Source organism: Pirellulaceae bacterium, from assembly GCA_019636385.1.
Taxonomy (GTDB): domain Bacteria; phylum Planctomycetota; class Planctomycetia; order Pirellulales; family Pirellulaceae; genus Aureliella.
In genome coordinates this window covers 692,060-807,402 of sequence record JAHBXT010000003.1, presented here as the reverse complement: position 1 = coordinate 807,402, position 115,343 = coordinate 692,060, and the positions used below count along the sequence as shown (strand labels likewise).

80 protein-coding genes, 1 tRNA gene and 1 pseudogene (1 of these 82 cut by a window edge) are annotated in these 115,343 nt (G+C 55.3%); 31 read left to right on the top strand and 51 right to left on the bottom strand.

Going from position 1 to position 115,343, the window contains the following annotated elements; all coding sequences use genetic code 11:
• Nucleotides 1-418: 418 nt before the first annotated feature.
• The gene (locus KF752_13815; GenBank protein MBX3422625.1) at nt 419-1,912 is read right to left on the bottom strand and encodes a hypothetical protein; all 1,494 of its coding nucleotides are present in this window, start codon (nt 1,910-1,912) and stop codon (nt 419-421) included.
• Between the two features lie 294 nt (nt 1,913-2,206).
• Here KF752_13815 and KF752_13810 point away from each other — a divergent pair, with 294 nt between their 5' ends.
• From KF752_13810 to KF752_13775, 8 genes are all read left to right on the top strand, one after another.
• The gene (locus KF752_13810; GenBank protein ID MBX3422624.1) at nt 2,207-4,117 is read left to right on the top strand and encodes a HAMP domain-containing protein; all 1,911 of its coding nucleotides are present in this window, start codon (nt 2,207-2,209) and stop codon (nt 4,115-4,117) included.
• Nucleotides 4,114-5,235, top strand: coding sequence for a hypothetical protein (locus KF752_13805; GenBank protein MBX3422623.1), 1,122 nt, complete (start codon nt 4,114-4,116; stop codon nt 5,233-5,235). Before KF752_13810 ends, KF752_13805 begins: the two co-directional genes overlap by 4 nt.
• Entirely contained in the window at nt 5,208-5,630 is a 423-nt protein-coding gene (locus KF752_13800; protein MBX3422622.1) for a DUF2752 domain-containing protein, read from the top strand. Before KF752_13805 ends, KF752_13800 begins: the two co-directional genes overlap by 28 nt.
• 40 nt (nt 5,631-5,670) lie before the next feature.
• Nucleotides 5,671-6,372 (top strand): hypothetical protein, encoded by a 702-nt coding sequence (locus KF752_13795; GenBank protein MBX3422621.1) that lies wholly within the window; start codon nt 5,671-5,673, stop codon nt 6,370-6,372.
• A 275-nt stretch (nt 6,373-6,647) separates the two neighbouring features.
• Nucleotides 6,648-7,634, top strand: a complete 987-nt coding sequence (locus KF752_13790; GenBank protein ID MBX3422620.1) for a ketoacyl-ACP synthase III — start codon at nt 6,648-6,650, stop codon at nt 7,632-7,634.
• Between the two features lie 268 nt (nt 7,635-7,902).
• Complete coding sequence (locus tag KF752_13785) at nt 7,903-8,655, top strand: DUF533 domain-containing protein (GenBank protein ID MBX3422619.1); 753 nt, start codon at nt 7,903-7,905, stop codon at nt 8,653-8,655.
• 47 nt (nt 8,656-8,702) lie between these two features.
• Nucleotides 8,703-9,452, top strand: coding sequence for a (d)CMP kinase (gene cmk, locus KF752_13780; GenBank protein MBX3422618.1), 750 nt, complete (start codon nt 8,703-8,705; stop codon nt 9,450-9,452).
• A gap of 35 nt (nt 9,453-9,487) precedes the next feature.
• Nucleotides 9,488-10,138 carry a 1-acyl-sn-glycerol-3-phosphate acyltransferase gene (locus tag KF752_13775; GenBank protein ID MBX3422617.1) on the top strand — a complete coding sequence of 217 codons (651 nt, stop codon included), beginning with the start codon at nt 9,488-9,490 and terminating at the stop codon, nt 10,136-10,138.
• Here KF752_13775 and mnmD read toward each other — a convergent pair.
• The 4 genes from mnmD to KF752_13755 all read right to left on the bottom strand — a co-directional run bounded on the left by mnmD (nt 10,111) and on the right by KF752_13755 (nt 15,521).
• Entirely contained in the window at nt 10,111-10,941 is an 831-nt protein-coding gene (gene mnmD / locus KF752_13770; protein ID MBX3422616.1) for a tRNA (5-methylaminomethyl-2-thiouridine)(34)-methyltransferase MnmD, read from the bottom strand. The two genes, KF752_13775 and mnmD, sit on opposite strands and share 28 nt — an antisense overlap.
• The gene (locus KF752_13765) at nt 10,941-11,939 is read right to left on the bottom strand and encodes a DMT family transporter (GenBank protein MBX3422615.1); all 999 of its coding nucleotides are present in this window, start codon (nt 11,937-11,939) and stop codon (nt 10,941-10,943) included. Before KF752_13765 ends, mnmD begins: the two co-directional genes overlap by 1 nt.
• A gap of 141 nt (nt 11,940-12,080) precedes the next feature.
• Complete coding sequence (locus KF752_13760) at nt 12,081-14,369, bottom strand: MMPL family transporter (protein ID MBX3422614.1); 2,289 nt, start codon at nt 14,367-14,369, stop codon at nt 12,081-12,083.
• A 117-nt stretch (nt 14,370-14,486) separates the two neighbouring features.
• Nucleotides 14,487-15,521, bottom strand: coding sequence for a hypothetical protein (locus KF752_13755; GenBank protein MBX3422613.1), 1,035 nt, complete (start codon nt 15,519-15,521; stop codon nt 14,487-14,489).
• A 231-nt stretch (nt 15,522-15,752) separates the two neighbouring features.
• Between KF752_13755 and KF752_13750 the strand changes: the two genes are divergently transcribed.
• Together KF752_13750 and KF752_13745 are read left to right on the top strand one after the other, a co-directional pair.
• A complete protein-coding gene (locus KF752_13750) occupies nt 15,753-16,544 on the top strand; it encodes an alpha/beta hydrolase (GenBank protein MBX3422612.1) in 792 nt (263 codons plus the stop codon).
• Nucleotides 16,545-16,563: 19 nt separating this feature from the next.
• Nucleotides 16,564-17,958: a sulfatase-like hydrolase/transferase gene (locus tag KF752_13745; GenBank protein MBX3422611.1), complete on the top strand. Its 1,395-nt coding sequence runs from the start codon at nt 16,564-16,566 to the stop codon at nt 17,956-17,958.
• Nucleotides 17,959-18,055: 97 nt separating this feature from the next.
• On the opposite strand, the gene KF752_13740 is transcribed toward KF752_13745, so the two are convergent.
• On the bottom strand, nt 18,056-18,829 hold the full coding sequence (locus KF752_13740) for a WecB/TagA/CpsF family glycosyltransferase (protein MBX3422610.1): 774 nt from the start codon (nt 18,827-18,829) through the stop codon (nt 18,056-18,058).
• Between the two features lie 659 nt (nt 18,830-19,488).
• Between KF752_13740 and KF752_13735 the strand changes: the two genes are divergently transcribed.
• Nucleotides 19,489-20,802, top strand: coding sequence for a hypothetical protein (locus KF752_13735; protein ID MBX3422609.1), 1,314 nt, complete (start codon nt 19,489-19,491; stop codon nt 20,800-20,802).
• 117 nt (nt 20,803-20,919) lie between these two features.
• Here the strand turns inward: KF752_13735 and KF752_13730 are convergent, their stop codons facing one another.
• A complete protein-coding gene (locus KF752_13730; protein MBX3422608.1) occupies nt 20,920-22,164 on the bottom strand; it encodes an ammonium transporter in 1,245 nt (414 codons plus the stop codon).
• A 728-nt stretch (nt 22,165-22,892) separates the two neighbouring features.
• Between KF752_13730 and KF752_13725 the strand changes: the two genes are divergently transcribed.
• On the top strand, nt 22,893-24,329 hold the full coding sequence (locus KF752_13725) for a PcfJ domain-containing protein (GenBank protein ID MBX3422607.1): 1,437 nt from the start codon (nt 22,893-22,895) through the stop codon (nt 24,327-24,329).
• A gap of 268 nt (nt 24,330-24,597) precedes the next feature.
• Here the strand turns inward: KF752_13725 and KF752_13720 are convergent.
• Nucleotides 24,598-24,671: transfer RNA gene (locus tag KF752_13720), tRNA-Arg, on the bottom strand.
• Nucleotides 24,672-24,907: 236 nt separating this feature from the next.
• Between KF752_13720 and KF752_13715 the strand changes: the two genes are divergently transcribed.
• The 3 genes from KF752_13715 to KF752_13705 all read left to right on the top strand — a co-directional run bounded on the left by KF752_13715 (nt 24,908) and on the right by KF752_13705 (nt 29,633).
• Nucleotides 24,908-26,539, top strand: coding sequence for a terpene cyclase/mutase family protein (locus tag KF752_13715; GenBank protein MBX3422606.1), 1,632 nt, complete (start codon nt 24,908-24,910; stop codon nt 26,537-26,539).
• Nucleotides 26,536-28,422: a hypothetical protein gene (locus KF752_13710; GenBank protein ID MBX3422605.1), complete on the top strand. Its 1,887-nt coding sequence runs from the start codon at nt 26,536-26,538 to the stop codon at nt 28,420-28,422. Before KF752_13715 ends, KF752_13710 begins: the two co-directional genes overlap by 4 nt.
• A 149-nt stretch (nt 28,423-28,571) precedes the next feature.
• Nucleotides 28,572-29,633, top strand: a complete 1,062-nt coding sequence (locus KF752_13705; GenBank protein ID MBX3422604.1) for an exo-alpha-sialidase — start codon at nt 28,572-28,574, stop codon at nt 29,631-29,633.
• A 176-nt stretch (nt 29,634-29,809) separates the two neighbouring features.
• On the opposite strand, the gene KF752_13700 is transcribed toward KF752_13705, so the two are convergent.
• Both KF752_13700 and KF752_13695 read right to left on the bottom strand, forming a co-directional pair.
• The gene (locus tag KF752_13700) at nt 29,810-30,859 is read right to left on the bottom strand and encodes a sugar kinase (protein MBX3422603.1); all 1,050 of its coding nucleotides are present in this window, start codon (nt 30,857-30,859) and stop codon (nt 29,810-29,812) included.
• A 48-nt stretch (nt 30,860-30,907) separates the two neighbouring features.
• Nucleotides 30,908-31,576: a bifunctional 4-hydroxy-2-oxoglutarate aldolase/2-dehydro-3-deoxy-phosphogluconate aldolase gene (locus KF752_13695; GenBank protein MBX3422602.1), complete on the bottom strand. Its 669-nt coding sequence runs from the start codon at nt 31,574-31,576 to the stop codon at nt 30,908-30,910.
• 325 nt (nt 31,577-31,901) lie between these two features.
• Between KF752_13695 and KF752_13690 the strand changes: the two genes are divergently transcribed.
• A complete protein-coding gene (locus KF752_13690) occupies nt 31,902-32,882 on the top strand; it encodes an MBL fold metallo-hydrolase (GenBank protein ID MBX3422601.1) in 981 nt (326 codons plus the stop codon).
• Between the two features lie 112 nt (nt 32,883-32,994).
• Here the strand turns inward: KF752_13690 and KF752_13685 are convergent, their stop codons facing one another.
• Nucleotides 32,995-34,272: a hypothetical protein gene (locus tag KF752_13685; GenBank protein ID MBX3422600.1), complete on the bottom strand. Its 1,278-nt coding sequence runs from the start codon at nt 34,270-34,272 to the stop codon at nt 32,995-32,997.
• 323 nt (nt 34,273-34,595) lie between these two features.
• Entirely contained in the window at nt 34,596-36,833 is a 2,238-nt protein-coding gene (locus tag KF752_13680) for an ATP-dependent DNA helicase RecG (GenBank protein MBX3422599.1), read from the bottom strand.
• A gap of 293 nt (nt 36,834-37,126) precedes the next feature.
• Between KF752_13680 and KF752_13675 the strand changes: the two genes are divergently transcribed.
• Nucleotides 37,127-38,392, top strand: a complete 1,266-nt coding sequence (locus tag KF752_13675) for an MFS transporter (GenBank protein ID MBX3422598.1) — start codon at nt 37,127-37,129, stop codon at nt 38,390-38,392.
• A gap of 194 nt (nt 38,393-38,586) precedes the next feature.
• Here the strand turns inward: KF752_13675 and KF752_13670 are convergent, their stop codons facing one another.
• The 3 genes from KF752_13670 to KF752_13660 all read right to left on the bottom strand — a co-directional run bounded on the left by KF752_13670 (nt 38,587) and on the right by KF752_13660 (nt 40,787).
• Nucleotides 38,587-39,870: an alkaline phosphatase family protein gene (locus tag KF752_13670; GenBank protein MBX3422597.1), complete on the bottom strand. Its 1,284-nt coding sequence runs from the start codon at nt 39,868-39,870 to the stop codon at nt 38,587-38,589.
• A gap of 147 nt (nt 39,871-40,017) precedes the next feature.
• Complete coding sequence (locus tag KF752_13665; GenBank protein MBX3422596.1) at nt 40,018-40,212, bottom strand: putative motility protein; 195 nt, start codon at nt 40,210-40,212, stop codon at nt 40,018-40,020.
• A 182-nt stretch (nt 40,213-40,394) separates the two neighbouring features.
• Nucleotides 40,395-40,787 carry a DUF4345 family protein gene (locus KF752_13660; protein ID MBX3422595.1) on the bottom strand — a complete coding sequence of 131 codons (393 nt, stop codon included), beginning with the start codon at nt 40,785-40,787 and terminating at the stop codon, nt 40,395-40,397.
• A 117-nt stretch (nt 40,788-40,904) separates the two neighbouring features.
• Between KF752_13660 and KF752_13655 the strand changes: the two genes are divergently transcribed.
• From KF752_13655 to KF752_13645, 3 genes are all read left to right on the top strand, one after another.
• Nucleotides 40,905-42,053, top strand: coding sequence for a dienelactone hydrolase family protein (locus KF752_13655; GenBank protein ID MBX3422594.1), 1,149 nt, complete (start codon nt 40,905-40,907; stop codon nt 42,051-42,053).
• Between the two features lie 101 nt (nt 42,054-42,154).
• Nucleotides 42,155-42,940 carry an NAD-dependent protein deacylase gene (locus tag KF752_13650; GenBank protein MBX3422593.1) on the top strand — a complete coding sequence of 262 codons (786 nt, stop codon included), beginning with the start codon at nt 42,155-42,157 and terminating at the stop codon, nt 42,938-42,940.
• Between the two features lie 85 nt (nt 42,941-43,025).
• Nucleotides 43,026-44,018, top strand: a complete 993-nt coding sequence (locus KF752_13645; protein ID MBX3422592.1) for a D-glycerate dehydrogenase — start codon at nt 43,026-43,028, stop codon at nt 44,016-44,018.
• A gap of 1 nt (nt 44,019) precedes the next feature.
• Here the strand turns inward: KF752_13645 and malQ are convergent, their stop codons facing one another.
• Both malQ and KF752_13635 read right to left on the bottom strand, forming a co-directional pair.
• On the bottom strand, nt 44,020-45,555 hold the full coding sequence (malQ, locus tag KF752_13640; GenBank protein MBX3422591.1) for a 4-alpha-glucanotransferase: 1,536 nt from the start codon (nt 45,553-45,555) through the stop codon (nt 44,020-44,022).
• A 91-nt stretch (nt 45,556-45,646) separates the two neighbouring features.
• Complete coding sequence (locus KF752_13635; protein ID MBX3422590.1) at nt 45,647-48,118, bottom strand: glycogen/starch/alpha-glucan phosphorylase; 2,472 nt, start codon at nt 48,116-48,118, stop codon at nt 45,647-45,649.
• 280 nt (nt 48,119-48,398) lie between these two features.
• Between KF752_13635 and KF752_13630 the strand changes: the two genes are divergently transcribed.
• Nucleotides 48,399-48,881: a DinB family protein gene (locus tag KF752_13630; protein MBX3422589.1), complete on the top strand. Its 483-nt coding sequence runs from the start codon at nt 48,399-48,401 to the stop codon at nt 48,879-48,881.
• Between the two features lie 26 nt (nt 48,882-48,907).
• On the opposite strand, the gene KF752_13625 is transcribed toward KF752_13630, so the two are convergent.
• From KF752_13625 to KF752_13565, 13 genes are all read right to left on the bottom strand, one after another.
• A complete protein-coding gene (locus tag KF752_13625) occupies nt 48,908-51,091 on the bottom strand; it encodes a hypothetical protein (GenBank protein ID MBX3422588.1) in 2,184 nt (727 codons plus the stop codon).
• Complete coding sequence (locus KF752_13620) at nt 51,088-52,044, bottom strand: hypothetical protein (GenBank protein MBX3422587.1); 957 nt, start codon at nt 52,042-52,044, stop codon at nt 51,088-51,090. Before KF752_13620 ends, KF752_13625 begins: the two co-directional genes overlap by 4 nt.
• The gene (locus tag KF752_13615) at nt 52,025-53,020 is read right to left on the bottom strand and encodes a stage II sporulation protein M (GenBank protein ID MBX3422586.1); all 996 of its coding nucleotides are present in this window, start codon (nt 53,018-53,020) and stop codon (nt 52,025-52,027) included. The genes KF752_13620 and KF752_13615 overlap by 20 nt, the downstream gene beginning before the upstream one ends.
• A gap of 15 nt (nt 53,021-53,035) precedes the next feature.
• Nucleotides 53,036-53,962, bottom strand: coding sequence for an RDD family protein (locus KF752_13610; GenBank protein ID MBX3422585.1), 927 nt, complete (start codon nt 53,960-53,962; stop codon nt 53,036-53,038).
• Nucleotides 53,963-54,210: 248 nt separating this feature from the next.
• A complete protein-coding gene (gene csrA / locus KF752_13605; GenBank protein ID MBX3422584.1) occupies nt 54,211-54,432 on the bottom strand; it encodes a carbon storage regulator CsrA in 222 nt (73 codons plus the stop codon).
• A gap of 481 nt (nt 54,433-54,913) precedes the next feature.
• Entirely contained in the window at nt 54,914-55,357 is a 444-nt protein-coding gene (gene fliW / locus KF752_13600; GenBank protein ID MBX3422583.1) for a flagellar assembly protein FliW, read from the bottom strand.
• Between the two features lie 147 nt (nt 55,358-55,504).
• Nucleotides 55,505-56,161 carry a hypothetical protein gene (locus tag KF752_13595; GenBank protein MBX3422582.1) on the bottom strand — a complete coding sequence of 219 codons (657 nt, stop codon included), beginning with the start codon at nt 56,159-56,161 and terminating at the stop codon, nt 55,505-55,507.
• A 17-nt stretch (nt 56,162-56,178) separates the two neighbouring features.
• Complete coding sequence (locus KF752_13590; protein ID MBX3422581.1) at nt 56,179-56,616, bottom strand: acyl-CoA thioesterase; 438 nt, start codon at nt 56,614-56,616, stop codon at nt 56,179-56,181.
• A 10-nt stretch (nt 56,617-56,626) separates the two neighbouring features.
• Nucleotides 56,627-56,794, bottom strand: coding sequence for a 30S ribosomal protein S18 (rpsR, locus tag KF752_13585; protein MBX3422580.1), 168 nt, complete (start codon nt 56,792-56,794; stop codon nt 56,627-56,629).
• 479 nt (nt 56,795-57,273) lie between these two features.
• Nucleotides 57,274-57,930 carry a hypothetical protein gene (locus KF752_13580; protein ID MBX3422579.1) on the bottom strand — a complete coding sequence of 219 codons (657 nt, stop codon included), beginning with the start codon at nt 57,928-57,930 and terminating at the stop codon, nt 57,274-57,276.
• Between the two features lie 291 nt (nt 57,931-58,221).
• A complete protein-coding gene (locus tag KF752_13575; GenBank protein ID MBX3422578.1) occupies nt 58,222-58,860 on the bottom strand; it encodes a hypothetical protein in 639 nt (212 codons plus the stop codon).
• A gap of 364 nt (nt 58,861-59,224) precedes the next feature.
• A complete protein-coding gene (locus KF752_13570; GenBank protein ID MBX3422577.1) occupies nt 59,225-61,216 on the bottom strand; it encodes a redoxin domain-containing protein in 1,992 nt (663 codons plus the stop codon).
• A 239-nt stretch (nt 61,217-61,455) separates the two neighbouring features.
• Nucleotides 61,456-62,502 (bottom strand): adenylate/guanylate cyclase domain-containing protein, encoded by a 1,047-nt coding sequence (locus tag KF752_13565; protein ID MBX3422576.1) that lies wholly within the window; start codon nt 62,500-62,502, stop codon nt 61,456-61,458.
• Between the two features lie 277 nt (nt 62,503-62,779).
• Here KF752_13565 and KF752_13560 point away from each other — a divergent pair, with 277 nt between their 5' ends.
• Nucleotides 62,780-64,474, top strand: a complete 1,695-nt coding sequence (locus tag KF752_13560) for a GMC family oxidoreductase (protein MBX3422575.1) — start codon at nt 62,780-62,782, stop codon at nt 64,472-64,474.
• A gap of 93 nt (nt 64,475-64,567) precedes the next feature.
• Here the strand turns inward: KF752_13560 and KF752_13555 are convergent, their stop codons facing one another.
• Nucleotides 64,568-65,608 carry a glycosyltransferase family 2 protein gene (locus KF752_13555; protein ID MBX3422574.1) on the bottom strand — a complete coding sequence of 347 codons (1,041 nt, stop codon included), beginning with the start codon at nt 65,606-65,608 and terminating at the stop codon, nt 64,568-64,570.
• 255 nt (nt 65,609-65,863) lie between these two features.
• Complete coding sequence (locus KF752_13550; GenBank protein ID MBX3422573.1) at nt 65,864-67,132, bottom strand: DUF362 domain-containing protein; 1,269 nt, start codon at nt 67,130-67,132, stop codon at nt 65,864-65,866.
• A gap of 401 nt (nt 67,133-67,533) precedes the next feature.
• Here KF752_13550 and KF752_13545 point away from each other — a divergent pair, with 401 nt between their 5' ends.
• A complete protein-coding gene (locus KF752_13545; protein MBX3422572.1) occupies nt 67,534-70,665 on the top strand; it encodes a dienelactone hydrolase family protein in 3,132 nt (1,043 codons plus the stop codon).
• Between the two features lie 184 nt (nt 70,666-70,849).
• Here the strand turns inward: KF752_13545 and aceA are convergent, their stop codons facing one another.
• The 3 genes from aceA to KF752_13530 form a co-directional block, all read right to left on the bottom strand.
• On the bottom strand, nt 70,850-73,129 hold the full coding sequence (aceA, locus tag KF752_13540) for an isocitrate lyase ICL2 (GenBank protein ID MBX3422571.1): 2,280 nt from the start codon (nt 73,127-73,129) through the stop codon (nt 70,850-70,852).
• Nucleotides 73,130-73,246: 117 nt separating this feature from the next.
• Nucleotides 73,247-75,154: a hypothetical protein gene (locus tag KF752_13535; GenBank protein MBX3422570.1), complete on the bottom strand. Its 1,908-nt coding sequence runs from the start codon at nt 75,152-75,154 to the stop codon at nt 73,247-73,249.
• 395 nt (nt 75,155-75,549) lie between these two features.
• The gene (locus tag KF752_13530; GenBank protein MBX3422569.1) at nt 75,550-77,214 is read right to left on the bottom strand and encodes a cation:proton antiporter; all 1,665 of its coding nucleotides are present in this window, start codon (nt 77,212-77,214) and stop codon (nt 75,550-75,552) included.
• Nucleotides 77,215-77,424: 210 nt separating this feature from the next.
• Here KF752_13530 and KF752_13525 point away from each other — a divergent pair, with 210 nt between their 5' ends.
• The 5 genes from KF752_13525 (at nt 77,425) to KF752_13505 (ending at nt 84,908) form a co-directional block, all read left to right on the top strand.
• On the top strand, nt 77,425-78,639 hold the full coding sequence (locus KF752_13525) for a DUF1570 domain-containing protein (protein ID MBX3422568.1): 1,215 nt from the start codon (nt 77,425-77,427) through the stop codon (nt 78,637-78,639).
• 32 nt (nt 78,640-78,671) lie between these two features.
• On the top strand, nt 78,672-78,863 hold the full coding sequence (locus KF752_13520) for a hypothetical protein (protein MBX3422567.1): 192 nt from the start codon (nt 78,672-78,674) through the stop codon (nt 78,861-78,863).
• 106 nt (nt 78,864-78,969) lie between these two features.
• Nucleotides 78,970-80,994, top strand: a complete 2,025-nt coding sequence (locus KF752_13515) for a hypothetical protein (GenBank protein MBX3422566.1) — start codon at nt 78,970-78,972, stop codon at nt 80,992-80,994.
• Nucleotides 80,995-81,043: 49 nt separating this feature from the next.
• A complete protein-coding gene (locus KF752_13510; GenBank protein ID MBX3422565.1) occupies nt 81,044-83,926 on the top strand; it encodes a hypothetical protein in 2,883 nt (960 codons plus the stop codon).
• Between the two features lie 55 nt (nt 83,927-83,981).
• Nucleotides 83,982-84,908: an ABC transporter ATP-binding protein gene (locus tag KF752_13505; protein ID MBX3422564.1), complete on the top strand. Its 927-nt coding sequence runs from the start codon at nt 83,982-83,984 to the stop codon at nt 84,906-84,908.
• Between the two features lie 167 nt (nt 84,909-85,075).
• Here KF752_13505 and KF752_13500 read toward each other — a convergent pair whose 3' ends face one another.
• The 9 genes from KF752_13500 to KF752_13460 form a co-directional block, all read right to left on the bottom strand.
• Nucleotides 85,076-91,045 carry a hypothetical protein gene (locus KF752_13500; protein MBX3422563.1) on the bottom strand — a complete coding sequence of 1,990 codons (5,970 nt, stop codon included), beginning with the start codon at nt 91,043-91,045 and terminating at the stop codon, nt 85,076-85,078.
• A 220-nt stretch (nt 91,046-91,265) separates the two neighbouring features.
• Nucleotides 91,266-92,567, bottom strand: coding sequence for a hypothetical protein (locus KF752_13495; protein MBX3422562.1), 1,302 nt, complete (start codon nt 92,565-92,567; stop codon nt 91,266-91,268).
• A gap of 234 nt (nt 92,568-92,801) precedes the next feature.
• Nucleotides 92,802-94,190, bottom strand: coding sequence for a prepilin-type N-terminal cleavage/methylation domain-containing protein (locus KF752_13490; protein MBX3422561.1), 1,389 nt, complete (start codon nt 94,188-94,190; stop codon nt 92,802-92,804).
• A 2-nt stretch (nt 94,191-94,192) separates the two neighbouring features.
• Nucleotides 94,193-95,593, bottom strand: a complete 1,401-nt coding sequence (locus tag KF752_13485) for a type II secretion system protein (protein MBX3422560.1) — start codon at nt 95,591-95,593, stop codon at nt 94,193-94,195.
• Nucleotides 95,594-95,883: 290 nt separating this feature from the next.
• Nucleotides 95,884-97,008: a type II secretion system protein gene (locus KF752_13480; protein ID MBX3422559.1), complete on the bottom strand. Its 1,125-nt coding sequence runs from the start codon at nt 97,006-97,008 to the stop codon at nt 95,884-95,886.
• Between the two features lie 232 nt (nt 97,009-97,240).
• Nucleotides 97,241-98,686: a type II secretion system F family protein gene (locus KF752_13475; GenBank protein MBX3422558.1), complete on the bottom strand. Its 1,446-nt coding sequence runs from the start codon at nt 98,684-98,686 to the stop codon at nt 97,241-97,243.
• Nucleotides 98,687-98,794: 108 nt separating this feature from the next.
• Complete coding sequence (gene tadA, locus KF752_13470; protein ID MBX3422557.1) at nt 98,795-100,510, bottom strand: Flp pilus assembly complex ATPase component TadA; 1,716 nt, start codon at nt 100,508-100,510, stop codon at nt 98,795-98,797.
• A 79-nt stretch (nt 100,511-100,589) separates the two neighbouring features.
• Nucleotides 100,590-101,702: a type IV pilus twitching motility protein PilT gene (locus tag KF752_13465; GenBank protein MBX3422556.1), complete on the bottom strand. Its 1,113-nt coding sequence runs from the start codon at nt 101,700-101,702 to the stop codon at nt 100,590-100,592.
• Nucleotides 101,703-102,117: 415 nt separating this feature from the next.
• Nucleotides 102,118-103,878, bottom strand: a complete 1,761-nt coding sequence (locus KF752_13460; protein MBX3422555.1) for a type II/IV secretion system protein — start codon at nt 103,876-103,878, stop codon at nt 102,118-102,120.
• Between the two features lie 331 nt (nt 103,879-104,209).
• Here KF752_13460 and KF752_13455 point away from each other — a divergent pair, with 331 nt between their 5' ends.
• On the top strand, nt 104,210-104,965 hold the full coding sequence (locus KF752_13455) for an MBL fold metallo-hydrolase (GenBank protein ID MBX3422554.1): 756 nt from the start codon (nt 104,210-104,212) through the stop codon (nt 104,963-104,965).
• 277 nt (nt 104,966-105,242) lie between these two features.
• Here KF752_13455 and KF752_13450 read toward each other — a convergent pair whose 3' ends face one another.
• From KF752_13450 to KF752_13440, 3 genes are all read right to left on the bottom strand, one after another.
• Entirely contained in the window at nt 105,243-107,546 is a 2,304-nt protein-coding gene (locus KF752_13450) for a copper-translocating P-type ATPase (GenBank protein ID MBX3422553.1), read from the bottom strand.
• A gap of 5 nt (nt 107,547-107,551) precedes the next feature.
• The gene (locus KF752_13445; protein ID MBX3422552.1) at nt 107,552-108,940 is read right to left on the bottom strand and encodes a DUF58 domain-containing protein; all 1,389 of its coding nucleotides are present in this window, start codon (nt 108,938-108,940) and stop codon (nt 107,552-107,554) included.
• Nucleotides 108,941-109,004: 64 nt separating this feature from the next.
• On the bottom strand, nt 109,005-110,090 hold the full coding sequence (locus KF752_13440) for a MoxR family ATPase (protein ID MBX3422551.1): 1,086 nt from the start codon (nt 110,088-110,090) through the stop codon (nt 109,005-109,007).
• Between the two features lie 293 nt (nt 110,091-110,383).
• Between KF752_13440 and KF752_13435 the strand changes: the two genes are divergently transcribed.
• Both KF752_13435 and KF752_13430 read left to right on the top strand, forming a co-directional pair.
• The gene (locus tag KF752_13435; GenBank protein MBX3422550.1) at nt 110,384-111,298 is read left to right on the top strand and encodes an SMC-Scp complex subunit ScpB; all 915 of its coding nucleotides are present in this window, start codon (nt 110,384-110,386) and stop codon (nt 111,296-111,298) included.
• Between the two features lie 149 nt (nt 111,299-111,447).
• A pseudogene (locus KF752_13430) lies at nt 111,448-111,687 on the top strand (DUF1778 domain-containing protein).
• Between the two features lie 704 nt (nt 111,688-112,391).
• On the opposite strand, the gene KF752_13425 reads toward KF752_13430, so the two are convergent.
• From KF752_13425 to KF752_13410, 4 genes are all read right to left on the bottom strand, one after another.
• On the bottom strand, nt 112,392-112,826 hold the full coding sequence (locus KF752_13425; protein MBX3422549.1) for a hypothetical protein: 435 nt from the start codon (nt 112,824-112,826) through the stop codon (nt 112,392-112,394).
• Nucleotides 112,827-113,051: 225 nt separating this feature from the next.
• Nucleotides 113,052-114,374 carry an ABC transporter permease gene (locus KF752_13420; protein MBX3422548.1) on the bottom strand — a complete coding sequence of 441 codons (1,323 nt, stop codon included), beginning with the start codon at nt 114,372-114,374 and terminating at the stop codon, nt 113,052-113,054.
• A 4-nt stretch (nt 114,375-114,378) separates the two neighbouring features.
• Nucleotides 114,379-115,218 (bottom strand): ABC transporter ATP-binding protein, encoded by an 840-nt coding sequence (locus tag KF752_13415; GenBank protein MBX3422547.1) that lies wholly within the window; start codon nt 115,216-115,218, stop codon nt 114,379-114,381.
• Nucleotides 115,215-115,343 carry the final stretch of a biotin/lipoyl-binding protein gene (locus tag KF752_13410; protein ID MBX3422546.1) on the bottom strand. Its footprint extends 1,554 nt past the window's final position, so 129 of the gene's 1,683 nt are visible here — the last part of the coding sequence; its start codon lies beyond the right edge, outside the window; its stop codon occupies nt 115,215-115,217. The genes KF752_13415 and KF752_13410 overlap by 4 nt, the downstream gene beginning before the upstream one ends.

The following is a 115,343-nucleotide window of genomic DNA, read 5'->3' as shown; positions in this document are numbered from 1 at the left end:
CGTTTCCTGTAGCAAGAATTCAGCCAACTACGGTTGGAGCGTAGGCGCAGGAGTATACCCGCTTTTAGGACCAGTTACAACACGCTTCCAAGCTGGTAGAAATCAGTCCAAACTGCAGAAGACGCGAGTCGGTTAGTGTCCATCCAAGCCAGCAGAAATGGCCTGCGCGAAAGCGCCCGCTGGGCTGCCAAGCAACTGGTAGGTTGCTTTGAAACCCGCTCCGGCTTGGGACGTGAATTGAAACTCGGGCTCGAATTCTTGGCGGTCTAGACGCCGAATCAATGTTTGCCGCGCGAAGCGTCGATTGTCATCAGCGAATGCTGACCATTAACGAACTAGCCTGGCCACTGGCAGAGCACACCAGGCTAGTCGTTTGGCGGCTTCAGTTATCGAGTACCAAACTCAAGTCAAGTGTCGTCTACTCGACTGAACGGTCGATGGCCACCAGCTTGACCTGGCCTGCTGGAGAGAAACTGGCAACTCGCTCGACAAAGACTCGGTCTCCAGCGGATAGTCGTCGCAGTGGAACCTTGCAGTACTTACCGTTGGACTTGAGCAGGCGGACATGGTCTGCATGAACCTCAGCCAGCCGCGCATCCACCTCGAACTTGCCGGTGTTGTCGCGCCAATGACGCTGCTCGCTGTGGCTGAACAGGTCGTCATCATCGCCTTGGGGGGCTGACTGCGGCTTGGCTTTCGGTGCCGGATCGCCGAATAGGTCATCTTCCTCGGCTGGAGCGGTTGGGGCGGCCGGAGCGGCTGGAGTGACCGGTGTGCCGAACAAATCGTCATCAGAATCTACAGACGGGATGGCGGGTGTTTCCAAAGCTTCAGCCGAAGGCACCGTCGCCGTGGCCGCAGGCTCTACTGAACCGAAGAAGTCGTCGTCGCTTGGAGCCGTGGCGGTCGTCGGAGTGCCGAATAGATCGTCATCTGCGGCATCAGTGGTTGGAGCGGGAGACGATTCAAATAAGTCGTCTGCTTCTTCTTTGGTTGGAGTAGACTCTAATTCAAACAGATCATCGTCTGCTTTTGGTGAAGCAGCAGGATCAGAATCAAATAGATCGTCACCAGTCTCGATCGCCGGCTTAGGCTCCTGCGCTGGCGCGGAATCAAACAGATCGTCGGCGGGTACTGGTGCTGCGTCGAACAAGTCGTCGCTTGGCACAGCCGCAGATGGTGCGGGGTAGTCAAACGGATCATCAGACGGTTCTGGCGCTGGACGTTCTGGCGCTGGACTAGGTACGGCATCGAACAGATCGTCTGATGTTTCAGGCACTGGTGCCGCTGCTTCCGGAATTAATTTATCCACAGCGGGCTCATCAGTATCATCCGTCAGGGCTTCTGCCGGCATCGGCTCAGGCTGAACCGATGATGGAGCGATCGGTGTGGGTTGATCTGCTGCTTGAGCAGTTGGCTCCGTAGCCTGCTGCACGGCATCCGACGGACTGAGGTCTGGAGCGTCTATTGACTCTTGGGCACTGGGAGACGTCACATCTGCGGGTTCAGTCGTCACCACCGGCGGCTTCGCCTCGACAACCGGCGGCTGCACCGCAGCCGCTGAAGTACTAGGTTCTGCTTGCGAGTCAGCAGGCGGTGCCTCTGTAGGCGCTGCAGGTTCGACCGCCGAGATAGAATCGCAGCCGCGCCAGTCGCCACAACCGGATTGGCAGGCGTCACCGTCAGCGATTGGAGCTGCAACACAACCACAGTCCGAGACAACGCAGCCCGTATGGCAGCCTTCAACAGCGACTACACAGCAATTCATGGAGCAACATGCCGGCGGACAATGGTGACGATGCTTGAGCCAATGCCGCAAGCCACGTCCAGCCCAGGCGGGATTGAAGGTCACTACAACGGTTAGAGTCGCTACTAATGCACAGCGACTCCAATAGCGAAACTGTTTAGACATGAAGTGTCTTCTCCACAAACGGTCAACTGCTACCCTGGACGGCCGGAAGGCGCCTGCCAAGCAATTATGCTAGTCAGATAAGTCGGGATGAACAAGCAAGCTGGACGCACATTTTGCATCCCAGAGGCCCAGAAAAATGCGAAAACTCTGCCGAATCTTACTGATATTCGCTTTATGTCGACATGAGTGATTGGGAGTTAGCGCGCGGCGACTTTAGCATTGGCACCAATTCGGCTAGGATTGGACAGCTGCCTGCGGCCAGTACCCCGCCTAATCCACAATGGATTCGTGTTGATGAAAATACCTAGACTTGCCGAATTGATGATTGCCAGTCGGCAAGCCATGAAATGGATGTTCGGGCATTGGTCGCTGCAGCGCAAGAGCCAGTTGTTTCTAAGCTTGGCGCTGATGGTTCCGATTGGCCTAGCGTTTTGGTTCTTGTCCCAGATCGTGGCCAAGGACCTCGTGCGTGAGACAACGCGACAATCGGCTCGTGATCATGCCCGGTCAGTGGTTGCGTGGAAGCATGTTGAGAGTCCCAAATTTGGTCAACAGTCAGCCATTAGCTCTCAATCTTCATTGATTCCACCTCGGCCCGTAGAGCCTCGCGGCTTAAGTTCCTCCCAGACACATTACGAGCCAGAGGCGTATGCCGTCTTGCGACGCCAGCTGGTGGACAATCCATACTTTCGCGAATCATTCTTGATGCTGGACACCGAGGTCATGCACGAGAATTTAGGCTCGGCCGATTTACCCGCCACCGAAGTCGAGCAGTCATTGATGGAACGGTTACAGGTCCGCTATCGCCAACGCCTCAGTCAGCCTGCGAGTACAACCCAATCAGCCGCTGCCACCAGCGTGGCTACTGAAACTGCAGTGGCTGGGCAGACAAGAGCCAGCGAGAACGTCGTGACTTACTTCAGTCCACCAGGCACCGTCGAAATGTTCGATGAGGATGGACCCGTGTTCGACGACGATGCCCCAGACGGCGGCTGGTACGTTTACTATCACGTCGTTCAATTCCCCGATAAATGCTTGATGTGCCACCCTCGCGATTTAAGGTACCAAACAGCGGACATTCCGTTTCGCGTCGTCAAAGTCAAAATCCCTTACAGCCAAACGCAAGTGGTCTCAGCCACCACGTTGGCCGTGATGATTACCATCGCTATGGTCACGATCGCCTGTGCGCTGCTGTTCGTGCAATACGTGTTTCGAAATATCGTTCTCAATCCACTCAATCACTTGCGAACAGTGACCGACGAGATTAGTCGCGGCAATGTGTACTTGCGAGCCACGCTGGATACTGGCGACGAATTCAGTGAATTGGGCGAAGCATTCAATCGCATGCTGCGCCACATGACCGAAGGACAATCAAAGCTACGCGAGCTGAATATGGAATTGGACATGCGCGTCGATCAACTGGCACAGGTCAATTTGCAACTCTACGAAGCCAATCGACTCAAGAGTGATTTCCTAGCCAATATGTCTCACGAATTGCGTACGCCGCTCAACAGTATCTTAGGATTCAGTGAAGTCCTGCAGGGAATCGAAGCTCTGAGCGACAAGCAGCGGAAGTATGTCTCCAACATTCAGGGCAGTGGCCGGGTGCTGCTGGAGATGATCAACGACATCTTGGACTTAGCCAAGATGGAAGCTGGTAAAATGAAAGTCTCGCCCGCCTATTTTTCACTGCCGGACTTGATTCGCGCACAATGTACAGCTTTACAAAGTCTGGTTGATGAAAAAAACATGGACCTGCAAATCAACTTGCCGGACGACATGCCGCTGGTATTCCAGGATCAGTCGAAGATTCAACAGATTCTGACCAACTTGCTTTCCAATGCCATCAAGTTTACGCCCGATGGTGGCGTTATCACCGTCCAGGCAGGTCACATCAAGGACCAACATTTCGCGATTACGGTCAGCGATACCGGCGTTGGTATTCCTGAATCGGATTTTGAAATTATCTTCGAGAAATTTCGGCAGAGTAGCGTTGTGTTACAACAGGACGGTTTGACACGCCAGTATTCCGGAACCGGCTTGGGATTGTCGATCGTCCGCGAGCTGTGCCGACTACTGGGAGGCGAAGTGCGTTTGAGTAGTCAATTGGGGACTGGCAGTACCTTTCAAATCATGCTGCCGATGCACTTCCAACCCTCCGTCGCGCCGCCACCTAACGAGCCAAGCCAGAGCCAGCCGCAATGACTCGAACCTCACCTGCCAACTCAACAAATTCTCAACCGCTGCGGGGCGCTGTGTGGGGCATCGATATTGGTGGTGCCAACGTCAAATTATTCGCGGCAGATGGGCAATGCGTGGCTGCCCCATGCGCTCTGTGGCTGGAGCCAGAACGTTTGAACTCCACAATCCGACAGCTCATGGCAACTAGCATGCAGCCTTGGTCCAACCAATCAATTATGGCGGTAACGATGACTGGCGAGCTGGCGGATTGCTTCGCTTCGCGCCGCGAAGGTGTTTACAGAATTCTCGATTGCCTCAGTGCAGTAGTGCCGGCCCCACAGTGCCGTATCTACGCAGTCGGAGGTCAGTGGTATAGCATCCAACAAGCCTGCAGCCAACCATGGGACGTGGCCGCAAGCAATTGGCATGCTCTGGCCGCCTGGTGCCTTCAAGAATCGGCTTGGGGATCTGATGAGTGGTCGACCATCGTCGATATTGGATCGACCACAGTCGATATCATCCCGCTTGCGCACAGGCAAATAGCCACTGCGGCGCGCACCGATCGACAGCGCATGCAGCTCGGACAATTGGTCTATACCGGCATGCAGCGAACGCCAATTCACGCCATCGTTGGTCAACTGGACATCGAGGGACGCTCATGTCCTGTCATGGCCGAGCGATTTGCGACCATCGACGATGTGAATCTCATTCTAGGCGCTGCCCAACAGGATTCGAACGATTGTGATACAGCCGACGGTCGACCTAGAACAAGAACCTATGCCTTGGCCAGATTGGCGCGGATGGTCGGTGAAGACACAGAAACTCTAGCTGAGCCAACGATCGTATCGTTGGCCACTCAGATTGCGGCGGCACAGGCTCGACAAGTCGGCCAGGCGCTCATCCGCAATCTCTCAACAACAGAATTGGGCAGCAATTCACAACTACCGTTCGATGCACCTGTCAGACCGCAAGTGCTAGTCAGCGGTCACGGTCGTCCGTTGATCGAACGATTAAAGAACATGACCGAATTGGAACCGGTGCGATTTGTGTATTTAGATCAGTTTGTTTCACCAGCAGCGGCTCGCTGCGCTCCGGCTCTGGCGGTAGCGGCATTATGGAAGCAGCACCAATGCTCACTTTGAAAATGCGCTGGCTGTGCCTAGTCAGCGGTTTGAGCATTGCCCTGCTGCTAGCAATAGCTCGCATGCTCACTCCGTCACCGTTTGGCATGGGCACGCATCAGCAACTGGGGCTGCCACCCTGCACCGTCCTGGAACTGTGGGGGATCCCCTGTCCAGCGTGTGGGATGACGACCAGTTGGTCATTGGTTACCCGTGGTCGAATTTTTGAGGCGGCTCAAGCCAATTCCGGCGGGATGTTGCTAGCCTTAATTGCTCTGGCTTTTCTGCCCGCCAGTTGCTATTTCTTCGTCAGCGGAAAAGCCACACGCGACTATTGGTTTTCGTGGACGCTGGCGGTCAGCCTTCTCGCTGGCTTAGGCACGGCACTCGTGCACTGGTCATTGCGGTTGCTGTAATCAGGTTGTAATCAGACACCATCAATAAAGGGCTGAACGGATGTGCATTCGATCCCTGTACATTCATCAACGTCGCTCGAAATGTCCTATTTCAGGCTACTGGTGGAGTGCCATAACACTAGGACTGTTAACGCTGTTGCTAATTCCAAGTGCAGGCTGTGTGAGCGCAGCAGCCAACATGCTGTATGCCATACGCGGCAATGACATCCCCGCCGAATACAAGGGTCTGACCGAAAAGCGAGTGGCCGTAGTATGTACAACTAACGGTGCCGTTGCCAGTGATGCCGCCAATACGTTGATTGCAAGTTTTATCTGCTCTCAACTTCAAGACAACTTGCCCAAAGCCAAGGTCATCCCGCAAGCTGAGGTTGAGCGGTGGATTGAAATTGAAAGTTGGTCGGGCAATGATCCGTTGGCTGTGGGACGAGGAGTTAAAGCTGAGCAGCTGATTTTTGTCAAGGTAAATGACCTCAAGCTTCGTGATGGTGCCACGCTGTTTCGCGGGCAGTGCAATGTCGAGGTGTCGGTTTACGATCTACAGGCGGACGGCAAACTGGTATTCAACAAACAGCTGGGCAATCACTCCTTTCCGCAACACGGCGGTGTGCCAATCACGGATACGACCGAAGCTAACTTTCGCAGTACCTATCTGCAACACGTCGCTCGACGGGCAGCCGTCCTATTTCATCCAGTCGACGCCACCTGGGAATACGCGTTGGACGCAACTTCCGTCAATTTATAGAAGCTGCTAAAGGTGCTGAATTTGACAGAATTGATGCAAACTGACCGCGCGGCCAGCCGATCATTTTGCTACGATCGCGTTCGAGGCGAGAATCGAGGCGCAGCTCAGCTAGCTAGCCATCGACGCCGCAACCCGCTTGGAACCGACATCGAGCCGGAAGCATGACGTTTTTGGAACCTTCGACGCAGAGTGCAGCCGGCTATGTCCCGGTAGTCTTTACGACGCCGGAGCGACGACCTCTTCAAGCGCAATTGGGACGCTCGGGCCGTAGTCGAATGAGTCGCATGATGGGCGTGCAATTGGCGGCCGTCGGCAGCTATCTTCCTGAGCGCATCGTACCCAATGAAGACTTGTCCGACCTAGGATGCGATAGCGAGTGGATTCAGCGGCGAACCGGCATTTGTCAGCGGCGTCGCGCCGCTCCCGATCAGGCAACCAGTGATCTAGCGGTGTTGGCCGCCCAACGGTGCTTGGACAATGGCGAGACCGATGTCAGCGAAGTTGATCTGCTGATTGTCGCCACAATGACTCCTGATCACCTGTCGCCCTCAACCGCCTGCCACGTACAGCGACAATTGGGCTGTGTAGCTCCCGCCATGGACGTCAGTGCCGCCTGTGCCGGATTCATGTACGCGTTAGTCACAGCCGGACAGTTTGTTCGTTCAGGGTCGTCGCAGTGCGCTCTGGTAATCGGCAGTGAGGTGATGAGTCGCATAACCAACCCATCGGATGTCAAGACCTTTCCAGTTTTCGGGGATGGTGCTGGGGCTGTGCTACTTCGCCCGACCGCCGACACCACCAAAGGACTGGAAAGTTACACCTTGGGCGCTGAAGGCTCAAGTTGGCAAACGCTGTACATACCTGCCGGTGGAAGCCGTCAAGCATTGACGCCACAGAGTCTGATGGCGGGAGATCAGTATCTGCACATGGAAGGCCAGAGCGTATTCAAATGGGCCGTCCGCAGCGTTACCGACAGCATGAATGACTGTCTCGAACACGCCCGATTGTCAGTCGACGATATCGACTTGTTCATCCTGCATCAAGCGAACATTCGCATTCTAGACGCAGCGATCAGCACATTCGACATCGGTGCTGGCAAAGTATTTGTGAACTTAAATCGCTACGGCAATACCAGTTCAGCCAGCATCCCCATAGTCTTGGATGAAGCTCGGCGCAGCGGGGCACTGAAGCCGAATTCGAGAGCCATGCTCTGCGGCTTCGGTGCCGGGCTCACCTGGGGTACAGCTATCGTGCAGCTCTAGGCCTGGCGGCGATTAGGCCCCCGAACTTTTCTATGCCGTACTTCGCCAACTTCTCTCCACGAGCTACAATAATAGGCTTCGTTGGGCGCCCGGCGTCTTCCAACTTACTGTTGTCCGGTGTACTGAATGGCCACGGCATTTGTTAGGCGAGCTACCAACAACAATTTATTAGCGTTTACCGACAGCTAACGGTAAGTAGCTCAGTTTGCCCGTCGTCTGGCGATCACGGTTATTAAGGTACTGCGGGTCTCTAGAAAACAGATCATACATGAATGCAATGGACATACTTGGCAGCCTACTTGGCAGCGGTGCCAGAGTTACCCAGCTGCCTGGCGGTCAGGGGAGTGCCGCTGGTGGATTGGGCGGTGGTATTCTCGAACAGCTTATCAAGGCTGGGATGGGCGGTGTTGCCACACAATCGCAACCGGCGGCGCAGCCGGAACATCGCCAGTCTGCTGCCGCTGGGTCAGTGGACATTCAATCCGAATCGCGCCGGCTCGAAGAGCTCCTTGGCGTAGCTACCGGAGGTCGATCCGCCAGCGGCAATCAGCGTAACACGCCTGCACCATCGCACACAAGACCTGCGGACCCTCGGCCACGACACCTGCCACAACCTACGTCGGCATCACACGCCCCAAGCGGTCTTCCACCCGCTGCGCAACCCACGCTGACCACTGATGATGAAGCGCTAATCCTGGTTCGCGCGCTGATTAACGCTGCCAAGGCAGACGGCCAAGTAGACGCTCAGGAGCAACAGGCTATTCTCACTCGCCTTCAGTTGGATAGCGAAGCGCTTCAGTTTCTCAAGCAGGAATTTGCCCGTCCACTCGACGTCCGCGAGTTTGCCTGGAGCGTTCCATTGGGCATGGAAGTGCAAGTCTACACACTGTCGTTGGCGGCAATTGAATTGGACAACCAACAGGAAGCTCAATACCTACGCGATTTATCACATGGCTTGCGGCTGGCACCGCAGACCTGCAATCAGATTCACGCCCGTTACGGCGCTCCTAAGCTCTTTTGACCGCTGCTGGACCTTTGAACGTGCATCATCTTCCGTCAACGGATTCTGTGGTCATCACTATCGACGGTCCTGCCGGCGCCGGAAAGAGTACCGTTGCGCGGCGACTGGCCGATGCGTTAGGCTTTGAATATCTTGATACCGGTGCCATGTATCGCTGTGTTACCTATGCGGCGCTAGCGCGCGGTATGGACCTTACGGATCAAGAATCAGTGTCACGACTAGCCGAAGGACTGCAAATTGAGCTGCACGGCAGCACCGTGCTGCTAGACGGCCAAGACGTGACCGAAGCCATTCGTGCCCCGGAAGTCAGTCTGGCTGTCGGGCTGATCGCTGACAACGTGGCCGTACGGCGGTTGCTGTCACAGCGCCAGCGCCAGTGGGCTCGGGGGCGTCGCGCCGTGACCGACGGCCGCGATCAAGGCAGCGAAGTGTTTAGCGAGTCGCCGTGCAAGATATTCTTAGTGGCCAGCAACATCGAACGCGCGCGGCGCAGACAGGCAGAATTGGCCGAGCGCGGCATCGAACTGGAATTGGCAACGGTAGTCCAACAACAAGACATCCGCGATCGGCAAGATGGTTCGCGGATTGTAGGCGGTTTACGCAAGTCGCCGGACTCGATCGAGTTTTCCACTGACGGAATGTCGTTGGAAGAAGTCGTCGAGCAGTTGCAGCAACTTGTCGTCTCGCGTTTGGCTGCCGCTAACGGAAACCAACCAATGCCGGACATTAGGTCAGGGGCCCCGTCTGATAGATTTGGCGAACAGCCCGAGCACACCAACCCGAATGCCAACCATTGAATTTACTAGATGTAGCTTGATTGCTTGGATTGCGTATGTCCCAGATTGACCGCTCGACAGAATGGTTTGGCAAATGCGCATATCGCGCCATACGATTCCTGTCACGGCTACTATTTGTGTGGCTATTTGACTTTCGATGTCATGGTCGACAACATATTGTAAAGGGACCAGCCCTGATCCTCAGTACGCACCAGAGCAATTTCGATCCGGTCTTAGTGGGACTGGTGTTTCCTGATCCAATCAGCGGATTGGCTCGCAGTACGCTGTTCGTCAACCCGCTATTGGCCTGGATCATCCGACTGCTGAATGCCATAGAACTAGATCGCGACCGCAGCGGGATAGCGGGACTGAAGGCAACTCTGCAGCAACTAAAATACGGTCAGAAAGTGCTCATTTTTCCAGAAGGCACGCGATCGCCAGATGGCAGCTTGCAGCCTATCAAATCTGGCTTCTTGGTGGTCGCTAAGCGCACGCGCGTGCCGCTAATACCCGTGGCCATCGCAGGGGCATTCGAGGCGTTGCCGCGCGGTAGCTTGTGGCCCAAACGACACCCGATACACATGGCCATTGGACCAGCCATCCCGTATGCAGAATACGGCCAGCTGTCTGAAACCGAAGCTGTGCAACTGATCACGCGGCGGCTCTCCGACTACTACAGTCAGGCCGGTTGGTCATTACGCGGCTGACGGATAGCCAACAGCACTTCTCGTTTGCCGCTCGCCGGTCCAAGCCTACGCTGAACGTCAAAGCCAACATGCTGCAGGCGTTGGCGCACGCTGCTTTTAACACAATAACTAGTCAATGTCCCGCCAGGCCGCAGCAGTTCATACATCGACCGCAGCAGTTCCGCAGACCAAAGCTCAGGGCAAGCGTCTGGACTAAAAGCATCAAAGTAGATTGCATCCAGCCCCGCAAGTTCGCCTGCGAGCTTGCCGTTGACAACCTGTCCGGCATCGCCCACGATTAGGCTGAGCTCTACAGATTCACTCAGTTGGCAACTGTTACTAGGCTTCGCAGGCGCTACCGAATCCAAGTAGCTGGCCAAGCGCTGTGTCAAGGATGGTATCGCAGCAAAGTCGCTCACGCATACTTGATCGCTCATTCGTTGACGCCGTTGGTTATCCAGTATCACCGCAGGCAAGTGCCGATCGAGTTCCAGTTGGGCTATAAGTTGTCCGGGCAAAACTCGATGCTCAACGGACCAATACGCCAGAGGCGCACCAAACCTCATGGCTAACGCGGCGGTTATCAGAAAATTTGTTCCCGTTCCAAAACCAATTTCCAGGATGCGCATCGGTTGGCTTCTGCACAGTTGCTCCAGGACACCGCTGTGATCCAGGTACACGACCAAGGCTTCAGCCACCGCACCGCAGCCACTATGATAGGTTTCACCCAGCAGCTCATTCCATAGGGTCTTGGAACCATCATCTGTGATTATCCAAGACAATCCATCTAGGCCAGTCGGAATTGTCGGGCGAATCGGCGGCATTACTTCTTCGAACCGCTTCCGGATAAAGCCAACTCTGCTGGTGACTGTGTCGATTGCGAAACTGTCAGTCCAACACCGCACAGAATGATAATCATTGATCCCAAAATGGTCCAACGGTCGGGCATGTCACCAAATAGCAATAACCCCGCCAGCACCGCCCAGAATATTTGAGTGTAATGGAACGGACTGGCCAAAGCCGCTGGTGCGAATCGAAATGCTAGGCAGGTCAGTAACAATCCGCAGGCGTACATGAGTCCTCCACCGGACAGCATTCCCAGATGGACCAACGTCGGCAGCTTGCCGGCGCTCAGCGCAGGCCCACTAGTCGCCAGCGCAATTGCCACAGCAGGATACAGCGCCAGCGACAGAGCAGTCTCCTGAGGTCCCAACAATCGTACAGTGGTGTTACGCACCGAAGTAAACACGGCCGTCACCATGACGGCAACTACTGGCAAACTGAATCCATAAACATCTGGTCGCATTGCAATCAGCACGCCCACGAATCCCGTCGCGATCAACAGCCAGCGCGTTGCAGTTACCTTTTCCTTCAAAAACATGGCCGCCAACGTCGCCGTCAGGAACGGTGTCAAAAAGATCACTGCATACACGTTGGCCATGGGCATCTTGGAAAATGCATAGAAATTGAACGCCTGTGTTGGCGCGGACACCAACCCGCGCAGCAAGTGAAGCGACTTGCGTTCTGTTTTCAGTGTTTGCTTGAGGCCCCCTAACCACCCCGAACAGGCACACAGCAGAATGACTGCGGTGGTCGAATACTGGAATGAAATCTGTGCCGACGTGTACTCAAATTGGCGCATGTACTTGGACATGGCATCGCCTGCAGAAAATAAAAAGTACCCGGCAACGGCACACGCGATCCCAAGAGTTGCAGTTGACTTGAGCTGATTCATGGTAGCTGGTGGACTCTGTAGATTGTGGCGGGCAGCGATAGCAACTATTTTGATGACACCATTCATGCCCAGTATTTGAACTACCATCGGCAGGGGCTCAACATGCAGACCGACTTGGAGTACTTAATTCTAGGGGCTGGCCCGGCAGGCCTTCAACTAGGCTATTAATTTCAGCAACGCATCTGTTGGTCAGTTAACCGCGTAGCTTGGAACTAGTCGCGGCAAACCTCAAGATCTTCTGGACTTGCTGTCGGCAAACCAAGCCAAAAGCGCAGGCAGCATCAACAGGTCGCCGAGCAATGCTGCGAAAATTGCCGTGCAGGACATCCAGGCAAAGAGTCGGCTGGGCGGCATCTCGCTGGTCAACACACTACCGAAGCCGGCCAGCAAAACTAGGGTTGTCGTGACCAGCGCCGTACCGACAGCATGCACAGAGCGCCGCACCGCACCCGGTACGTCGCGATCAGTCGCCACCTCGTAGCGGAAGCGTGAAAGCAAATGGATGGTATCGTCAACGGCAACTCCCAAACAGATGCTAAATACAATGACACCTGTTAACTGCAACGGCTGACCGAACAGCACCAACACACTGGCTGTAAATAGCAAGGGAAATACATTTGGCAAAATACTCAGCAAACCGAACAGCCACGACCGAAAGCCGAGCGACAGGCAACCGAAAATGACTACCGAAGCCATCAACAAGCTGTTGGCCAAATCGGAGATCATCTGGTTGATGTTGCGTCCTGCGACGGCAACGCTTCCGGTCAGATAGACTTCAATGCCGGGATAACGCTGTTGAATTTCTGCGAATCTATGCGACAGTCGCGCAAGAGCCGGCAGATGCGAATTCGTTCCAGTGTCTGGCAAATGCGCGCTGACGATCGCTTGCCGCAAGTCCTCTCGCACCAAGCGCTGCAACAAATCCTTGGGCACCCATGGTAATAGTGAGACGCGGCCGGCCAATTCAGTCTGACTTCCGGGCAGTGCTTGCAGAAGGTTTAGAATGGACAAGGGATAGCTGATGCTGGGATCATCATCCAGCGCACGCTGGACCTCACCGATGGCGGCTAATAATTCTGGGGACTTCAACCCATAGTCCTCATTCCACTCAACCACCGCGTAGGCCATTAAGATCCCGCCCAAAGCTCGATCGCAGTGAGCCAATGCCTGAGCAGATTCCTGCGTTGCCGGGATCGACTCGGTCAATCGATTGTCAGGACGCAGTTGCAAGGTCATCCACAACAGTAGTCCGGTGGTGATTACTCCGCCAATGGTCACGAGGCGATAATAACGCAAGACTACATCTACAGTTTTGTCCAGCAATCGCACGCGCCAGTTATCGGGATTGCTGGGCTTGCGCGGCACCAAGTAGTTGCCCAGCCAGGTGCTCGACAACAGCGGTACGGCCAAGACAACCGCGATAAAGGCTAGAATTGCACCGGCCGAGCAGGTCAATCCCAAGCGGCGGATGATATCCACGCGGGCGACCGCCAGCGAGCCGAATCCTACGGCGGTGGTCAGCGAAGTCATCAGGCACGCCAACCACAAATGTCGAATTGTCAAGCTAGCCGCTTTCATGGGCGGCATACCGTCGGACACACAGCGGCGCAAATGATGCATCAAATGCACTGCGTCGGTGAAGCCAACTATCATGACCAGCGTGGGCACAATGGTGTTGATGATGTTCAGCTTTTCGCCCACCAAGCCCATGGCACCTAGCGTCCACAACGACCCCAACATCGGCGCACTGGAGACAACAATCACAGCACCTAGACGGCGAAACAGCACGAGCGACATCAGTAATGCCAGGACAACGCCGATAAAAATGAATCGTACACTCTCTCGACGAACAACGTCGTAAATCTCGGTGCGAATCACTGGCACACCGGTGGCTCGCACCCACAACACATCACCTACCTGCGACCGCTCCACGCTGTTACGAATATCTTGTAGCAGTGGCTGAATCTGACTGATTCCTAGCGAAGCATCAGCCAGACGTACAATGATCAGCGATGTAGTTGCGTCCGGCGATAACAGTTGCCCTCGCACCAAAGGATGCTCGGTAGCCTGACGGACTGCGGCTCGGTAGATTTCCGTGTCCTGAGTTCCCTCGGGCGGAAGCAGTGAGCCTACTCCGCCCTGCGGAGTAAACGTCACAACGTCCGTGAGACTGCGTACGGAGTCGATGCCATCGAGCTGCTTCAGCTCCCCGACCAACGATCGCAGAGCGGTTACTGCGGCCGGACTGAATAGATCGTCACTGCTGGCACCGCTGTGATTCCGCGCAGAAGCGGGCTGCACCACCAGAATGCAGTCATTGTCATCCGATCCAAAGTTGCGGAAGACCTCTTCCAGCCGATCAAACTCGATGTCATCCGTGCGAAACACACTGCGAGGAACATCATCAAATTCAAGTCGCAGTACCCCAATGATGGCGGCCATGGTCAGCAAGACCAGCAGCACACACAGCGGCCATCGCAAGCGTTGGAATAGCTCGTCCCATCGTCCAACAACCATCAAGGAAATCCAGCAACACGATTTGAAAGGACGACGATTGAAACGGGGGCCTGTGCCCTGAAGTTCACGACTTGGTAAGTAGAACTACAGCCATACAGCCGCGATGGAAGCGAATAACTACTTTGCCAAAAGGCGTTGGCTAAATTCGATGTGTGGTGGATGATCAGCTAGCCATTGGCCCCAGCGATCCGTGCCGATTAGGTGACGATCCAAGAAAGCCAAGGTGATCCCGCGCACCAACCGGTCGGCTTCTGCTCGGTCAATCTCCTCGCGAGCATCCTCGCCTTGCACCATCTGGATCAATTTCAGCACCCCTGCATTATTAAATGAGAAATGTGATCCGCCTACCAGCCCTGCCAAATAGCAAGTCCCTCCGGCATGTTCGTAAATAGGGACTTGCGATGTCTGGTAGGGTAATATCGTGTCCAACGTTCCGCCAAAGACCAGGGTTGGTTTTTTCAACTCTGCTAAACCTGTAGCGTTGAACACCGGTGGCCCAATCGGTGCGTAGGAAACAACCACTTGAATGCGAGAGTCTGACAGTCCGGGCAGTTTCTCTGGTAACTCCGCTCCAAATCGACGGGAGGCGGTCTGAAAATCGACCTCGGCACCACCCAGCACCAAAGAGGTATAGCCACCAAACGAATGGCCGATGGCGGCGATGCGATCGAGCCTCAGCTTGCGGTACAGTAGATCGCCAGCCGTCTCATGGCGGCGCTCCACTTGATCCAAGACAAACGAAATGTCACGCGGGCGGTCGAGAGCCGTTTGCAACATGCGATTGTTGTCGTGATCAATGAACGTGTTGAATTGATGATCCGGTGCCACCACGATGTAGCCATGACTAGCCCAATGCTCGCACAGCTCGGTTGACTGCAGGCGAGTTGCTTGCGAGCCATGCGAAAACATAATTACCGGAAACTCACCGTCCGCGCACGGAACATTGCGCAGTCGCGGCTTGGCCTGATCGGCACTGACAGCCTCTGAACTAGCCGGTGACACCGGATACCAGATCTCCGTTTTAAGTCGCCGATTATCGCGCTCGGAATCGGTGTAATCAATCGTGGTCGATGCTACAACATACGCTCCGGGCTGCTCCGCCTCGGCTGCGGGTTGCATGAGCACGGCTATCATCAAGATTGAAGTCAACATATTCATCATTTATCCAATTTGGGGTTTTACGCAACAATCGGTGGCTCGCAGATCGTTGGAATATTCGCTCGCTATCAACAGCGCCATGCAGTGGCGGCATTCTACTGTTGGTTGGTAATTCAAGCAATTCGATCGACCACAGTCGAACATTAAAGTGATTGCCAGTCGGCAGGCAACCTGCAACAATGCTCCTCCGGAATTCAACGGCCGATTGGCAATACCTGGATTACTATGAAAATTCTGGCACACGAGTCCTATATCGAAATGGACGGCGGGCGACTGTTCGTTCGTCGTTGGGATCTGGAAGGCTCGGCCAAAGTTCCCATACTCTTGCTGCATGACTCGCTGGGATCGGTCGAACAGTGGCGTCGTTTTCCGGAAGAATTAGCCCGATCTGCATCGCGAACCGTAGTGGCCTATGATCGCTTGGGCTTCGGCAAATCATCAGCTCGAAACGCATCGCAACCCCCAGACTTTATCGTAACTGAAGGGGAAATATTCATTCCGGCCATCTGCAATGCATTGGGCATCGCTCAGTGTATACTGCTGGGTCACAGCGTTGGCGGTGCCATGGCCATCGTGGCTGCGGCCCTTCACCCAGATTTATGCACAGCGGTTATCACTGAGGCGGCTCAGTCGTTCGTCGAACAACGAACGCTAGATGGCATTCAGGCTGTGCAGGCAGAATTTGACCTGCCAGAGCAGTTCGCTCGGCTGACGAAGTGGCATGGCGACAAAGCGCGGTGGGTACTGGATGCTTGGACCGGCACTTGGTTGTCCTCCGATTTTTGGTCGTGGAATCTTGATTCCTATTTGCAGCAGGTAACCTGTCCAGTGTTGGCAATTCACGGCGATGCGGATGAGTATGGGTCGATAGAATTACCTCGGCGGATCGTCCGTCAGGTTGCGGGGCCTTCGCAACTTGCAATCCTGGAACACTGTGGGCATATTCCACATCGCGATTTGCGCGACGAAGTTCTGCGATTGATAGTCAATTTTTTGAAGTCTGTAGAAAGTCAGTAACAACCATACAGTCAATGCGATGTCTAGACTCAGATATTTCATTTCAAGATTCGCAGCGGCGAGCCTGGCCGTTTTGTGGGTCGCCTCTGGCGGGGGCGTTGCTGCGGCAAGTGATGTTCCAGCCAGCCCAACCAACCCGCCTAACATCGTGATGATCATTGGTGATGATCAAGCTTGGTCGGACTACGGCTTTATGGGGCATCCGCAGATTCAAACGCCAAACTTGGATCGCTTGGCTGCTCGGGGGGCGCTGTTCAAGCGTGGCTATGTGCCTACCGCGCTTTGCCGACCTTCATTGGCCACGATGATAACCGGCCTGTATGCGCATCAGCACCTACTGACCGGCAATGACCCCTCGCCGAAATTAGCTGACGAGAAATCGAGAGAGTACGCGAATTTGCGCCAGCGGATGATTGACCGGATGGATGAGAATTCGACGTTGCCAGGCTGGTTAAGACAACGCGGCTACGTTAGCTTTCAGTCGGGAAAATGGTGGGAAGGCTCGTTCGCCAACGGTGGGTTTACTCACGGGATGACTCGCGGCTTTCCGCACCCCGGTGGACGTCACGGCGATGATGGGTTGTCGATTGGCCGCCAAGGATTACAGCCTGTATTCGATTTCATCGACCAGTCTCTTGCTAGCCAACAGCCGTTTTTCGTATGGTACGCACCGCTGCTGCCACACACGCCCCACAATCCACCACACCGATTATTTGACAAGTACGCGGCCACCGTCGATTCGCCTCACGTGGCCCGATACTATGCGATGTGCGAGTGGTTTGATGAGACTGTCGGGCAATTGATCGAACATCTTGAACAACATCAGGCAATGCAGAATACTCTGCTAGTCTACGTCTGCGACAACGGCTGGAAGCAAAATCCAGACAGTCCAGGCTTTGCTGCTCGCTCGAAGCAAACCGCATATGAGGGTGGTGTCAGGCAGCCCTTGATTGTGTGCTGGGAAGGCACGATCCCCCCCAGGCAATATGATGATCTGGTTAGCTCCATCGACATCGCTCCCACCATTCTGAGCGCCGTTGGCATTTCGCCTGCTACAGATTTGCCCGGTGAGAGCCTTCTGAATTTAGTACGTGATGCTCAACCGCTGGAACGCCAACAACTATTCGGCGAGGGGTTTACGCATGACGTGGCGGATTTAGAGTCTCCTGAAGCATCACTTATCTATCGCTGGACGATTCGTGGTCCGTGGAAGCTGATAATCACCTACGACGTAGAACTCGATCGACACTCCGCTGCACATCAACCACTGCAACCACAACCTCAGCTATTCGATCTTCAGGCCGACCCCCACGAGCAGCGAAACTTAGCCGCTGAGCAGCCAGAACTCTTGAAACAATTGTCTCAAGACATCGCCCGCTGGTGGCCATTGAAAGCGCGCAAGCCATACCCGTGACTGCCTTAGCCTGGCAGTAGTGGCAACCGCGATCCAAGCTTTGGAAATACGCGATTACGTCCAGAGCTTCCACTTTCGAACTGCCGCTGGTGACAGTTCAACGCTGTGGGCGCAGGACTTCCCTCTCCTGCTCGCGCCAACTGTCTTTGACCGGACTACCGATTTTCCGTTGACCGACATTTTTGATATCTTGCAGCAACAAGTACAGTAGGAACATCAGATTCTTGCCATATCGCGGTAGCAGTCGCCGTGGGTCGCTCAATGCTCGGTATAGCCATTCGCATCCCAAATTCTGCCAAATACGCGGGGCGCGCCGCGCTGTTCCGGCCAGAAAGTCGAATGATGCCCCCATTTGAATCGCCAGTGGCACCCCAATATCCTGCAAGTTATCGTAAATCCACAATTCGCCTTTAGGTTGCCCAAAAGCCACCAGCAGAATATCGGTCTCCGCGTCGCGAATCGCTCGAATCATCTCCGTTTGTTCATAGGCTGACAACGGACGAAACGGCGGAGAATAGACGCCAGCGATTTGCATTTCTGGAAAGCGAGCTTTGAGGTGTGCACTCGCTGCGCTGGCGATGCCTGGCGCTCCACCCAAGAAAAAGATTCGATAACCCTTCTCTGCTGACAACTTAGCCAGCTCGACAATCAAATCCGAACCGGCGACGCGCGCCGGCAGCGGCTGATTTCCCAAACGACTGCGCAGAACGATCGGCTGTCCATCGGCCAGCATACAACAGCACTGGCGGTTGACTTCGTGCAAACGCGGATGCTGGTCGGACAGCATCAAATAGTTCAAATTGGCAGTGATAAAGTACTCGGGACGTCGAGCTTGCACCACGCGATCTGCCATGTCGACGGCTTGCTGCATGGACACCTGGGCAAATTCTACACCCCAAACGCGAGTCGTGGGCAGACGCTCCGCAACGGGTTGCTCTGGCGACTGGCTCGCATTGGCGTCTTGGTCTTGTATGGAAGCCGATTGATCCGCGCCTGCTGGCGCCGGTCGAGACACGGCACGTGGCTGTAGCCAGGTCACAAGAGTTTGACCGCCACGCGCACCAGCCGGTGCACCAGACGGAACCGATGCCTGCTCTGATGGAGCTGCCTTGTCGGCTGTCGTTGGGCGTTGAACCTGAGCGGACGCTCCGGATACGAACGAAGTTATCTCCCATTCGCATTCCGACTCTTGAGGCAAATTGTCCTGTGCAGCATCCGCCTGCACGTGAACTGGCAGGGGAAAAACGACCGGATTCGAAGCGGAATCGCCTTGGAAGTTAGCTGTAGAAACTTTGTTCATGATCGATCTGATTTGATTGCAACTCAAAAGACGTCCACGAAAGCGTAGGCCACGGCTATAATCCCAGCCATCAGAAGCGGGGCTGCTCCAGGCTACTTGAGATGTCTGAATTGCCGAAAGTAACGAATTTATGTTTTACTCCGTGTGCATCACATGGGGCGTGTCACCCGCACGACGCTGTATCAGTAGCGGAAGTATCGATTGCAGATGTGAAGTTTGCACAACGGTAGATGAGGTTGCGAACACCCTACATGCGGGCAACGATCGTTTTCCCCCGATTTCACTTCATGAATGAGGCACAGCCAGAATTGTCTGAAAATCTACTTGTCATTTCCATCGAAGGTCTAGCCAGCTCACTGGTCGGAGCATACGGTTCAAGTATCGCTGCGACGCCAGCGATCGATACGCTGGCCGCACACGGTATTGTGTTAGACCAGTGCTTCGTTGATTCGTTGACGATGCGCGACATGCTGATCAGCTTATGGAGCGCTCGTCATGCGTTGGAGGACGCTCGAGAGGATGCAACAACTCTCTGGCAGCTATTGCCGCAGGCTGGTATTCACGGCTGCATCATCACCGACTGTCACCAGACCGCCCAGTTGGCGCGCCGCATGGGTTGCGCGCAGATTGTCCTGTGCGAGCCGCCGGCGATTGAACAACCTGCCAGCGACGTCAGTGACTGCTGGATTATGTCCTTATTCTCCGAGGCGGCAGCCACGCTGGGCAAATTGAGTGAGCAACTGGGAGAGGGCACTGTCCTTTGCTGGATACATTCATGCGCCTTTCGACTGCCGTGGGACGCACCGCTGGAACTAAGACAAGCGGCCAAGGATGCCGACGATCCCGATCCACCGACCGAGATCGGACCGCCTGACTTTGAAGTCGAAGAAGACACCGATCCCGACCTGATAACGGGTTGGGGGCAGGTGGCTGCAGCGCAAGTCGCCGTCGTCGATCAAGCCATCGGTCTGTTCATGCAATGGATCGACGAATTACCGGAACCATGGTCCTGGTGTTTGATCGGCTTTCCAGGAGTGCCGCTGGGCCAACACGGCTGGGTCGGCTGGCGGCCAATGCAATGCTTTAGCGAGGAACTCCACGTTGTTGCTATCTTCACACCTCAACCTCCACTGCCTATTGGCTGGCGGCGCAGCGAGCTTTGTCAATTGCCAGATGTGGGCGTTACGTTAGCAACTCTATGCGGTATTCAATGGAGCGATCCGGTGTGGGGCATCAATCAGCTGAGTCCACCCGACGATCAACTTCCTGCTGCCTGGTCGCCCACTCAACAACTGGCCGTCCTACAATCTACCGATCAATCTTGGGTGCGAACACCGGCGTGGAGCCTGACCATACGTGGAGAGATTGTGCAACTGTACGTTAAACCGGATGATCGCTGGGACGCAAACGACATCAGTCAGCGGTGTGCTGAGATAGTCCAAAAGATGCAGCAACACTTGATCGACTTCAAACACGCAATCCGTCAATCGGGCCGCGAGCTACTACCGAGGCTCGATGAGTCACTTTGCAATCTCATGCGCTAGTACGTGCGCCCGGCCAGACTTCCAATCAATGCCTTGCCGATCGCGCAACGACCGATGGCCTACACGAGGCTGCGTAATCCGTCGGATGATGACCATTCAATGCGGGTTGAAAGAATGCTATAGTCGATAGCCGCGTTCTTCGTGTTCACGGATATCAAGGCCTTCGTATTCGGACTGTGCGCCCACGCGGATACCGACGAGGGCATCAATGAGCTTCAGGATGATAATGCTGGCGAACACCGAATACACGGCGACTCCGCAGGCAGCCACCAGTTGACGAAGGACTTGGCTGCCGACAGAGATCTCAGGGTTGGGATTAGTTCCATCCAACCACGAAGCGCAAAACAGGCCGGCCAACACCGTGCCCACAAATCCACCGACGCCATGCACACCAAAGACATCCAGCGTATCGTCGTATCGAAATCGCCGCTTGATCGTAGTGGAAAACAGATAGCACAAGACCGCCGAAATGCCGCCGATGGCCATGGCTCCCAGCGGTCCCACGAATCCCGCCGCTGGAGTGATGGCAGCCAAACCGGCGATGGAGCCGGTCGCAGCACCGAGCACACCGGGCTTGCCGAGCTTGATCCATTCGATGGCCATCCACACCAACGTGGCCACCGATGCGGAAATATGCGTCACCAACAGCGCCATGGCAGCCTGCTGATTGGCTCCGAGAGCACTCCCAGCATTGAAGCCAAACCAACCAACCCACAACATGGCGGTACCGGTGACGGTCATGGTCATATTGTGGGGCGGCTCCAAGCTGTTGGGATAACCGATTCGAGGCCCAATAATAATGCAGGCGACCAGCGCACTGAAACCGGCAGTGATGTGCACCACGATGCCGCCTGCAAAATCTAAGACCTTCCAATTGCTCAACAGTCCACCGGGTCCCGCCCACGTCATGTGGCACACCGGCACATAGACCACTAACAGCCAGATTGCCGAAAATAACAGCACGGCAATAAACCGCATGCGTTCAGCAAATGCTCCGATGATGAGTGCGGGCGTAATGACCGCGAACGTCATCTGAAAGGCAACGAACAACGCTTCAGGTATCGTGCCGTGCGGATCTGCCGGAGCGATGCCCGCCAGACCCAATCGAGATAGTCCACCAATGAAACTCCCGCGATTGACAACTCCTTCTTCCATACCTGACGTGTCAAACGCCAATGTATAGCCAACGGCAACCCAAATCACTGAAATAAGTGCGGTCAGCACCAAGCATTGCATGAGGATGGAAAGCACATTGCGCGAACGCACTAGCCCGCCGTAGAATAATGCCAGCCCCGGTATCGTCATGAACAAGACCAGCGCCGTCGAAATTAGAATCCAAGCGGTATCGCCAGTGTCAATCATCTGCTAACTCCCCCCAAAGTGAATCACCGTTGAATTCTAATGCGCCATGTGCAACCATCGTCTGGCGACGCTGCCTACTATCAACAGGCTTCGGCAACTTTTGTCTGCGCGTATCGCCTACTGCTGGCGCCGAATACGCCCGGCGGGATTCGAACCCACAACCTCAGGCTGCGGAGGCCATGACAAGCCCCGTCGCAGGATCTCGATTGATTCTACGTAAGTGATTACGAAGCCAGCTGTTAAGAAATCGAAACAGGCACCTTCAGCTTTGCCAAAGATCGATTGAATTGTACACGATTTAACATCCATGTACATCTATTCTGGTACCGAATTCTAGACCCAAAAAACGACCTACTGCATTTGTAATCACTGGTTGCGGCACTCCAAAGTTCCCTACCCCGACATCGTGTACCCGAACCTATACTGGGGTCGCTGAACCCCCACGGCTGAAACAACTCGCAACCAGTCGAATAAGTGGATGAAGCGCGCCGAGGCAGCATGTGCCCAGCCTGTGGAGGTTCTAATCGCGCGAACATCACGCCCTGCGCGAGCGGGCAGTTGATCTAATGACTCTTGTCAATTCGTCCGGCATGTATACAGAATAGATTGTATCGAGTAGGCGACCACACGACGTTGTTTATGCTTGGCGTGATCTTACGCGATCTTGTCCGTTGCATTTTCCCATCTGTCCACTGATAAGAATCGTTAGCGTCGAAAGGAATCGCTCGATGACCGTAAAGAGTAAATACCGATTCACGCAGTATCCTGACGGCTTTAAGGTAGAAGCACCAGACCGCGTACCCGTCAGAGTCACGCTATTCCCTACCGGCTTTCGAATCGACTCCCTCGAAGCAGCACCGCGCGAACCGCGCCAGCTGATGTTGTTTCCGGAGCTTCAGGAAGTCGAGCCGGAGTTGAAATTGAACCTAGTGCAATACCCGCGTTTGGTTGAAACCGTTGCGGACGCCAGCATGTCTAATTGGTCACCACCCAAGCCAGGGATACCATTTCGCGGCGTTCGTATTTGGGCCAAAAAAAAGACCGCACGCGCGCTGGGTAAGCGGATTCACCGGCAGTGGCAGCGTCTGGTGGCCAAAATTGATCCACTCGTCTGGCGGGTGCAGAAGGCGGTCTACGCGGCGGCTCCTTGTTTATCCACTCCGCTGTTGCACGTTCCCGAACTGTATCAGCATCCGTATTTGGTCTCGGACATTCTACGCTATCGTGCGGCAGCAATCGCCGTGAATATCGGCGACACGTTGTGCCAGTGGCGACGTGCTCGGCAGCATGAAGCCGCCCTCCCGCAGCCAGGCGGCCTGGCGATCATGCCGCTGGACATTGAGTATCGCTACAGTGTCCGTCCAGAGTTTGCCGTGCAGCAGATGGCCGCGGACTGGCAACGACTCTACTCATCTACCGAAGTGGCTTATGGTAGTTTGCGCCGCACGCTCATGCAATTGCCCGGTGGCATCTCCATCTGGCCACATACGGTACTTCCCATCGTGCATCTGGTGCGTCCGATGACCGACCGACTGGAATTAGCTACATTGCTGCGAGCGGTGATGATCCAAAGGGAGCGACTGATTGACGAAGGAGCATCGCACCTGCGCACCTTTCACTACGCAAGACGTTCTGAAATACGTGAGGCCATGGACTTGGTAGCGGCTGAATTAGCGATGCCACTGAGTCACCGCCGCAATGACGCGATTGCTACGTTCGTCCAATTCCTGTGTGACTATCCAGATCAGCATTGCGGTGGCCTGGTATCTTTAGCTCGCAAGTCGATCGCCTGGCACAGGGACGATGGTCAGCGGCAACAGGCTGCATTGAACGCCCTAGGGCAACTCTCTGAAGATACGAGCACCAGACTACCACCGATCCCCCTACCTGAAGAAGGCGGCGTTCGGTTTCTGGCCAGCGTAGGTGAAATCCTCGAAGAAGGCGAGCGGATGAAGCATTGCATTGGCAGCTACACCGAGCCGGCTGTGCATGGACGATGTTACCTGTTCCACGTAGATTATGGTGGCACTAGTGCCACGGTCGAGGTCGGACCCAACGGCCGCGTGCGGCAATCCTTTGGCCCACGCAACTCGCAAAACGAGGCGACAAGTTACGGTCGCCAAGTTCTAAGCCGCTGGGCAACTGGCCTACTGATCAGTTCGTAGAAGTAGTCCCACGCCTTCTTGCTGTCCGGTTCCAGATTATGCCCAGTTCTGCCGATGTTGACGAACCAGCAGCGACGGTCTTTTGGATTCCAGGGTTTCTTAGCCGGTCCATAACAAACCTCCAAACTTAAGGGAGAGAAACCTAGAGCAAGCCTGAAGGTTTGCGGGCGGTTCCCAGGCGGATTGCAGACGCCTGGGAGCCAATTTATTTATCGCGATTGCGTACCGAAATTCTGTATCAGTGAGCAGTCCAGTCGTCAAACCCCAATACGCCCGGCGGGATTCGAACCCACAACCTTCGGCTTCGGAGGCCGACGCGCTATCCAATTGTGCCACGGGCGCCAGTTAGACCGCACATTCTGACGAAAATCAAGCCACTTGTCGACTCCGCTAACGCTTTTGACGAACCCAGTTGTATGGGCTTTGTGGAACTTTGCGGGTCTGAACGCCTAGGACAGATTCGCCGGTGGATGGTGAGCTACAATAGGGTAATTCCAACAGCACCTGGAAACCAACCTTTATCCACCCAGTCAAAAGCATGCCGCTGGGCCTTGTTTTGCCAAGTGATTGAACCGTCGATGGATTTTCAAGCGCTCCCCAGCCAACCGCCTACAGCGACTTCCAACCAGCCTGCATCGTTGGTAGTGAGTAACGATCGTAGCGACTTTGCGAATTTGCCAGCAGAATTGGGAGCGTCGAAAAGCGACTGTCAGCCGGGTTCCATTCAAGCATCAGGTCGCTGGGCCGTTTTTTTGGAACTGGCACATGACCACAAGTCGGCAGCTCTGCTGGCCAGTATGTCGCTACACCTGCTAATCATGCTGTTGTTGGCGTTGCTCAAGTACGGCGGCACGCTCGATGGTCCACAGGCTCAACAGGGAGTCATAAGCGTGTCGATCGCCACTAACGATCGTCTACAAGACAGTACCGAAATCAATCTAGTTCGAGACGTCAGCTCGGCCGTGACTAGTCTACAGTTGCCGCCACAAACCGGCGTACATCCCAAATCGCCTTTAGCGATCGACGCCGATTTGGCGCCGCTGCTTGACGGCAGTACACAGCCAGCGTCTTTTCCGCCCATGGATCAGCTAATGGAGCAGTGGCAAGCCGTTAGCCGCCACGCCATGAGCGCTAGCTTCATTGAGTCGTCTGTAGAAGGTCGATCAACCAAACATCGTCAGCAACTTGCTCTCAGCGGGGGCGGCTCGCAGGCCAGTGAGCAAGCCGTCGAGGCAGCGCTTCAGTGGTTGGCCGCGCATCAGCTTCCCAGCGGAGGCTGGTCACTTGTACATGATCGCGGACAATGCCAAGGCCGCTGCCCCAATCCCGGTAGCCCCGATCGACTCGACCCCGCTGGTACCGGACTGGCATTGTTAGCATTTTTAGGCGCAGGGTACACTCATCAACAAGGGCCGTATCAGCAACCAATGCAACGCGGAATCTACTACCTGAAACAAGTTGTCGAACACACGCCGCGCGGAGCCAATTTTGAATACCAGTGTCAGCGCGGCATGTACAACCATGGCATCGCCGCGCTTGCATTGTGCGAAGCCTTTCAAATGACCGGCGATACGGAACTCGAGCCGCTGTGCCAAAAGGCCATCGACTATATCGTCAACGCTCAGGACTATTCTGGCGGTTGGGGCTATCGCCCAAAGCAGCCAGGCGACTTGACAATCAGCGGCTGGCAGTCAATGGCTCTAAAGAGCGCTGCTGCTGGCGGTCTGGATGTTTCGCCGACAACGTTGTGGCGCATCGGCAAATTCATTGAAACTCAGCGCTCCGTGGACGAGTGGAGTTATTTTTATCGTGAGCCCCGCGAACGGTCGATGGCCTGTACCGCCATCGGACTACTGTTAAGAATGTTCTTGGGCAGTTCCAGAACCGACCCGTCGACCATCGAGGGACTTAAGCGCTTAGTTGCCCATCAGAGCCCAGGCAGGGCGGATATTTACTATAGGTACTATGCGACCTTAGCCCTGTTCCACGCCGGTGGCTCGCTGTGGGAACAATGGAATGCGCAGTCGCGCGACTATTTAATTGCCACGCAAGAAACTGAAGGACATCTGGCAGGCAGTTGGTATTTCGACGATCCGTTTGGCAAGGAAGGTGGGCGACTATACACAACCGCCATGGCCGCGATGATTCTGGAAGTCTACTACCGCTACGCGCCGCTGTACAAACAAGCCGATCAACCATTCTCTTTATGATGCAGATCGCCGTGCTTCGCTTTTGTAGTCAACCTCAGATTTGTATATTGACCGTCATCTTGGCACTCTCCGGTCAGTCGGCTTCCACACGTGCCCCACTGGCTCAGGAGCCATCCGCTAGAACCGCACCAGATAACAACTCAGCACCACAGTTGCTCGATACCGCTCAAATGCGTGCCGAACTTTTGCGACTGCGCGTCCAGTGCGAGCGGCTAGGGCTGACAGGCGAGGCAGAGATCTGCCTGACATGGCTCGCAGCAGATCGGCCCGACCAGCAAGTCTACTGTTTGCCCATCAACCCAGAGTCGGATCCTATTGCATCTCAGGCTCAGCAGCCGCAGACGGCGCGTTGGCAGGAGCATTTCACAGCAGCTCGAAAGGGCCACGCACGATATCTATTTGCGCTGGCTCAGCAGCAGGCCGCCGCCGGCGACGAGCGTCAGGCGTTTCGATTGCTGTGGCGGGTATTAAAAGAAGACCCTGATCACGCACCTGCCCGCCGTGTACTTGGCCCGCTCAGCAGCGCATTGACCGCCAGACCACAGCAGCGACCTACGACGAAGCAGTCCGCCGAGTTGTCTTCAGCCAATCCCTTTCAGCGTTATCAAACACGACATTTCCAACTGCTCTCGCGAGCCGACGCAAAATTGACATCCCAGATGGCTACTCAACTTGAGCAATTCTACGCCATTTGGTGTCAGTGTTTCTATGAGTACTGGGCTCCACCGGGACTGCTAAAGGCCCGCCTGGAAGGCAGCAACCCCCCGTGGCCTCAACCGCCACGCATGGAAGTCGTCCTATTGTCCGATCGAACGGAGTACCTGCGTGTGCTAGGTATCGCTGAAAGCCGCATTGAAGTTTCGGTCGGCTACTACAACCCGTATCGCAGGCGTTGCTATTTTTATCCGAGCGAACAACTCAGCGAGACACTGCAACACGAACTGACTCACCAGCTTTTCGCACAGGCTTCACGACTAGCTTTGAACGGCGATCAAGAAAACCTTGCGGGCGGATGGATTATCGAAGGCATCGCTCTGTATATGGAGTCGCTCGATAAGCGTCCCTTTGATTGGACCGTCGGCGGAATTCAATCGCGGCGACTGCAAACAGCGCGCTATCGAGCCCTTCGCGACCAGCACTGGCCGTCATGGACCGAGTTCTGCCAATCGACGCTTGCCCAATGGAAACATGCGCCTGACATCAGTTTGAACTACGCCCATGCCGCTGGTCTAGTACATTTGTATCTGGACTTAATGGACGACCAACCCGCAAGTCGTGACGCGATACTGCGTTATCTAGCGGGTGTATATGCCAGTGCAGCCCAGCCCGCCGATTTGCTACAAATTCTTGGCCAGGATGAATCAGCAGCCCAGGTACGATATCGGCAATTGATGACTATTACCGATGAGCAACTGTCGGACCTAGTTGCCAGCCGCCAACCCATTTCGCAGTTGGTACTGTCGCGCAGCCAGCTTGTCGACTGGTCAATAATTGGCAGTTTCACTCAGCTTCAATGGTTGGACATGTCGTTTAGCAACTGGTCGCCGACGCAAGCCGCGTTGTCGCAATTGATGCGACTTGAGCGGCTAAGCCTCGAAGGAACTGCGATCGACGAATCCGCGCTAAAGATTATTGCCAGCCTGCCGCAATTGAAGGAACTCGATGTGAGTCTGTGTGCGATCGACGACCAAGCACTGCTTGCCCTCCGCAATCATCCGCGGCTGGAAACACTGTGGCTCACCGGTACGCGTGTTACAAACCGTGGGCTGGAGACCTTGGCGACGCTGCCCAGCCTACGCTATTGCAACATAGATTCCACAGCAGTGAACGAAACTGAGTGGAACGCATTCTTACAGAAAAATCCTCAAATCAGCGCCAATTAGTCAGAGACTGGTTTAGCTGTCGTATGCATTGTGGCCCTGGTACATCCTCTGCTGACCTCCAGCGCATCAGTCGGAAAATGATATGATGTTCGCAGTTAGTAGCCACCGTCGCCAGAGGGTGGTTAGGCAAAATCAACAGGGGAGCAAACGTGACGCACCAACATCATTCCTCAGTCTATATCAGTCAGCACAGATTCCTGCACGTACAAGCCAGTCTTTTGGTCAACCTGCACCGGATAGAATTCTATCTGGTGCTGCTGCTAGCCGTGGTCGTGGCTGCCTCAGCTGGCGCACAGCAGTCGATGCGGCTTCTTGAGTCGCAAATGATTTGGGACGCCGCACCACATAACGCGTTTACAGACCTAGTGCGCTACAAGGACCGCTGGTTCTGCGTCTTCCGCGAAGGCCAAGGTCACGTGTCTCCTGACGGCGCGTTGCGAATAATAACATCCAGCGATGGAGCTCACTGGCAATCGGCGGCCGTCATACGTTCTGAGGATTCCGACTTACGCGACGCTAAGATTACGATCACTCCGGACAACAAGCTCATGTTATCTGGAGCTGCCGCCATGCATGATAAGACCACAAAATCGCACCAGTCGTTAGCATGGTTTTCCGAAGATGGACACAATTGGAGTCACCAGCACGAAATCGGCCAGCACAACTATTGGTTGTGGCGTGTGACCTGGCACAACGGACTTGCTCTGGGAATGGGCTACAGCTGTCGTGGTCCTGATCGTTCAGTGCGGCTGTATGAGAGTCTCGACGGCAAGAACTACCAGATGACCAACGCCAGCGTCTGTGACGATGGAGTCGGCAATGAAAGTTCGACTGTCTTCGACGGCGACACTGCCTATTGCTTGCTGCGCCGTGACGACGCACCCAATGAAGGACTCTTAGGCGTAGCCCTCCCGCCTTATCGACAGTGGCGCTGGCAAAGTGTCGGTTCCCGAGTCGGTGGCCCGCATATGATACTCTTACCGGACGGTCGTTTGGTTGCCGCTGTGCGACTATACGATGGCCGGGTCCGTACGTCGCTCTGCTGGATCGACAAGCAGTCCGGCACACTAACCGAAGCTCTCGCCCTGCCCTCCGGAGGCGACACCAGTTATCCAGGCTTAGTCTTGCACGATAACATGCTGTGGGTCAGCTACTACTCCACGCATGAAGGCCGCAGCAAAATCTATTTGGCTAAAGTGAAGATCGAATAAACGCAATCTTGGCGATGCACCGAGTTGCTCAAAACGCACCGCCACCACGACGGTTCGAGTCGAATCTGCGGGTCATCCTTAATCAATCGTCAAGTTCGCTCGGCATCCGTTATCAATGTAGTACTCCATGCCCACTAAATGGCGTTCAAGTTCTACAATCCTTCGACTAGCTATCGTTATCGGAAGTTAACGTCGTTCATGGCGCTTTGCTTGGCCAGCGCAGCAACTTCTGCGGACTCAAAATAGGGAAGGTCGCCGGGGATGGTATATTTTAGTTGTGCTGCGGCGTTCCCCCAACGCAAGGCTGTCAGCGTCGGAGCACCGGTCAACCATTGGCTCAAAAAGCCAGCGGCAAAGGCATCGCCCCCCCCCAATCGTCCGACAACCGACGCAGCCCGCGTTGGCGAATAACAGACTCCTTGGTGAGTACAGGCTGCGGCTCCGTATTGCCCTAGCGTTAACACAATGCATTCAGCACTGCATCTCTGGGCCAGTGCCTTCAGCGCGTGTGTGGCAAATTCTTCGGGGAGGTGGCCGATTTCCTGATCTCCAATACCAATGTTGAATAATGTGCGGGCGTCGCGGAAAGGCAAAAAAACCAAATCAGCCTGCTGCATTAATTTCAGGCACACCGCGCCGGCCACCGTGGGCGTCCACAATTTGGCGCGGTAGTTGACGTCGAAGCTGATCTTCCATCCGGCCTGTTTAGCCAATTGAACGCTGGCGAAAATCATCTCGCAGCACGGCGCGCCAAGGGCCAGCGAAATACCACTGACGTGCAGATATCTGGATGCACCAGGCACAAACAGCCCAGTAGGCAACATGTCGGCACACAAGCGACTAAAGCTGCTGGCGGCGCGATCGTAGAGAACTTGGTTCGGTCGAGGCGCACAGGCGGGCTCAAAGTAATACGTGCCGATGCGATCTTCGTCAGTCCAGATGATGTGCCGCGTATCAACACCATGCGCGGCGATGCTGCGGGCAATCTTGCGCCCGAAGGCGTTGTCTGTCAGCCGCGAGATCCAGGCGACGGACTGTCCTAGGCGAGCCAAACCCGCAGCGACATTCGATTCGCTGCCGCCAACATGCATTTGAAACTGATCCGCCTGTTCCCACCGCTGGCCCTCAACGGGCGTCAGCCGCAGCATCGACTCGCCGATGGTCACTACATCATACCGCATGATCGCCGGCTCCGACTTGGGAACATGTCCGATTAAAGTCAGCATAATCGGGTGCCCACACACGCCCTTTGGTTGTCATCCAGTGCAGCGCATTCAAATTTCACCGCCTGCCGGTCGGGCCGCTTCGACGAGACGCTCAGCAGCTAGGCGAACACGCGGCCAATCTCGCTGTGCGATCGACTGTGGATTGAGCAGTCGGCCACCGATGCCAACGGCAACTGCCCCGGCGTCGAAGTAGTGGCCCATGTTTTCAAAACTGATTCCGCCGGTCGGCATCAGTTTCAAATAGGGCATCGGGGCCAGCACATCGCGAACGTAGTCTGGCCCCACGGCGCTGGCGGGAAACAATTTGACTATGTCGGCCCCCCAAGCATCGGCCTGTGCGATCTCAGTGGGAGACAACGCACCTGGAAACACAGCGACTCCACATTCAACGCAATGTCGAATCACTGGCTCCAGACAGGTGGGGGACACTAAAAACTGCGCTCCGGCAGCCAAGGCCGTGCGGGCTTCCGGCAGGCTGCGCACCGAACCAATTCCTAAAACGGCGCGACCATCGGAAAATTCCACGACGTTGTCCAGCAGGCTGGCGACAACGTCGGGTGCCGCCGGATTGGTCAGCGTTAACTCGATGGCGCGCACACCACCGTCTAGCAATACGCGCACAAGCTGATCGGCAAACATTAAGTTATCCAGCCGCAAAATGGCGATTACCCGTGATTGCAGGACATGTCGAACGACCCCGGCTTTATCCACACTCACCTCGAACTCAATGCCACAACTTCCGCCGCGATATTACGTTATAACAGCTCATACCCTGACCTGCCTCAGAAACGTCGCAACGAGTCACGGGACGTTCGCTCAGGTTGCCACAGACACTGGACGAAGCCCATACTTAACGCACTGCGGCTGGTTCAGGCCTGACTTGCCTGTCAATAATTGTATCGACACGGCTTGCCAATCAGTAGTAGAGCGCTACAACATTAGCGACTCGAATCGCTCTGGCAGTCTAATCCAGTTGGTCGAGTACCTGCATGATTACCAGTACCAATGCAGGCGATGGCTGAGTCGTTTTTGAGGATGCAGTGTGTCGACAGAGATAGTCCGCGGAATTTTTCAGCTCGTTTTGCCTACACCGTTTGCCGTGGGGCCGGTTAACTGTTATTTGTCAACTGAGTCGCCGATCACACTGGTCGACACGGGGACGAACTGGCCGGAGTCGCGCGCCGAATTGGAACAGCAGTTGCGGCGTTTAGGACTCGACCTGTCAAACATCGAGAGGATAGTGATTACTCATGCGCACGCAGATCACTTTGGACTGGCCGCCTCGATCGTCGAGCAGTCAGGGGCCGAGGTGTTGACGCACCGCTATAACCAGCCGACGCTGCAGCCTACAGACGCAGTGCGCCGCGAGCGCTCACAATTTTATCGGGAATTCATGACCGAGTGCGGTGTTCCACAGTCCGAACTGGAGCAGGTTATGCAGTGGCGCGTCGAAGCTCGTGGCTACAGCCAGCCAGTTTCGGTTGACCGGTGGATCGATGAAGGCGATCGGCTGTTGCTGGGCGGACGCCGGTGGCATGTCTACCATACTCCTGGGCACGCAGGAGGCCTGATCTGTCTGTTCGAGCCAGAGGATCGAGTACTGCTTTCAAACGATCACCTACTGCGGAATATCAGTAGTAATCCGGTGGTCGAGCCGCATCCAGACGGCGGGCCCAGGCCTCACCGGCTAGTGGAGTACCTGCATCATCTGGAGCGTATGGTGGATCTGCGACCGCAGATTGCTTGGACCGGACACGGTGCTGAGATTCACGATGTTGCCAAGACAGTACGCCAACGCCTGCGGTTTCATGTGCGACGCGCTAGTTATGTAATGGAGCTGCTGAGTCAACAGTCGCGCACGGCCTACGATTTGGCACGATCCATCTTCGGACGGCGAGACGGCTTCGATTCGTTTCTGGCATTGTCGGAAACCATCGGGCATTTGGATTGGTTGAACTTGCAGGGCAAAGTACAGCTCGATCCAACCGAGGCGGTGCATCTGTGGAAGATTCTTGACCAGTAGCTGGGATATCCGCTCCAGCTTTGGACGCGGATCGATTTGTTGCTACGATCTGTCATAGCGTGGACTGTGGCAGATGGAAGTCCTCGGCGAGGCTCCCCCACGGCCAACATAACTACTTGTGTTCCTTGTAGATCGCCTCGGCAAATCCAAAAGCTTCTGATTGATGTGGCGTACCGGCCGCTTGGAAGACGCTCCAGAGCTTCTTGCGCCGGTCGGGGGTAGCGACGCTATCGGGTTGTCGAGTCCACAGACCAAGCCGTAGGCCACCTTCGTGAGCATGATCGACATGGCGATGCAAAATGAAGGCGTCGATTGTGTCTAACGCTTGAATCTGCAACCAGGCATAACAAAACGCGGCGGCCTGGATTTCCTGGCCATCAGGAGCGTCTGGAGTATGAAACCCCTGTTCGCTCAGAATCACGCGACGTGGGCTATTGCCGATCAGCATCGTTGGCTGATCTAGGAAATGCTCCAACTGCTCGATGTTACGAAAGGTAATGCGCGGCGCGGTGCGCCAATCCGCTGTGGCAGTCGCATCGCGCCAGGTACGCGGCTCAAACAGGTTCTCTGGATAGGGATGGAAAGCAACATGCCACTGATTCGTCTCGATGCCATCTTGAGCAAGATCAGATTCTGATTTATTACCGGCGTGGACGGGAACTACCGCACCGGCTGATGAAAGAGCTGACAAGTACTCCAGGAATGACCTGGCGTCGAACGATTGCCGTTGATCGGTAGTGTGGGCGATATTCCAATGGTGATCTAGCGATACGAAGACGCGGGCTGCGGCATTGAAGCGATGGATGGACCGGCAGGCCAGAGTCAGTGCCTTATAATAATCATCGGCAAATTCCTGCATCGTCGCTGGTCCCATGTTGCACCAGAACCAATGCGAGTTGACTTCATTACCGATGATCCAATTCCACACTTGACCATAGCGACCGGACGATTCGGACCAGCGTTGTGACATGAACTCCAGTGCTGCCTGCAGCCAAGCCCGGCCCTCGACGGTACTGCAGTTGAAGGCTGACAGGTGGTTGGGGCAGTCTGGGCTGTAGCTGGGATGTATCAGAATTCGCCGGCGCTGTTCATCATGTGGTTCGTAATTCAGAATGATCAATGAAACAATGACACCGTTGTCGGACAACCGCTTGATGCGCTGGTCCATCGCCTGGACGTATCCTGTGTCAAAGTGGTAGACAAAATCGTTGCTGCCGCGCCACGCGATGCTGCCTGCCGACGCATCGGGCTGAATCAGCTGTCCGAGGTTCAGATTCAAGGCTGCATGATGAATACCGAGCTCCAGTGCGTCATCTAGCATTTGCACTTGCAGACCTTTCTTGGATGCTGCTTGCGGGTAGCTGATTTGAGTGGTGTCGGGCTGTGCCATCACTTCAAGGCTCGTTATCCACTGGCAACCGAAACTGATTATCAAATGGCATAAAAATAAGCCCCTGCCACGCCTAGTCTCAAAAGCAGACTTATGGAGCCGTGCGGCTAAATCCAAGCATAGTTTCATGGACATGCTAAACTCAAAAAAAGGAGGCTGCGGAAACTCAGGAAACCGACGCTGATTGTATTGACTGTCATGTAGCCGTCTGCCCATGACACGTCATTTCATAGCTACTGACCGTATTCTGGGAAAGTAGGCATTAACACAAAAGGTTTGGCGCAACAGCGCTGCGGCTCCGCACGCCCCGAGAGACTCGCATATCAGCCCACATCTCCCAACTCCAGCGACTTTCCGTAGCGACGAAGCGTCTGATGGATCAACCGAGTGAACTCGGGTTGGGCGAGCTGAGGATCAGATTTAAGTATTTCACGCGCCGTCTCGCGCGCTAGATCTAATAGTTCGGTATCCTCGACCAAATTGGCGACGCGCAAGGATGGCATACCAGTTTGGGATGTTCCTAACAGGTCGCCTGGTCCACGCAGTTTCAGATCCAACTCGGCCAGTTCAAAACCGTTGTCGGTTTTCTGGAAAGCCGCCAGCCGCTCGTTATCCTGGCTCTGGCAACCAACGGACGCCACAGCACAGGCGTAGCCCGTGAATCGACCACGGGCGACGCGACCACGCAGTTGGTGCAATTGTGACAACCCTAGTCGATCGGCGTCCAAAATCGTGATTACCGATGCATTGGGAACGTCGATGCCCACTTCGACAACAGTGGTCGCCACCAGTACGTCCAGCTGACCGCGTGCAAACTGATCCAATACGGCCTCTTTTTCGTGAGGTGGCAGGCGACCGTGCAGCAATCCCAATCGACGATGTGCCAGCGGACCGGCTCGTAACAGCTCGAATGTGCCCTTGGCGCTGGCTGCACCTTCTCTAACCGATGGCAGGCTGGTTGTCGGCATCTGCTGCTGTTTGATGGCCGAGTCTGGCTGCTCCAGTTCACTCGAGGCGTTGATTGCTGACGGCTGCACCTCGTCAACAAAAGCTGATATCGTCTCCTGTACAGGAGGCTCCGGGACAGCCGCCGTAGCAATGCGTGGTGCGATCACGTACGCCTGGCGCCCGCGCGAAATCTGGCGATCTACGAATTGCCACCAAGACGACAGTTGCTCATGGGTAGTTAGATAGGTGCGCACTGTCGCTTGTCCAGGCGGTCGGGTGCGGATGATTGACACGTCCAGATCGCCAAAAGCGGTCATAGCGATGGTTCGAGGAATCGGGGTGGCCGACAGAATCAAATAGTGCGGTTGCAACTGCTCGCTGCGCAAGCGAGCCCGCTGCAATACGCCAAACTTATGCTGCTCATCTACAATCACCAATCCAAGTCGCTGAAAATGGACCTGTTCAGACAGCAGAGCTTGCGTACCAACAATCAAATTCACCTGGCCAGCAGAGATTTGTTCTAACAACTTGGTGCGCTGGCCACGTGGCAAGCCGCCATGCAATAAACCAACTTGGACGCGGCTGCGGGCCAAATTACGCTGCAGGGTCTCGGCGTGCTGCCGAGCCAGCACCTCAGTGGGAGCCATCAGCGCGGCTTGATGCCCGTTGGCCACGCACAACAGCATGGCATATTGAGCCACCAAAGTTTTGCCACAGCCAACGTCGCCCTGAAGCAAACGATTCATTGGAATTGCCCGTGCCATATCCTGGCGAATGTCCTCGACTGCCGAGGATTGATCAGCGGTTAGCGAATGCCCTAGTCGGTTCAGAATTCTGGCGTGCAGCTTGCCCGAAGGCTCACACTGTGGCGCGCGTGTCGCCTGCTCACGCTGCGAGCGTTGCATGGCCAGGGCCAGTTGCAGCACCAGCAGCTCTTGCAGCTTAAATCGCCGCAGAGCTGCCTGGGCCGCTGCTAGCGATGCTGGAAAATGCACATCGTTGATTGCCTGCCTGATGCCTGGAACATTCAGGCGTTGCTGGATGATTTCGGGCAGTGCTTCCTCGATCTGCTCCACCAGCACTGGTACTGCTTGGCGAAGCATCTGATGCATGGCCGATTGTTTCAGCCCCTCAGTCAGCGGATAAATGGGCAGTGGATGATTGCTTGCAGGCGGCTGGTCAGCAGCGGGTCGCGTTTGCGGCTGGACCATTTCCCAGTTCAGCACCGTCGATTTCAAGACTCCGGTGACCAATAGCTGATCGCCGGGGCGATACATCTCTGCGCGGAACGCCTGATTGAACCACACTAAGCGCACATTGCCACCGCCCTCAACAGCCACCTGCACGCCCAGCAGATGCTTGCCGCTTTGCGTAACGCGCTGACCAATATCTAACACCGTGCCAAGAAAAGATACCCGCCCCCCTTCCACAAACTCGCTGGCCCGCGCCAGTGGAGCAGGCTCTTGGAAGCTGCGTGGAAACAGGAACAGCAGGTCGATTCCTCGCCGGACACCCAGCTTAGCCAGCAGCCGCGCACGCTCCGCCCCTACTCCAGGCACTCGAGCGACGGGTCCAAACAGCAGTTGTGATTGCTGGGCTGATTCCGTAGGCATTGTCTTAGGCTGAATTCCGTCGTTTCAGGCAGGTATCGTAGGGTGGGATGTGCGCTGATAATGGCTATAGTCTACTAGACGCTGAAGCCCAGCGGTTTATCGATGCCGCTTTCCATTTTTCGGGAATTTCTGGCCGCCACAACCCAGCCGAATGCGTTAAACTGAGCAAACTTCAGCACTATCGTGTTGGTGACGGCGTAGTGTTTTGCGCCGGTAGTGCTATTTACACGGTACCACCCGTATCCCACCGTCTGGCGACGGTATCTACCAGAGTCTGCCGAGGTTGAAGTTAGTTGAACACTACCACCAATGAAAACCTGCGATCCGCATCCTGGCAGTGGTGGGTCAGTGGGCTGCTGCTGTTGGCGACGATGATCAACTACATGGATCGTCAGACGCTGTCGAACATGGCGGTTCGAATTACCGAACAATTTCAACTTTCCAACGAGCAGTATGGCGACTTGGAGTTCCTGTTCGGCGTGGCCTTTGCATGTGGATCCTTGTTTTTTGGAGTGCTGGCAGATCGCGTCAATGTGCGTCTGTTGTATCCTTGCGTGTTAGTGGCATGGTCGGCTGTGGGCTGCGCTACCGGTATGGCCCAGGGCTATCACTGGCTGATGGTCTGTCGGGGCCTGCTGGGATTCTTTGAAGCTGGACACTGGCCATGCGCCCTGATTGTTACGCAACAAATATTGTCACGTGGCGATCGCGTGATGGGCAATAGTCTGCTGCAGAGCGGGGCCTCGGTGGGGGCGATCTTGACGCCGCTGATCATTCGCTTGCTGGTCAGCAGCAGCGATCAACCCGATGCCTGGCGATTGCCGTTTTACGTTATCGGTGCGACCGGCGCAATGTGGGCCGTGGCTTGGCTGGTCGTCATTCGTCCTGGCGATTTGACGGTCGCCGGTTCACAGTCTGAAGCGTCCGGCACAGCCCAGGCAGGCGTGTGGCAAACTTTGGTGGCTATTTTCGTCGATCGTCGCTTCTGGGCGCTCGCGGTGATGGTGGTGTGCATCAATACCTCGTGGCAGCTCATACGAGCCTGGCTGCCCAAGTTCATGCAGCAAGGTCGCGGCTATTCCGAAGTGGAAGCGCTCTACTTCAATTCAGCTTACTTCATCGCTACCGACGTAGGCTGTATTCTGGCTGGCATTTGTGGACTGTGGCTAGTACGCGCCGGCTGGCCAGTACATGCCAGCCGAATTCTGCTCTTCTTTATCGGCTCGCTGCTGGTGGCACTGACGACGTTGGCTGCCTGGCTACCGGCCGGCTGGCCACTGCTGGCAACGTTACTGGTGGTCGGTGCGGGTGCACTGGCGCTGTTTCCATGTTACTATTCGTTCACCCAGGAAGTATCGGCCCGTTATATGGGTCGGCTAACCGGTTTGTTGTCATTCATAGGCTGGATGGCTTCAGCACCGACTCAGAAGCTGTTTGGCTATCTAGTCGACCGCACCGGATCGTATGATCTGAATCTAGCGATCCTGGGTTGGGCACCACTGCTGGGTCTACTGTTCTTCTGGCTGCTGTGGCCCACAGCGAAATCTGCTGAGACTTAGCACTAGTCCTGATTGAGGGTCGCCATGCCGTCCAATTGCTGTCTAAGCTTAATGGGGGCCGGGGGGCAGAACCAATTGTATTTGTTCGAGCATTGCGGCCTTTAGCACGTTCTGGAAATTAGCAGGCGGACTGTATTATCCCGCTTGCCCCAGGCTGCAAGTCATATACTTTTCATCCAGCGTACAAGCAACGCTCAAGTAGCAGGTCGCGCTAGCAGCGACTGGATGTAGCTTTTGAATTGCAGCATATCGTCGGGCGGATCGGGGCCAACGATCAGCGGCCCACAGTTTGGACTTGGGCGTAAGCCATGGCTACCGCGCACCAAACTAGGGTCAAGAGGCGTGACGTCCATGCGATAGCGCAGCCCGAGTTTCTTCTGCACCAACCGAGCGGCGGCACGCAGGCCACTGGTCATGAATAGCTCACAAGGATCGTAGCCTGGCTTGCGATGAATATCGACTGTTCGGGCAAAATCGGGAGCGCGCGCTTCGTCCAACCAATAGTAGTAGGCCATCCACGCATCCGGTTCAGCCAACGCGATCAACTCACCACTGCGCGGATGGTCCAGTTGCAAATCTCCGGGCTCAACCACTGCGGCCACTCCTGGCATCTGTTGGAGGATTCGTCGGACGCTGCCCACAAGGCTGGGATCAGAAACGTACACGTGCGCCAGCTGATGATCAACCACAGCCAAAGCTTTTGACTCCAGCGGCATGAGCATTTCACCAAATGGACCATCGCGGACTTCCAGTAGCCCGGCCTCTCGCAGTTGTTGGTTAACCATCACGGCGCGCTGTACCGGCACCAAACCATACTCGGATACAACGACGGTTTGAGCACCAATCTCCTGGGCGGCTGCAATAACTTCGGCCGCGCAACGGTCTACTTCGACCACGCGCTGCGGATCATGTTCGGCAAAGCGCTGGTAGTCATAGTCCAGGTGCGGCAGATAGACCAAAGACAATTCGGGACGTCGCTGCCGGATCACACGAGCGCTGGCGCGGGCGATCCACTGAGAACTGGCTAACCCAGCCTGCGGTCCCCAAAAGCTGAAGAACGGGAATCGGCCGACGTGCGACTCCAATTCGCAGTCGGTATGATCCAGAATGCCGAAGACTTTGGAACCATCGCAGCCGTAGTGTGGCTTTGGCGTGGCCCAGTAGCGCACCGGAGCGCCTTGATTGAACCACCAAAACAGCTTGGCCGTTTCAACGCCTTCGTATAGCTTGTGGCCTTGAATCAAGCGATTGGACTGCTGCCAGAAGCGCACCTCGCCCGTCTCCCGAAACAGCCAACCGTTACCAACAATTCCATGCTGTCGAGGTGGCACACCGGTCAACATCGTCGCTTGAGCCGTACAGGTTACAGCCGGATAGGGACTGGTCCATGGTCTGGCCGTACCCAGGCTGGAGATGTTGGGCGCATGACGCACTAGTTCTGGCGTCAGTCCTACAACATTGATAACGCACACCTTCATGTGCAGATTTTCTCGGGCGAGCGTTTGATAGAAATTTAGAGTAGCTACGGTCGCCAGACCGTGGTTTGGGATGGGCTAAATTGATCGTAGTTCATCGCCTCACCACTCTCTAGCGAGACCGGCTACCGAAACCACTCTCGTCTGCGGCTAGAGCTGAACGTCGATGCTATTGTCATCCATCTGGCGAGCCACCTCGGCAGCTTGCTGAAGCAATGATACCGCAGCTAGGCCTTGTTGGCGCTGCGCATCGAGCGTTTTCTTAGCAATTGCCGTCGAAATCTGATGGGCTACTTTAGCCTGCTGAATCGCGGAGGCCGCAGAGTAGGAGCAATCACAATCCATGATTTCAGGGCTTTCAGGCGGTTTTGTAGGCTGAACGCAATCGCACGTCTAAACGAAACAGGCTGGTATGGAACTGTACCACCTGCTATCGCCCAGCCAATACCAAGTACCACAGCGATAGTGCTGAATTCGGGTCAAACTAACGCTGGCACCGACAGTAGCGGTTGTTCGGCTAGTCAACTTCACTTCGCTCCACTTTTCCCTACCGACAACAGCCCCACGACGCAAACAATCATACCACTCAATTCCGCGCCAGCCAACATCGCGTGGGTGCTCGAATAACCATCCACCAACATCCCCAGGCACCGCGCAGCCGCCGCTCCCCCAAGTGGCAGACCGCCAACCAGCAGTGCCGCCGCTGGTGCACTGCGCAACCATAGAATCACCATCACCGCCGCAATTCCAAACTCCAGTCCGCCATAAAACGCGCGAATTTCTGTCAGCATCGCCGGAGGCTGCTGCTCAATGCCAAACACGCCCAACAACGCCTGTGGCCACCCACCCAACCAAATCGCAAAGCCCAAGTAGGTCAATGCCGTAGACCAAATAACAGCGCTAGCAAATCGCGTGGCCATACAACCTCTCAGTAGATTACGACAGGCCCACAATAGATTATAAAACGATCTCACTTCAGTTCGCTGAAGCGTCACCCAAACAGCCTAAGACCAAATTCTGTCCTTCTGGAGCCAACTATGTCAACGCCCAACACATGGCGAACATGCATTGCCCCTGTGGCAGTCTTGCTACTTACATGCGGAAAAATCTGCCAGGCTGAATCGCCAGAGGTGAGGCGGCACAGATCGCTGCCGCCGGTGATTGAGTCGTCGTGGGATGATTTGCTGGAAGGTATCCAGACCGCTGAGGATTGGCAACGACACAGACTGGTGCTGCGCCAACGGTTTTTGGAATTGATTCGCGATCAGCATAAGCCCGTCCAGCCGCCGCTGGATTTGCAAGTACATGAAGAGGTGCAGGTAGAAGTCTGCTATCGTCGGCTGTGGATTAGTTATCAGGTCGAGCAGGACGAGCGGGCGCACGCGTTTCTGGGAATTCCCTTACAAGGTGGACCACAGTTTCCGGCCGTGGTAGCTTTGCATGGTACAACCGATCAGGGGGCTCGCCAAACCGCTGGACTGGAGGGCCAGCCTGATAAGGCCTTTCTGGATCATTTGTGCCGTCGAGGCTACATCGTCATCGCTCCAGAACATTTTGTATCCGGTCAACGCATTCCGCCTGAAGGCTCTTATGATACCGCCAGGTTCTATCAGCGACATCCTGAATGGACGGCTGTCGGAAAGTTCACTTACGAACATAGCATTGCCGTCGATGTCCTGGAGACGATTAAAGAAGTAGATGCCAGCCGCATCGGAGCGATGGGGCATTCGCTGGGTGGTCATGGCACCTGGCTGCTGGCCGCGTACGACGAGCGAATTCGGGCTGCGGCTTGCAACTGCGGGGCGGCATTCCTGCGGCACAATGCCGAGGTTGAACACTGGTCGCGCGATCACTGGTACATCTATTTCAAACCACTCCGCGCGGGCTTGATGAGAGGAGAATTACCTGCCATCGACTTCCACGAGATCATCGCCCTCATCGCCCCGCGGGCCTACTTGGACGTATTCGGTCTGAACGACGGTGCTCCGCTAACTCAGCGTCAACGCGCTCTGATGTTGCTGAAAATCGCCGATGTCTATCAATTGCTAGAACGTCCTGAGAACCTATCCTTCTTCGCCCACGGACGCGGCCATGCAGCACCCCACGAATCGCGACAATTGATCTATGGGTTCCTGGACGCACATCTGAAACCACCGGCAGCAATCGCTACCCGCCTGCTGCCGTGATGTTCACTAGTAGTTGAGTCCAATTAATGCACCCAAGTCGTAGCTACGGTTGCGACTAGTTTTTCTTATTGATCCCGTACCTACTCTAGAATTGTAACGAAATGCTTTCGATCAGCGATCAGGAAACAGTGTCCGCGATTGTCCAAGCCTTGCGGCTTGCTAAAAGTGTATTGTTTATTACTGGCGCGGGCGTGTCGGCGGAGTCGGGCATTCCAACCTATCGCGGTATCGGTGGACTGTACAACGTTGGCCCCACTGCCGAAGGGTACGCAATCGAGGAAATCCTGTCGTCTATGATGTTGCGAGACAATCCCGCACTGTGCTGGAAGTATTTAGCTCAGATTGGTCTGGCAGTCCAAGCTGCCAAACACAATCGAGCCCACGAAATCATGGCGGAAATGGAGGACCATTTTGAGAGACTGTGGGTCCTGACGCAAAACATCGATGGCTTTCACCGCTCGGCTGGCTCGAAGAATCTAGTTGAAGTCCACGGCAACATGCACTTTCTGTCCTGCACACGCTGCGACTACAAGACTCGGTTGGATAGGATTGATCATGTCTCGTTGCCACCCAGGTGCCCACGCTGTAAAGCAATTGTACGCCCCGATGTCGTCTTGTTCGGAGAATTGATCGCTGACACTGGCATTGACCGATTGCAAGCTGAACAACAACAGTATGGCTTTGATGTCGTATTTTCAGTGGGAACGACCAGCGTCTTTCCCTATATTCAAGCACCGATCTTCCTGGCCAGTGCCGCTGGCAAGACAACTGTCGAAATCAATCCCAGCGAAACTGAAGTTTCCGATATCGTGCGTTTCCGCCTGAAGACGGGTGCCGTGGAGGCGCTGAGTGCCATCTGGAGCGAATTCCAGAACGTGGTATCGTAGGGGAGTTTCGACGTCCCGGCCACTGTAGCTAAGCGATGCGCAGCGAAGGTGGCAACAGTCCACTCGATCAACCGTAGATACGCCCATGGATGGATTGCCCACCGTTTACGTAGCACGAAGAATCCCAGAAGCCGGATTAGCAATGCTGCGGACGTCGGCGGTGCTTAGGCTACATGCAGGAGCACTACCGCCCACGCGCGAAGAGTTGTTGTCTGGAGTCGCCGGTTGTTCGGGCATTTTGAGCCTACTGAGTGATCGGATCGACGCCGAAGTGATGGACGCCGCTGGCGATGACCTGAGAGTCATCAGTAACTTTGCGGTGGGATTCAATAACATCGACCTGACGGAGGCTGAGCGCCGCTGCATTCCTGTTGGCAACACGCCGGACGTTCTAACCGAGGCAACTGCTGATATCGCTGTTGGTCTCATCCTGGCGGCGGCACGACAATTTCGTCCTGCCATGCAGGCTGTTCGTGACGGTGGATGGCGTACCTGGGAGCCGTTGGGCTGGATTGGTCAAGACTTGGTCGGAAAGACGCTGGGCATCATCGGCATGGGCCGAATCGGCCAAGCAGTGGCTGGGCGTATGCAAGCTGGTTGGCGTATGCGGGTCCTGTACACGGCCCGCCGCCAGCCGGAGTTGCCACCCCATCTGGCAGCGCAGCGCGTCGCACTGGAGGAACTTCTTGCACAGAGCGACGTCGTCAGCATCCATGTGCCGCTGAGCGAGGCTACTAGGCATTTTATATCCCGACCACAACTACGTTTGATGAAGCCGACCGCAGTACTAGTCAATACCGCCCGCGGTGAGGTTATCGACCAGGAGGCGCTGGCCGACGCGCTACAATCTGAGCGAATCTTCGCGGCTGGGCTGGATGTGTGCACGCCAGAGCCATTGCCGCTGGATCATCCCCTTCAGAGTCTAACGAATTGCCTCTTGTTGCCACACATTGGCAGTGCCACCACACAAGCGCGGGCTGCGATGGCGACGCGGGCCGCTGAGAATATACTGGCGGGATTGGCTGGCAGACCGCTGCCTTATCGCGTGGCGCCGCCCACGATTGCGCCACAGCGTTAATCTACCGAACGCTCGCCAATTGATAACGTTCGGAATGTTCGGTGATGACGCGCAGGTGGGCCGCCAGAGTACTATTGATCTGCTGCGGCATCGCACGCCAGCACCAATTGCCATGCACGGTTCCTGGAAAATTCATGCGAGCTTCGTTGCCTAATCCAAGTGCATCTTGCATGGGCACGATCACTGTGTGGCTGGCTGAATTCATCACCATGCTGATTAATTGCCAGTGCACATCGTCGTCGCGGGTGTCGGCTGCCAAATAGCGATCCAGTACGTCGCGCTGTCCGGACTGCTGTTTTGACTGTTGTCGCGCCCGATACCAACCGATGATCGTCTCGTTGTCGTGAGTGCCGGTGTAGGCCACGCTATTGAGCGGATAGTTTTCGGGACGATGAAAGCCGTCGGTTGGTGAATCAAACCCGAACTGCAGCACGCGCATGCCGGGGAATTCCAACTGCTCGCGCAACTGGTGAACTTCTTTCGTTATCAGCCCGAGGTCTTCGGCAACGATCGGTAGTTCGCCCAGCTGGCTGCGCACGGCGTCAAACATTTTTGCGCCTGGCCCCGGTAGCCACCGACCTTGGACCGCAGTCGGAGCGCCAGCTGGAATCTCCCAATAGGCTTCGAACCCGCGAAAGTGATCAATCCTCAATACATCGTATAATTGGAAAGCGGCTCCAATGCGACTGATCCACCAGCGATACCCGGTCTCTTCTAATCGATCCCAGCGATACAGCGGATTGCCCCACAGTTGGCCGGTCTGACTGAAATAATCGGGGGGAACTCCGGCCACAACAGTCGGATGACCATCTTGATCCAGATGAAACAGACTTTGACCAGCCCAGACATCGGCACTGCCATGCGAAACAAAGATGGGCATATCTCCGAAAATTCGAATACCCCGTTGATTGGCATAGCGTTTGACCTGCTGCCATTGAGAGAAGAATAGGAACTGAATGAACTGTTGGCGCTGTACCTGACCGGCCAGTCGCTCGCGCCACGAGGCGAGCGTCGGTCGATCGCGGTGAACGATACCGGGCTCCCAGGTGGTCCACTGGTCATTGCCATAATGCTCAATCAGCGCTGCGAACAACGCAAAGTCGCGCAACCAGCCCTGCTGAAGCGTGCAGAAGGCTTCGAACTCGTCAATCTCCGCACAGGCCTGGCTAACTTGAAATCGCTGGAACGCGCGTTCCAGCGCCACCAAGCGAACTTGCTCGGCAGATGCAAAGTCCACGTGGCTTTGCAGGGGCACTTGCAATAGGTCATTCAAATCTTCGGGCTGCAAGAATCCGTCTTCGACTAACTGAATGGGGCTAATCAACAGAGGATTGCCAGCGAATGCCGAGTAGCTGCTATAGGGTGAATGACACTGTATGGTCGGCCCCAGGGGCAGAATCTGCCACAGCGACTGACCCGCTGCGGATAAAAAGTCTATGAACCGAAAAGCGGCCGGCCCCAAGTCGCCAATGCCATACTCGCCGGGCAGGCTGGTAACATGCAGCAAGACTCCGGAGGATCGAGGAAAGGTCGGCATGAGCTAAATCGAGGTTGTAAAGAACGATGTTAACGGGAACTTAGCGAGACTTAACGTACAGACAAAGCCAACAACCCAGGCCGCAGAACGCCTAACCCCGACCCACAGGACGCACTTGCCAGATCTCCTCGGCATACTGGCCAATGGTGCGATCGCTAGAAAACCATCCGCTACTAGCCGTATTGATAATGCTCATTCGATTCCAAGTTTCGACGTCACGGTAAACTTTGGCCACCTCGCGTTGCGAGTCGATGTAGCTGCGCAGATCGGCGATGGTCAGCCAGGGATCATGCGGATTGCGCAAGCCACCAGTAATTACATCGAAAATGCCAGGTTCATTGGCACTGAACCGACCGCCCTCCAGCAACTCCATCAATTGCCGAATCTCCGGATCATTATTGATAATGCGGTTTGGATCGTAGCCCATGCGCGCCTCAGCCACTTCGGCAGCATTCAAGCCGAACAAGAAGAAGTTGTCGGCACCGGCCTTCTCGCGGATTTCGATGTTGGCACCATCCAACGTTCCAATGGTCAACGCGCCGTTCATCATGAATTTCATATTGCCCGTACCGGAAGCCTCTTTGCCAGCAGTGGAGATCTGTTCAGATAGTTCCGTACCCGGACAAATAATTTCCATCGCTGAAACTTGATAGTTGGGTAGGAATACCAACTTGAGCCATTCCGAAGCTTTGGGATCAGAGTTAATGACGGCGCCGACATTGTTGATCAATTTGATGATAACCTTGGCCACAAAGTAGCCGGGCGCTGCCTTGCCACCGATGAGCACGCAACGTGGCACCATGCCTGTCGTGTCACCTCGACAAATGCGATCATACAAATGAATGACATGCAGGACATTCAATAGCTGTCGCTTGTATTCATGAATGCGTTTGACCTGCACATCAAACAGCGCGTGCTCCATGAAGCACACGCCGGTACGCTCTTCGACAAAGCGTGACAACCGCGTCTTGTTTACGGATTTCACCTGCCGCCACTTTTGGCGGAAACCAGCATCATCAGCCAGTGGAATCAAGGCTTCAATATGACTGAGGTCGCGCTCCCAAGCGTCGCCGATCGCCGATCCAATCAAGCTGCGTAGTCCTGGATTGCAATGCGCCAACCAACGACGATGGGTGACTCCGTTAGTCTTGTTGTTAAATTTCTCAGGCCACAGTTGATGGAAGTTTTCGAATAGACCGGACTTGAGCAATTCCGTGTGCAAATGAGCTACACCGTTGACGGAAAAGCAACCCACGATCGACAAATAGGCCATGCGAAAATGAGGCTCATGGCCGCCCTCTACCAGCGACATCGCATCGCGGATTTGAGTATTGCCCGGCCACTTCTGCTCGATTTGAATCAGAAATCGACGATTGATCTCGAAGATAATTTCAGCCAAACGCGGCAGAAGTCGGCTGAACAATCGCACCGACCAGCGCTCAAGTGCCTCAGGCAACAAGGTATGATTCGTATACGCCATGCAGCGGGTGGTGATCGCCCAGGCCTGATCCCAACTCTGACCGTAATCATCCATCAACAGCCGCATCAACTCAGGTACAGCACACGCCGGGTGGGTATCATTCAGCTGAAAACAGTTGGCCTCGCCGAATCCACTCACGTCGCGACCATGAACCTCAACCCAATCCGCCAGAACATCCTGCAAACTGGCTGACACCAAGAAATATTGCTGCTTGAGTCGCAATTCCTTGCCGTTTTCACTGGCATCGTTGGGGTATAGGACCATCGAAATCTTTTCGGCCATGTTCTTGGCCGCCACCGACTCCGAGTAGCCACCAGCGTTGAATTCGTTGAGGTCGAATGCATGGGTCGCCGCAGCCTTCCACAGCCGTAACGTGTTAACCGTCTTGTTACGAAATCCGGGAATCGGCATGTCAAAGGGCACCGCCAAGATATCTGCGGTATCTACCCAACGACAATGATGAACACCTTGAGCGTCGTAATACAATTCGCTGCGACCATAAAACTTAACGCGCCGAGTCGATTCGCTGCGCTCCAGTTCCCACGGATTGCCATATAACAACCAATGGTCCGGCTCTTCAACTTGCCGGCCATTCTCAATGCGCTGGTGGAACATGCCGTATTCGTAGCGGATGCCATAGCCGCGCACCGGCAATTGCAGATTGGCACAGCTATCCAGAAAGCAGGCTGCGAGTCGCCCCAGGCCGCCATTTCCTAAGCCGGCATCGCGTTCACGCTCGGCAACTTCCTCAAGTGTTCCACCGAATCCACTCAGGGCTTCCCGGGTCGTTTCTTCCAAGTCAATATTATAAACAGCGTTGCTGAGCGACCGACCGATCAAGAATTCCAACGACAGATAATGAACCCGTCGTGGTGCTTGAGTTGCAATCCGCTGTTCAGTAGCATTCCAACTGGCAATCAATCGATCACGAATGGCGATCGCCAGCGCCCGATACAGATACCGCATCTTGGCCGATTTGGTATTGTGCCCTAACGTGAAGTGTAGGTGCCTATGGATTTCACATTCCAAACTTAGCAGCCCGCAATTCGGGGCAATTTGTTCGTCGGAAATGACTGGATTCATGTGTTCTTGCTCGTCCGCCACCCTGGTGGCACGTTTGATTTTGACCGTCGGATATCTCGCGTTGCTGTAGATTATAGAAGTTCAACTCCACTGCTGGCGCGGACGGAACCTTATCACAGTTGTATCGACCAATCTTCCGTGCTAGCCCACCTAAATCCCGATTGCCTTCTGGTTCATTTGCACTCCTTGCACGAAATGCTATTATTGCAGCTTGTAACGGAATGGACCAGCCGATGATTCGGTAGTGTCAATCAACTTTAATTGAATAGGCATGGGAGCAATGAGTACAAAGTCGGTGATTCGCGATGGTCTGCAGACTGCACAGATGGTTGGCCTGGCTTACTTGAGCGACTTGGATGATGCTCAGTTAATGTTGCGACCACATCCTGACTGCCATTCAATCAATTGGCAAATTGGTCATCTGATTATCTCAGAACATGACCAGATCAACAAAATCGCGTCTGCCGCCATGCCCGACTTGCCAGTCGGGTTTCGCGAGAGTTTTGCCGCAACAAACTCTGCGGCGGACGACACGGACGGTAGCTTTGGCAAGGAGCAATTGCTGGCTATCTATCAAGGGCAGCGACAAGCGACATTGAAGGTGCTGAGCCAATTGACCGAAGAACAGCTCGATCAGCCTACCGGGATTTCATACGCACCAACGCAGGCGGCTCTGATTCAAATGCAGGGTGCACACTGGCTGATGCATTGCGGCCAGTGGGCGGTAGTTCGCCGTCAATGCGGTAAACCCGTTGTGATCTGAGGCGGCCCAAGTTTATCGGCCTTCGCTTAGCCAGCGTCCGGCGATTTCCCGGCTGGAGTCGTCCAGGGCGGAGGCTGCTCGCGGCGCACCTGCCGAAAGTATTCTGCGATGGCTTGGCGCGCAAATTGTTGATCGCCGGTCTGATGCAACATTTTCCCGAGTGCCTCGACATGCAAGCTAAAATCGCTTGTCGAAGCCTCGCGAAGCTCGCGCGGTCGGCCCAGTATCGGCAACAGCCAGGCGGCGGCTACCAACCCCAGCAAGGCCGCCGACATGGTAATAGCGCTCAGCGGCCATTGAGTAAACATTTCAAACCCGGCACCGCGCTCGTCAGCTTCGGCGGCATTCGAAATCAAAATGCCTAGACGATCGTAGGCCAATAGTCCAACGCGCCGCGCGGGCAAACACTGCTGAACAATTTGCTGAGCCACCTGGGCAAATCCAGGTTGTACAACACTGCCGTTGAGCATGGGAGCTCCGTTGGCAACCACGATGATTTGCCCGGTGCCCAGTCGCTGTCGATGAGTCAATCGAAAGACCAACGGGACCCGCTGCTCGGATTGCAAGAGTATCTCGGGTGTCAGAGGTTGTTCAAAAGCATCCAGCCACATCTCCGAGGTAGCCAGTTCATCTTGGCTCCACACGCTCCGAACAATTAGTCCGTCTTTGTCTTGTGGCCCCAAGGAATTCAGTGGATTGCTCGGCGGTGAGGTCGCTGGCGTCGAAATCCAACTTGGTAGCGATCGTCGATACTTGCGACTGGGCGGCAACAGACGCGTCCGCAGCGGCCAGTGCAACGGTGCGGTAATATCGCCAGCCCAGGCCCCGGACTGCGGCGTCAGGTCTGATTCTGGACTATCGCATTTTAGGTAAAACCATTCGCAGAACGTATTCTCCGTATAAGAGTCAATCCGCTTCTCGATTTCAACGGCCGCCAATTCGGCAATGACCTTGTCTACGATTGGTAATTTGACTACGTCCTGCTGACTCCGCGTCTGTTTCCAATAGTACAAATCGGCATTAAAATCGCGGCCAAAATAGATCACCGAACGCCCCGGAGCTTGACTGAGCCATCGTTCCAGCCAGCGCCGCGCCTCGCGACCAGGTGGATCAAAGTCTCGGGCCACCAGCACGATTACGTCGACGTTCTCCAATCGTTCGGAAAGTCGCCGGATCGGAATGCATTTGGCTCCCTGCGATTCCCACAGCTTGCGATGCACGCCCAGCCCATTACGGCTACCATATTGCTTCAAGCCTTCCACGGCCCCGTACTCTTGGCTTCTTTCCGAGGCTCCGCAACCGGCTAGCGAACCCAGAGCCGCCACCCACAGTACCCGCGCCAGCACGCCTGGCTTCCAATCCGCAGCTGAAGGGGGATGAGATGTCATTCCTGGAATGGTTGCCTGCCGTGGAGCTTGACTGAGCAGTTGATGAATCTGTTCGACTTGTTCCCACGACTCCTCAAATTCCACTGAACTTAACGCCCGCCTTCCAAAGTAAACCTGTTCGAACTTGCTCATAGTCGCACGGACGACGGACTGCAAATCGGCTATGGCGGGAAGCTCATTCAAATACATTCCGTTGGTTTTGCCGCGTTGCAGATGGATATAGCGCGACTGGTCAAGTGCCAATAGCAAGTAGCCATACAACAGAACCATCGCCTGATTAAAATCGCCAGCATCGGCCAGCCGTCGAGCTTCCGCGCGCGGATCAGCCCATTGACGCTGTACCTCGAACGGCAACTCCGCAACTCGACTGGGATCAATCGAAACTCCGGGACCGAGGCGCGCGCTTCTGGCCAGCGAAACACCGCCGCTACTGCGATACCAGTACAGCACCAACAGAACCAAGACGGCGACCAATAACAGCACCAACGCGACAGACGCAATTTGCGAGAGAAGGCGATTTCCAAATAACGCGCGAAACAGATCCAGGAGCCAACTCTCGCCCTGACTCGGCTCCTGGACGCGCCCTTGGTATCGCAGTGCATTGTCATGGGACGATCCAACGCGCGGTGGTCGGTATTGGCCGCTTTGGCGATCGTACCAGGCTCCGCGTATTGCACGCAACGCGCGTTCCATATCGACGCTTGCGCCGGGTTGCTCGGCTGACGCGGTTAAGCCGGCCAGCAGCCAAATGCTGACCACTGCCAACCACATCACAGTAAGCTGCGCGATCGCAGTCATGCCCACTACAGGTCGCAGCATCATCTTGAATCGCCTCCCACCGTCGTCGCGACCTGTGGGACGGTCGGGGGAGCGTCTTCGCTTGCCATGCGGCTGGCTTCGGCCTTCAGTCGCAACTGAATTTCCCAGCCTTCAAGCCCCATGCGCGCATTGAGATAAGTCAAAAATCTTACTACGGCGACGAAGGTACTGACCAGCCACAGGCTCATTGGCATCACACATAAAAACATCCACCGATTCATACTCCATGATCCCGACAACACGGCCTGCCCGAACAAGTAACTGGCCATCAACATGGCGAGTAGCAACCCGGTATAGACCGCCGTAGGCAGAAACGCCGAAAACGACTCACCCGATGCATGCAGGCTTCTGGAGCGGGCACTGTAAGTGATATCTTCTGGCTGTTTGGCCCATAACGGACAACGTTCCAGTCCAATAATCTCTGGAGCAAACGGACGAAATGCACGAGTCATCAGCACCGCAATTAACACGACTAGCAGCAACATTTCCGTTTCCACATGAAACGAAATGGAGCGATCAACGACCAGCTCCAAAAACATGGGCCACAACCCACAGCGAATGCCCCCCAACACGATTAGGCTCGGCAAAGCCACACTAACCAGTTGTTGCACTAAATGTGAAAGGCGAAGTGGCTGAAAAAACATCAGCGAACCCAGCAGCAGAGTCGTGGGCAGAGAGAACATCGGAAATTGCAGGGCCGCTAATCCAAGTAGATGCAGGCTGTAACGCACTGAAGTATAAAATTCGGGACTGAGTGCCGAATCGGCAGCCAGTAAAGCTTCATACGACAGAAACCCTTGCAACAACAGTACATCCACCATCAATAGCGGGACGCCAATCAGCCCCGTAGCTGCCAAAAGCTTGACCCCATGACGCTTGAGCACCTGCAGGCTCAAGTCCAACAATTCAAGCGTCGATCGTTGCCGAATCTCGATTTCAGTGCGGTCCAGTTGCATGTTGATCCTGGCGAGGATAACCCAGCACGACAAAGTAAAACATCAACAACCCGCTTGAAAACATGCCAAACATGGCTTTGAAGAGATAGGGTACCCCACTGGGCGACAGCATCCCTTCGGTAAAAGCAGCTAAAACGAACAGCACTGCCGAAGCGGCCATGATGGGCACGGCCCGCCGCGTATGCAGTTGCAACGACGAAAGCCGAGTTAGCCCTGAAGTAAACAGCCAACCACAGCCAATTCTCAATCCGGCTGCGGCGGCCAACGCGATGGCGGTTAGCTCAAAGGCACCATGAGCGGTTACAAAATGCAACAGGTTATCGCCGCCGGGTGTTTCTGGTCGAGCCATATAGCCAAAAGTAGCCCCCAGCGTGGTTGCGTTGTAGGCGGTAGTCCATAATCCCGGAACGATCAGCGGCCCCATGGCGAAGCAAGACAATCCGATGCCGGTATTGTGATAGATGTAAAAGCCCACCATCTCGAAATTCCCTCCACCAGCCTGGCTGAAATCGACCTTTTCATACATGGTTTCCATCATTTCGATTTGCGCGGCACCCAAGATCCGCTCGGCGACGCCTGGAAACATGGCTGCATTCCAACTGACAAAAGCGGCCAAGGCGAACAATCCGAAGAACAGCAGACCGCATAGATGGACACACCGGTCTTGGAATATCTGTTGCGGGGCTTCCCTGAACAGAACGTCGATCCACTGACCGTATTGAAACCGACGCGAGCGGTAAATGGCGTTATGCGAGCGGCCAACCAGGTCATGCAGGTAGGCCACAGTTTCTGGCGACAGCCGATATTGCTCGGCCATAGCCAAATCGGCGCAGGCCGAGCGATACAGGTCCGACACCCGCATCAGCTCCCGCCCATGGCACTTACGCAAACGCCACACAGCCAGGCCCGGTAAGGCTTGCTCCAACTCCTGCCATTGGTGGCGACGCTCAGCTAAGTGATCAGCATGTGTGCTCATCCTACGGTCACTCCGCTACGTAGCTACAGTTGAGGGATAGGCTGCCGGCTGCGATGGGCCAGCGCTGATGGCAGGATGCATTCCGCGCAGCGCCAGAACACCCTGCTGTCGCTGCTTTTCAGTCAGGAAACTCCGGACATACAGGGCGCACAACAACAGATCATGGCTGGTGTCCGGCAGGAGCTGGAAGCGCTGGATCAATGGTCGCGCCAGTAAGCCAGCCACTTCCTCACGACGGTTGGCCTTAAGCCGCTTTCGGTTTTCCATGTACAGCCCCAGCGCCTGGGCCAGCGAGCTACCCACTTGGAAATTAGCCGGAATCAACTCGGCTAACCCGTAGGCGCGTACGTCGTCGATCGGCACGCTGGCCGGTGCCAATCGCCGGGCCTCAACAACTACCATTGTGCCAGCTGCCAAGTCACCCACGCGCTGCATACGCGCGGTCAGCAACATACTCACCAGTCCAATGGTCATCGTGGGAATAAAATAATACGGCGGCGCCTCGTGACTAAATATCTGAACCGATAACATCACATTCATGTCTGCTGATCGCAAAACGTTGCGGAGCGTTGCCTGCAATCCATTGATGGGCCGACCGTCGACACTAATGACCCGCAGTCGCATCAGCTTCTTTCCCGGAGTGCGCCCATTAAAATACGTTTCAAAAAAAATCCCGTAGAACCAGGACAATCCGAAGACACTAACCAGAAATACGAAACCAAACATCGAACCCATGGCTGGCAACAGATTTAGCCAGGCCATCAAAAAGAATCCTCCCAATAGCAGAATTACGATTACAATCGCTCTCAACAGTAGGTCGAGCGCAAAGGCTGGCAGCCGTTGGAACGGACCAGCCAGCACATATTGAAAGGCGATGTTTTCGGGAGTGATGACCCGCGTATGGCAACCCAATTGGTCATTAGAGATTGAACCGCGGAACATGCTGAGCCACTCCAGCACTCAGGGACGCCAAGATTACAACGAGCACCGTGCCCCAAGATTATAGCAAGCTCGCCCCGGTTGCGCGGTCCAGCCAACCAAAAGGAAAGACGGAGGCAAGTTCCCAAGTCCTTGCCTCCGTCCAATGTTTATGCTGAAGATATCACCAAGATCGGGGTCATTTGCGTGTTCGTTGCATCGCGTCAGTGGCCGTCAGTGCTAGTGCTGCCAACCGCCAAACCTCCCAGTCTTTATGGGCCGCGTCGAACATTGCGTGTCTCACCTGGCTGGATTTGCCCAGCCTTTTGATTCTCGCGTTTAATCGCTTCGTAGACTTCTTGGCGGTGTACAGGTATCGCCTGAGGCGCCTCAATTCCGAGCCGAACCTTGTCGCCTCGAATATCTACGACTGTGACTACTACGTCGTCTCCGATCATGATGCTCTCGTCAATGTGTCGCGACAGCACCAACATGAAATCACTCCTTGCCGGGGGCTTCTTGTGTATTGATTCAATCCGTTGAAATCTGCTGGTGAGGGGGCTCTTTGGTAACCAATTCCAATGCAGGGGTGCTGGGCAGTACCAATGTACCGCTACCAGCTGGCCGGGTTAGCCAGGCTGGCAATTCGCACCCTTGCTACTGGCGCTAGTGGTGAGTTAAGCTGAGCTAGTGCCAGGATTTAATTACCCCGCTGCGAGCGTTCCACCGATGCTAGCACTATCGGCGGTTTGTTACGCAGCATTCATCGAATACGTGACATTTCAGTTTGTCACGGCATTAACGCCTGCGCCTACCGTATCCAGCTATGCTGGAGATGCCGGCCGAGTGAGAACAAAACACATGCGTAGAACACACTAGAAGCCCTAAGCGCACCATGCAGCAAGTCATCAGTGGCTATCAGAAAGCTTGTGCGGTAGCCCGGTGTGAAGTGACGACTGGCCCAATTGAATCGTATCAGGCTGCCTCGCGAATCGAACCGGTCTCGGTAATTATCAACGGCAGTGCCAGTGGCAAGGGATCGTTGACCACCGTCTGCAGCGCAAGTCGCTGCGTCAGGTTGATGATGATCGGTCCGCGCAAATTGGCCGTGAGCGTCTTGCCGGACTTGCTCAAGACTAACATTACGTACAACTGATCCGTCGAGCGGACGTGCAGATTGGTGAGCTGCCGTTGGCTCAGGTGCACTTTGTAGTCGGGCAGAAACTTGCGAGGGCTGATCAGCGGCAATGCGACTTGTGGTTGCGAGGTCGATTGCAACCAAGCGATCAACGGATTCTCAGGATCGGCCACGAGCAGCCAATGCTTGGTGCTTTCAAAGCCAATCAAACCGTTGGGGAAAATCAGGATGTCATCCTGCTTGGCTGAAATGTTGCCAAAGCGTGTGGACTGAACCAGCATGGCTAATCTTCAACTCCGCGAACTCGACTCGCTTTCCATTTCCCGTCGCACGGACACCCCATACGCTGCAGGTAGAATCGTCAACTCCGATCTGAGGCATTCACAAAAAATCTGATTCTTCACAGAAATTCCCAAGTTTTGACGAATTCACTTGGGACTGTCAAACAGCCAGTCCTTTTTCGTATCGGGAGCCGATGCACCGGGCACCACTACGCTGGGTGGCGCGGTCAGTTCATTCACGTCTGTAGCCGGTAGCGTTCCTCGAGTCGTTTTGGGCAGATTGCCTAGTGGGTCGTCTTCGTCGACTTCGGCTGTCCTGGCCCGCTCCTCCTCCAACAAAGCGTTGGTCATCTCTGTTAGATCTCTGATAGACTTGGGCGGCGGCTCTACGATTTGAATCGAAAACCGCTGGTGTAAGCTAGTCGCCCCTGCCCAATATATCCAGGGGAAGATCGCGGCCGCGAAACAGGCGGCGGCGGCAACCAACAGCATGCCTGGAAACTCAGTTAAGTGGTCAATGATAAAGCACAGAATGGCTACGCCCAGGAGCCCCGAAATCCCGTACATCAATACATCAGCCTGCAAATGCGCTAGTTGATGCGGCTCGCCAGACAGCAGCCACAATGGCATCAACAAACCAGCGGGCAGCAGCAAGAGCAAACTCAGCGCGTGTATCAAGATGCCTCGCGCAAATCCATATTGAAAGCTAAACGCTTTGACCAGCAAAGCTACACCGGTGACGATCCCCACCAGTCCCACTATGGCTTGGACGATAATCACCGGATTGAGCAAGTCGCCTTCCACAATTCGCCTCCTGATTCTTACGATTCTTCCATTATCAGAGCTTGCAACTGCTTGCGCAGCTCCCCCGGAATCGGGAACGATTGAATTGTTGCTCCCCCGGCATGCACCCGACAACAAACGGACACGATCCGCCCCTTAGCGACCAATGTATCCGATTCAGAATAAATGTCGAATTGATAGGTGACGCTTTTTTTTCCCAATCGAGCCACGCGAACGCAAATCTTCAGTTGCTCTTCAAACCGCATGGGGGCCAGGAAATCGCAGTGGGCTTGGACACGCGGCCAACTGAGGTGCCACTGGTCGTCGATCTTAGCAACGACACTCGTTCCCAAACTGCGCAGCAGCGCATGCTCGGCCTGCTCCATATAACAAAACAACGCGGCAAAATGCACAAGACCTGCCGCGTCTGTTTCACAGAATTCAACGCGCCGAAAGGTTACGAAACTGTCGGCCACATTCAGTCAGCTACTCGCCCACATAGGGCAAAAGTGCCATGAATCGCGCGCGCTTGATAGCCGCCGTCACCGCATGCTGACTGACTGCAGAGCAACCGGTCTTGCGGCGGCCTACAATACGGCCGTGACGATTGACCAGCTTCCGCAGGGTTTCAACGTCCTTGTAGTCAATGAACATGGGTCGTGGCCGCTTGCCATCGACAAATAGCGGATCCTTCCTCTTGGTGCGAGAACGAATGCGTGAGCGCTTGCGCGCGCGGCTCTTGGCCGTCGGATTCCGTCGAACAATTGACATAAATTCTGTACCTCTTAACCTTTACTGGGTGGGGCGGTCGAAGAGTTCGACATGGAGCCGCCGGAAATCCGACAAGCCGCCCGCTTCATGGTGACCGGCGCAAACAATAGCACTTCGGTCTGCGTGCATTCAGGATCACCCTACAGCACTGACAGAGTAGTTTACCGCCCCTCTGACCGGTTAACAAGCCGCAATATTGACTCAAGTCGAGCCAGCCTGCGGTTCGCTGCTATAGGATAACTATGGGGACGGCCCTCCTGGCAAGGCCGGTTTTCCAGGTTGACCTTGCAGCTGCAAACTACATCAACCGCCCCTTGACTCGTTAGCCGCGCAGTAGCGACAAGGGTTGCTGGCACTCCCTATTACGGCGGCACAGTCGGCGTCAGCACAGACTCAGGATGCTTTTTTTGAGGCTTGGGTAACAGATCCCCTGAGCCAGCCGGATTCCCAACCGCGTGTGGACCGTCCGCGATCGCTGCCTGTCCCGATGCCGCAGTACCTGAAAGCTGCAGAGTATTCCAACCAGCCCCCGAAGGCATCTGGCCGTATCCCAGCGAATTCAATGAATCGACTTGCGTCTGGTTCAAATCGCATGACGGACCGAACCATGCAGCCGCCGATTGCACTTTCGGCTCAAACATCGGGCGAGTCGGCAGCGGATGAAACCTCACGCCATCAGGCCCTTCGGGCAGATGCTTATGCTCGTGCCAGCGAGCCAAACAGGCTGGCATCGGCAGCTTTGGAAGTGCCGGTAGCGCGGGCCAAACTGGCCGATACACTACATCTCCCGACAGTTCACCCTGTTCCTCACAACCACACTGGGCACTCGCGGACTGGTGTGTCCCCAGCCCACATGCCCCCAACCCACAGTCTGCCGGCCCACAGCAACTATTAGGTCCACAGGTCGCCAATCCACAGTCGCTAGGACCTGTAGAAATGCACAACGCATGACAGCCTACTAGCTGACTGACGGCCAGACACAGGACAAGTCGTTTGAGCAGGCTATCGGGCATTAGCATGTACACACCACCAACATGATCTACACACTCTCCACGTAGCTGCGCTCACCAGAGCGAGGGTGGCTCATATAGCCCTGAGAACTCCGAAGTACCCCTGAGGAACTCATCGCCTCCCAGTCCCCGCCAATGTGGTGGCAGGGACGTGGCCTATCACAGAAATCGGCAGAAGCGCCTTGGAGGTTTAGGAAAACATTTCAGGTCGCAACGCCTTTGATGCCCACACAATGCCAGCATTGCACTCGCGACAAGCATTGAATCTTGCGAGAACAAATTCCCAGCCGGATCGAACGACTACCCAACGTTCCGCAAGCGTCGTCGTGCAAGTAGCATGGTACTCGACAAAAGCGCCAACCCGAGGCTGCTCGGCTCCGGCACCGCAACAGCCGCAAAGACATTAGAGAAGTTGACATACTGACCTGCGCCCGGAGCGATCGTCATGCTGATTAGCGGGACGTTGGCCAACAGTCCGATGAAACCATAACTACCGATTGTGGTCGGCACAGCCTGGTTGACTCCGTTGCTGTAGGAGACAGTGACGTCTCCATCCAAGCGTGCACCGTTAACATCGGTCAGCCAAACTCTTACTCCAGCAGACTGAACGTTGCCACTGGTGAATTGCAGTATAACAGCCTCGGAATCGAACCAGTTTCCGATGACTTTAGCAAACGGATCACTCAGATCGTCGAAAACCCCAATGCCGCTGGGTGCGCTCATTTGATAGCTGATTAGCGGCACGCCGCCTGCCTGATTGATGCTACCTTCCGGACCAATCGATGTCGGCAGTCCACCAAAATTATTGAAGAAATGCCCCGCTGGCAATGCAGCCTGAAAACTTGCTTCATCGGTGTAAATAACGTTGGCTTGCGCTGGTGCACTGATCATGCTTGCGACAATCACTACGATCAAACTTCCAAGTTGAGCCAGCTTCATGAATTCATCTCCAGCAAACTAGTGCCATTCAAACCCCACAAGACTCCTGCGGCTGAACCCGCGAAGACTTGCCATTCTCACGGCACTCTTGATGTTGGTTGTTCTTGATGCATCAGAATCAACTCAGCCAACGCTGTGCCAATCTTTAATCAACCGTATAAGCCACTTTTATATTAGTCCCCAACAGAAATTTTCGCAAGCTTTTAAGGGATTTCGACAAGGACCAACAGTCATAACACAAGTCGCAGTAGACTCGTATTATGTTGACGGGGGCGGGGAGTTGGTGGACGGTGACCGACAGCACAGCGGCCGGACCGTCGGCGGCGCGGAGGGTTTCTCTGGGCTGGAACTGGCCAAGCGGGACCTAGTCAGCAGATTGCCCTCGGCCACCGGCTCCCAACAGTCGCATGAACGCGGAGCTGTCGCCTCCCTGAGGAGCGCCGAACAGTTTCATCATCTCTTGAACAATGTGCGTTCGGGCCTCGGCATCCAGCTTGGCCTGTGCCCATTGCTTCATGAAGGTATTGCGCAACCCCATTTGTATACTCATTTGGCCGCCTGGGCTATCGGCCACCATCTGGAAGATTGCAAAGGACATTTCGTCGGTACTGCCATTGCCAAAGAACACTCGCTTGGGAGGTATCGTTGGGTTGGCTGGATTGTCGGCCGTATTGTCGTAGGAGCAATACATATCCAGCCGAGTTCCGGCAGGAAGTGTCATTGGCCGTTTGTAAACGTAGTTATCCTGCCAATAAAAATTCCAGTCCTTAATCCAGACCACCTCGGTTTCCTGGCCATCCGGCAACGTCGCTGTGACTTTGATTTCCTTGCCAAGAAGGTGCATGTGCGGCAAAACGGAGATCAAGGTGACATCGGTGGGCAACGTAACCGTAGAAGTGATTTCATGCTGCGGATCGTTGGCAGGTATGTCAACTATCACTGAGCCCAATACCAACGGCGCGCGAGACAACTGCCGAGTCGGAGGCTGATCCGAAAAATAGAGTGCCAACGAGGACTGATCAGTTTCCTCTTTGCCGCTCGGATGGATATGCAATTGCAAAACGATATCAGCGCCCTTGGGCAGAATCATCCCCATGCCGTCCGGCAGAAACCTGGGCGTCATGCCGGGCGTCCACACGCCTACGATGCCAGCGGTAGGAACGCCGATCGAACCGAAGGTAACATAGCCTGGCTCAGGTGTTTCTTCATCCTTAGCCCGCGCAAGCCCCATCGTGTCCATGAATAGAATGGCGTGGTGCACTACGGCTGGATTGCCCGGTCGGAATTCGAATCCAATTACGTTCTTATCTTCCAGCAGCCCCGAAGGGATAACGAAGTGCTGAAAGACATCCGGCCCGTCGGCCGGGATGGTGAATGCAACCGGTGCCTGGAGCAGCAGATCTGGCTTTCCCAACCGCCAATCACTGGAAAACGTGGGAGCAGGTGGCAAATCCGCAGCGTCTCCCTGTGGAGCACCTGTTGCGGCCCAGGTCTTTAACAATCCCTTGGCGAAATCCGACAGACGGCGTTCTCCCAAAAACTCCACGTGTCCAACTTCGGCCTTCCAAGGCGGCATCAGTCCCGAACCCGTAATTTCCGTTAGCCAATCCGCACGTTTTTGAGCATCTTCGTAACTCAGCAGGGTAATAGGAGCTACCTCGCCAGGCCTGTGGCACTCGGCACAGTGTGCGAACAACAGGGGAGCGATGTCGCGCGTATAGGTTACCTGTGCTGGAGGCTGATCTGAGATTGTGCCTAAACGGCAGCCAATCGGTTGCGTACGCGCAGTGACAACCGGTGTCCCAGCCAGCGTTTGCTTGAGCGCATCACGCAGGTCGTGGGTCGTTGCCTGAGCTCGTCGACGATCGACCGAAGCGTATATGTCGTCAATTCGACCACGATACAGTTGATGTCCGTCTACGTCTAACACAAACGCTTCGGGCACGTGTGTAGGCTGAAAATGCGCGGCTAACTCGCCCGATGCATCAAACAGCAGCGGAAACGCCAACTTAAACTCCTCGGCGAACTGAGCTGCCTGGCTGCGTGTGGTGTTGGGATCATATAGGACACCCAAGACCACCGCACCCTCGGCAGACAACTCAGCGGTGATCCGGTTCAGTTCAGGAATATACTGTCTGGAAATCGGACACTCACTGGTCAAAAACACCAGCGCCGTGCACTTGGTATTCGGCTCGGCGCACAGGCGATGGATTTGCCCCTGTGTATCGACAGCCGTCAGGAACCTAGCCGGAGCTTGAGCAATGGCCGGGGCCGCATCCGAATCCTGAGCGCATAAAACATGCGGTGCAAAACTAACGAGGGCCAAACATAGCAGCGTTTGGTTTACCACTGACATCGGCTTAAAGAATCTGGTCCCAAATTTTTTCACGTCCGCTGTGGCTATCTGCATCAGGGTTCGCCTTTGATTAAGCGCTGGAGCATTCATGGACAACTGTCGGCAATCAGCACCGACTTGCAGGAAGCAAATAGCCTAACCAGTTTAACCATTGGCGGCAATAGATTGTGGAGCGTGCGCAGCCCTTAAATTGCATCGACAGGGGCCATGCGCCACCTAGTCCGGGCGGATTGTGCAGTTCAAGCACCAGTGGCTGTGCTTCGATCCAGCCCGTCATGACCCACATCATACTGGTTCAAGAAGTTGTCCAGCGCCTCAAACGAACAGGCATAGGTGGTTGTCAAACCGTCGTATCCTTTGAGAGAAACCTGATGTTTACCGAACGCTGCCGGCGGCCGGTCCAGCATACTCAGTAACCACCCGTAGGTTACTTCGCCGAACGCCACATCCTGCTGAATCTCCTTCGTGCAGGACTCCAAACGAAATGCGGCGTTTACACAATCGCCCAGTGGCGAATAGTCAGGCCGATCCGAGGTTCCTTTATTGCCGATCACCGCGTTTCCGGTATTAACTCCCACACCAATGCGCAGCGGAAACGGCACCGGATATTTACTCTGGACATCCTGAGTCATCCGCCATAAATCGCGCAGTGCTCGACAGATGGCAAAAATGTCTTCACCCTGAGGTTCATTGGTAGCGTGTATCCACACCGCCATGACAGCGTCGCCAATATACTTGTCAACGTTGCTGCCATGCTGCTGAATGATCCGCCCTGCTTCACGAAACCACGATCCAATCATCTTGGACAGCGCGCTCTCGCCCATTTCCCGAGTCAGGCGTGTGAAATCTCGAATGTCCATTACCAACACCGAGATCAAGCGCTGTTCGCTAAGCTCAATCGTGGCGCTGCGATCCACTTCGCCAGCCTTGCCGAACCAACTGGAACCGTGACGAATCCGCTTGGAACCCGCAAACGAAATTACGGTCTCCTGCCCGGCTGCGCTCTGGCCAAATGTAATCAGGTCGCCATTGGCCAGTTGAACCGGAATTGTCACCCGCCGACCATTGACAAATGTCCCATTGCGACTGCCCAGGTCGATCAGCACGTATTCGGCATTATCCATAGCCTGGACCATCGCTTGACTGCGAGAAATCCAGCGCTCCTTAATCACCACTTGGTTGTCGTCGTTGCGACCAATCGTCCAACTCGATCGGCCCCGCAGCGGCAGTTCATACTGCCGATTGGGCTGGCGGATGGTAAGTCGAGCTCCGGAGGGATCAACCATGAAAGCTTCGCAGTAGTCGATGGAAACCGCGCCTCACAACTACGCAGCTAAAACCCTGACAATGGCCGCGCACAGGCCCAGAAGGTCGCATTCAGTATAGACCCTCATGAACCTATTGTAGAGTCACTGTAGGGCAACGAGCAAAAAACTTGCCAGCCCCGGATTGTCGCGTCTGTCACCGAGTTGCAGTTGGGCTTGGTATAACATGAGATAATCATGCCATTGTCGATGCGACGCACCTCGAAATACCCTGATCATTCGCGACTTGCTGGCCACCATGACCGCTTCTGACACAGTACACCTGTACGACTACATCGTGATCGGCTCCGGCTTCGGGGGCAGCGTCTCGGCCATGCGCCTGGCTGAAAAGGGCTACTCGGTTGCCGTGCTGGAAAAGGGCAAAGAGTATCGCGCGCAGGATTTCCCGAAATCGAATTGGAATCTCAGGAAATTCTTGTGGGCGCCAGCCATCCGCTGCTTCGGATTTCAAAAGCTGACCTTCTTCAAGCAAGTCTTCATCCTCAGCGGCGTCGGGGTCGGAGGCGGCAGCTTGGTCTATGCGAACACGCACATGGTGCCGCCGGACGAGTTTTTTCATAATCCGTCGTGGGCAGACTTTGGCGACTGGAAGCAGCGGCTGATGCCCTACTACGATCTAGCCAAATTCATGTTAGGCTCGGTCAAGAATCAGCGTCTGGATTTTGCCGATTTACAGCTCCGCGAATTGGCCCGCGACATGGGACGCGAGCAAACCTTCGACTCTGTACACGTCGGAGTTTATTTTGGCGATCCCCAGCAGCCGGTCGATCCGTATTTCCAAGGCTTGGGCCCAGATCGGCAGGGCTGCGTAGGCTGCGCCAACTGCATGGTCGGTTGCCGCTACAACGCCAAGAACACCTTGGACAAAAACTATCTATGGTTTGCGCGGAAATTCGGAGCTTCACTTTTCGCACAGACAGTGGTTGAAAAAATTCAATTCATGGATGGCGTCTACCATGTGCACACGCGCCGCAGTACCGCTTGGCTGCGAGGCCAGCGACGCGTTTTCAAATCACGCGGGCTGGTGCTGAGCGGTGGAGTACTAGGTACGCTGGACCTGCTGCTCAAACAGAAGCACCATTACCGCACGCTTCCTAAACTCTCCGATACATTAGGGATGGGGCTGCGCACCAACTCCGAAATGCTGTGTGGAGTCCAATCTTATCACCATAAGCTGAATCACGGCATCGCCATTTCATCAGTCTTCAATCCCGACGAGCATACTCATGTTGAAATCGTCAAATACGGCGATGGCTCCGATGCCATGGGGGTTTTCGGCGCGTATGCGGTCGGCCCAGGCAGCGCATTCGGGCGAACGATACAACTGCTGGTCGCGCTGATGACCAAGCCACACTTGATTCTTCGCTCGTACTATCGCATGCTGCGTCGTACCTGGGCCAAGTACACGATCATTCTGCTGGTCATGCAGTCGCTGGACAGTTCGATGCGCATGATCTGGCGCCGCAGACTGTGGAGAGGCCGCATGACGATCGACAATTCTGCATCCCGTCCTGTACCGGCACATTTGCCGATCGGCCAACAGGTTATGACGCAGTATGCCGAAAAGGTCGCAGGCATCCCCGCCAATTCCATTCCCGAGATCGTTTTCAACATGTCGACGACAGCCCATATTCTGGGTGGCTGCCCGATGGGCGCAGACGCTAGCCAGGGAGTCATTAACGATCGCTTTCAAGCCTTTGGTTACCCAAACATGTACATCTTGGACGGCTCGATCATCCAAGGCAACCTCGGCGTTAACCCTAGCCTAACGATCACGGCGTTGAGCGAGTACGCGATGTCGCTGATCGCCGAAAAGGAAGGCAACAAACACCCGTCGCTGGACCGGCAGCTAGAAGCGTGCCGAGCCGCGCTCGGGGGCCGAAGACCAATTGAATCTCCGCAACAGCCTGACATTCCACTGACGCAGCCCTAACGCCAACTCGACAGCAAGCCGCATCCAATCACGGCGGACAGGCCTAACTGCTGGGTATGTTTGCTGGCGACGCATGGGCCCGTCCCACACGCGCTAAGATGCCTGACGAATGCCTGCCGACTGCGCCTGCACAGCGTCGAGATTCGAGATTTGACTGCGGATGTTTTCCGATTGATTGCGGGGTAGTTCCAAGTAAATCCGCGTGACCATTTCAGCTAAAATGCCCAAGCACACCAGTTGAACCGCGCTGAAAAACGAGACGGCACCTATCAACAACAACGGACGACTACCGATGTCTTGCCCCAGGCCGAACTTGGCAAACGCAGCGCCAGCCAACATGACTGTTCCTAACGCCCCCAGCATCAGCCCGATGGCACCGAAGAAGTGCCCAGGCCGCGCGCGAAAACGCATGAAGAATAGTACCGTCAACAAGTCAAGGGCCACGCGAAAGGTGCGTGAGATGCCGTAGTGCGTACTGCCGAATCGTCGCGGATGATGCCGTACTTCGATCTCACCAATCTTGGAGGGCGAAGTGACTTTCGTTGCCCACACCGGGATGAAGCGGTGCATTTCGCCAAACAGGCGAACGCGCTGGATGACGTCAGCCCGATAGAGCTTCAGGCTGCAGCCATAGTCGTGTATTTTCACTCCGGTACAAGCGATAATTAGTCGATTGGCGATCCACGACGGAATCTTTCTAAGAATCAGCGTGTCTTGGCGATTCATGCGGCGGCCGCACAACAGATCAAGATTGCTTGCCTCCAGACGCTCGACCATCCGCGGCAGATCCGCAGGATCATTCTGTAAGTCGCCATCCAATGTGGCAATCAGCTCGCCGACTGCAGCTTCGATGCCAGCCTGCATCGCCGCCGTCTGTCCCAGGTTGCGGCGCAATGAGATCAACTGAATCGGCACGGGATAGTGCTGCATCTGCTGCTCAACTGCCTGGCAAGTAAAGTCCGTACTACCGTCGTCCACCAGGATGATTTCGGATCGTCGGTTGATCAGTTCAGGAGATCGCAACGCAGCCACAACCTGCTGTAGCAGTTGCGGAATGGATGCTTCCTCGTTGTGCAACGGGATGACGATCGAAAGATCGCACTGCGGCCGGTTGTCTTGTCTGATTGTGAACATCGTTTTAGACTTGGTTTCTGGGACGCGCGGCAACCCATTGCTGCCCGCACAAGCGGCACAATAACCAATCGCTATGACCAAGATAAGAGCAATACCAAACCGAGATACGCTAGCACTTGCGCTGGCCGAGGCATTCAGTTAGCGCGATTTCGCGAATCGCCAGTCTTCCCATACTACCAATTTTGACCGAGTTATCGTTACGCTTGCAATTACAGAATTATCCGCGACGCGCCCGCGCAGGTCGCTGGGCATTACTTAGTTATGTCCCAAGTCGGGCAGCATCCCGCTCGCATCCAGGGGCAGTGGCTGCGGTTGCGTGAGGATTTCCAAGTCGCTGCGCTGTTGAGCCTCATCCCAATAGGCCGCTGAACAGACGACATGCTCAAGCGATAACGTATTGCGAATCCACATCATGCGCACGTTGGGCGGTTCGGTTAAACCGACCACCGACAGAGCCAAATCCAACACCTCGCGGTCGGTCCGACGATGAATGGGAATCATCGCAGCGTCGCTGTGTTGCGCGGTCAGGGCGTTGATTTCCGTCTTGAGTAAGTCCAGCCCTTCCACGGCGCGCGTCAATGCGAACTCTGCCAGTCCAATACCGGCACCGTTGCCTTGGGTGGCAGGTGCCAACCCGCGCACGATGATGTTCTTGATCTTAGGCCATTCATCATCGCGGGCCTTGTGCGACAAGAACTTGCGCCCCACCACGTTCGTGTCCATACCAGCGCCGCTAATGGTCTTGCCAATTTCGTCGATCAACAGGAGCTGTGCTGTGGAAAACGGCAGTTTGGGCAACCAACTCTTGGCCAACTTGAGTAGTTCCGGTTCACGGCTGGCAAACTCCTGCGGCGCAACCGCTTCGATTACCGCCGTTTCCTCGTAACCGTTTTCCAGGATCGCTACGCCGGCTAAGACGTTGCAACGAGCCAATACTTCTCCAGCCACGCTGCGCAGTATTTGTGGAAAGCTAAAGTCAGCGATGGCGCGATGGTACACTTTGGCACCTTCGTGTTTGCCCAGGCCCACCAACAGCATTTTCATCAGCCCACTTTCAATCTCGCCGACGAACCCGGTGTGTGGCTTCACGCGGCCGCACACGACGACGTGATCCGCCTGGAAGGCGTGACGGTCAAAATGCACTGGAAAACCTTCTGCCGCCTGACACACAACCTCGGTTTCCATACTGGCGCGAATTGGACAGCCGCAGGCCTCTGGCGTAATGCCTAGCTGCGTTAAGATGCCCAACTGCCCCTGGGCAGTGCCCCCACCGTGACTGCCCATTGCGGGAACGAGGAACGGTCGAGCGTCCAAAGATTTTAAATGATCCACGATCGCCTTGAGGATCAACGGGATGTTGGCGATGCCGCGACTGCCCGCCGTGATGGCCACACTTTGGCCTGGCGTAACGCGCTGCGCCAGCTGTAGCTTGGCAAGCTGCCCCTGTGTGGCTGCCACCACATCCGCCTCGCGCGGTCGCGGAAATTTTTGCTTAACGTGAAAGATGGCTGGGTACTGGGTCATAGCAAGTCTAGTGGCGGGGGCGTGATGTGTCGATTGATTTTACTGAATACCTGGCTGCGCGTCGTTATGGCTTTGGGCTATAGGCGACAATCCGTAAGGCATTTTCATATTGCGGCAATGACAGGCAGGCCCAGCACCTGGTGACGGTTGCGACCAACACGCCCTCGTCGAAAACTGACAGTTCGGCCGTTGAAAATCAAACTCAACGACCTACAATCGGCCACATTGTGAGATGAGTCCAGGTGGTGGGCCGGCGCGGGGCCAGTCAAATTTAATGCGAACAGATTTTAGTGTTATCGGCCTACTCTTGATCGTACCCTGACGTTTACCTTGGCCCCGTTGGTCCCAGCCCTACGATACTCCACACCCCCTACGGCTACTTCAAACAAGAGGCACCTGCGATGCGACTGAGTTACGTTCTGGCGATGTGCACGGCTGTGGTTTCACAGGCGGCTGTCGCACAGCACATCGTGTGCGTGACGGTTGAGGATCCGCTTAACTATCAGGCGGTTTCCTTTCTGAATGACTTTGCTTTGCGAGAACTGTCGACAGTAGCCCGGCGTGTAACGATCGTTCAAGGCAATCAGGTTCACCCAACGCGCTTTGACGGACTGGAAACGCCATTGCAGGACGCCGACTTGTTGATCGTCTTCGTGCGTCGGGCGACTCCACCAGAGCACCAGTTGAATGCAATTCGCTCTCATTTAGAGGCGGGAAAGCCGCTGGTCGGAATTCGCACCGCCAACCATGCGTTCGCGCCGCTACCAAACACGACGCTGCCGGATGGGGCGAGCAGTTGGCCTGAGTTCGTACCCGATGTCTTGGGCTGTCAAAACACCGGTTATGAAACTCAAGGCATGCCGTATGCGGTCACTCTACATCCATCCGCTCAGCCCACTGATCCGCTACTGGACGGCGTAGACTACCGATCCATCTCCGGCCATACATCGATGTACCGAGTGCTACCCCTGGCTGACGATGCTCAACCGCTTTTGTTGGGAAGGGCAGTCGGCATTGAGCCAGCACAGCCAATCGCCTGGACGCGACTTTACGGCCCGAAGCAGGCCAAAGTATTTTACTCCAGCCTGGGGGATCCCGTTGATGTCCAACAACCCGCCGTACGCAAGTTGTTTTTGAACGCCGTAAAGTGGGCGCTGCAATCTTCAAGTCAAAGCTCGCCGCAACCGCAGATCACATCCCTGCCTGGCACTGAGCCGCTAGTAGCGCGAAGCGACTTGGCCGACGCGATGATCTCTGGCATCGATCGCTTTTTGCTCAGACAGATCGACACAATAGCCGGGCAGCGACGCGCTCAAGAAAGACACGTGGTGAACGATCATGACGCCACCAGCGAGGCTACGGACCAGCCCCAAGCCAGGCAACGGACGGCTGTTGAGCGGCGAAGTCGGCTAGCAGAAATACTGGGCGTGCGCGACGCGCGACCCGACAATTTAACCATGGAAATACAGGGCACGACCAGTCACAGCGGCACCGTTGCCCATGGCACCATTGCTGGCCACCCCAACCACCACTGGCATGCTCGGTTGGTACGATGGAACGTGCTGGATGGCGTTCACGGCGAAGGATTGCTGATTGAGCCGCAGGCGGGCAGGCCAGCCAGCTTGGACGTTGTGCTCTTACCCGATGCGGATCAAACTCCAGAGCAATTGCTGGGCATCGCCGAGGGAGTTCCTGCTGACCTGCAATACGCCAGAATCCTAGCCGCCACTGGCTGCCGCGTCATTGTGCCCACACTGATTAGCAACGCCGTGGCTGCGCGTGCTCCACCGGGACAGGCCGGTCGAGCGGTGATGACCAATCGCGAATATGTTTACCGTCCAGCGTTTGAACTTGGTCGCCATGTGATTGGTTATGAAATTCAAAAGACCCTGGCAGCCGTCGATTGGTTGTCTGCGTTGCCGGATCGCCACGCCTGCCCAATTGCCGTTGCCGGTTATGGTGAAGGTGGATTGATTGCTTTGACGGCGGCCGCACTGGACAGGCGAATTGATGCGGCACTGGTCAGCGGATATTTTGGCCCACGCGAGGGCATGTGGCAGGAGCCGATTTCACGGAACCTGTTCGGTATACTGAGTGAATTTGGCGATGCCGAACTGGCTCAGCTGATCTTTCCTCGGCCCCTGCTGGTCGATTTCCGACCTGGCCCCGAATTGTCGTTGCGCACCGCTGGTGGCGCGCCCGGCGATCTACCGGCTCATCGCCCAGACCTGTCCGTGGCTGAATTTCAGCAGGCCGCGCAACGCATGCAGATACCCTTGGAAGCTCCCCAGGTTGGACAGCCGCCGCGCGCGGCATTGTTGTCAGGCACCGTCACGCGCTGGTATCAAAATGTCAATGATGTGCGGGCGCTCGATGCCATCAACAACAGCTCAGGTCCACTTTCGGCAGTCTTGCCATTAAAGGCTCTGGTCGACAGTCGCCATATTACCAGTAACACAACGCTCGTCGATCCGCTGCCCGATGCGGACCGGCGACAAGCCCGGCAAGTTGCCGAGCTGATCGAACACACCCAGCACCTGCTACAACGCAGCCCTTCGGTCCGACAGTCGCTATTTGCGAAACTCGACACCCAGTCGCTGGACGCGTATCAAATGTCGATCGAGCCGTATCGAGAGATGTTTTATGATCAAGTCATCGGCCGCTTCGATCTGCCGCGACTTCCGGCAGCGCCTCGCAGCCGATTGTGGAAGCAGACCAATAACTGGACCGGCTACGAAGTTGTCCTGGATGTCTGGCCCGATGTGATTGCCTACGGCATTTTGTTGCTGCCCAATGACTTGACTACTGACCAGCGCCACCCAGTGGTCGTCTGCCAGCATGGGTTGGAAGGCCGCCCCGCCGACGTGGTAGTCGGCGATCATCCGGCATACCACGACTTTGCGGCCAAGCTGTGCGAGCGTGGCTACATCGTATTCGCTCCGCAGAACATCTATCTGTTTCAGGATCGTTTTCGCAGCCTGCAGCGCAAGAGCAATTCCATTGGCAAAACACTGTTTTCCACCATGGTGCCACAACATCAACAGATCGTCGATTGGCTGAAAAGCCTGCCGCAAGTTGATCCGCAGCGCATTGCATTTTACGGCCTGAGTTACGGAGGCAAGTCGGCCATGCGTATCCCAGCGCTGGTTCCCGATTATTGCCTATCAATCTGTTCGGCGGATTTCAACGAATGGATCGTCAAGAATGCCAGTACACGCGAACCGTTCAGTTATGTGTGGACGGGCGAATACGAAATCTTTGAATTCAACCTGGGCAATACGTTTAACTATGCCGAGATGTCCTGGCTGATTTGTCCACGGCCATTTATGGTCGAGCGCGGCCACTTCGACGCTGTGGGAGAAGATCACTGGGTGGCTTACGAATACGCTAAGGTGCGGCACATGTACCAAGCCAAGCTAGGCATCGGTCAGCGGACCGAGATTGAGTGGTTTATCGGTCCTCACACGATCAATGGACAAGCTACGTTTGCGTTCCTCGATCGTCACTTGCGGCATAAGGCGCGCGGCCAGTAAAACACACGAGCAATATGTGGCAGGAGACATCCGACAGCTGGTTGTTGCAAGAGCCGGTGGCCGATGCAAATATTGCCAAATGCATCAGTCGCTACAGGCTGCTACGTTTCACCTTGAGTATCTTGTGCCCTGCTGCGCGTCCAGCTTTGACAGTGGTTTAAAAGGCAAACGCTTTCCAAGCTCCCTAAACCGCCTTGTGAATTAGCTTCTGCAAAGCTGCAGCGTCGGCATCGAGCAGCTTAGCTACACCCTCGGCGTCAACGTCAGCGACGATAATCTCGCCAACTTCATTGTTGACCTGCGAGTAAATCCCGTGCGACTGCATCTTCTTGGTTTGATACTGGTTGTCCTCAGTCGGAGTCACATAGTGTACCGCCACCGCTTTGTAGCGATGGATCAGAAACAGATGCATCAAAGTCATCAATCGCTTTTGGCGCATGGCCAGATCGAAGGTATTCTGATCGCGCACCGACAGTATTGTTCGTCCACGGCGATCTTGAATGGTTGCGAAGATTACGTTGGCAACTTTCTTGTCGCCGGCACCCAACAACTGCAGCTCCAGCAGATCAGAACCCGAACGATTCGGTCGCAGTTTGACACGCAGCGGCTCTGTATGCCCGTAATGCTTATTCCACTGTGCTAACCATTCGGCCAGCAGGCTGGTGGGCACCTCGGTCTGCACCAGGTGCTGGAATTGCGTACTGCCCTTACCCATGGCCGCGGTTGTCGCCGTGCGGCCCGAACAGGCTCCCAGAGCACCATCCATGCGCGGTCCGCCAACCAGGGACTGCGGCGTGGCGTATGGCGATTCGACCAGACGTAACTTGCGTTGCAGTCGCGCGAGCGCCAACATGCCGTCTTGCTTGAGGGCCAGAGCAAACTCTTCGCTCACCAAACCATCGATCTGGTGGCCACCGTACGTAATGAAGTTAAACACAAATCCCAACTTGCCCAGCTCTTCTGGGAAATTCCGCATTTGCTCTTCGCTCATCCCGGTGGTGTCCCAGTTGAACGAAGGCGACAGATTGTAGGCCAGCATTTTGTCGGGGAATTGAGCGTGAATAGCTTCGGCAAAATGCCGCGCATCCTTCAGGTCTGCCGTCTTGGTTTCCATCCACAACAAATCAGCAAACGGCGCGGCGGCCAACGACTTGGCGATGGCATACTCAATGCCGCCTTGCACCTGATAATAGCCTTCGGGAGAACGCGGACGTTCACAATCCCAAATGATATGAATGCCGATACTCTTAGCCTTGGCCTTGGCAGCATTAAAGGACGCCTTGCCTGCAAACTTCAACCACTCAGCCGAAGTCATCGGGAACTCTTCGCCTTCGCTGGCGCGGAACTCCATGACATCCGCCACAGCCTGAGCGTAGGTCTTAACACCTGCTTCGCCCTGCCAAACTTCCGTCACCTGGTTGGTGATCCTGTCCAGCATGGCATCCACGTTTTGATTCGGGTTCTTGAGATACCAGGCCGCAGCCTCATCCACCAGCTTGAAGATGCCTTTGCGTTCCAGCCACGCTTCCGCGTCTGCGTATTCTTCAGATGCAATGTTGTACAATTTGTGGCCGTTTAGTTCGCTGACCCCTTTAGAGTCAAATCTTCGCAAGATTGCCAAGTAGGCGATCTTGAATGGTGGTACATCGATATTCGTTGCCCCCAACACAAATGGTTGATCTCGCTCGTCAGCACAGCTCTCTAACAACGTGGCTGACTCGGCGTCTGTACGCGCCACGATAATTCCCGGCACGCGCATAATGTCCAGTTGAAATCGGGCGGCATTCAAACGCTTGATTTGCTCGTCTTCGGCGACCAGTACCTTACCGCCTTGGTGACCACACTTCTTCGAACCCGGCCGCTGATCTTCGATGTGATAGCCGGGCACGCCAACTTCAACGAACCGGCGAATCAAATTGCGGACGTGAGCATCGCCACCGTGACCAGTATCGGCATCGGCAATTATGAACGGACGAAAATCAACTTCCGGCGTGGCCGCTCTCTTTTCAGCGGTCATTCGTTGGCGCACGAATAATTGGTTCTTGTCTGCGATCAGCAGCGCGCGCACCAAACCAGCCGCCTCATCGGGTACTTGACTGAGCGGGTAACTGGCCAAGTCCGGTCCGGGATCTTCATGGCTGCTGCCTTTGGCCGAAGTCGCCCAGCCGCCCAGGTAAATACCTTCGATGCCCATGCGCTTCATGGCCACCACCTGCCCTGGAGAATAGGGGCCGAACGTAGTGATGCTCTTTTTGGTTTGAAACAGCTCACGAAGTCGCTTGTAGAATCCCTCAGCCGCGTGCTGAGCGATCGGATATGAAGCATCGATCGTCCCTCGCTGCTCGACCACCTGACGGGCCGCGTACAGCCGAGTAATACCGGCGAAACGCGGGCTATCGAGGTACGCTTGAGTTAGGGCTACTTGTTCTTCAAACGAACTCACTGGAAACTCCTTGGTCGCGATGAGCTAAAGTCAAAATGATAAAAGGTAGCTACGTTCGCCAGAACGTGGAGCTGACTACTGTCCACAACGCTCTGGCGAGCGTGGCTACGGGTTAGGCCCTAAGTCTTTGGAGACGCATTAGCTGAAGTCTAAATTTTGAGTGATGCGGGTACCGTTTTGGTGATATGACGACGCGTACATTGTGATTCTTTGACCAGCGATTTCCAGATCATGGTTATTGAGATTGATGTTCAGCAGATCGACGTACCACGGCAATTTTTGCGGATCAGCGACGTAAGCACGCACGATTTCACGAGCGATCGGCAAGGTGGTGGTCTTGGAATCTTCATGGACGTCGCGATTGTCTGCAGCCAGCAGTTTGGAATACTCCTGGTCCAACAGCCGATCGAAAAGCTCTTGGGTAAACGCGTCGCCGGCCTGCACGCCTGCGGCCGCGTCGTCTTCAGTCAACTTGGCCCGCTTGTGCAGCCATTCCCACAGGATGCTCAGGCGTATTTCACCCGTAGCCATATCTTCCATCAGATACAGCACGTCCTCGTTGCCAAAATAATCCGCCGGCTTGAGCGCAGCGGCTTGAAATCCGCGTCCGAAGGCGTTGCCATACTGCACAGCCACACTGATTAAATCGCGAGCACCGCGCACTGTTCGCGGACCACCTTCCAGCAAATACAGTCCGGCGGCATCGTCTGGACCGTAGGTCAACGGCGGGAATTGGCGTCCCAACTGGTTGGGCTGACCAACGCGCTCCCAGACCGGTCGAACGATATGCACCATTTTCCAGTGCGCCACCCATTTACCACTGGCACCCTCGCGCTGCTCGCGTTCGGCTCCGGCCAAGGCGCGCTGCATGCTGGCTTGGACACCGGCTTGAGAACCCACTGGAATGTTCGGTTCCATGCCGCCTTGCCACAAGGCAAAATTTCCGTGTTGATCGGGAGTATTCACCGCGCGACGGACGCGATCTTCATAATTCCGCATGTAGCCGTACGTCATGTTAATGACGTCGATGTTGGGATTTATGAACGTTTGATCCCAACACATAGCGTCGGCCACAGAGTTGATATAGTCCCAACGCCCGGTGTTGTAGCCCACGAAATGCTGCCCCAGTGCAGCTCGAATCTCCATGAGCTGGTAACTGGCCTCCAACTGCTCGACCAACACGTAGGCTTTCAGCGTCCCGACCACCAGACCCAAATGCTGCTCCAGCGCCGTCAGCATATCATTCCACAGCGCAGCCTCTTCTGCCGTTTGAATCTTGGGCAAGTACAGGACGATACTGCTGCCGGCAGCCTGCAGCTGGCGATAGTTATTGACGACGTACAAACACAGGTCTACTATCGACGCTGGCATCCCCTGGCCATCAGCCAGTCGCACATGGCGATCATCCAAGTGCAGGCCGCGCGCCCGAAAAATCTTGGTCGTAAAATTCAACTGCTGATGCCAGTCAGCGATGATCTCCCGTCCCAGAAACCCGCGCGACCAAGCGTTCATCTCAGCGGCAACTTCCTCAGCCACTTTCAAAAACAGCGCGTCTTTGGCGATCGCTAGTTTCAAATTCCGCTGATTATCCAGCGACATGGTATCGATTTGACCCAGAGCATCCTCGCCGTCAAACATCCATCCATCTGCGCCAGACAGCAGCGCGTAGGCTACGTTGCGAATGCTCTTCTGGATGGTTGCATGGGGTTTGGCCGCCGGTCCAGTGCCTTGAATCCATTGCCTTTGCAAGTCAGCCGGAATGAGGCTGCCGACAAATCGACCATCGCGAGCGTCCTGGACCTTGATCTGAGTGCGACCAATCACCGTATTCGGGTCTAGAAATTCCAGTGGCTTGCCTGCGGCGATGCGCGCCAGTCGGCGCTGCGTTCGCGATTCCAGCACTGCGGCTCGATCCGCTGCCAACGGTGATAGGGCGACGATGGCCGCTAGTGCTTGAGGCGTTAGCACATCTTGATATGCCAACTGTACTCCAGATCGCATCTCAATACGATTCTGCAAATCACCTGGCACCACCGCGCTGCTCATCGACTACAACTCCCAGCTAGCCATTGTCGCCACGTGAAGCCCAGAGAATTGGCGAGCGACTGGCTGTCGAAAAGACACAGAAAAGTTCAATTAACTTGAGGCGCACGATGATAGTTTGAAAACTGACCGACGCAAGGTAACCGGCCCAATTGCGGTTACAAAACCACATGAACAGCTGGAGGCTCCCTTTGATGACAAACTGCGGACACAACCTGACCGTTACAGGTTCGCACAGCAATCGACCCGAGCATGCCAATCGGTCCAGCGCCATAGCTCCGCTTGCCCAGAGCATGGAGGTCACACAAAATCGCAATTTCACGATGTGCTCCACCGTCTGGTGACGTTGGCTACGGGTGGCGTTGGCAGATGGCTACGGTTGCGATAAAAAACAGCTATCAGGCTTTTGAGATCAATTCCACCAGTTGTCGAGCGGCGTTGGCTTCTTCACTGACCACGAAATCGGCTCCCGCCCGCCGAAGGCTGGACAAGGTATGCAGGTAGCGGCAGCGGACGACGATGCGGGCGCTGGAATTCAGTCGCCGACAATGCTCGGAGACTCGCACGGCCACTTCATCCTGCGGGACACAAATCAAAATCATCTGCGCCTGCACGACCCCCGCCGCACGCAGCACGTCATCCGACTCGGCGTTGCCTGCCACCGTAGGGACTCCCAACTGGGAAAATCCTTGTAAATTCAGGGGATTCAGGTCCAGGCAGGCCAATTCAAACCCCAACGTCTCCAGCTGGCCGGCGGTCGCTCGGCCGACTGGCCCCATCCCGATCACCACAGCTCGACGCAACTTCGAACCGCTCTTTAAAGTCAGCCCTGGCACCGCCACAGTCTCCTCCCCACTATCGACTCCGGCTCGAAAGCCATATCGCAATAGCAAGGGAGCTGCCAGCAAGCTACCTCCGGCAACTGCGATGACCAATTGTCGCTCGGACTGACTTAGAACCCCCGTCGTGGACGCTAACAGAATCACCACAAAAGCAAACTCACCCACGTGAGCCAACCCCAGCGCGGGCCCTACGCTTTCGCGCCAGCTCAAGCCGGTAACGCGCAGAGCCACTCCAGCAGCCAAGCCTTTGACTACAACCAGTCCTGCCAATAAAAAGCCGGCTCGCCACGGATCCTGGGCAATTGCGTGCGGATCGATCAACAATCCCAGGCAGACAAAAAAGATGGCCGAAAAGACTTCGCGGAAAGGCAGAATCAGCGAGTCGATCTGTTCGGCCCAGCGGTTACCCCCGAAGACAACACCCGCAGCAAACGCTCCCAATGCCGCTGGCAAACCCAAACGATAGGCTGCTAGCGTTACGCTCCCCAGAACGACCAGCGCCATCAGCACCACCAGATCCGGACTTCGATGCTGCATGATCCTGGGCACGACCAGATAGACCATTGTCAAACGCAGCAATACCGTACCGGCGACAAAGCCCACCGTGACCAGCGCCATATAAACCCAGGTCAATGCTTGGATCAATCCGTCTTCGTTCCGACCCGCCTCCCAACCGCTCAGCACTGGCAGGAACAGTAGCAGCGGAATCAGCGCCATATCCTGGAACAGCAGAATGCCGATACTGCGTCGAAACGAACCGGTTGCCAGCCGGCCCATTTCCCCCAGCGCCTTGATAACCAGGACCGTCGAGCTAAGTGACACCGCAGCGCCCAGCAACCACGCTTTGGGAGCGGGCCAACCCAATCCCATCAGCCCCAGTGCTACGGGCACAGCCACCAGAGTCATTTGGATCGGGCCACCAATCAGCATGTACCTGGAGGTGCGTTTGAGGTCGTCCAGCGACAGCTCCAGCCCGATCGAAAATAGCAAGAAAAACACGCCCAGCTCGGCCACGTGCTCGATATCGGTCGATTCCGAACGCACCAACCCCAAAGCGGACGGACCAATCGCCATGCCCACCACGATGTAGCCCATCAGCGGCGGCAAAGACCATTGGCGACAGACCAGCCCTGCCAGCAGGCCGGTTGTCAAGATAATTAGAATCCCTTGGACAAACACGCCCTCTGCGGTGGCGACTAACAATTCAACTGGCCACTGCATTGTCCTGTTTCTCCCTCAGATCGCAGTCGCAGGCTGAGAATATCCCTACTCTGCCGGCCTCTCCGGTTCGCCCATTTTTCCGCAGGCATTGTCCGCCGGGACCTGTGAATTCACAAGCCGAACTCGACGTGGCGAGCGAAATTGACGTAGGATATGTAAACGATTAATGTCTGAGCATCGCTCCGACCTGCTGTAATTGCAGACTACACAATGAATGGTCCCCCCATGCCCTATGATCGGAGCTTATCACAGGCACCTCAGGTCAGAAGTACCCGCTTCGCACTTGGCTGTCTCGTCACCCTGCTGGCCACAGCATTCATCCCACCTCGCGCATCTGCCAATGAACTCACAGCCAGCATCGTTACTCACAAAACCACTGGCGGTCAACGCACCGATAACGCCGAGGTGTTGCGAGAATTCTCCGATGGCAGCCTAGTGGCACTGACGTCCGATGGGCAGTTGCTGATGCTGGACAACCAACAGCTCGTCAGTTCACTGCCGACCGACGGACCGCTACAACCCAGCACGCATCAGGAAATCATTCAGCAACTGCAGATGGAACTGGGCAGTTCATTCAGTTTTTATCCGACCAAACATTACGTAATTGCCTACAACACCAGCCTGGCTTACGCCCAGTGGGTTGGGCAGTTGTTCGAGCGGCTCAATCGCGGTTTCTTGAACTACTGGAGGACGCGCCGAGTAGACCTGGCCAAGCCGCGCTTTCCGCTGGTGGCCATTGTTACGGCAGACAAACCGAGCTACTTGGTGTACGCACAGCGCGATATCGGCGACGCTGCTCAGTCGATGATCGGCTACTATAACATGAACTCGAATCGCATGGTCATGTATGATTTGACTGGTACGGACGGACTTGTCCCGGCAGGCGCGAACGTCTCCAGTCAAGCGCTCATCAATCAACTGTTGTCTCAGCCTCAAGCCGAACGTACTGTGGCCACTATCGTGCATGAGGCCGTACATCAAATCTCATTCAATAGCGGCTTGCAGGTGCGACTAGCGGACAACCCGCTGTGGCTGAGCGAAGGGCTGGCCATGTTCTTTGAAGCACCGGACTTCCAAAGTCCGCAGGGCTGGAAGATTGGCAACATCAACTATCACAACTTCCGACTGTTTCAACCCTATTTGACGCGACGGCCCCCCAATGCGCTGCGGGCACTGATTCAGGATGACCAGCGATTTAAGTCCGCCGAAACCGTGGCCGATGCTTATCCAGAAAGTTGGGCGCTGACCTATTTCCTCCTCAAGGCTCGGGGAAAGCCACTGTCAGCGTACCTTAAAGATATTGGCCAACTGCCACCATTGGGCGAATCGTCAACCGACGAGCGACTGCGGTTGTTCCAAGAACATTTTGGCGATATCGATAAACTGGATCGCGATTTTATCCAGTTTATGCGCGGCGTGCGCTAGTAGCTGCAACCCGGTGGACAACGCTATAATTCATGCCCGGTGATGGTTTACCAACCAACTTGAACGACTCAAAAAATGTCCTGGAAATCGTGCATTCGTATTCGGACCAGTACGGAGCCGGTGGCGGTGCTGGTAGTGCTACTCCAGCGGCAGGCTTCGAGTGCGTTAAGGAGCAGGCCCAGGATGTTAGGCTCAAATACGAGTTTGCAAAGTCGGTGGAGTAGTCTGCTAGGCCGATCACCGATCGGCGCAGCGGGGTTTCATTCGCGACTAAAGCTGCCGATCTTCCACTGCAGTTCGCGCCTTGCGGATCTTCTAGGGTCGCTGATTGTGCTAGCCCTGGCGATCAGCCCGGTTTTAGATATTCAGGCACAAGAAGCCGCCAGTCCGGCTGCTGCTGTTTCGCCACTTGCCCCCCCTGCACCACAGAAATCGCCAACTGCTGCGGCTGAGCCGACCAGCCCGACGTCGATCGACGCCGCATGGGCTGCGGGCGATTCGAACCGACAGCTCGATGCGCTCGTTACAGCACTGATCGAACAACTCGGTAATAACAATTTCCGCGTTCGGGCAAATGCTCAAGAGGCTCTGGAGAAGATCGGTCTGCCGGCTTTCGAGGCGCTGCGAGGGGCGCTGGAACACCCCAACATTCATGTGGCCCGCAGCGCCGAATACCTTCTGTTAAGCCAATATGTAATCTGGTGGCTGGATACCGATTCGCATGAAGTCCGCGAGCGGCTGTACGATTTCAGCTCACTGTCTTCGGTCGATCGGCATACACGGTTGCAACAGTTGTCGCTGCTGGGTAGCGACGACGCCTTGTTGGCGCTGTGCCGCGTCGCCAAATTCGAGAGCGACGAATGGGTGTCTCGCGCCGCAGCACTTTACCTGCTGATCAAACTGGATTCGCTGCCTGCCGAACGACAATTGAATCTAGCGATCTCGTTGCAATTGACGCTCCAACGCACCAGCCGCGCGGCCACCGGTTGGCTGTCCACCTACGTCCATCAGATTTCAGGGGCCCAGCCCATGGAAATGGAGATTTGGACAGGCTATGCCGCTGCGCTGAACTTGGAGCTGACTCAAAAAAAACAGCCCCAGCCCCAAGAGCGCCAACAAGTTTTGCAGTTCTATGAATTCTTGACTCAGCTAGCAGGGCGCCACCAAGGTCGTCAAGCATCTCTTGAGCTGGTCCGTCCCAGCATGCGCTTGGTGGCTCCCAATTCTCAAGCGATACGCGAATATTGTATCTGGTTGTTGTCAGTGAACCTGCCTGAGCTGGTGGTGCAGTTCGCCACCGAGCAGGCTCAACATTTCGACCAAGACCCCAAGCTGACATATCTGCTGGCTGAAGCGCACTTGCAATTGGGTGATAGCCTGCAAGCTGATCAGTTGGCCGGTCGGGCATTGCACTTGCCTGAGAATCGTGCAAATCTGCTGGGGCAATTCGGTCGAGGCGGCGCTGGTGATACCGAAGCTCTGCAGCGCGGAATGCAAGCCCAGGAGCTGCGCGAGCGCGGAATGTTCAACTGGGCAGAAGCAGAATACCTGGAAGCACTCACCATCGACAAGGTAGACGTACGTATCGTCGCCCAGCTTCGCGAGTGGTTGAGCCACTTCTACTGGGAAGGTGGCAATTTTGCTCGTGCGGCCGACACTCTCCAGCCACAGATCGAAAAAGAACCGGCTGATAACAAGCTGCCTAGGGCTCTGTACGATCACGCTAAAGTCGTTGCGGACTACCATTGGTATCGCGCCCAACAGTTTGCGGCTGAGAATCAGATCGACCAAGCCCTGGAACACTACCGTCAGGCGCTCGAATCTAATTTGAACGCTGAAATGCAAAATCCAGATATCGTTATCAGTCTGCGTCGCATGCCGAAGTCTGATGCGCAGCAAGCGCTGTTTGACGACCATTTTCCGCGCATGCTGAATCGCTTTCGATCTCTAGTTGCTGAGGAAGAAGCCCGGATGTCCCAGTCCAACCTCGGCCAGTTCGCAAGCGTAAGCCAGGGGTTAGCCCAAGCCTGCAATCAGCTTGCTTGGCTGCTCAGCAACTGCGATGTCCACATTGACGAGGCGCTCTATCTCAGTAGTCGATCGTTAGAAATCGAACCCGAATCATACGCCTATCTGGACACCATGGCACGCTGCCGCTTCGCAGCCGGTCAGTTTGCTGAGGCGGTTCAGTACCAACGCCGGGCGCTAGCCAAATCCCCTCACGACCGCATGTTAAAAGCCCAACTTAGTCAGTTCGAAGCGGCTGCCGCTGCGGCAATCCATGCTAGTACGGCTACCAGCGATGCAAATCCGGCGACCACTCCGTTGCAGCCCCAGGCACCGGCCAACCAATAGGATTCATCTCAATAACCGTTGCCAACCACGCCCTCTACTCTAAGCTGCTATGCCGTTGCGAAACTTGAAGCTGACCGATGAAGCAGTATGGGCTGAAGCGTACCAACGATTGCCAGATCAATCAGTCGTCTCCATCCGTCGGTCTTCGCCACCCGCTACGTTAGCCAGCTACCACGGGCTGTCACTCGCAAAGGCAGCGGGTTGTGATAAACATCCCCCCAGACATCGCTCACTGAATTATGCTTCCGTGAATTATCGACCGCCAACAGTCTGTGGCTGGCTCAGCGGCTGGTGGCTGCTGATCCTGCTGTTGCCAATGGTCGTCGGCTGTCGCGGCTGCGATGATGGCCGGTCACAGTCAACAGCCGAAGATGATGAACAGCAGCGGCGTGGCGACCAACAAGCCGAACTTTTGGCCAATGATTTAGTATCGCTACCCGCCGATGCTCAGCGCTCAATCGTTACCGTCAAACGCGGTCACTGGCTGGAAACAACTCAGAGATTCAAAGCCCTGCAGGAAGACAAACAAGTTCTATCGGTCGGAACTGTTGTGTCCGATAACCAGCCGCTGACCGTGCCTGCGACCAATTTCGTCAATCAGTTTAGCCGCCGCACCAGCCTGCCCAAAGGCCAGGAGAAGGCGTTAGATTTGCAGTTCTTTGTGCCCACCGGCATGTCAGCTAGCGAGTCGATCGATGGCCTGCCACCCGATCTCAGCCGCTTGACCCTACAGACTGAACTGCTCGCTGTGCCGCTGATGGTTCCTCTGCCGACCAGCGGCAAGCGAACCGCTGTTGCGGAGCTGAAAGAGAATGAATTCCACATGGTCGTTCTGTCGCCACAGGCGCTTGGCTATCAATATCTGGCCAGCCTGGATGCCGTGTATTGGACTGGTCCCCCCAGCATGTTAACCAACGACCGCACTCGCAGTTACGAAGTTACACTCGTTCAACCCAGAAACAACCAGTATCTACTGCCCTCCAGTCTGCTGACGATGACCAGCATCGCCGCCATCGTCTGGGACGATGTAGCACCGCAAGACCTATCGGCCGACCAGCAGACTGCGCTGCTCGACTGGCTGCATTGGGGCGGCCAGTTGATCATCTGCGGCCCGACAAGTTGGTCGCGGCTCCAGAATTCATTTCTATCACCCTACTTACCAGCTACTTCAGCTGCCAGCAGCGAAGTCGACTCGGCTTCGCTCGCGGCACTGGCAGCGACTTGGCAAACAGTCGATCTGTCAGCCAATCCCGTGCCTGCAGAGTTTCAGATCGTCGGCCAACCCATTGCCGGCCTACAGTTCCAACTGAATGATGCAGCCCAGTGGCTACCTGGCTCAGGCGAGACAGTAGCCGAACGCCGAATTGGTCGCGGGCGAATCGCGTTGACTGGCTTTCCGCTCCGCGAATCGCGGATCTATTCATGGCCCTATTTTTCTAGCTTCCTGTCGTCTGGCTTGCTGCGTCGTTGGCCCAGACAGATGGCTCGCGACCAGGTGAACCAAGAACTGACTCAAACCTGGGCCGCACCCTATCAGCAGCGCAATCTGGACCCCCGACTGCACTCGAATCTTCGCATCTTGGCTCGTGATCTGGCGCGCGTTGATAGTCGCCGCTTTCGCGATTATCGAGGCGGCCCAGCGCCTGTTGGCCATTCGGAAGATAAACTGCCACCTGGACGTAATCGCCGCAGCTCTGGCGATTCCGCTGAATCCGCAACGAGCGCTCCGGTTGTCGCCGCAGCCGTCGCAGGCGCGCTGGATCAATTGACACAATCGATCAGCGGCCGCTCCCACGCGCACGAAGCTGGCCAGTGGGGCGGTGCCGGCGCATGGAGCGACTACTCCGGTGTATCGGCAGCAGCCGTCGAGTCGCTGCGAGCCGCCGCTGGTATTGAATTGCCTTCGCGCGCGACGATACTCAAGTTGCTAGGCGGATATTTGCTGTGCCTGGTTCCATTGAATTACCTGTTGTTTCGCATGATTGGTAGATTGGAACTGGCTTGGGTCGCCGCGCCGCTGATGGCAGTAGCTGCCGTGGTGGTGGTCGGCAAAGTTGCACAACTGGATATCGGCTTTGCACGCCGCACCATCGATGTCGGACTGCTGGAACTGTATCACGATCACCCACGCGGCCACCTTAGCCAGTACCTGGCCCTGTACACATCGCTATCGACCAATTACTCAGTCACCGCCGCCGGACACGACGCCGCGACGTTGCCCATGGGCGATGTTACCAGGGCCGCTCGCCGATCGCTGGGTGCTACCCGGCAACTGCGCACGCAATACGGTCACTCCGATGGTGTGGTGCTGGAGCCGCTGACGGTCTATTCCAATTCTCTAGAGATGTTGCACGCCGAGCAGATGATACGGCTGGACAGCCCCGTCCGCTATGTGGACGATGGACAGTCGCAGTTAGTGCTGAATACAACCAACTTTCCTATCAGCGGTGCGGTTGTAATCGGCCGGACCTCCAGCGGTGCGGCACAGACCGCCTGGCTCGGGAATTTGGCCGCAGGTCAAAGGCGAGAGCTTCGATGGGAAACGACTGCCTTTGAGCTGGGCATTCCAGGTTGGAATCAGCAGTTCCTTACTCGATCCGTACAACCAACTGCGACCGAGATGCAGCAGTCGAGCGAACTGTGGATCGGCGGCATCTTGCATCAAGTACTTCGCAACGCGCCGCTGCCCCTCGGAAAAATCATGCTTATCGGCTATACGTCGCAGCGACTGGGGGATTTAACCATCAAACCTGCCGCCGATCAGTATGATAGTGTGAGCATAGTCGTGGCGCATTTGGCTGAGCCGGACATGCCTGTTCCCCAACCCGACACTAGCATCGCCAGCCGCCCAGCAGTTGACAAAGAGGCCGATGCGGAATTGCCCAAAGATAACCCCAACCAACCCGACGACGATGCCGCAACGCAGAATTGATGCAACCGTATTGGTAGCTGCCTGACATTTTACTCGCTGGAACTTCTGACCATTCATGATTGAACTGCAAGACTTCGGCAAAGACTACGGTGATTTCACCGCTGTCGGTTCACTGACGCTCAACATCGCTGCCGGCGAGATGTTCGGCTTTATTGGACCCAACGGAGCAGGCAAGAGCACCACCATTCGCTATCTAGCCACACTACTGAAGGCGTCGCGCGGCAGTGCCACCGTCAACGGTTGCAGCGTCAACGACGACCCCATGGCGGTGCGCCGCAGCATCGGCTATATGCCAGATGACTTCGGCGTGTACGACGGCATGAAGGTCTGGGAGTTCCTGGACTTCTTCGCCGTGGCCTACAAGATCGGGCGCGGACAGCGCAAGCAGATCATCAAAGACGTCTTAGAACTGCTGGACCTGGGACACAAGCGCGACGACTTTGTCAACGGACTTTCGCGCGGCATGAAGCAGCGGCTGTGCCTGGCCAAGACACTGGTTCATGATCCTCCAGTGCTGATCCTGGATGAACCGACCAGCGGTCTGGACCCTCGGGCCAGAATTGAGGTCAAGGCGCTGCTAAAAGAGCTGCGCCGCATGGGCAAAACCATCTTGATCAGCTCGCACATCCTGTCCGAGTTGGCCGACTGCTGCACCTCGATCGGCATTATCGAGCGCGGGCAATTGTTGATGGCCGGCCCCATCGACAGTGTCTACAAGCAGATACGCAAGAATCGTCATGTCGTCATTCGTTTTAACCAACACGTTGAAACCGGGGTTTCTATCCTCCGCACGCGATCAGAGCTGCGCAACCTGGAGGCTACTGGCAATCGCGTAGAGGCGGAACTGGAAGCCAGCGACGACCAGTTGAGCGACATTATGCAGCAACTGTTCCAGGCCGGTGCTACCATGCACAGCTTTCACGACAAAGAACCCACGCTGGAAGACGTCTTCATGATGGTCACCAAAGGGCTAGTTACCTAACCGATTCTCCGTATCCACGCTCGCCACCTTCTACCATTATCCCGCCCCTAGCCGGACTTCAGCAGTGATTTCGCTTCTGCCCAGCGCTGCCTTCGGTCCACGGCTACTCTTTCCTTCGTGTCTTCGCGTCTTTGTGGTTCAGCCTCTTCGCCCTCCTGCCAAGGGCACTACTCCGCCAGAATACGGCGAACGAGGATCGTCTTATCGATGTTATGATCTTCGCCGATGCGATAACCCACTGGCACCGAGCGGTCGATCACGTAAAACGCCTTCAACCGCCTATTCTGCCCATTGTCCAAGCCATACTCGCGCCCGATATTCCCGGTTGATGGATCGTATTCAAACAACCCCACTGTCGTATACACCGCAAACACATTCGACCGCTCCGTCACTAGCTTCTGCAGCCGTGAGATGGGAAGAATGTCATGCAGCACATGTGGTTGTGGCAAGTCGTTTGCAGTCAAGGCTGGGCGGTAGCTGAACAGGGGAGGTGAATTGGCTGTTACTGGATGCTGCCGCCAGATAGTTGACTGCACTGGATTCTTCTTGGAATGCTCATCCAGCTTGCCATTTCGTGTTTGCGGAACCATTCCAGCTTCTGCGGTCGGCTTGAAAACTCCTGCAAACTGTGTCGGATAATCGGGATTAGGTCCCTCTGTTGCATATCCACGCCGCGACGTTTCAAACAATTTCCACACGTCGTCGGTCGAAACGGATTCATTCTTTCGATCGTCCCAATTGAGCAACTGTGCATAAAGACCCTTCAGTACGTTGGGCTCCGAAATCGTATTCAAATTGATACGGCCAGGCTCAGCTTCGCGCGGCAGTGTATTGTAGGGTGGTCGGAATGGCCTAAGCACAGCATGGCTGTAACCTAAATCAGGTGATTGCACCGATTGCACATCCACCCAGGGCGATCGTGTCTCAACAAGCTCAAACAGCTTCGTGAGGCTTGCGTCTTTCGGATTGGGCGTATTAGCAAACGTGCCAGCAACCTCGGGCATTTCTTGAAAGAAGTTTAAAAGGTGTGCGAACTTGTAGCCCGCGTTGGGGTTCAGGGTACCGCTAGACGCAGTTGGCATCGCCCCGCCCCCGTTATGAAAGGCTGGCCCATAGGGCTCAAGCGGAGGGGCTGCCGGCCGTGTGGCCGAAAACTCTTGGCCTATCTGTCCAGGACTGCTCAAGGGCACATAGGCCAGCTCCATGGAATTTACGAAATCTCGATTGGCCCAGAATAAGCTGGCGGGAAACCAGTTGGGACTTGTCTTGCGCGGATCGGAGGGCCCGCCAAAAAACGGTCCCAGCGGAGCACTATAAGTGGGTGGCAAGCCGGACGAGATGCCGTGTTCAGCTGCCAAGACGAACGGAGAATTCAAGAAGCCCAATGTAGCAAAGCTCAGCTCTGTAGTGCTATTCGCAAAAAACTCTGGGCTTGAGCCTGGCTCGGTCTTTGACGGCCTCGGATTGAGCGCCGCACCTGCATCACCGGCAATTGAAAACTTCAACATCGTATGCTTGTCAGCGTCACTTCCACCGGCATACCCAGGACTGGCTTTTCGTGGAGCATGTGTAAGCGACGAGAAGTGTGATTCACCTCCCTGAGCTGTCGCAGGATTCGGGTCAAACACATGCGACTTGCTGTTGATCATTTGTCCAGCCTTCTGCCGTGACGCGAGTCTCAGCGTCTGTCCAGTTGCCGGTGCCAAGTCGTTATCGTCATCTTCACCGCTGAATACGGTTAAGTCGATCGGAATCCAATCCACTGTCATGTAGGGGTTGTGAACCTCATTCCATGGTTTACTTGGGTCGGCCAACCGCTGTAGATAAGCGGTACACCAGTCCACGGCCGTGCCAGGTTCAACGACCGGAACGGGCGGATCATTTCCGATATCTTTCACGGTAAGGGGGTGAGAATTGTTGCCCCCGGACGGTGGTTGTCCTCCACCGTATCCTGTTGAATTGCTGCTCCAAACCGCGAGGGGACCTGAACTGCCGTCATCGAAAGGCGCAAGTGCAGGTGTCGTGCTCGTCCTGTAGTCGTGATATCCGTCAAAGACGTTTTGAAATCCCACACTTGGACTGGTATCGGTATTGACCGGCGTTGATGGCTCCCGGTAGTAGCTTGAAGCCAATGGTTCTGATACAGAGATGCCAACTCGAAAACCATTTGTCTCAGGCTTTGCCCAACCTACCGGACGACTCGCCGCAGCGATCATAGTAACTGCAGCGCGTACTGGTTGACCTGGACCAAATCGACGAAATTGCATTCCGCTGGGAGAACCATCTTCGGCAAACATCGCTGGCCAAGTGGCCGTGAGCTGGATGCGATGATTACTTGGGCGATTCACTGGCGGCATTTTCTTGGCTCCGGCAAGTGATCCCAGGCGGCTAATCTGTCGGGGCCCAACTACCAAATATTGATTGCCTCTGAGGAACATCTCAGTTGTCGACTGATTGACGAAAACCTGTGCATCCGGGAGCGTTACGCCTGGCGTGTTGGCCTTGATGGGCTCAAATACGCTGTCGGGCACGAATACAACCACACGAGCCTTAGCAGCATCTGGCTCAGGCAGTCGCTGAGTATCGTCATCTGCCCTTGGATTACTGGCAGGATCTGGCCTGCTGTCGCGAATGAGTCCAGTATGGTCAAAAACCAATCCGCTACCATGCGAACCATAGGGAGTGATTGCCGCACCATTTGGACGATTGGACGTAGGTAACTGATAGGTTAAATCATAGCGCGACTCAGTCGACACGGGAGCGTTCAGCATTCGCTGATTTGGCGTCTTGTGAGTACCACCTTTCGACTTATCTATCCCTTCGCTGACGTAGATGCGCCACAGGGGATGCTGCCCGTCCACACTTAGCTTACTAAGATTCAACGCAATGTCGCCCCCAGCAATTTTGCTATACAAGGCACCGGACACACCCGGAAACTGCGCAGAATCAACTGCTGTTGTACCCTGTAGTGTTGTCCGTGGATTGTAAAGTTCAAGAAACAGAGACCCTTCTGGCATGCGAAACTGATCGAATCGTTTCTTGTTAGTTCCAGTAACAAATCCGCGGACTCGTAGATCATGGAAGGCTAACGATTCAGTCAGCAGCAACTCGGGTTGTTCCATGCCCCACGCTACGGGGGCTGGCTCGGATGACGTCCAACGGTGAAGGTTCCAGCCTGGTGCTACATTGCTGACATCATCAAACTGTTGCGTTAATTTATCCAGCGGATCTGGATCATAGGGAAATCGCGTCATTGCCGAATCCGCGTCGCGAAAATCGACAACATTGACTGCCCATTGCGCGAGTATTCTGGCGCGGACTTCGAGGTATTTCTTGAAGGCGGCTTGACTGTTCCTCCGGTTGGCAAGCAGAGTCTTGCAGTATTCGGGCTCAAGATTTGGAAACGCATAGTCGTCAGGCACAATCAATTGGGCCAGGCAATACAAATGGCGAGCAAACAATTGGCGACTCTCCAATCCAGTCACTACGCCCACGGCAACCTGGTCATCAAAATTGGTAGCTCCCTGAGTCAGGTCCAGTTGCAAGCTGTCGTTACGTACGGTTCCAGTGATACTCATCGGCTGCTGTTGAAATGGTCGCTCAAGGCTGGCTTCTGTAGGTTCGTCGATCTCTCCGTTGCCGTTGTCATCAATTCCGTTACCAAATGGCCGATTCAAGTCCATGGGCAATGCTCGGTTAAACTCCAGGGGAAACATTGCGCGGAATGCCGCCGGCGGAATGTTCTCCAGACCAGTTTGCGATGATTTGAACTTACGAATCGCATTGACCAAGTCGTAGAACGACATTGGGGCGGGTTCGTTGATCTCTCGGGATCGATGGCTCAATTTGGGAGCCAACAGACTTCGGCTCCGAACTGTGATCTCATGCCGCAAATTACTGGCTGGTATAGACCTGTCGGTTTCTCCAAACAATGACTGGAGTCGCGTAGATAACAATGCGCGATCTGCGTCGCTAACTCGGTAGACCCGCTCCCAGTCGCTTAGCTGGAACGCTGAGTCGGCATACCCCCCGGAAATCAAGCGTGACTCATACTCATTATTGGCAATACCAATAGAGCTCGAATTCTCGTGTCGCACCCACGGGCTGTGATTATGAATAAACGGATTGCCCAGCCGGTCGAGCACCAAAGATTCTCGACCACGGATGCCAATCGGCAAACCCGGCAAACCGCCATGGCGATGTTGACTCACAAACAGTTGCCGGTCAGTGTTGTCCCAAAAATTAGGGTAGCCTGGCAAATGAAGCAGCTTGGATATGGCCTCCCATTCCTTATCTCCAGGTGAGCCGTTGGCCGCGCCGGTCCTTGGACTATAGCGTGCCAACATAATGGCCTTGTAAGCCTGCTCGCCATCCAAGGGTTGGCCGTTAGAATCCACTAGGCTTGACTTCCCCAGTAGGTGTCGAAAAGAAATCTCTGCCGGGCCAAAACCAAATCCCTGGGCCATCGGTACGGTTACTTGACTTGCACCCGTCGGCACCAACAAAGTCGATTGCCGCGCAACAGTGTCGTCGAGAATGTTGCTGGAAAATGCCTCGGCATACCAGTTCGCCTGTGCATTTCCCCCGGCTGCGTTGACATCTATCTTGCCGTCTAAATCATCGACGTAATATGCGACCAACGCCTTAAGCAATTTGCCATCAGGCGTTCGTTGAAGCGGAAACCCAATGTCCATCCATATACTATCAGCCAAACCGTCGCCGGTGTTGTCGACATCCCACTGATCCTCGTCATCCGTAGCCGTAAGCTTCTCAACCCAATCTTTGAACTTTTCATTCCAGTTGTCGCCGGGGTTAACTTGCAGTACGCCAATACCTTGTTTGGAAGGCTTAAACTGCGGATGACTGACGTAGCGCCATATTCCAGGTCCAACTTCGCGAATCTTTCTTGAATCCATATAAGCTGGAATCGGCCCTGACCTGCCAATATCCAGCGCAAGGGGGCGCAGCGTTGCGAATTCGATGCGTCGCAATGTAGCCCACAACTCCTCTTCCGAATAGGAAGAGATCGGCTTGAAGCCAGTGATGTATTTTATCAATGCTGCGCGATAAAAACTGGGATCAATATTTCGCGAGAACTTCGCTTTATGAGCTCGATAAGATAGAAACATCGTGTTGAAGTCGGCTGCATCGACTGGTTCATCGGTATCGCCGGCGATCCCTGTAAATCCAGGCAATGCCAGTTCGCCCGAACTCAATAATCCTTGAACATTGGGCTGAAGTCCGACGGGCATGCGACCAATTTCTGCGGGAGCATCTGTACCTGCAGTGAGGCGGTGATCCTGTGACTCGCCACTATTAGTAATTCCAATTCCGTGAGCGTTGAGTGCAACAGCGTTCAGGAATAGCCGATAGCCTATCGGCGGAGGATTGCTGGAAATCGCATTCGTATAACAAACCGCAATTACATTACTCTTAATCCACTCGCGAACTGAACCACTCACATACTTCCCATCGAACATTTGAGAATGAGTTCGGTCGAGGTCTGCTTCATGTAGATCGATCGTAATGGAATACTGGGAACCACTGGCAATCAAGCTGTCAGTACCGCTAGTCGGGGCGGAGGTCCCATCACCGACATATCGCAAGATACGGAACGACTGCCCGCTGAGTGGTCCTTGATCTGGATAGAACGTGATCGTTCGACCGGTAATGATATCATCTTTGTTTCGACGATCGTTATCGGGATCGATATCCACAGGAAACCTAATTGACTCTGGAACCAGAGGGATCCTCAAGAATCTCTGGTCACTGCCCAACAGCAACGGATACTCCAGCGCAGATCCCGGAATGCGTACCTGAAGGTCGCCAAGCGGATTCAAACCGATTTGTAGTTTGCTCGTCTCATTGGCCCCGTACAAATCCGCCAACATATCCTGACCCCACATGGCCGAACCCGTGTCTGTTGTCCCACGAATGAGCTGCTTGATGGCCTCGTCCAGAAGTGAGCGAGTCTCGGTTTCGCGCGCCATACGGCGGCTGAAGGCGACATTGGTGGAGCGGGATTGAGTTGCATAGATGACGTAGGTGACCGCCAGCAAGCTGAACAGCGTCAACATGCCCAGCACGACCAATAGGATGAGTCCACGATTTTGGTGGCTGTGTTTCATGGTATTCATCGCTTATAACCTCTAGCTCTAATCTCCTGCGCCCCGCGCAGTACACATCCCGCAGGAACACAATGTTGATAACGAATCATTCATCCCCATCCCGCCCCATACCGTAAAAACTCAATGTCGTTCACGAACCATTCATGCCCATCCCACCCCGTTCCTGCGAGACGTTGGCCGTCTGAGGTACGAGTTGCGTTGGTTGGGCTGCTCCCATGGATTGTTCTCACTACTCCAACCGCACCTGCCGCTCAACCACTGTCACCACACCACCAACCAGCGTTGCACACGTTGGAAAGCCATCGTCAAAATTGAAATCAGGTCCTTCCAGCACAACCTCTCGCGACCAAGTTGTACCGCTAATCGTAGAGACGCCACTTGTTGCAATAATACGGTACCAGCGGAAGTACGGATAATGAGCTGCTGTTGGCCCCGCAAAAGGGAGCATTCTCCCGAGCAACAACCAGTCTCCAACACTTAACGTATCGCTAACTTCGGAATTACACGTCAATTCAATGCGCCCACCTGTACCCCCTAAAAAATTGCCCGACAGCGGCCTCACCATGGTGAGACGCTCACCTCTGGCTGATGGCAGTTCAAGGTGGTTCAATTGATGGTCATGCCGGTTGAATACGACAAAGGAAACCAGTGCATGCCTGCCAATATCTGCGTCCCACTCATTGGGTACAACTGTAGCCATCCAGGTGTAACGCCCTTCCGTAAGCGACTTAAGCCTATTACCGCTGCTGTCAATTGCGAATAGCCGTTCGGCGGGAACCGAGTCGCGATCGGCTACTGGCAAGCTAGGATCGATAAAAGTATCTCCGACAAGCTCATCCACAGATCCAAAAATATCTACGATGGATTCACGCTCCAAGATTCGATCAGTCGAGGGCGCAAGGGTAACACGAATCATGCGCGGCTGGTCGGGTATCCCACTTGGAGCATGGATCGGACTGGAGCGTGGATCGTACCCATCATCGAAATACGGAAATACAGACGCTCTATAAGCATGAGGTGGATTGTTGACATGGTCAGCGAACAGGTTTCTTCTGTCCTTATCTGAATATGCCCATGACATCAGGTGTGGGTCAATGCAAACAGGCACATGGCCCTTTGTCCGCGTGTGCTTTACAGCTCCGAGGCGTGAACCGGTACTGACTGAGTCTGGCAATTCTGAAAATTCTTGCCAGCCTGGAGGGTTGCCGTTATAAACAAAATCGCGATACCAAGTCCACTTGAGCCCGCCTCGCATCGCACTCGGACTAGGCTGGTAAAATCCTCGAGCTATAAAACTGTCGGCCCAGGAGAGTCCGAGCGACAAAGCGACGTTGTGCGAGTTGGCTTCACCGGCGTTGCGTGCCGCTATCGGAATGATGGAGGCTATCCCGATCAGCCCCACGATCACCACCATCGTGGCAAACAACACTTCCAGCACCGTCACCGCCGCTCGCCGCCCCATCCCAACCGGCTGCATGTTCGAGGCACCGCCCATCCCCCGCCGCTGCGTGAGCGAAGGACTGTTTATCACGCTCTGCGTGAGATTTGAAGCTGAGTTGTTTGGGTCTGCAGTCCTACCCGTACTCATTGAAATGCTACTCGTACTCGATTCGGGCCTGTCGACCGGGAACACGAGTACCGCCAAGGGCTGAGGACGAGTTCCGCCAAGGGCTGAGGACGAGTACGATTTGGTACTCGCGCGGCCGCCGGTGCTGCATCGCTGATTGGTACGGGGGAGTCGGATCATGCTACTCTCACAGCTCACTTAATTGCGGACTCCCGAAATGGCCAATTGCCGTGACTGCCGAACATAGTTGGCAAACGGATTAGTGGGATCTCGGTTTGCGCGCAGTTCGGCAATTGTTGCCTCGATGGTACTCTCGTCGACCGCAGCTAACGGGGAACTCTTGATCTCGCCGGTGAATGGATTGCAGGAGATCCACACATTCTCCAGGTCCAACAAATTGCTAGGCGGTAACTCGCCACCAGCTTGCTGCAAGGCCGCAATCTGAGCAGCAGCCGTAACGTTCGGATTTGAAGACGAATGCCCCGGCAGAACTTGGTCTGCGCGGCCGACCATGAGGTACAGGTTGGAATTCACTTCGGAAAACCGAGGGGGCAATTGCGTTCCGTTCACACGATCTTCGTGCATCAAATAAGAAACTCTGCCTTGGCCGTCAAACACAATCCCTACTCGACTATGGTCCGCCGGTGTAGCAAATCCATCGATTCGTGCTGATACTTGAGCGAGTCCATACGCTCCGCCGCCTGCCCCGCTGTCAGCGACGCCTATTCCTGACAGAGACAGATCAACGCAGGCACCTCGCGGAAGCGTTATTGCTCCAACAAGTGATTTCGTTGGTTGGCGGTAGATTCGGAACTTTACTTCTGTTGTCGTACTTGAAATCGGTAGCAGCGTTGGAGATGCAGACAGACCCACTTCGTAAACGTTGTGAAGCGGATACCCGCGCAGAACCTTTTTGTGCAGCAAGTCGTTATATTCCGACGGCGGATTGAAAAAATGCACTTGAACCTGGCTGGGATTCGCATCATTCGGAATACGCGTAATGCTCTCGATGCGGAACTTGCCCTCGTGACCGACGAATTCAATCCAGTCACCGGGTTTAAGAAATCCATTTACCGAAAATCCCGAAGCCACTTGGGAAAAGGGAATGCTAATCATGTCAGCATGCTGATCTGCCGGTCGCGTAGTAAACCCATCGGCCATCACTACCAGCGGCACATCACTTAATATGCCAGACGCGTTTAAGTCATCGCCCATATACGGAGGAAAGACTTCGCCGAACTGTAAGCGAGTGACCGTGTAATTCGAGGGAATAGGATTACTGTTTGTATCGCCATAGGGACTCACGCGATCGAAGAATACGGCTACGGGGCGGCCGTTGGTGACGGCGCGAATCTGGGCGTTTTGCAAATACTGCTTGACCAGGATGGCGGCTTGACTGACCTTGTTGCCGCGCATCAGGCTGCGAGCTGCGGTCAGTGAGATCGAGGCCAGGATAGTCAAAATGCCCATGACCATCAGCAGTTCGACTAGCGTCAGACCGCCGCGTGTTGGCGCGCGTTCGCCCCGCCTGCACGCTCTGATGAGCGTAGCGACGTTGGTAGCAACAAGCTGTTTACAACTTCTCATCGCTACTGCCCTAGTATGATGTCGTGGTTGGTGATGTTGTCGGTTGGGGCTTCATTAGCAATGCCCAAAACGTGAGTCGGTGTTGCCCCCATCTGATTAGCGCGAAAACCCCGGTGATTGTTGCTTGAGTCGCGGTCATTCGGGTCATTCTCAGTGAATGGTGGATGACTGCTTGCACCATTGGGAACGCTATTCGCATAATCCCAAGTGAAAAATGGATCAATATAGAATCGCGAGCCTTGCGGCATCAGCGCATAGGCAATTGGCAAGGAATTAATGCTTTGGCCAGGTTCAGCGAAATCATCGTGGTCAAACACGACCCCAAAATTCCCGTCTGCTCCAGCCGAGACAATGAGAGGAATGACTGTCTTGGGCTGCTGACTTTCTGGCCAGTCTGAACTACGATAACGCCAATCTGTTCTCTGCGGGTCCATTGCATCGGTGCCTGAGTACCGATTCAAGTCGCTGGGATAGCCAGCAGGCCAGCGAATCCAATGAATTGCATTTCCCCAGGCGTCGATGAACTCTAATAGTCCATCTTCGTCGGTGTCCCCGATCTCGGACGGACGAAAGTACTCCAGTGCTGAAGACCCACCGTATGTTGAATTGGCGATTATCAAATAGAGCAGTTCACTCGACTGAATGTGCTTATTCCATTGCTTAATCCGGTCCAAGGCCTGCCGAGCATCAATGCCCTGTCCATCGGGAAAATGAGAACGTGGCTGTCCCGTGAGCGGCGCTATGCCGCTTGAGGGCAGTTCACTTGGGGGCAACAGAGGGGCGGTCTGACGCAGTTGATCAATTTCAGGATGAGGGCTATTGGATATAGCCTGAAAAAGCGCGCCGTAAATATTCCCGAAGCGATGCGGGTAGGCTCGCTGCGAAAGATAGGCATTTGTGAAACCTGCCCTCAATGCGGCGTCTTCAACGCTCTCTGGGACCAGATACCCAGGGCTCACGTAGTAGGAGGGTTCAAAAAGTAAGTCGCTAACACGATCTGGCATCTCCATGCGCATGGTGTCGCGAAGTACCTGCATGCGTAGGTGAGCTTGCATTTGAGGCAGAGGTACCGTCGGCTGAACACCGGGTGGTAGGTTCGCAGATTGGTTGAACAAGCGAAAGCTCTCCAGCCGCACGTCTACCGGTCGATAGCGATACTCTTCCCACTGCGTGAGGATGATGTCGTTCAGCTTGGTGATGGTGCCGCGGGTGCGAGCGGCGCGGGCGTCGGATTGCGCTCCCAGCAGCGCGTAGGTCAACATGCTGACCAGGAAGCCCAGAATACCCATGACCACCAGCAGCTCGACCAGCGTAAAGGCGGCTCGGCAGGTACCACGCTCCACCCTCTGGCGACGGTGGCTACCAGTAACGCAACTGCGGTTTGTGTTGATTTTTGTCAACATTACATTTCGACTCGTACTGATCCGCTGGCTCTCTCAATCATCGCCTGCGCCTCAGTCTGCAACGTTCTTCTCAGCCTGAGACGGAAATGGGCGCAATTTCCCTAACAAACTAGAAGGTAGTGCAAGGAATGTGCCAAGAAAAATTGATGTTGGATAATCGGGAATTGAGAATGAAAATTTGGGTTGATTTGGAGTTGATGATTGTGGATCGCAAATCTGAGATTTCAGATTTCCGAGCCACTGCAGGCCGGATGAGCTGGTAGCCGATGCATTTTTGGACGAGCACAGCGTTAAGGCAGTGAGTCCTCTAAAGGGCCGTCCGAAAAATTGGTGACGTTGTCAAGTTGCGGACTGGGACCAGTGCTGTCCGATTCTTGGTAGTTGCCACCGATATCCTCTGAGTCCGTAACATTGATTCTCTTACCACTCGGGAAGAAAAATAGTTGTGTCCCCAGCTTCGAGCCGCCGAAGTGATCATCCAGTCCGGCCGAAATAATTTGAAAGGTCTTGTCATTCATAAAGCGATAGTACTTATCCGGGTTCGATGGTGTGAAATTCGTATTGATTTGATCGGACCGCAGCGGCTTTGCAGCTCCTCTATCCACCGTCGAATTCGTAAGGTCGTAGAGTCCTACGCTGTATGTAGCGGCCGAGAAATAGACGACTGGTGTCGACTTGCCGCGAGGTTTGTATGTTGGCATGAAATCCGCATCTGGTGTTTGTCCTGGGCCAGTGAATAGCTCTGCTTCATCGGTAGAGATTACGATTCCTTGATTTGGGTCAACAATTGCGGTGAGTCGATCTAGAGACATCGGAAAAAACCCTTCATTGCGATCGATGTTGTACTGTCTACGTAGGTTTGGTTCATTCAGCCTGTTCGAGCGAACTGGAACGCGAGTGCTATTAGGCCCAGGTAGATCAAGCAGTATAGGTCCGCCTGCTCCCGTGAATGGATACTGCGGATCGTTGCTGAACCCTCCCAAGCAGAATACCAGTGCTTCGGCAGGATCCATGACCGTGGTTCGTGAAATACCGTCCTGATCCATTGCGTGTAAATGTGAATTAGCTGTTCGATAAACTGCGGTGAACTCGCTCTGAGCCATATTGGGAAACACACCCTTAAAATGCGCTTCAAAAGCAGCTCGGCTGGAGCCGTCGGGTGGGTAGCTGTCGTATTTTAACTTGTAGGATTCGACGGCTTGCGCCAGGTTCATAACCTCCATGGCGATGGCCCGCTTCTGGATGGTGCGCGAGGCGACGTTGTAGCCGGTAATGGCCAGCCCAGCGATGACTCCAATAATGGCGATGACCATCAACAGTTCGACGAGCGTAAAGGCGCGGCGATGGGAGGTGCGACAGGAACCGGACGCTAGCGCGTGGCGGCTGTTAGGCTGGTGAGGGATTAGGCTGAGCATGGCTAGCACGCCTTTCGAATTATAGAGAGTTGGGAAGGTGGTTGGGTAATTTGAAATAGCAGATTTGAGATGGTAGATTCGGAATTAACGAACCGCGTGTAATAGGGTGGTACTTTGTAGCTAGCGTTACTTGACGCTACGGCTAGCTGGTCGTCATTGCGTTGTCGTCCATTGAAAAATCACCACGCTGTGGCCAGTGTAGCTACCCAAACGATGGGCGAGCGTAGCTACGTTACTTGGCACTGGATAGCTCGGTGATCAATTTGATGAGCGGCATAAACAACGAGATGACGATGAAGCCGACGGCAAATCCCAGGAAGCAGATCAGCAAGGGTTCAATCAACCGCGTCAGGCCTTCGGTCATCACATTCACTTCGTCGTCATAGGTGTCGGCAACCTTGTAAAGCATGGTATCCAATTCACCGGTCTCTTCGCCGACGTCTACCATGTTCACCACCAGTTCGTCGACGACTCGTGTGCGCATCTTCATGACATAAAACAGTGCGCTCAGCAGAATACCGACGCCCAGCACATAGGCGCCCACCATCAACAGCGATTCCATCGAATCCTTCTGCGCACCAGCCCGTCCGGCCGTAAGTGCCACCGACAGCACCATCACCCCGGGAAACGCGCCGGTCATGCACCAGAAAAACAGGGCCATCGGTTGAAAGCCGGGCGTGGCGTTGTCGCGCAGCGGCTTGCTGATGACTTCGCCTTCGCGAATGGCTTCGCTGACTTTGGTAAAGATACGCTCGAACATGGCATTGCCCGCCGTTTCGCGGGTGATGTTCAGAGCCTCCAAAATGGGCACACCCGAGGCCACCAATGTTCCCAAGGTGCGCGTGGTTCTGGCCAGCGTGTTCTTTTCCACCAAGCCACCAAACACCGGCAATTTGAGCATGAACATATCAAAGCCCATGCGACCCGAGCGGAATTTGCGACACAGTTTGACCAACAGCCAGAAGCAGAACGGAATCAGCACCAACAAGAACCAATAGTTGACCACGTAATTGCTCATCGCAATCAGCAGCAAGGTTGGCGGCGGCAGGGTCAGTCCGAATTCATCGAACATCTTGGCAAAGTTGGGTACGATGTACCACATGATCAAAGTCAATATCCCGCAGGCGATCAGCACCACGGCGATCGGGTAGATCATGGCGCCTTTGACCTTGCGCTTGAGCGCCTCGGAACTCTCCAAAAAGTCGGCCAGGCGTTGCAAAATGGTCTCCAACGCACCACCCGCCTCACCAGCTTTGATCATATTCACGTACAAGCGGTTGAATACCTTGGGGCTCTTGCTCATCGCTTCGGACAAGGTCGAGCCCGTCTCGATCTCGTCGCAGGTATCCATCAGCGAGTTCTTGAGTTTGCCGGGCTTGCTGTTGTTTTCCAGAATCTTCAGACTGCGCAGGATCGGCAGACCGGCGTCTTGCAGGATCGACAATTGACGCGTAAAAGCGCAGATATTCTTGGTACTGGCTCCGCCAATGGCGAAAGGCCGCTTCTTCTTTTGCCCAGCAACCGCAGCTTTGGCAGCGCCCTTCTTTACCTGGATTTTGGTAACGAAGTAGCCCATCTGCCGAATCGTGGTCTGGGCTTCTTCTTCGTTAGCGGCCTCGATGATGTCCTTAATTTCTTGGCCTTTAGCGTCCATGGCCTCAAATTGAAAGGTCGGCATGGCGTTGGTCCTTCGGTAAAAATCGGTAATGAATTGTTGGGCGTAATGTCGTCGTGCTGATACTGTGGTCGGGTTGTCCCCGGCTTACGCAGGGGGTGGGATGGTTGGTTAATCGGCGATGGTTTCACGCAGGATTTCGTCAGCGGTGGTGATGCCTTGATAGACATAGTTCATGCCGTATCTGCGCAGCGGAATCATACCGAACTCTTCGGCCTTATCGCGCAGTTGGTCGGTGGTGGCGTTAGACATGATCATGTCGCGTAAAGTGTCGTTCATGATCATCAGCTCAAACAGGCCGATGCGGGCCTTGTAGCCGGTGTTGTTACAATTGTCACAGCCTCGACCGCGATAAAACTTCTTGTCTTTCACCGTTTCTGGATCGACTCCCAGATCCATCAATATCTCGCGGCTAACCTGAGTCTCCTCGCGGCAGTTGACGCAAATGCGACGCACCAGACGCTGGGCCAGAATGGCTTCGACGCAGGCGGTGATCAAGAAGGTCGGAATACCCATGTCCTTCATACGGGTGATGGTGCTGGGAGCGTCGTTGGTGTGCAGCGTGCTGAATACCAAGTGGCCAGTCAACGAGGCCTGCACCGCGATCTCAGCCGTTTCCACATCGCGAATCTCGCCGACCAGGATGATGTCGGGATCCTGCCGCAAAATGGCCCGCAGACACGAGGCAAATGTCACTCCGATTTCATGATCGATGGGAATCTGAATGATGCCATCGATATCGTATTCCACCGGATCCTCGGTGGTGATCAGCTTGTCTTCGATCGAATTCAACTGGCTGAGCGCCGAATAGAGCGTGGTGGTTTTGCCCGACCCGGTCGGTCCGGTAACCAGCACGATACCGTTGGGCCGATCGATGATCTTCAGAAAGGTCGTGAGCGTGTGTTCATCCATGCCGACGTTGTTCAGGTTCAGCGACACGACCGAGCGGTCCAAAATTCGCATGACCACGCTTTCGCCAAACAGGGTTGGCAGCACACTGACGCGCAGGTCCACTTGGTGACCACCCACCATCAGCTCGATACGACCGTCCTGCGGCAAGCGCCGTTCGGCAATGTCCAGATTGGCCATGACTTTGATGCGCGTGGTAATGGCAAAGGCCAAGTGGCGCGGCGGCGGCACCATTTCGTACAACACACCTTCGGCCTTGATGCGGATACGGAATTCCGTCTCGAACGGCTCAAAGTGGATGTCGCTGGCGTGATCTTTGATGGCCATCAGCAACACCATGTTCAGCAGCTTGCGAACCGGAGCGCTGTCGGCCAGGGCTTCGGCGTCACTCAGGTTAAAGGCGCCGTCTTTGGACAATTTGGAGGCCGCTGTGATCAGTTCATCGTCCTTGGCCAGGTTCTCGATGATCCGTTCCATCGTATCGACGTCGGACGAATAGTACTTGGCGATCATGGCGTCGATATCACGATCGGTGGCCACTACCAGTTTGATGTCATATCCCAGGAAGGTGCGGAGTTCGTCCTGGACGCGCAAGTCTTGCGGATTGCTGGTTGCCACAGTGAGCGCTGATCCGTCGAACTGAACCGGAATGACGCGGTACATCTGCGCCATGGTTTCGGTCAAATGCTTCAGCAGATCGGGCGGCAATTGGGCGTCAGACAATTCCACGGTCTGCATGTGAAACTGCTCGGCCAGCGCCTGTGCCAACTGGGCTTCGGTAATCAGCCCCAGGTCCTCGGCGATTTTGCCCAGCAGCGCGCCGGGGCGCTGCTGCTGTTCATCCAAGACGACCTGCAACTGGTCGTCGGTGATGAAACCCAGGTCAACTAAGATTTGGCCGAGACGTCGAGTAACCATAGGGATATGAAGGGTGGAGGGTGAAATTGACTAGAGATGAATGTTGAATGCTTGTGACTTTTTGTCAGTACTCAGGCCCCTAGACTGCTGCGTCCTCGCCGACGGTTGGATTGTCGTAAATACCTTTGCGGGCGTTGACGACACGTTTGGCCAGATCGTCAGGGCGATGGCTCTTGGACAACACATCTTCAATCGTGCAGACGCCGTCCTGCCAGAGCTTGAACAGCGCGTCGTCCATCAGGTTCATGCCGAATTTTGCCCCGGTCTGAATGGCCGAGTTGATTCGGAAAGTCTTGTTCTCCCGAATCAGATTGGCGATCCCGGGCGTGACGACCAGGACCTCATAAGCCGCCACGCGACCGCCGCCGATACGCGGTAGCAACGTCTGAGCCACTACGCCGATTAAGGATGTGCTGAGCTGTGTGCGAATCTGGTCCTGCAAATTCCCTGGAAAGGCGTCGATAATACGGTTGACGGTACCTTGAGCGCTATTGGTGTGCAGCGTACCAAAGACCACGTGGCCGGTTTCTGCCGCGCTAATGGCGGCTTGAATCGTCTCCAAATCTCGCAATTCACCCACCAGAATGACATCCGGGTCTTGTCGCAGCGCGCGGCGAATCGCCTCGGAAAAGCTGGGCACATCCACGCCCACTTCACGCTGATTGATGGTCGACTTCTTGTGCTCGTGGTAGAACTCGATGGGGTCTTCGATCGTGATGATGTGATGATCGTGAGTCTCGTTCAGAAAGTTGATCAGGCTGGCCAGCGTGGTACTTTTTCCCGAGCCGGTCGGACCGGTAACCAGCACCAGCCCGCGAGGCCGCTGAACCATATCAACCACCGATTGGGCCAGGCCCAGCTGTTCGGGAGTCAGCTTGTCGTTGGGAATCTGCCGCAAAACCATTGAAATGTTGCTGCGCTGCTTGAAGATAGACACGCGGAAGCGAGCCAAATCGCCAAACGCAAAGCCGAAGTCGGAACTGCCGTTTTCCTGCAACTCGCGTTGGCAGCGATCCGGCGCGATACTCTTCATCAGCGCCACGGTGTCTTCCGGTTCCAGCACCTTCGTGTCCAGCTTGCGCATGCGACCATGCAGGCGAAATACCGGTGGCTGGCCCACGACGATGTGGATATCGCTAGCACCCTGCTTGACGCAGGCTTGCAATAGTTTGTCAATCAGTACGGTTGCCATAGAAGATTACAAATCCTGAGCGGAACTTTGGAACTGGACGAGTGTTTATTTGCCCGTGGCGCTGTGCGACGAGCTTGGCAAATAGCTTGTAAAAGCTTGTCGTAGCTACTTTGGTATCGCAACTACGTTCGCCAGGGCGTGGTGTGGATAAGCATGACGCCCCGGCAACCCTACCGCGCAAGCGACGGCAGCTACAGTCAACTCACCTTGCATTGTATTTGGAGTTGGGGGGATAAGTCTAACCGCTGGGGCCCACGGACGCGGCTTAGGAAGCCCGTAACCATGGCGGTGCGCCGTTTGTACACGTTGTTCCGAAGGTGCCGACGCAACCACAAGCGGTTGTACCCGGCCCTGGCCGCTTGTGTGGCGGGCGAGCGGAAATGTGGTTAGCCGCGACCGGCACACGGACCGCCACCTAGCTCTTGCCTTCAAGGAATTCCCTGAAGACCATCTGCAGGGCAATGCGATCCTGCTCGGTCCGCTTGGCAACGCGATAGACCTCTTCCAGCGTCGTATAACCGCGCAGAACCTTGCGTACCCCGTCGCAGTAAAGGGTGGTCATTCCCTCCTTAATGGCTTGCTCACACAGTTGAACGGTCGATTTTCCTTGAAACATCATTTCGCGGATACGGCTGCTGACGACCATCAACTCGTAAATTCCCATCCGACCACGGAAGCCCGATTTCTGACAGTAGCCGCATCCCTTGCCCCGCATGAACTCAGCCTTGGCCGCCACCTCAGGCGGAATTTCGGCCTCTTCCAGCACGGCCTTGCTGAGCTTGACAGGCGCCTTGCAACGCTTGCAAATCGTCCGCACCAAACGCTGGCCAAGGACCGCCACCACCGAACTTGCCACCAGATAGGAGGGAACGCCCATATCGGTCATACGTGTAACAGAACTGGGCGCATCGTTCGTATGTAGAGTACTAAAAACCAGGTGTCCAGTCAAACTGGCCTGGATTCCCATGGAGGCAGTCTCAGAATCTCGCATTTCGCCCACCAGGATGATATTGGGAGCTTGTCGCAGCATGGAGCGGATAATGCGTGCAAAGTCTAGTCCGATGTCGTGGCGGACTTCCACCTGATTGATCCCCGGCAGGTAGTATTCGACCGGATCTTCGGCTGTGATGATTTTCCGGTCAGGCCGATTCATGGCATTCAAAGCGGCATACAGCGTGGTCGTCTTGCCTGAGCCGGTCGGGCCGGTCACCAGCATAATGCCGTTGGGGCGTTTGATTGTATTGGTGAAGATCTTAAAGTCGCGTTCACTAAGACCCAGCTGCCGAACACCAATCTTGATGTTGTCCTTGTCCAGCAAGCGCATGACCGCCGATTGGCCGTGGTTGGTGGGGATAAAGCTGACACGCAGATCCAATTCTTTTTCGCCGACAGTGACCTTGATCCGTCCATCCTGCGGACGACGGCGTTCTGCGATGTCGATGCTGGCCAGAATTTTAATGCGCGACAAAATGGCTCCCAGTAGGCGGCGGGGTGGGCTGTCGCGTTCGACTAAAACCCCGTCGATGCGGTAGCGGATTCTGACTCGATCCTCGAACGGTTCCACGTGAATGTCGGAGGCGCGCAGCTGGACCGCTTCCTGAATCATCATCTGCACCAGGCGCACGACAGGTGCGCTGGAGTCGTCGGCCATTTCCACCGCAGCACTATCCTCGGCCGTCTCGGTGAAGTCGATCTGAGTATCGGTGAACTCCTGCAGTATGGAGTCCGCCGATTCACCTTCGACCTGGCCATAGTAGCGGTTAATCGCTTCCTGGATGGCGTCGCGGGGCGCTAAGGCGGTTTCGATGCGGCGATTGAGGATGAACCGCAGCTTTTCCGTCGTTTCCAGGTCAAACGGATCGCTCAACAGCACATGAATCACGCCATCTTCTTCGGCGTAGGGAATCACGCTGTTTTCGCGAGCCACCGATTCGGGGACCAACTGAATGACTTCGTCGGGGATCTTGACGGTGCTCAGGTCCACGAATTGCAGTTTGTGGAACTCAGCCAGGGCGTGGTAGATCTGATCGGCCTCAGCGTAGCCGCTCTGAATCAGGGCCTCGACCAGACCGATATTCGAATCTGCAGCCGACTTGCCGACTTCGTTGATTTGCTCCGAGCTGGCGATTCCACGTCGTATCAGCAGGTCCGGGAAACTGCGGATTGATTTGTCCATTTCTGATCCTGTGGGAAAACGAGCCATCACTGCCTGTTATTGTACCCGGCCAATAGCCAACTCAGTAACGGTATTAGGTAAGATTTGTACAATTCTGACTCTGGCGCGTGGCGCCGGAATCGGTTAAGATTGCAGGCGACCGTTCTCTCCAGTGGTGGGCCCGGCGCGGGAGGCTTACCAATCGCACGTAGACGAACTTTGTCATTAGCAACCAGCATTGAATTTAACCCACTATTTGAACAGCCCCGCCGCTCCCACCTTACGGACGGTATGAACGGATAAGATTGCTACTTCCACTACATGCTAGCGACTGGCTACAAGGGGCTTTTCCATGCGATTGGTTTGTCTCGGAACGACCGGCTACCACCCCAGCCAGTCCCGACATACCGCTTGTTACTACCTGCCCGACCAAGGCATCGTGCTGGACGCCGGAACCGGGCTGTTTCGGCTGATCGATCAGTTGCTGCAAGCCCCGCGCCGACACATAGACCTAATCCTCTCTCACGCACACCTAGACCACATCGTAGGGCTAACCTTTCTTCTGGACGTGATGACGGTGACCGGGCTGGAGCAAGTCCGCATTTGGGGACAGGCCGACAAACTGGACGCCGTACGCGAGCACCTATTCCACGCGGCGCTGTTCCCGGTTGCTCCCAGTTACGACTTTCGACCGCTTGCAGGAGCTTCGGGGCGCGTGCCACTGGCCGAAGCGGAACTGGAATACTTTCCTCTGGATCACCCCGGTGGATCAACGGGTATGTTGATTTCGACTGCCGACAAGCGGCTGGCCTACGTGACGGACACGACGCCACAACACGACCCGCAGCTAGCCAAGCAATTGCAGGGCGTCGATCTGTTATTGCACGAGTGCTATTTCGGCGACCAGCACCAACAGCTTGGGCTGCGGACTGGTCATAGTTGGCTGTCCGCAGTAACCGAATTCGTCAAACTGACCAGACCGCGACAAACACTCCTGATTCACGTCAATCCGCTGGCGACCGACGCTGAAAACGAACTTGGTCTTGATGCCGAACATCGCGAGCTGGGCATGCGACTGGCAGAAGATGGAATGGTGGTACAGGTGTGAACTGAGTGCGGTAGTGCAGGAGGGTGGTACAAGGTTGCAGAGCAGCAGCCAATGCTCTTACACAAGCACACTTCCAACACACCACCCAAATCCAGCGACCGCCGGCCCACCAAGCGATGGTGAAGGGCCGGCGTCAGGCGGATAGCTTGCGGGATTATCGCCTTACGCAATTTTCGGTGGTAGCGCTTGGCATTCCGACTCGCTTATTCATCGGCTTCACTTACCCCACCCTGCGTGTGTACGTGTGCATGCCTTACCATGCGCTTGTCGAGCACAGCTACAACTCAATCTTGCGAAGGCGCAGGGCGTTCAGCACGATGATCAGATCCGATAGCACCATGGCCAGTGCGGCTAAGATGGGATGCAGCTCGCGTAGCGGAGTTGGCAGGCCGCTGAAACTGGCCAGGACTCCAGCGGCAATTGGAATCAGCGCAACGTTGTAGGCGAAGGCCCAAAATAGATTCTGCTTGATGACGCGCATGGTAACGCGACTCAAGCGAACCGCCTTGGGTACGGCAATTAAGTCCCCGCGCATCAGAGCGACATCGGCTGATTCCAAAGCGATGTCGGCACCGGTCTCCAGCGCTATGCCAATGTCAGCTTGCACGAGCGCCGGAGCATCGTTAATACCATCACCCACCATGGCCACGGTAGCCGCCGGCGACCGTTGAAGCCGGGCAATGAAATTGGCTTTATCTCCGGGCAGGACTTGAGCGGCGACATCCTGATCCTGGATGCCGACTTCGGTAGCGATAGCGTTGGCGGTCCGCGCGTTATCACCGGTCAGCATACTGGCTCGAATACTCATTGCCTTCAGTTCGCGGATCGCCATGGCCGCATCCGCTTTGGGCACGTCAGCAACGGCCATCAGCCCCAAGACCTGATCATCGCTTGAGATCCAGAGCACGGTCTTGGCTTGATTTTCTAATTGCACAGCGCGCACGACCATCGCTTCGGGCAGTGCAATGCCGCACTCTTTGATCCACCAATCTGTGCCGACTCGTATGAGCCGATCATCAATTTGCGCTTGAGCCCCGCAGCCAGGAACGGCCAAAAATTCACGTATGTGAAGTGTCGGCGGCGCACTAGACAGGACACTGGAGCCACTGAGTTGTCTATTGGCGAATTCCACCACGGCGCGGGCGATCGGGTGTTCACTTGCCTGCTCTACGGCGCGGGCCACATACAACAGTCGATCCCGAGAACTATCGTTCGCATTGCCGCCTTGATCGGCGCACAGGATGTCCGTAACGCTGAGCTGCCCGGTGGTGAGCGTCCCCGTCTTGTCGAAGACGATGTGCTGGACCTGATGCAATGTTTGTAGTGCCAGGCTGGATTTGAACAGAATGCCCATCTCGGCCCCCCGCCCCATGCCTACCATCACGGCCAATGGGGTGGCCAGCCCCAGCGCGCATGGGCAGGAAATTATCAGCACGGCAATCGAACGGAACATAGCGGTGCTCAGGCTGCCGCTGGCGTACCACCAGGCAATCAGAGTCACTGCAGCCACGACCAGAACGATTGGCACAAAGACATTAGAAATGCGATCGGCCAACTGCTGCACCGGTGCCTTGCTGGCCTGAGCCCGCTGAACCTGGGCGACAATTCGCGCCAGGGCGGTATCGCTGACCAGGCGTGTCACGGTGACGTGCAGCAGCCCCTGCTGATTCAGCGTACCGCCCAGCACCGCGTCGCCTTTGGATTTGGGGACCGGCAGGCTTTCACCGGTCAACAAGCTTTCGTCGACTGTCGAACTGCCGTGCTTGACCAAACCATCCAACGGCACGCGCTGCCCTGGCTTGACGACCAAACAATCGTCAATCTGAATCTGGTCGATGGGCACATGTACGATATCCAGATTCCGCAACACATCAGCCGAATCGGCTTGCAGTTGAACCAGCTTTTCAATCGCCGCCCCGGTACGTCGCTGAGCACCGCTCTCGACAATCCGCCCTAACAGAATCAGCGTAATGATGGTTGCGGATGTCTCGAAGTACACGTGATCGCCTAGTTTGCCCCATCCGAAGGTGTCCACCACCAGGACGGCCGCGCTGAAAAAATAGGCCGCTGAGGCACCGATTGACACCAGCACATCCATGCTGGCAAAGCGATTCTTGAGAGACTGCCAGGCGTTGGCGTAGTACTCGGCTCCGACGACGAACTGGACGGGGGTGGCCAGCGCCCCCAGCAGCCAATTGACCCAGGCGGCGTGCGCCCAATGCCCTAACAGCCCAAAATCGCGTCCCATGCTGATCATGAAAACGGGAACCGTCAGCGTCAGCCCAAGCCAAAAACGGTACCACTGACGCTGCTGCACATGATGACTGGCCGCGCGGCGCGCATCTGCCAGCGACTGCGAATGAGACTGGTGAACGACCTGAAAGCCGGAATCGGTAATGGCCTTTTCTAGCTGTGCGACGGTAGCCGCATGCTGGTCAAACGTTATCTGCACAGTGCTAGCCGGGAAATTGACGGTCGCCTGGCGCACCGCCGTCAGCTTGCCCAGCGCGGCTTCAATCGAGCGAGCACAATTGACACAGGTCATTCCCGTGACGGGCAGTTCGATCGTCCTGTCGCTCATAGGCATTACAACAAGTGGCGAGCTTTAATTTCCAGGTACTGATTGATCATACGAGCCGTCATCTCTTCCGGAAAGACGTCCAGTGCCAAAGTCCCCGTGGCCTTCAGTCGCTGCAATACCTGATGCCGCCACAACAACAGTTGTCCGGCTGCTGCACTACGATACATGACATTGGGGTCAGGACTCGGATTATCGGCCGCTTGAAACAGGCCATGATCGCGCAACAATACCAGCAGCGGAAGATGGCTGCCGACCAAGTGCTTCAAATAGTTGTGAATCTGGTCGGAGTTGACTTGGTCGATGACGTGGGTCACCAACACCACCAAGGAGCGTCGGCGACAATGTCCCGACAGATACAAGAACGCTGAATCATATCGCGATTGGACCAGGCCGGGGAATTGATTGAATCCAGCATGAACAATGCGATTGATCTGCCGGCGACCACCTGCGGGCGGTACATAGGTATGAATGCGATCGGAAAAACACAACATACCCACCGAGTCGCCTTGCATGAGCGCCACATGGCTGAGCATCAGGACGCTGTTGAGCGCGTAATCTAACAGACTAAGTCCTTGGTATTGGTTGGTCATCATGCGTCCGCAATCCAGCAGGAATATGATCCGCTGGCTCTGGTCCGTCTGAAATTGTCGGACCGTCAACTTTTGCCGCCGTGCGGTGCTTCGCCAGTCGATATGGCGATAGTTATCGTCAAGTTGATAGTCACGCAGTCGTTCGAATTCGTTATCTTGACCAACCTTACGAGTCCTGCGCACACCAATCTGACTCAGCCGGTTGGTACGCGCCAGCAGCGAGTACTCCGCGATCTGTTTGATGTCGGGATAGACATGCAAATCATTCTGGCAACTCAACGTGTGCTGCCGTTGCCAGAAGCCGGCCCGACTGAATGATCGCAAGTAGACATGCTCCAGCCGGAATTGCCCGCGCCGATGCGGCACCAATCGGAACTGTACGCTGCCGCGCGAATTGGGTTCAAGGTGCAGGCGATGGTGCTCTGGCGACAAATCCAATCCGTCACTAGTCGTATCATCGCGAATCAGTAAATCGACGGCGCGGTGCCCTCGATTGTCGATGTCGATGTCGACACGATGCTGTTCGCCCAGCGAGGCGACGCGCTGCATCGATCGCGTGGCGTGCAACCCGGACGGTACAGGCAAAGTGAACAGGTCAATCACCGCCACCAGCGCCAACAGTAAACCACTCAGCAGCACGACCATCCACCACCAGCTGGGCGACCAGGACCAGGGAACCAGCAGCGACAACAGCAGTGGCGTACTGGCGGCAGCAACCGACCGCCCGGTCGGATAAGTGTGCTGCGCGATGACCAGAATTAACAAGGGCGCAACGCAGACGAGCAGCGCCGTCCAGGGAGTCATTCCCCAGTCCAACAAAGAGAAATCTGCAAGTAGAGCTGGCAGCAATTGCATGACTTCCAATCGACTACCCGGGAAGCGGTGGTTCAGAACCAGCGGCAGCCTGGCCAGTCAAATCCAAATTAGGTTGCCCACCTGTAGTTGAATGCGCCATATCAGGTGCCGCGCCAATGGCTATGGCAACGTCGCTGGAAAAACTGTTGCCTTTGGGCACTTCCACGCTCTTGAGCAATTGCCGCAACTCCCCGTCCACGCGCAGTCCTTCGACTTCAGCCTCGGCATTCAGAATGACTCGGTGCCGCAGGGCAGGCAGCGCGATATCGACAACATCGTCGGGAATCGCATAATCGCGACCGCGGAAGGCGGCTAATGTTCGCGCGCCCTGAACCAGCGCTAAACCAGCACGCGGCGAAGCTCCTAGAAAGAAACTGGGCCACGACCGCGTCTGGCGCACCAAGCGATTAATATACTGAACCAACTGCGGCTCGACTCGCACCTGAGCATTGGCACGAATGACATGCAATATCTCGTCTGGGCCTGTCACCGGCGACAGTTCTTGCTCCATGCGCTGATTGAGGTCTATTTGTTGACTATGCAGCAGCAAAATCTGCGACTCTTCGGCCTCCGACGGATAATCGACGACGACTTTGAACAAGAAACGATCCAATTGAGCTTCGGGCAGATTGTAGGTGCCTTCGCTTTCTATCGGGTTTTGGGTGGCCAGCACTAGAAACGGTCGCTCCAGTACGTGCGACGTTCCATCGACGGTCACCCGAAACTCCTGCATAATCTCGAGCAATGCCGCGTGAGTCTTAGCCGGGGCGCGATTGATTTCATCGGCCAATAACAATTGTGTAAACACCGGCCCTGGACGAAAGCGAAACTCTTGGGTCCGCATGTCCAGCAGCGGAGCACCAGTGACGTCAGAGGGCATCAGGTCAGCAGTGAACTGGATGCGCCCGAACTTGCAATTCAGACAGCGCCCCAGCGCGCGGACGAATAAGGTCTTGCCCATGCCCGGCAGGCTTTCGATCAGCACATGCCCGCCAGAGAACAGCGCTACCAGAGTCGAGAGCACGAGTTCGTCTTGGCCTACAAAGATTTTATGTAGCTCGCCCCGAATGGCTTCAAATAGTTCTTTTGTGCTGCGCATTACTTGCCACGTGGCTCCAAAGTTGCTTGAAGTTGCCAAGCTCGATTCCGCTCGATTGGTGGCTCATCATGGTAAGCGACCGACGGGTTCTATCCTAGTACGGCAACAACTTCTGAACGATGCGTTTAGCACCACAAGAAAATGCCCCATGCGCGCCCGCGGTTACCACAAGGTTTTGACAGTGGATACAATATCGGCTGTCGTCTACGAACACGCTTGTCCGTCCGATCGGAAAATGGGGCCGACCTGCGCCGTCGGGCCTACCTGCATGCGACCTGCACAAGGGATTGAAGATGAAGCGCAAGCAATCTATTGCTCCCAACCCAGCACAGCCGTTGTCAGATATCGCGGCGTCTTTACCGGTTGAGCCAGTCAGCGCATCGACCAGCGATCTGGATCGACTGGCTCGTAGTTTTGCAGATGATTTCGACGTTTTTGATGATCAGTCGGATGGCTCGGTGTCACTGGAGGAGCTGAGCCAATCGTATGCTCAAATATTGTCGAACCCCTCCAGCCATGGATCGACAGCCCAACAGCAGGTTGCCAGCTTAGCCGACGATGGGCAAGATCCAGACAGCACTGCAAACGATTCCGCCGGCAAGGCGGAACAAGCTGCAAATTCCGAGTCGGCGGGTGCGGTTGGGGTGCCAGAGGATACAAGTAATGATCGCTATTGTGCGGTCACCCCGCTGAATATTGTAGAAGCGGTTCTGCTGGTGGGCCGGCCCGATAGCGGACCAATCACGGCCACCGAGATCGCGGCGCTGATGCGCGGTGTGACCGAGGCCGAAGTGGATCAACTGGTGGTCCAATTGAATCAAGGGTACGCTGCCGATCAGCGCGCATTCTATGTAGCCAGTGTGGGAGGTGGATACCGATTGCAAGTAGCCGAGGACCTGAATTATCTGCGCCAACAAATGATGGGACCAGCGCGGCCCGTGCGACTCAATCAACAAGCCATCGACTGTCTGGCACTGGTCAGTTATCAGCCGGGCATTAGCCGCGAAAAACTGGATTCGCAAATCGGTAAACCCTGTGGCGGCGTACTGAATCAATTGGTCCGCAGGCAGTTACTGGAAATGCGTCGCGAAAAGGCTGGCAATCAATTGCAACCGCATTACTATCCGACGCCGCGATTGTTGGAGCTGGCCGGCTTGGAATCGTTAGACGATTTGCCGACTGCCGAAGAATGGTCGCAACCAGGGTAAATTGGTCCGACGGGCTCTTGATAGCTCGCCCTGGCAAGAATTGCCTGTATTGCAATTCACAACACAATATGCGAAGAGGCAAATTGCAAAGTTCGCTGAATGCTCTGTGGAGATAATCGATGGCTAATTCAGAATCACTCATGGTCTGAATGCCCGCTGAAACGCGAGCATTGTTCAGCGAGGCCGCTGAATTGCGCAGGATTAGCGTCAGCGACTACGTACGTTTGATGATCGCTGAGCAGGCTAAACGCGAAGTCGAATCGGCTCAACATCAGACGATTTCGTTGACACCGCAAGAGCAACTATTGTTTTGAAACGCGATCGCTAAGCCACCCAAATTGACGAAGGCACATAGAGTGCTTTCACAAATCATGCGGGGCGAGAAATGAGCGCTGTAATCTATCCTTCGGGATGGACGTTGCAACTCTTGACTCGCAGGTACCTGCGAAAGTCATTTGATTCTGGTCAGGCCGAGGGTCGATGAGTGGCTGCATAACAAAGCACTTCAAAGCCAGTTGAAGAAGCTGACCGCTAATAAAGTTTTGACCGACGACCAGAATGCCATCGCGGCGTATTACACTCTAGCTGCATCCCCAATCGACTTCTCGAACCTTCCAAATGAATTGACAAGGCAGCTATCTAAACGGCATCTGCCTGTGGCCGTGCTAGCTTGGTTAGATGTCTCTCGCAGTCACCAAGGACAATCGCTAGGAAACCGTGCACTGGCAAGCGCTGTTGGTGAATGTTATCAAGCCAGCCGAACGTTACCAATTGTCGCAATAGTCCTTGATTGCATTGATGAACAGGCAAAAACGTCCTATGGTAAATTCGACTTTCATAAGTTGCCCGGGCACCCGACGAAGCTGTTCCTATCCTGTAAATTGTTAAAGAAGCTGGGGACGCTTGCTTAAACGGCTCGGTTGGTTCGGCTTCTACTTTACTGGGTCTGTCCAACGGCCCCACTCTGTTGCTTGCTGTCAAAGGAGGTACCCGATGTCGGGCCGGAGAGCCCGACATCGGGTGAACTGAAGCGTGTGCGAGTTCATGTGCGAGCGGGACTCTGAGATATCGGAGAGTCGAGATGCCCAAATAACTACTCTCCGATACTCAGAGTGCCCGTTTCTCCATGGGCCAAGCGAGGCCGGTTTTCAACAGTCTTGTCCTTGATTTCTGCGCTCAGCACGACGCGGTTTTCGGGAGTCAAAAACAACCCGGTGACGCGGCCCGTATAGACCTGACCGGCAACTCGCAATTGAACCGGCCGGTCAACTAGTGCGTAACTTTCCAGTTGCGACGATGGTAGTTCCAAGCGGACGTTGCAGGTAGTGTCCCGATGTTCGGCCCGCCGACGGTTGTTTTCCTCCAGAGTTAGCTCTGGACGGAACGCAATCGTGCCGGATCGCGTATTTTTGTCAACTTTTACTTGACCAAGCGGTTTCCAGGAGGTATTTACTTCTGCTGAACAAATCTGCGACGCAGTTGTGCTCACACAACAGGCCAGAAAAGTTAAGTGGGCTATGAATTTCATGTAGTGGCTCCAGGTGGTTGATTGAATCGCCATCTGAACCATACGTCAATTTGCGGCAGAGGAAATGCCGCATACTCTATTTTCCCAAGTTTCTGCTGAAAATGGCCGGGCCGACAGCTCCAGGTTGCGTCCAGGCAACACGCCAGTTGGTGAGTGCTGCAATGGCTCTACGACCTGCATCTGTGCCTGCTGTGAAAACGAAACAAGCGACGGTGGCGACCACCTTTATTCATGCCGCAGAGCTTCGATGGGATTCATTTTGGCGGCCCGGATCGCCGGAAACAGCCCAAACACGACCCCAATCGCAATGGAAATGAAGAAGGCGATCGGAATCGAAGCCAGCACAATGCTGGGCGTGAGATTGCGGACCACCTCGGGCAGTGAATTCATGACCTCTGGATAATGCTTTGAGGCGAATTGACGAGCCATCACCACGGCGGGGCGACAGAAGATGCCAGCCAATATCCCGGTGACGCCGCCGACCACGCTTAACACGGCCGCTTCGACTAAAAACTGCGAGATGATGTGCGCTTGCTTGGCCCCCAGCGCCCGACGAATGCCAATTTCACGAGTCCGTTCGGTCACGGTTGCCAACATAATATTCATGATGCCAATTCCGCCAACCAACAAGCTGATGGCAGCCACCAGCCCCATGAAGACCATGAACATCAACCGTGTGGTGCGCGCTTGTTCCAACAACTCCAACGGCACGACCACAGCCACATCTTGCATGCTGTCATGATGCGCCAGTGCATTTTCGATAATTGCCGCTGTGCTGCGGACATTGTCGACGTGATTGACTCGGACCGTAATCTGATTGAGCTGTAACATTTCGCCCTCAAACGTCCCTGCGCTGCGACGAACAACGATATCACCGATACGCTGTTGTAGAGTACGTATGGGAATGTACATGTCGTTCGAGAAATCTTGAGCTTCCATTGAGCCACCGATGGCGGCGGAGGCGTTGCGATGCTTGAGCACTCCCACGACCAGATAGTAGTTCTGATTCTCCGGCAGATAGACACGCTTGCCAATCGGCTCTTCAAACGGAAACAGTCGCTCGGCCAACCGAGCGGCCAGCACGCACACATTGGCCGTATTGAAGTTTTCGGCATCGCTGATGAAATGCCCGCGATCAACAGTCAGTCGTGTGATATCAGCGTACTCGGGAGTGCAACCGACCAGTCGCCCATCAACGGTTCGTTGTTGATATTGGAATTGTCGCCGGATTTCACGAATGGGAATCGCGCTGGTGATGGTTGGAATCGTGGATACCAGCATGTCGAACTCCTCGCGAGTCAACCCATAGGGAGTGACTCCGGCCACAGCCATCTTTTCGCTGGGCGGCTTGACCGAACGGATCATGATCGTGTCGGCACCCAGACTTTCGATCTGTCGCTGTGCCTCGCGGCTAATGCCTTCACTAATCGCCAACAGCCAAATGACGCTGGCCACACCAATGAAAATACCCAGCACCGTTAACAGCGATCTGAGCGGATGCAGCCACAGGCTCTTGACGCCTAACTTCAACGTTCGGAAAAACAGCATATCGTTATCCGTTCTCAACCGAATTCTTGTTCAAGGCCTGCACGGAAGCGGTCGTTGCGGCTGGGCTGGAGGTGTTGGCGACTGTTGCCTGTTCGGCGAGTTGTGCGGCGGTCAAGCTTTCCATGTAAGCTCGCCGGGCGGCTGCCTGACGCTGCCCAGGATCATTGGTGACGTCGGATTGCAACAATCCGTCGCGCAAGCGCACCACACGTTTGGCGCGACAGGCAACTTCGTCTTCGTGTGTGACCATGATGATGGTCCTTCCTTCGCCATTCAGCTCATCGAACAGCGCTAGAATCTCCGCTGTCGTGCGCGAGTCTAGATTTCCAGTCGCCTCGTCGGCTAGGATGAAATAGGGATCGTTCACCAAGCTGCGTGCGATGGCGACTCGCTGCTGTTGACCTCCAGACAGTTGCGTGGGCCGGTGGCTTAAACGATCCTCCAAGCCCACTCGCCGCGCCAGTTCGACACAGCGCCGACGCTGCTCAGCGCCTAGCCGTCCCTGATAGTACAACGGCACTTCGATGTTTTCGACGACGGTCAATTGTTGGATCAAGTTGTACGATTGAAACACGAAACCGATGCGTCGCGAACGGATTTCTGCCAACTGGTTATCGGTCATGGTGGCCACATTATCGGTGCCCAACAACAACTGGCCAGAAGTGGGTTGGTCCAGACATCCCAGTAGATTCAAGAGGGTACTCTTACCCGAACCGGACGGCCCCATGATGGCCACATAGTCGCCCTCGGGCACGTCAAACGACACGCCGCGCAGCGCCCGCACGGTCTCGCCCTTGAGCACGTACTCTTTCTTCAAGTCGCGAATCGAACATGCAGTCTTCATCGGTCCTGCCCAGGTCGTTCGCGGCGTTGGCCGCCTGCCTCAGCGCCTCCCGGAGGACCACTGCGCCCCGGTTCCTCTCGCGACTGGCCACTGCCTGTGCCTTCACGTCGCTGCGATCCATCGCC

Coding starts and splice junctions, on each gene's coding strand:
- KF752_13715 (MBX3422606.1), top strand. CDS start 24,908: ATGGATTTTCAAGCGCTCCCCAGCCAACCGCCTACAGCGACTTCCAAC.
- KF752_13710 (MBX3422605.1), top strand. CDS start 26,536: ATGATGCAGATCGCCGTGCTTCGCTTTTGTAGTCAACCTCAGATTTGT.
- KF752_13665 (MBX3422596.1), bottom strand. CDS start 40,212: ATGGATTGTGATTGCTCCTACTCTGCGGCCTCCGCGATTCAGCAGGCT.
- malQ (MBX3422591.1), bottom strand. CDS start 45,555: ATGCCGACCTTTCCTCGATCCTCCGGAGTCTTGCTGCATGTTACCAGC.
- KF752_13510 (MBX3422565.1), top strand. CDS start 81,044: ATGCCGTTGCGAAACTTGAAGCTGACCGATGAAGCAGTATGGGCTGAA.
- KF752_13565 (MBX3422576.1), bottom strand. CDS start 62,502: ATGGTTGATCCCTCCGGAGCTCGACTTACCATCCGCCAGCCCAATCGG.
- csrA (MBX3422584.1), bottom strand. CDS start 54,432: ATGTTGGTGCTGTCGCGACACATTGACGAGAGCATCATGATCGGAGAC.
- KF752_13525 (MBX3422568.1), top strand. CDS start 77,425: ATGAATGGTCCCCCCATGCCCTATGATCGGAGCTTATCACAGGCACCT.
- KF752_13635 (MBX3422590.1), bottom strand. CDS start 48,118: ATGAATCCAGTCATTTCCGACGAACAAATTGCCCCGAATTGCGGGCTG.
- tadA (MBX3422557.1), bottom strand. CDS start 100,510: ATGGTTACTCGACGTCTCGGCCAAATCTTAGTTGACCTGGGTTTCATC.
- KF752_13535 (MBX3422570.1), bottom strand. CDS start 75,154: ATGAGCAGCGCGGTGGTGCCAGGTGATTTGCAGAATCGTATTGAGATG.
- KF752_13545 (MBX3422572.1), top strand. CDS start 67,534: ATGCGACTGAGTTACGTTCTGGCGATGTGCACGGCTGTGGTTTCACAG.
- KF752_13765 (MBX3422615.1), bottom strand. CDS start 11,939: ATGGTAGTTCAAATACTGGGCATGAATGGTGTCATCAAAATAGTTGCT.
- KF752_13570 (MBX3422577.1), bottom strand. CDS start 61,216: ATGTCAGTGGTAAACCAAACGCTGCTATGTTTGGCCCTCGTTAGTTTT.
- KF752_13460 (MBX3422555.1), bottom strand. CDS start 103,878: ATGGACAAATCAATCCGCAGTTTCCCGGACCTGCTGATACGACGTGGA.
- KF752_13800 (MBX3422622.1), top strand. CDS start 5,208: ATGGAAGCAGCACCAATGCTCACTTTGAAAATGCGCTGGCTGTGCCTA.
- KF752_13730 (MBX3422608.1), bottom strand. CDS start 22,164: ATGATTGACACTGGCGATACCGCTTGGATTCTAATTTCGACGGCGCTG.
- KF752_13735 (MBX3422609.1), top strand. CDS start 19,489: ATGAGGTTGCGAACACCCTACATGCGGGCAACGATCGTTTTCCCCCGA.
- KF752_13475 (MBX3422558.1), bottom strand. CDS start 98,686: ATGCCGACCTTTCAATTTGAGGCCATGGACGCTAAAGGCCAAGAAATT.
- KF752_13450 (MBX3422553.1), bottom strand. CDS start 107,546: ATGAGCGACAGGACGATCGAACTGCCCGTCACGGGAATGACCTGTGTC.
- KF752_13620 (MBX3422587.1), bottom strand. CDS start 52,044: ATGCAACTGGACCGCACTGAAATCGAGATTCGGCAACGATCGACGCTT.
- KF752_13815 (MBX3422625.1), bottom strand. CDS start 1,912: ATGTCTAAACAGTTTCGCTATTGGAGTCGCTGTGCATTAGTAGCGACT.
- KF752_13750 (MBX3422612.1), top strand. CDS start 15,753: ATGAAAATTCTGGCACACGAGTCCTATATCGAAATGGACGGCGGGCGA.
- KF752_13745 (MBX3422611.1), top strand. CDS start 16,564: ATGTCTAGACTCAGATATTTCATTTCAAGATTCGCAGCGGCGAGCCTG.
- KF752_13415 (MBX3422547.1), bottom strand. CDS start 115,218: ATGAAGACTGCATGTTCGATTCGCGACTTGAAGAAAGAGTACGTGCTC.
- KF752_13480 (MBX3422559.1), bottom strand. CDS start 97,008: ATGCTCAGCCTAATCCCTCACCAGCCTAACAGCCGCCACGCGCTAGCG.
- rpsR (MBX3422580.1), bottom strand. CDS start 56,794: ATGTTCATTGACTACAAGGACGTTGAAACCCTGCGGAAGCTGGTCAAT.
- KF752_13575 (MBX3422578.1), bottom strand. CDS start 58,860: ATGAAGCTGGCTCAACTTGGAAGTTTGATCGTAGTGATTGTCGCAAGC.
- KF752_13490 (MBX3422561.1), bottom strand. CDS start 94,190: ATGAGAAGTTGTAAACAGCTTGTTGCTACCAACGTCGCTACGCTCATC.
- KF752_13465 (MBX3422556.1), bottom strand. CDS start 101,702: ATGGCAACCGTACTGATTGACAAACTATTGCAAGCCTGCGTCAAGCAG.
- KF752_13425 (MBX3422549.1), bottom strand. CDS start 112,826: ATGAAATTCATAGCCCACTTAACTTTTCTGGCCTGTTGTGTGAGCACA.
- KF752_13740 (MBX3422610.1), bottom strand. CDS start 18,829: ATGCAGCAAGCCGTCGACATGGCAGATCGCGTGGTGCAAGCTCGACGT.
- KF752_13615 (MBX3422586.1), bottom strand. CDS start 53,020: ATGAGCACACATGCTGATCACTTAGCTGAGCGTCGCCACCAATGGCAG.
- KF752_13805 (MBX3422623.1), top strand. CDS start 4,114: ATGACTCGAACCTCACCTGCCAACTCAACAAATTCTCAACCGCTGCGG.
- KF752_13420 (MBX3422548.1), bottom strand. CDS start 114,374: ATGCTGTTTTTCCGAACGTTGAAGTTAGGCGTCAAGAGCCTGTGGCTG.
- KF752_13610 (MBX3422585.1), bottom strand. CDS start 53,962: ATGTTCCGCGGTTCAATCTCTAATGACCAATTGGGTTGCCATACGCGG.
- KF752_13685 (MBX3422600.1), bottom strand. CDS start 34,272: ATGGCACAGCCCGACACCACTCAAATCAGCTACCCGCAAGCAGCATCC.
- KF752_13435 (MBX3422550.1), top strand. CDS start 110,384: ATGAAGCGCAAGCAATCTATTGCTCCCAACCCAGCACAGCCGTTGTCA.
- KF752_13500 (MBX3422563.1), bottom strand. CDS start 91,045: ATGAATACCATGAAACACAGCCACCAAAATCGTGGACTCATCCTATTG.
- KF752_13530 (MBX3422569.1), bottom strand. CDS start 77,214: ATGCAGTGGCCAGTTGAATTGTTAGTCGCCACCGCAGAGGGCGTGTTT.
- KF752_13790 (MBX3422620.1), top strand. CDS start 6,648: ATGAGTCGCATGATGGGCGTGCAATTGGCGGCCGTCGGCAGCTATCTT.
- KF752_13655 (MBX3422594.1), top strand. CDS start 40,905: ATGTCAACGCCCAACACATGGCGAACATGCATTGCCCCTGTGGCAGTC.
- KF752_13775 (MBX3422617.1), top strand. CDS start 9,488: ATGTCCCAGATTGACCGCTCGACAGAATGGTTTGGCAAATGCGCATAT.
- fliW (MBX3422583.1), bottom strand. CDS start 55,357: ATGCTGGTTCAGTCCACACGCTTTGGCAACATTTCAGCCAAGCAGGAT.
- KF752_13700 (MBX3422603.1), bottom strand. CDS start 30,859: ATGCTGACTTTAATCGGACATGTTCCCAAGTCGGAGCCGGCGATCATG.
- KF752_13680 (MBX3422599.1), bottom strand. CDS start 36,833: ATGCCTACGGAATCAGCCCAGCAATCACAACTGCTGTTTGGACCCGTC.
- KF752_13795 (MBX3422621.1), top strand. CDS start 5,671: ATGTGCATTCGATCCCTGTACATTCATCAACGTCGCTCGAAATGTCCT.
- KF752_13580 (MBX3422579.1), bottom strand. CDS start 57,930: ATGCTAATGCCCGATAGCCTGCTCAAACGACTTGTCCTGTGTCTGGCC.
- mnmD (MBX3422616.1), bottom strand. CDS start 10,941: ATGCCGCCGATTCGCCCGACAATTCCGACTGGCCTAGATGGATTGTCT.
- KF752_13630 (MBX3422589.1), top strand. CDS start 48,399: ATGAGTACAAAGTCGGTGATTCGCGATGGTCTGCAGACTGCACAGATG.
- KF752_13725 (MBX3422607.1), top strand. CDS start 22,893: ATGACCGTAAAGAGTAAATACCGATTCACGCAGTATCCTGACGGCTTT.
- KF752_13650 (MBX3422593.1), top strand. CDS start 42,155: ATGCTTTCGATCAGCGATCAGGAAACAGTGTCCGCGATTGTCCAAGCC.
- KF752_13755 (MBX3422613.1), bottom strand. CDS start 15,521: ATGTTGACTTCAATCTTGATGATAGCCGTGCTCATGCAACCCGCAGCC.
- KF752_13645 (MBX3422592.1), top strand. CDS start 43,026: ATGGATGGATTGCCCACCGTTTACGTAGCACGAAGAATCCCAGAAGCC.
- KF752_13445 (MBX3422552.1), bottom strand. CDS start 108,940: ATGACTCCCTGGACGGCGCTGCTCGTCTGCGTTGCGCCCTTGTTAATT.
- KF752_13440 (MBX3422551.1), bottom strand. CDS start 110,090: ATGCGCAGCACAAAAGAACTATTTGAAGCCATTCGGGGCGAGCTACAT.
- KF752_13810 (MBX3422624.1), top strand. CDS start 2,207: ATGAAAATACCTAGACTTGCCGAATTGATGATTGCCAGTCGGCAAGCC.
- KF752_13785 (MBX3422619.1), top strand. CDS start 7,903: ATGAATGCAATGGACATACTTGGCAGCCTACTTGGCAGCGGTGCCAGA.
- KF752_13455 (MBX3422554.1), top strand. CDS start 104,210: ATGCGATTGGTTTGTCTCGGAACGACCGGCTACCACCCCAGCCAGTCC.
- KF752_13505 (MBX3422564.1), top strand. CDS start 83,982: ATGATTGAACTGCAAGACTTCGGCAAAGACTACGGTGATTTCACCGCT.
- KF752_13560 (MBX3422575.1), top strand. CDS start 62,780: ATGACCGCTTCTGACACAGTACACCTGTACGACTACATCGTGATCGGC.
- KF752_13550 (MBX3422573.1), bottom strand. CDS start 67,132: ATGACCCAGTACCCAGCCATCTTTCACGTTAAGCAAAAATTTCCGCGA.
- KF752_13670 (MBX3422597.1), bottom strand. CDS start 39,870: ATGAAGGTGTGCGTTATCAATGTTGTAGGACTGACGCCAGAACTAGTG.
- KF752_13760 (MBX3422614.1), bottom strand. CDS start 14,369: ATGGTTGTTGGACGATGGGACGAGCTATTCCAACGCTTGCGATGGCCG.
- KF752_13660 (MBX3422595.1), bottom strand. CDS start 40,787: ATGGCCACGCGATTTGCTAGCGCTGTTATTTGGTCTACGGCATTGACC.
- KF752_13625 (MBX3422588.1), bottom strand. CDS start 51,091: ATGATGCTGCGACCTGTAGTGGGCATGACTGCGATCGCGCAGCTTACT.
- KF752_13555 (MBX3422574.1), bottom strand. CDS start 65,608: ATGTTCACAATCAGACAAGACAACCGGCCGCAGTGCGATCTTTCGATC.
- KF752_13485 (MBX3422560.1), bottom strand. CDS start 95,593: ATGTTGACAAAAATCAACACAAACCGCAGTTGCGTTACTGGTAGCCAC.
- KF752_13520 (MBX3422567.1), top strand. CDS start 78,672: ATGCCCGGTGATGGTTTACCAACCAACTTGAACGACTCAAAAAATGTC.